Consider the following 108908-nt stretch of genomic DNA (forward strand, 5'->3'; position numbering starts at 1 on the left):
AGACCTACGCGGACCGGATTTCTGCCCGCCCCGGCTATAGCGAACACCAGACGGGACTTGCAGTGGACATCGGCCTGGCCAGCGGATCCTGCGGACTGGAAGCATGTTTCGGCGATACCGCCGCAGGCAGGTGGGTGGCCGCCAACGCGTACAAATACGGATTCATCATCCGCTACCCGAAGGGCCACGAAGCCACCACCGGCTACACCTATGAGCCTTGGCATCTGCGCTATGTCGGAGTCACTTTGGCCACCGAAATGCGGACCAAGAAGATCCCGACCATGGAGCACTACTACGTGCTGGGCAAGCCGAGTATCCGCAGCTACGCGGACGTGATGGCGGCCGATTCCGCCGGTGACCTCTGGCGTTACCCGGGCAGCGGCGGCAGGATGCACCCCCGGGTGAAAATCGACTATGCCTACGGCGGCGTCAAGACCGGCACGTCGGTCGACTGGAACCAGGACGGGACCATCGACCTGCTGCTCCAGATGAAGGACGGCCGGCTGCTGGTGAACTTCGGCCGGTCCGGCGGCGGCTTCCAGGCACCCCGCGAAGTTGGCCGTGGCTTCGCCAAGTACGATCTCGCCGTTGGACGCTGGGCCTCCGCAGACACCTACCCGGGCGTTGTGGCCAAGCGTTGGTCGGACGGCGCCCTGCTCTACTATCGCAACGGCTCCGCGGCCTACCTGTCCGCTGGCAGGACAATCAGCAGCGGCTGGGGACGTTACCGTCCCACAATGCTGGACTGGAACCAGGACGGCAAACAGGATCTGGTAGCCATCCGGAATACCGGCGAGCTCTACTTCTACCCGGGAAACGGCTCCGGCAGCGTCAACACGTCAAAACGCCAGCTGGTTGGCAAGAGCGGCTGGCACAAGGTCTCAACCGTGACCCCGCTCTACGGCTATACCGCGGCGGGATCCGCCGGTTTCATCGGGAAGTTCACCGACGGAACGTTGAAGTATTACCCCTACAGCAAGGGCCGTTTCGGCTTACGCACCCAGGAGGGAACAGGCTTCACCTCTTATAACGTTTTCCGGTAGAGCTCCCCCAAACGCTGCCGGTGGTCGAGACGAACGGCGACCGCCGGCAGCCCTTCGCCGGCCGCGCGCGGGCTGGGCTATGGCTGGCCGATCTCGGTGCGGACGGCGTAGAGCTCCGGGAAGAACGTCAGTTCCAGGGCCTTTTGCAGAAAACCGACGCCGGATGAACCGCCGGTGCCGCGTTTCATGCCGATGGTGCGTTCCACCGTCTTCAGGTGGCGGAAACGCCAGAGCTGGAAATTGTCTTCAAGGTCCACAAGTTCTTCACATGCCTCGTAAACGTCCCAGTTCTCGTGGGCATTCTCGTAAACGTATTTAAAGGTCTGCACCAGTTCAGGATTGAACACGTGGGCTTCGCTAACGTCCCGTTCCAGCAGTTCCCGCGGTACCGCGTAGCCCCGGCGGGACAGGAACGCCAGGAACTCGTCGTAGATACTGGTCTTCCCCAGCAGGTCCCCAAGCAGGGCCTGGGCGCTCGGATCAGCCGAGAACACGTCGAGCATGCCGCGGTTCTTGTTGCCCAGCAGGAACTCAACCGCCCGGTACTGGTAGGACTGGAAGCCCGAGGACGAACCCAGCTGGCCACGGAATTCCGCGTACTCGGATGGCGTGAGGGTGGCTAGCACGGACCATTGTTCCGTCAGCGAGCGCTGGATGTGTTTGATCCGGGCAATGCCCTTCATCGCAAACCGCAGGTCATCGGCCTGCAGTTTTTCCCGCACGGCGCGCAGCTCGTGCAGAACGAGCTTGAGCCACAGCTCCGAGGTCTGGTGCTGGATGATAAAGAGCAGCTCGTCGTGGTGTTCCGGCCGGCTCACCGGCCGCTGGGCGGAGAGCAGATCGTCCAGCTGCAGGTAAGAGCCGTAACTCATCTTGTCGGAGAAATCGGTCTCGATTCCGGTTTCAAATTTCCGGGTGTTCTTGTCCACCGTCATGGCACTCCGTTGTATTGGTTTTGGTTACCTACCAGCCTACGACCAGCGCACTCAGGGCAGGGGCTGGGAGGTCTACAGTTGTGCCATGGACGTGGAAGAAACGCCGTTGCCGGGAATCGGCCTCCGCCGGGAGATCGTGCTGGACAACGGCAGGCGTGTTGGCATAGTCATCCATCGCGACGGCGAGACCGAGTTGATCATCTCGCGCCTGGACGATCCCGACGCCTGCCTCGCCTCGGTTCCGATGAGTGTGGAGGAGGCCGCTACCTTGGGCGGGCTGCTCGGCGGCCCTACGCTGGTGGCCCAGCTATCCGAAGAACACAGCGAACTGCCCGGCGTGAGTACGCGGCAGTTCCCGGTGACCGAAGGGTCGCCTTTCTCCGGGCATGCCCTGGGCGAGGCCAGGATCCGGACCCGCAGTGGCGCGTCCGTGGTCGCCATTATTCGCGAAGGCCAGGTGATGCCTTCCCCCGCACCGAACGACACCATGAAGCCCGGAGATCTGCTCATTGTGGTGGGCACTCCTGATGGACTCGATGCTGCCGCCAAGATCCTGCACGGGGGATAGGCGGGCGTGGGCGGCACGACTCTTGTCCTGATCGAGCTCGGCCTGGTGTTTCTTGGGCTGGGCATCCTCGGTCGTCTTGCCGCCCGGATCGGCATGTCGCCGGTTCCGTTGTATCTGCTGGGCGGACTGGCTTTCGGCAACGGCGGGTTGATCGAATTCGGCAGCATCAGCGAATTCAGCCACATCGCCAGCGAAATCGGCGTGGTCCTGCTCCTCCTTATGCTGGGGCTCGAATATACCGCCCGTGAACTCGCGACAGGCCTGCGGCAGTCCTGGCAGGCCGGAGTGGTGGACCTGCTGCTGAATTTCCTCCCCGGTGCTCTGCTGGCGCTCATCCTCGGCTGGGGCGGGATCGGAGCACTGGTACTCGGCGGCGTGACCTATATATCGTCGTCGGGCATCGCGGCCAAAGTCCTCACGGACCTGGGCCGTCTGGGAAACAGGGAAACACCGGTGGTGCTCTCCATCCTGGTCCTGGAAGATCTCGCCATGGCCGCCTATCTGCCGGTGCTAACGACGGTCCTTGCCGGGGCTTCGTTCCTGGGCGGACTGCAGGCCGTTGGCGCAGCGCTGCTGGCGGTGAGCGCAGTCCTGTTCCTGGCCATCCGGTACGGCCAGCGGATCACCGCCTGGATCCACAGTCCGGAACAAGAAACGTTCCTGCTCAAACTGATCGGCGTCGCGCTGCTGGTAGCCGGCCTGGCCTCGGCCATGCAGGTTTCGGCCGCCGTCGGAGCCTTCCTGCTGGGCATCGCGATATCGGGTGCAACGGCTGAAAGCGCCGTCCGGGTCCTGGCGCCGCTGCGCGATATCTTTGCGGCCATGTTCTTCGTGGTGTTTGGGCTCAACACCGATCCGGCCTCCATCCCGCCGGTGCTGGTCTGGACCATCGTATTGGGGGTGGTGACCGCGGGCACCAAAATGGCTACCGGCTGGTGGGCAGCGCGTCAGGCGGGAATCGGCCGCTGGGGACGGCTTCGGGCAGGCTCTGCACTGATTGCCCGAGGGGAATTTTCCATCGTCATCGCCGGCCTCGCGGTGGCCTCGGGCGCCATAGTCGCCGAACTGGCAGCGGTAGTGACGGCCTATGTGATGCTCATGGCGGTGACCGGGCCGATCGCCACCCGCTTTGCCGAGCCTGCCGTCCGCCGGATATCCCGACAACCCGAAGCGGAGCCGGCGAGCTGACTCAGCGTACGGAGGAATCCCAGCGCCATGCCCGGCCCCGGGTTTCCGCGGTCCGTCCGCTGGCCCGCAGCAGGTCCTGCCACGGCTCGCTGGTCCTGGCAGCGTCAGGAAACAGCCGGTCGAGCACCCTGGCTATGGTCCCGCCGTCGGCCTCATAACCAATGCCGTGGGCAGCCAGAATGTCGTAGGCGTGCAGGGCCGCTTCGGTGATCCCCATGGCGGCAAAGCCCGAAGCGTCCGAGATACCGGCCGGGTGATAGCCGCGTTTGTCCGGCGGCGCTACCGCAACAACGGCACTCAACAATCCCGCGGTAGCGTCGAGGCAACTGATGATGCCGGCCGTCCCGGTGGCCGGATCCGGCCAGAACAGGATCTCCGGTGAGCCTTGCCGCCATGGAGGCGGATCCTGCAGCACCACATAATCGTCCTGCGGCGGGTTGCGCCCCGAAAGCTGCATGGCATAGAACCCGAAATCGTCCATTAAATGCGCCGCGGTGTCGCGGCAGCTCCACTCCAGTTGGTAGGCAGGTTCCTCCCAGGCGGCGTCCGGCAGCGCGGCCAGATGGTCCAAGGCGTCATCGGCGACGGTACGCAGATCATCCGCGGTAAGCATCATGTCTCGATCGTGCACCATTTCGCTCCAATTTGTCGCCCCTTTGTAGCGCAACCCCCACTTTGGGGCTTATGGTCAAATCGAAAGGTTGCTTAGGACCGTATCTTCCGCCGAGGATTCAGTCTGAGCGTCTACAAGGATGTGGAGGCGCAGTACCGATGCCACAGCACGAGAGGTTTGATCCCCGGAACCGCAAGAAACCGCGCGCCCTGGCCGGACTAACACTGGCACTGGGCGCCATGCTTTTAAGCGGCTGCAGCGAAGCCGAAAGCGTGCCGACGCTGACCTGGTACATCAACCCCGACGACGGCGGCCAGGCCGCTATCGCCGAAAGATGCACCGCCGATTCCGGCGGCGCCTACCGGATAGAAACCTCGCTGCTCCCCAACGACGCGGCCGCCCAGCGCGAACAGCTGGCCCGCCGCCTCGCCGCCGGAGACTCTTCCCTTGACATCATGAGCCTGGATCCGCCGTTCATCCCCGAACTCGCCGAGCCGGGCTTCCTGGCTCCGGTGCCCGACGACGTGGCCCAGCGCACCACGGAAAACGTGGTCGAGGGCGCCTTGGCCGGCGCGCAGTGGAAGGACGAGCTCGTCACCGTCCCCTTCTGGGCCAACACCCAGCTGCTGTGGTACCGCAAGTCGGTGGCAGAAGCAGCCGGACTGGACATGAGCCAGCCCGTAACGTGGCAGCAGATCATGGATGCCGCGGCCAGCCAGGATAAATTCCTGGGCGTCCAGGGCCAGCGCGGGGAGTCGATGACCGTCTGGGTCAACGCGCTGATCGAGTCCGGCGGCGGGCAAATCATCCAAAATCCGGAGGCACCCGCCGCGGAAATCGAACTCGGCCTGGTCTCCGAGGCCGGCACGGAAGCCGCGGAAATCGTTTCGACCATTGGCGACGAAGGGCTCGGCGGTCCCGGCCTGGCCACCCAGGACGAGAACTTCTCGATGATCCTTTTCCAAGGCGACAATGGCTCGTTCATGGTGAATTGGCCGTTCGTCTGGCCAGCCACCAACAGCGCCGTTGAGGCAGGTGCTCTGGACCCTGAACTGATCGAGGACATCGGCTGGACGCTGTATCCCAGAGTCAACGCAAACGAACCGGCCGCGCCTCCGCTGGGCGGCATCAACCTCGGCGTCGGCGCGGCGAGCGACCATCCCGATCTGGCCTACCAGGCCATCGAGTGCATCGTCTCCCCCGAGAACCAGGCCGAGTATTTCATCACCAACGGCAACCCGCCGTCGAACACCGAAGCCTACGAAGATCCGAGGATCGAAGAGGCCTTCCCCATGGCTGACACCATCCGGGAATCCCTTGAACTCTCCGCGCCGCGGCCGCAGACCCCCTATTACAACGAGGTCTCCATCGGCCTGCAGCAGAACTGGGCACCGCCCAGATCCGTCGTTCCGGCAACCACGCCGGAGCAGACTACCGAATTCATCCTTGCAGTACTCCGAGGGGAGAGCCTGCTGTGAGTACCACGGTCAAATCAAGCAGCCCGGGTACCAAAACTGCCAAGCGTGCAGCCCAGCCCTACAGCGAACGGGCCAAGGGCGAGCGGAGGCTGGGCTGGCTGCTGGCCGGTCCGGCGTTCGTCGTCATGCTGGCCGTGACGGCCTACCCCATCGTCCAGGCCGGCTATGACTCGCTCTTCAACTACCGCCTGACCGCGCCGTCGGAGCGGGAGTTCATCGGCCTGGGCAACTATGGCGTCATCCTGACCGACTTCGTCTGGTGGCGGGATCTGGGCGTGACGCTCCTGATTACGGTCATCACCGTCATCGTCGAGCTGATCCTGGGTTTCGCGCTGGCGCTGGTCATGCACAAAGCGCTCAAGTCCGTCCGCGGACTGCTGCGCACCGCAATCCTGGTGCCGTACGGCATCATCACGGTGGTCTCCGCCTTCGCCTGGTTCTACGCCTTCGACATCAACTCCGGCTACATCAACAACTGGTTCGACTGGGTGCCCGGCATCGATCCGGACCTGAACTGGTTCGCCGGCACCTGGACCTCGCTGTTCGTCATCATGGCCTCGGAGATCTGGAAGACCACGCCCTTCATTTCGCTGCTGCTGCTGGCCGGCCTGGCCCAGGTCCCGGATGAGCTGACGGAGGCAGCAGAGGTCGACGGCGCCACCTGGTGGGAACGGATGAGCCGGGTGATCCTGCCGAACATGAAGGCGGCCATCATGGTCGCGGTGCTCTTCCGGGCACTGGATGCCTTCCGCATTTTCGACAACGTGTTCATCATGACCAACGGCGCGTTCGGCACCGAGGTACTGTCCCTGCTCGCCTACCGCACGTCCATCAGCCGGTTGGAGATCGGCATGGGTTCGGCCGTCTCCGTCCTGCTGTTTATCTGCGTTCTGTTGATCTGCTTCATAGCCATCAAGCTGTTCAAGGTCGACCTTGCCGGCGCACGAGGGAGTAAGTAATGAAGAATTCATCGACCAAGGAGAAGGTGACGTGGTCGGTCATTTCCGTGCTCGTGCTGCTGTACGCGCTGTTCCCGGTGGCTTCCATCCTCGCGACCTCCTTCAAGCAGCCCAGCGACCTGACCACGGGCAAGTTCCTGCCCACCGAATGGAGCACGGTCAACTACGAACAGATTCTGGTCGGCGAAGCCCAGGGCCTGTTCCTCAGTTCGCTGCGCAACTCGATCGGCATCGCCCTGATTGCCACCTTCATCGCCGTCGTCCTGGCCACCTTGTGTGCCTATGCGATTGCCCGCCTGGACTTCCCCGGCAAGAAGATGATCCTCACCACCGCGCTGGCAGTCTCCATCTTCCCGGTCATCTCGATCGTGACCCCGCTGTTCAACCTCTGGCGGACCATCGGCCTCTATGACACCTGGCCCGGACTGATCATCCCCTACCTGTCGCTGACGCTGCCGATCTCCATCTGGACACTGGCGGCATTCTTCCGGCAGATTCCGTGGGAGCTGGAGCAGGCTGCCCAAGTCGACGGCGCCACCACGTGGCAGGCGTTCCGCAAGGCGATCGTCCCGCTGGCCGCCCCGGGTGTATTTACGACGGCGATCATCGCCTTTTTCATCGCCTGGAACGATTTCGTTTACGGCATCTCCCTGACCTCGACGGAGGCAGCCCGGCCGGTACCGGCGGCGCTGGCCTTCTTCACCGGCGCCTCCCAGTTCGAGGAACCCACCGGAGCCATCTCGGCGGCGGCCATCATTGTGACCATTCCGATTGTCCTGCTGGTGCTGCTGTTCCAGCGCCAGATTGTCTCAGGCCTGACCCAGGGCGCCGTCAAGGGCTGACCCGCTGCGCATAGAAAAGGATTCGACATGGCCTCGATTACTTTGAACAACCTCGTCAAGCAGTACGGGGACGGCTTCCCTGCCGTAAACGACGTCAGCATCGATATAGCGGACGGGGAATTCATTATCCTCGTTGGCCCTTCCGGCTGCGGCAAGTCCACCCTGCTCAGGATGATCGTGGGTCTGGAGGACATTACCTCCGGGGACCTGCTGATCGATGGCAAGCGCGTGAACGAGAAGGCGCCGCGCGACCGCAATCTGGCCATGGTGTTCCAGAACTATGCCCTGTACCCGCACCTGACGGTGTTCGAAAACATCGCCTTTCCGCTCAGGCTTGCCAAGGGACGGCACAGCGAGGCCGAAGTCCAGCGACTGGTGACCGAGGCCGCCAAGACGCTGGAGCTGACGGACCATCTGCAGCGCAAGCCGGGAAACCTCTCCGGCGGGCAGCGGCAACGGGTGGCCATGGGCCGGGCCATCGTGCGGCAGGCCGACGCCTTCCTGTTCGATGAGCCGCTATCCAACCTGGACGCGAAACTCCGCGGCCAGATGCGTTCCGAAATCTCGCAGATGCAGCGCCGGCTCGGGGTTACCTCCGTCTACGTCACTCACGACCAGACCGAAGCCATGACCTTGGGCGACCGGGTTGCCGTGCTGAAGAAGGGCGAACTGCAGCAGATCGCCTCGCCGCGCGAGCTGTACGAGCAGCCGGTCAACCTGTTTGTCGCCGGCTTCATCGGCTCACCGTCGATGAACTTCCTGCCCGCAACGCTGGAAGGCAACAAGCTCAAGACTCCCGTTGGGGACATCGAGGTCTCGGAGGAGAAAGTCCGGGTAGCAGAGGGCAAGCGCGTGGTCCTGGTGGGCATCCGCCCGGAATACTTCGAAGACGCCAGCATGGTGGACGAGAGCAAGCGCCAGCAAGGCTCCACCTTCACCGCGGAGCTGACGCACACCGAGTGGCTGGGCAACGAACAGTACGGCTACATCAAGTTCGATCCGGATCCCGAGGTCCGCGACCTCCTGGACAACCTCGCCCGCGAGATGGACGCCGATGAGCTCAGGCCGCAGATCGTGGTCACCCTCGACGCTGCCAGCCGGATCCGCGGTGGCCGCCCGGCCGAGCTGTGGCTGGATACCCGCAAGATCCACCTGTTCGATCCGGGAACCGGCGAAAACCTGACCCGGGACGCTGCGGCAGGAGCCGCGCTGACCGATGAAGCAAACGCTGCGCGGGCCGAGGAAATCGCGGACGCCCGGGAGCGGGACGCGGCGACAAAGCAACAGGCGTCCTGAGCCGCTGCGCCACCTGCATGTCGCAGTTCCGCAGTTGGCCAAGGCTGGGGTAAGCTGATCCTCGTTGTTTCAACCGGGATCATTGTCCAGTTTGTTGGACGGTCCCCGTGCGGGCGTAGCTCAATGGTAGAGCGCTAGCTTCCCAAGCTTGATACGCGGGTTCGATTCCCGTCGCCCGCTCCAATTTCCCGTCTCTGCCCCTTTGGGCCATGGCCGGAATCGCGGCCGGGCTCCGGTTATGACCCCGGCGCGACCGGACTGCTCAATACTCCTTGTCGGGACCGAAGCCGGCCCGGTCCACCCTGCGGTGGAAGCGCATTCCTGCCATCCCGCCCAGCAAAGCTCCACCCAGCGTCAGCACCAGCACGACGCCCAAGGCGATCAGCCCCGGAACCGTCAGATCCTGAAGCGCTGCCGACACGGCAGGATTTCCGGTAGCCGAATTGATCAGATCCATGCCGCCGGTTGCCAAGCCGACAACGCTGGCCACAACGGCCATCACGATTCCCCAGAGCCATACAGCCAGTCCCTGGCGGACCCCGTCAAAGCGTGCCATCCGTCCGGCGACGTAACCACCGGCGAAATAGGACAGCAGCAGAATGACGCCCAGGACGATGGCGGCAGGGATACCCGCGGCCCCACCACCGGAGGCAATCGCCTCCGGATTCTGAACATCGTTGAGGGCAGAGAAGCCAAAGGCTACGGCAATACCTGTGGCGATGGACAGCAGCAGGACGATCATGCCGCTGGCACTGAGCCACCCGAAGAACGCGGAGCCCAGCTTCACTCCGCCGAACGCGTCGCGCTGCCGCACGAAAACGGCCTCGCGGTCCAGCGGCGTCACCGGCCGGTAGGCGTCGGTATCCCGCGCCGGGTACTCATCGCCGGCCTGTTCATCGACGCCGGCCTGGTCACCGGGATAAGCCCGTTCTGCGCTGATGCGCCGGCGAGTCGGAGCGGCTGCGGCCGCGCCGGAGGTATTCAGGACGGTCGTGTCGTTGTTCCCGGAGCTGCCGGAGGCACCAAGGACAGTCGTGTCGTTGCTACCTGTTGTCCCGGAAGTGCCGGAGCCGGCCGCCGGTGCGGCCGACCGGTCAAGCGGCCTGGTGTCCGTGCCTTCGGTTCCGGCGGCCCCGGCAGCGGTCCGGTCACTTTCACCGGTGGTATTCAACACGGTGGTGTGCTCGGCCGTGTCCGCCTCGTTCACGGGCGGCCGTCCGGATTCCGCTACTTGCTCCTGCCACAGGGGGTTTTCGCTCCCCCGGTGAGTGCCGTCGTCGTTCTTGTCCCGGGCCTTGTCTTCGCTCATCTTGCGGGCCTCCTGCTTCGATGGCCACCATCGCCGCTTGGCTACGGCAGGCTTGTGCTCCTGTTGCGTCTACCCTAGTCCGGGCCCCGGACGCAGGCCAGCAAGTGGGGCCGGTGTGCCGGACCGGCCGCAACGCAACGTAGGTTTTCGCCCCGCTACCGGTAAACTTAAAGGCGATGAACCGCAAAATGTTTAAGTCGAAGATCCACCGCGCCACGGTCACGCATGCCGATCTGCACTATGTCGGCTCCGTCACCGTTGACCTCGACCTGCTCGATGCAGCGGACATCCTCCCGGGCGAGCTGGTTTCCATTGTGGACGTCACCAACGGCGCCCGGTTGGAGACCTATACCATTGCCGGCGAACGCGGCTCCGGGGTCATGGGCATCAACGGTCCCGCCGCGCACCTGGTGCATGAGGGCGATACGGTCATCCTCATCACCTACGCGGACATGACCACCGAAGAAGCCAAGGCCTATGTGCCCACCGTGGTCCATGTCGATGCCTCCAACAAGATCCTCGAGCTGGGTACGGATCCGGCCGAGGCTCTTACAGAAGGCCTGATGCGCCCGCCGTTCGCCATTAAGTAAGGGCGCGGAACCGCCGCCGTGCTGGGGGTCATCGCCGGCTTTTCCGTTGTCTGGGTGGTGATCCTGACAGGCTTCGCGGTCGGGCGTGCCAACGTGCTCGGCCCCGAAGGCAGCCGCGCGCTGAGCCGGCTGGCCTTCTTTGTGGCCAGCCCCTGCCTGCTGCTGGAGACCCTGAGCCGCTCCGACCTGGCGGTCATTTTTTCCGACACGCTGATCGTCGCAGCGGTCAGCGCCGTCGTCACGGCCATCGTGTTCCTGCTGTTCGCCAGGCTATGGCTGAAGCGGGACCTCTCCGATGCGCTGATCGGCTCCATGTCTTCCTCGCTGGTCAATTCGGCCAATCTTGGCCTGCCCGTTGCCGCCTATGTGCTTGGCGATGCCACTCTGGTGGCGCCGGTCCTGATCTTCCAACTGGCTTTCTTCTCACCGGTTTTCCTGATGCTGCTGGATTCGAATACCAGCCGGCACCGGACCACTGTTTTCAGCTTCCTGTTCCAGATTGTCCGCAACCCGATGATTATCGGCACCGGGATCGGCCTGCTGCTTGCGGTCACCGGTTGGCAGCCGCCCGAACTGGTCATGGAACCCATCCGGCTGATCGGCGGAGCTGCGGTGCCGGCGATGCTGATCGCCTTCGGGATTTCGCTCAACGGATCCAAACCCCTGCAGGCCGGAGGCGGGCGGAGGGCCGACGTGGTGCTCGGATCGGCTTTCAAGCTGGTGCTGCAACCGGCCGTCGCGTATCTGGTGGCGCGTTTCGCGTTGGGAATGGAGGGGCATCTGCTGTTTTCCGCCGTCGTGCTTGCCGCTTTGCCCACCGCCCAGAACGTCTTTGTTACGGCACAACGCTATGAGCGCGGCATCGTCATTGCCAAAGACACCGTCCTGCTGACCACGATCGTTGCAGTGCCGGCAATGATGGGACTGGCGGCGCTGCTGGCCTGACCGGCCGCGGTCTCATGGCTTTGCAGCGGCTTACCGCCGACCGGCGCAGGCTGTGTAGGCTGGCGTTCATGGTGACGACTCCCGCTGAGGGACATCTGGACAAGATCCGCAAGGGCTACTCCTCCGACGGCCCGGCCGTGCATTTGGGCGCCGCAATGCTCGACGGCGAAATCCATCCGGACGCGCCTGTGCGGCTGCCGATCGCGATGATGAACCGGCATGGGCTGGTCTCGGGCGCCACGGGAACCGGCAAGACCGTCACCCTGCAGGTCATGGCCGAGCAGCTGTCCGCCCACGGCGTTCCGGTCTTCCTCGCCGATATCAAAGGGGACCTGACCGGGCTCTCCACTCCGGCCGCCGGCAACGACAGGCTGCGCCAGCGCACGCAAAGCGTCGGCCAGGACTGGAGCGCCAAGGCCTTTCCGGTGGAGTACTTCTCCCTGGGCGGCGATGGCAAGGGCGTGCCCGTGCGGGCCAGGATTTCCGATTTCGGGCCGCTGCTGCTGGCCCGGGTGATGGGCCTGAACGAAACGCAGGAGTCCAGCCTCCAGCTGGTCTTCTACTATGCGGACAAGAACGACCTGGAACTCTACAATCTGGCGGATCTGCGCGCCGTAATCTCGTTCCTCACCTCGGACGAGGGCAAGGACTCGCTGGAGTCTCTGGGCGGCCTGTCCCGATCCACTGCCGGCGTCATCCTGCGCGAACTCGTCACGCTCGAAGCGCAGGGCATGGACAAGTTCTTCGGCGAAACCGAGTTCGACACCGCGGAGTTCCTCCGGCTGGCCGAGGACGGCCGCGGCGTTATCTCCTGCCTGGAACTGCCGACCCTGCTGGCGCGACCCGCGCTTTTCTCCACGTTCCTGATGTGGCTGATCGCGGACCTCTTCGCTGAGCTGCCCGAGGTCGGCGACATCGAGAAGCCCAAGCTCGTGTTCTTCCTTGACGAGGCGCACCTGCTCTTCCGCAATGCCTCGGACGCGTTCCTCGAATCCATCATGACCACCGTCCGGCTGATCCGGTCCAAGGGGGTAGGCATCTTCTTCGTCACCCAGACGCCCAAGGATGTGCCGTCCGAGGTGCTCGGCCAGCTGGCAAACCGGATCCAACATGCCCTGCGCGCGTTTACGCCCGACGACGCCAAAGCCCTCAGGGCGACGGTGTCCACATTCCCGACCAGCGCCTACGACCTGGAGGAAGTGCTGACCAATGCCGGCACCGGGGAGGCCGTGGTCACGGTGATGACCGAGCGAGGCGCTCCGTCACCCGTCGCCTGGACCAGGATCTGTGCGCCCGAATCCACCATCGGCCCTTCCCCTGCCGCCATAGTGGAGCGGATCGTGCAGGAATCGCCGCTGCTGCCCGTCTACGCGCCGGCCGTGGACAGCCACTCCGCCTTCGAAAAGCTCAGCGGAATTCCTGCTCCTACCCACGACGGCGGACCCGGCAGCTCCGGAATGGCCACCGGCACCAAAGCCGGGGGAATCGGCGACGATGGCTCTGGCACTAACGGCGGCACGCGCACCGATACTAACGGCGCCTCCGTCCCGCGGACGCAGGTCGATATCGATGCCGAGGCGCGGCGGATTGAGGAGGCCATCCTCGGCCGGCCGTCCAGCCGCCCGGCGACCAGAACACAGGTCCCGCTGCCGGACCTGCGGCCCATGCCCGAAACGGGACAGCAGCGGCAGCCTGAGCAGCGCGAATCCCGCCAGTCCGGACCGGAGCAATCTGCCCCTGAGTGGCGCAGTAGGAAGCAGCATAGCCCGGAGCGGCAAACTCCTGAACGCAGCACCGCGGAACGGCACAACCCGGGACAGTCCGGGAAGCCGGGCAAGAAGGACGATACGGCGGATCTGATCAAGGACGTGGCCGTCCAGGCGGCTGCGGTTCTGGGACGCGAACTGGTCCGCGGGCTCTTCGGCACGCGGCGCCGCCGTCGTCGTTGGTAGTTGCTTGCCTTGACGGGGCGTAACGTAGCTAACAGCGGTCAAGGTTCCTGCCCCGGCAACAGGTAACGTAAGAGCGTGGGAAATTCGACGGTGCTCAAGACGGTGGCTGCATGGCTGCTCTGTTTAATGCTTGCCATTGCCGCCGCCGTGCTGACCGTGGTGCTGGTAAACGCCAACGTCTACAGTCCTCAGCATCAGGTCCGCGCGTATATCGACGCACTGCGGGACGGCGACGGGTCCAAGGCGCTGGGGCTGCTGCACGCCACCGTTCCGGATGCCAATGCGGCATTGCTGGATGGCCCCGCGCTCAAGCAGTCCGTGGCTGAGCTGGAGAATCTCGAAATGGGCGAGCCCGTGGAGATCGACAGCAACCGGGTGGAACTGCCCGTCCACTACACGATCGACGGAACCGAGCACAGCACGTCCTTCGAGCTGGAGAAGTCCGGAACCAGCTGGCTGTTCTTCAACCAGTGGGCCTTTGTGCCCACCACGCTGCCCACGCTCGACATCAGTGTGGTCAATGAGGACGAGGCCTCGCTCAACGGCACCCGCGTCGCCCTGCCGGAAGGCAAAGGCGAATTCTCGGTCTTTGTGCCCGGCACCTTCGAGGCGCACTACACCAGCCAGTTCTTTGCCGCTCCCGCCGTGGAATCCGTGGTGACCGAACCGGCAGAGGCAGCCGAAGCCCGGCTGTCCCTGTCCACGCAGGCGACCCCCAAACTGGTGGAAGAAGTCACGGCGCAGGTCCGCGGCTTCCTTGACGGCTGCGCCGAGCAGAAGGTGCTGCAGCCGGCCGGCTGCCCCTTCAGCCAGGCCATGAACCGTGTCCAGGATGACAGCATCAACTGGGACATCGTGGACTACCCCGAGGTGACGATCGAGCCCAGCAACGGCACCTGGATCATGAAGCCGCTGACCGGGACCGCGAAGCTCAATGTGGTGGAGATCGATCTCTTCACCGGCCAGGCTGTCCCCCGCGAGCTGGAGCAGGACTTCACCTTCACCGGCAGCCTCGCCGTCAATGACGGCAACGTCACGCTCACGCCCGTTGTGGAGTACTGAGCCGCTAACCGCAGCCGGCCCCGCTTGGAGGCGTAGGCCTGCTTTGGACCGTCGGACTGCTGCAACCTGCTAACGACGACGGCGCCCGGGTACCGCCGTCGGCAGTCCCCGGGCGCCGCTCGGCACCGTTCTCTTTAGTCCAGTCCGCGCAGGTCCAGCGTCAGTTCGCCGCTGCCGCTGCCCAGCACTACCGGGATGCCCCAGTCCTGCTGGTACAGGTGGCAGGCCGCGTGGTCGGGAATCTCGCCCCCGGGCTCGCCGTCGCAAGCTGCCGCGCGGGCGGTGATGTGCAGGACGCCTTCGGGAACGTCTTCGGACAGCACCAGCTCACGTACCAGGCCTACGGAGGTGCCGCCGCCGGAAACCAGCAGGTTTTCCGGCGAGGAGGAGATCTTCAGCTGGGTGGGATCGCCCCAGCGGTCATCGAGCTTCTGTCCCTTGGGCGCGGCGAACCGCACGGTCAGCGCCAGCGGACCGGCCGAGACCTCGGTCTTCGGGCGCTGCGTCTGCGAGGCACCCTCGTCCACGGTCAGCGCTTCCTTGGGAAGGGGGATCCGGACCAGCTGGTGCTTGTTGGCCTCGACCACGATCAGCAGCGGCTCTCCCCCGTCCGCTACCGCGGAGGTGTCCATCAGCACGTCGGAGGGCTCGGCGAAGCCGCGGGCCAGCGTGGAAACGGTTCCGGTGGCGGGATCGTAGCGGCGGACCGCGCCGTTGTAGGTGTCGGCCACGGCCACGGAGCCGTCCGGAAGCACGGTCACGCCCAGCGGATGCTGCAGCCGTGCCTCGTCGGCGTCGCCGTCGCGGAAACCGAAATCGAACAGCCCGGTGCCGATGGCGGTCTGCACCTGCACCCGCTCGCTGCCCTTGACCTCGGAGAAGGAGATGACGCGCAGGGCGGACGTCTCCGAGTCCGCGACCCAGATGCTGCCGTTGGCGTCCTGGGCCAGACCGGAGGACTGCGCGAACCAGGCGGCGGTAGCCTCGCCGTCCTGCAGGCCTTCCAAGCCGGTGCCGGCCAGTACAGCTACCTGCCCGTTGGCCGGGTCGAAGGAGAAGATCTGGTGCACGCCGGCCATGGCCACCACAACCTTGTTCAGCGCGGTGGACCACAATACGTCCCAGGGTGAACTGAGCGAGACGGCCAGCGGGTCCTCCCCCAGCGAGGAGGAAGCTGTAGCCAGCACCTCCGCGAGCTCCTCTCCGAGGTCTTCGCCGGAGGCGGCCTCGTCCGCCACGGAGCCCGGGCCTGCCTCGGCCTGGGAAGCGGCGGCGCGCTGGTTTTCCGCATCCAGCAGGCGCTGGACACCGTTGCCGGCAATCGTGGCCACGGCACCGGTCGCCAAGGTGAGTCCCCGCAAACGGTGGTTGACAGAGTCGGCGATAACGACGTCGTACCCGGCCTTTGCGCGTACGTCCTCGGGCAGCAGCGCCAGGCCTTGGGGCTCGTTGAAGCGCGCGGCATCCGCCGAGCCGTCCTGCCAGCCCTTTTCTCCCGAGCCATAGACGTTCAGCACGGTGTCCAGGTCCGCCGCCAGTTCCACCAGCCGGTGGTGTCCGGTATCCGAAACCAGGAACGTTTCGCCGGCGGAACCAACACCGTCCGGCAGCGGGACAAGCTTGCCCGGGAAGCGCAGGACACCGGCGGTGGTTTCGGCCGGCACGTAAGGGCCGTCCCCGCGGTGCAGGGTGCCCTTGGCCTCGTGTTCGGCGATCAGCTCCTCGACCAGGGACTCGAGTCCCCCGGCATGGCCTTCGCCGGACAGGTGGGCCACGATGTAGCCTTCCGGGTCGACGACCACGAGCGTGGGCCAGGCGCGGGCGGAATAGGCCTGCCAGGTGTCCAGTTCCGGATCATCCAGTACCGGGTGGTGGATCTCGTAGCGTTCGACGGCGGCGGCCAGCGCCACCGGATCCGCCTCGTGTTCAAACTTGGGCGAATGAACACCCACCGTGACCAGCACGTCCCGGTACTTCTCCTCCAGCGGCCGCAGTTCATCCAGCACGTGCAGGCAGTTGATGCAGCAGAAGGTCCAGAAGTCGAGCAACACAATCTTGCCGCGCAGATCCTCCAGTCCCAGTTGCTTGCCGCCGGTGTTGAGCCAGTTGCGGCCCACCAGTTCGGACGCCCGCACGCGGTAATTGGTGCGGATGGACGTCTCGGCTGCCTCGGTCATGGGGTATCTCCTTGGTTCCGGCTGGAATCTGTGGGGGCCTGGGACGGGGTACGTGTTACCTGCTCGTCCCGCTGTGCCAGTCTGGCAAACATATCGTTATAAGCGGCCAGCTCCGCATCCTTATTCCTGTCAGCCGCCCGATCTTTACGCTTTGTTTCCCGTGCGTCCGTTCGTGACCACATCAGGGCCACGCCGATCGCCACGCAGAGCGTCGGTATTTCGCCGACTCCCCACATGATGGCGCCGCCGAGTCGCTGGTCCTCCATGGCCGAGAGTCCCCAGTCCCGGCCCATACTGCCGAACCACGAGGCCTGCAGCAGCGACGTCGAACTTGTCAGGGCGACGCCGAAGAACGCGTGGAAGGCCATGGTCGCGAAGAGCAGGACCAGCCGCAGCGGGAACGGCGCGCGGTACGGCACCGGATCCTGGCCGATCATCGACAGCACAAACAGGTAGCCGGTGAGCAGGAAGTGGACGTTCATCAGCTCGTGCCCCACATGCTCGTGCAGGGCGAAGCCGAAGGCCGGCGAGTAGTAGAAAATGATGATGGAGCCGGCGAAGTTTGCGGCCGCAAAAAGCGGGTGCGTGATGACCTTGGAGTAGGTCGAGTGGACCAGCCACAGAATCCATTCGCGGGGCCCCCGGCTGCCGTCCTGCCGCGGCGGCAGGGCCTTGAGCGCCAGCGTCACCGGCGCGCCCAGCACCAGGAACAGCGGCACCACCATGGTCAGCGCCATGTGGTCCAGCATGTGGGCGCTGAAAAGCACCATGCCGTAGACCGCCGGCGCACCGGAGGTAACGTAGGTCAGCGCCAGCAGTCCCACAATCCAGCTGGCCGCACGCGCAATCGGCCAGGAGTCTCCACGCCGGCGGACCCGCATCATGCCGATCAGGTAGGCAATGCCCACAATCAAGGTGAACGCCACCCAGAGCCAGTCCCAGCGCCAGGTGGTGATCCACGCGGAGCCGGTGAGTTCGGGCGGAAGGTCGTAGCCGGTCAGGATGCGGGCTGGCGAAGCGTCCGGCGGCAGTTCCTCCGGGGTCGGCGGCGCGGTCCGGGCCAGCGCGACGGCCACGCCGGAGATGGCGCCCATGATCAGCAGTTCGACGGCGATCAGCTGCCACAGCACGCGGGCCGCTGATTTGGTACCCAGCTGCGGCACGATCCACTGCCGGTGCATAAAGCCGATGGCACCCAGCAGCAGCGTTGCCAGCGTCTTGAAGACCACGAGGGCCCCGTACTCGCTGGCGATCTGGTCCAGCGACGTGATGCGGATGCCCGCGTTGATCAGGCCGGAGAAGAAGACCAGGAAGAAACTGATCAGTGCCAGCGCCGAATAGCGTTTGAGCACGTGCTTGGTGATGTCCTTGGAGCCAAGGGTGCCGGACAGGAAGGCGAGGGCAATCAGCCCGCCCACCCAGAGGCAGACTCCCAGCAGGTGCAGGCCGATGGAGTTGACCGCCCCGTAGTGGTCGTCGCCGCCGGCGGAGTGTCCGGTCAGCGCCATGGGCAGCAGGCCGCCCATGGTGGCCAGCACCAGCGTGAAGGCCAGTGCGGTCAGCGAGCGGACGCCGAAGATCAGGGTGGCCACAATCGCGGCGACAATCGTAATGGCGAGCCAGGCCTGCCCGGTGGCGATGTCCGTCATGTAGCCGACCAGCGCCGAGGTGTACCCGGCATCGCCGCTCAGCGGGAGCCCGGAAATATCGGAGAAGGACAGCACGAGAACAGCGACGGCGGCCAGCGTCCACACAATCGCCGCTCCGGCCGCAAGGGCCAGCACACGGGTGAACGCAGGGTGCTCGGGACTGTCGTCCTGCTGATCGGATTTACGCGAGCGGTGCAGGCGCTTGGGCACGATGGCCACGGCGAACACCAGAGAGCCGATCACGGCCGCCAGTGCGAGGTTGTGGACAGCTTTCGCCGCAGGCAGTCCCCAGCGCGTGAGCGCTCCGGGGTCCGAGAGCTGGCGGGTAGCTGCGGCCCCGGAGTAGATCAGTGCGGCCACGAGGGCAAGAACGACGACGGCGGCTGCGGCCAGGAGCCACAGCTTGCCGATGCCCTCGGCCGTAATCGCGGCAGGACGCAGCGGCTCCCCGGCGGTTGGCTGCTGGGAAGACTGCTTTGCTGATGGTGCTGACACGGTATCCATTCTCTACCCCCAGTAGAATTTCGGCCAATCTGCGCGCAGCAGCACCCTACCTTCCGGTCCTTGGGTTTAAATGACAAGGCCGCCGCCGGGAACCGGCAGCGGCCTTGCAAGAAGTCTGTTGGTCTACTTCTTGTTGGAGACAGCAGCCTTCAGCTTGGAACCCGCGGTCAGCTTGACGCTGTGGCCTGCGGCGATCTGGATGGTTTCGCCGGTCTGCGGGTTGCGGCCGGTGCGGGCTGCACGGTCGGTGCGCTCAACTGCGAGCCAACCGGGGATGGTGATCTTCTCACCCTTGGCAACGGAAGTCGCGAAAATGTCGAAGACAGCGTCCAGAACGCCGTTCACTGCAGTCTGGCTGGTGCCAGCCTTCTCTGCTACTGCTGCGACCAGTTCACTACGGTTGATAGCCAATTTATGTCCTCCTGGACTACTTCGGTTATTAGAGCCTTGCACGGTCGTGAAAAGCTTCTGTCCGAAAACTTACCAGTTACGCCGCCAAGTTCCGGCAAATTCCGCGTGATCTGGCGTTTTTTCCCCGAAATTGTGGGGAATCTGCCAGTTTCGGGTACGTTTACCCCGTTCAGCCCGATAATCGCCCGTCGAAACGGGGCGGAGTGCGCGAAAAAGGCGGCGGTCCGAAGACCGCCGCCTTTTTCATGAGGCTATTGCCTGCCGGTTTTTACCAGCTGGACTTCTTGATGCCCGGCAGTTCGCCGGCATGCGCCATGTTGCGGAAGCGAACACGGGAGATGCCGAACTTCTGGAGGGTGCCGCGGGGACGACCGTCGATCTGGTCGCGGTTGCGCAGGCGGACCGGAGAAGCGTTGCGGGGCAGCTTCTGCAGGCCCAGGCGGGCTGCTTCGCGTGCCTCGTCGGTTGCGTTTTCGTCAACCAGGGTCTTCTTCAGTTCGAGGCGCTTTTCGGCGTAGCGCTCGACGATGACCTTGCGCTGCTCGTTACGAGCAATCTTGGACTTCTTTGCCATGTCTTAGCGCTCCTCTCGGAATTCGACGTGCTTGCGGATCTTCGGGTCGTACTTCTTCAGGACCAGACGGTCCGGGTCGTTACGACGGTTCTTACGCGTGACGTAAGTGAAGCCGGTGCCCGCAGTGGACTTCAGCTTGATGATGGGACGTACGTCCTTGTCCTTTGCCACTAGAGCTTCACACCCTTCGCGATCAGTTCGCCGACGACGGCGTCAATACCGCGGACGTCGATGGTCTTAATGCCGCGGGCAGAAAGCTGCAGCGTGACGTTACGGCGCAGGGACGGAACCCAGTAGCGCTTCTTCTGAATATTCGGATCGAACCGGCGCTTGTTGCGGCGGTGCGAGTGCGAAATGCTGTGGCCAAAGCCGGGTACGGCTCCGGTCACCTGGCAATGAGCTGCCATGATCTCTCCTCCAAGTTTTAGTAAATATTGACGGACCTGCACAGATACAGCGGTGTAGCTGCCTCTGAATCTGCGTGTAAGAGCGCCCGTCACCAGTTTTGACACCGTTATTACTGCGACTTTCCGGAGGTGAACCAGGCGGGGTGAGATCCAGCCGAAGTGCCTCGCCGCGGGGAAGACGGTGAAGTCCAGGCGCTGCCTACCGCTGGTCCCCGAAGGGACCGGCTCAGCAACAACCTTAAATTCTAGGTTGACACGGGAATTCACGCAACTTACGGGCTGACCTGGACCAACTGCGCATTTCTGCCCAGCCGACACGGACAACCCGCAGGTTGCGTGACTTAACGCCTCTCCATCTTAGGGCCCGGCGGCGTTTCAGCCAAACCGGGAACCCTTCCGGTGATAGGGGCCTGGTGTGTTAAGGCTCAGCTGTTGATGCGGGGCTCGCGCAGTACCCAGCTACTCGGTTCCAGCCGCTGGACGATCTTCTTGCCCAACCGCTCCAGATCGGCAACGTCCTTGTGGTCCAGCCCGTCAAAAACCGCATCACGCACGGACTCGACGTGCGCCGGCGCAAGCTGCTCGATGGCGGAGTAGCCGTCTTCGGTCAGGGTGGCCATGGTCACCCGAGCATCCTCGGCGCAGGGGCTGCGCTTGACCCAACCGCGCAGTTCCAGCTTCTTGACCACGTGGGAGAGCCGGGACAGGGACGAGTAGGTGCGTGAAGCCAGTTCGCTCATCGGCAATGAACGGTCCCCCGCTTCGGAGAGCATGGCCAGGACGTTGTAGTCGAAGAGCGTGACTTTGGCCTCACGTTGCAAAGCACCGTCCAGATTGCCGGGCAGCAGGGTAGTTACAGCCAGCAAGGCAAGCCAAGCCTGGCGTTCTTCGGGATCGAGCCAACGTGCAGAAGTCATACCTCTATTCTGCCACATACTTGATGATTCAACTTTTCGCGCCTTCCGCGAGCGTGGCTGCATCAGATCCAGAAACCCGGCCGGAGCAGTACGGCTACACCCGCACATCCAGCCTCGCAAGCTGCGGGTATTTCGGTGCCAGGCTGTCCCCGGAGGAAACGCCGCGCAGGCGGCGGGCAATCCAGGGCCCAACGTACTCCCGGGCCCAGCGGGCGTTGGCCACCAGCGATTCACGCCGCGTCAGCGTGCTCAAGGCCGGCAGTTCCGGAAGCTCGATGAGGTCATCGGCCTGCAGCGTCTCCAGCACCCGCTTGGCCATGAGGGTGTGGCCGGCGGCGGACATATGGAGCCGGTCTTCGTCCCAATACCGCCAGTCCTGGAACTCCCGCATCCGCCAGTAATCCACAATCCGCGCGCCATGCTTTTCGGCGATTTCGCGCACCCACTCGTTGTAGATCGCCGTGCGTCCCCGCGTCTTGCCGAAAACGGCCGATCCGGCGGAGTCAAAACCGGTGAACATCACGACGTCGGCGCCGGACTGCGTAAGTCTGGCGATGCCGCCGTCGTACGCTTTCATCATTTCGTCGATGTCCACACTGGGCCGCAGGATGTCATTGGCGCCAGCGTAAATGGTCACGAGCGTGGGCTCCAGCGCCAACGCCGGTTCGATCTGTTCAGCGAGCACTTGCCGGATCTTCTTCCCGCGGATCGCCAGGTTGGCATAACCCCAGCCCTGGTCCGCCAGCATCAGCTGCTCGGCCACTCTGTCCGCCCAGCCGCGCACGCCGTTAGGCAGTTGCGGGTCCTTATCGCCGACGCCCTCTGTGAAGGAGTCACCGAGCGCCACAAACCGTTGAGTAAAAGTCACCCTGACAGATTAACAAACGTTTCGGCGTGACTGTTGGGGTCCGGCTTCAGACGGGCTGTTCCGCGAGGTGCCGGCGTTTGGATAGTCAGTGGCTCAGCTGCATCCGTTGGAGGATCGTGGCGGAGATTTCCTCGACCGACATGGAGGCGGAGTTCATGTAGGGCACCCCGTTGGACCTGTACATCTCCTCGGCGTTACGCAGTTCATAGCTGCATTGGGCCAGCGAGGCGTAGGTGGTGTCCGGGCGGCGTTCCTGGCGTATCTGGCTCAGCCTGACCGGCAGGGAGGTCAGCCCAAAGCATTTGTGGATATGGGGCAGCAGCGGCTCCGGGAGCGACTGCCGGGAAAAATCCTCCTCGATCAGAGGGAAGTTCGCAGCCGAAATCCCGTGCTGCAGCGCCAGGTACATTGCTGTCGGAGTCTTGCCGCACCGTGATGGGGCGATAAGGATCAGCGCCGCGCGTCCGAGGGCGCGGATGGACTGGCCGTCGTCGTGTTCCATGGCGTACTCGACGGCGGTCATGCGGGACTGATAGCGGATGGCGTCGCCAACCCCGTGGGCCCTGCCCGATTCTCCGCTGGCTGTTGCCTGCAGGGCACTCTCCAACTGTGCGATGTGGGCATCGTAGAGGTCCACAAAGTGACCCTTGCTCTGCGAGAGGATCGCGCGGATGTCCCGATTGACCGCCGTCGAGAAGACGATCGGCCGCGGACCCGCCGCCGCGAGGCGGTCAATCGTGCCGACGACCCGTCTTGCCTCCTCGGTGGTGGTGATAAAGGGAATGGTGCGGCGTTCGAACCGACGGCCGGGAAACTGGGTCAGCAAAGTGTTGCCCAGGGTCTCGGCGGTGATGCCGGTGCTGTTCGAGAGGAAGAAAACCACGGGAGCGGGTGCGCGCTCCGCCCCCGTGGTTTTGAGTTCGCTGGTGTTGGTCAACGGGTCTGTCCCGGATCTGCGCTCGAGACCGCGGAGCGGTTGCCGGTCCGGGCCAGGCGCAGCCAGGTGTCCGTCACTGCGTCGGGGTTGAGCGAGATGGAGCTGATGCCTTGCTCCAGCAGCCATTCGGCGAAGTCCGGGTGGTCGCTGGGGCCCTGGCCGCAGATGCCGACGTACTTCCCGCGGGCACGGCAGGCGGCGATCGCCATCTCCAGGAGCTTCTTCACCGCGGGGTTGCGTTCGTCGAAGCCGCCGGCAACGAGCGCAGAGTCCCGGTCCAGGCCGAGGGTGAGCTGGGTCAGGTCATTGGAGCCGATGGAAAAGCCGTCGAAGTAATCCAGGAATTCATCCGCCAGCAGCGCGTTGGCCGGCAGTTCGCACATCATGACGATCTGAAGCCCGTCCTCACCGCGGCGCAGGCCGTTGGCGGCGAGCAACTCGGTCACCCCCTGCGCTTCCTCAAGGGTGCGCACGAACGGGACCATGAGCTTGATGTTGGACAGGCCCATCTCGTTGCGCGCGAACTTCAAGGCCTCGCACTCGAGCTCGAATGCCTTGCGGAACGACGGCGAGAGGTACCGGGAGGCGCCGCGGTAGCCGATCATCGGGTTCTCTTCGACCGGCTCGAAGGCTGGGCCGCCGAGCAGGTTGGCGTACTCGTTGGACTTGAAGTCCGAGAGCCGGATGATCACCGGTTCCGGCGCAAAGGCGGCGGCGATGGTGGCGATGCCCTCGGCCAACCGGCGGACGTAGTAGTCCCGGGGCCCGTCGTAGGCGGCGGTCTTTTCCCGGATCTGCTGCACCGTGTAGTCGGACAGCGCGGCGGGGCGCTCGATCTCGCCTGCCAGGGCCAGCAGGGCGTTGGGGTGGATGCCGATCTGCCGGTTGATGATGAATTCCAGGCGGGCCAGGCCGACGCCGCTGTGCGGGAGCCGGGAGAAGCCGAAGGCCTGTTCGGGGGTGCCGACGTTCATCATGATCTGAACCGGCGCCGGCGGCATCGTGTCCACCGTGGTTTCGTGCAGCGTGTAATCGAGCAGTCCCTCGTAGACCAGTCCGGCCTCGCCCTCGGCGCAGGAGACGGTCACCGGTGCTCCGTCGGTCAGGATCCGGGATGCGTTTCCGGTGCCGACCACAGCCGGGATGCCCAGTTCCCGGGCAATAATCGCCGCGTGGCAGGTGCGACCCCCGCGGTCGGTCACGATCGCCGCGGCCTTCTTCATGATCGGTTCCCAGTCCGGGTCCGTCATGTTCGCCACCAGGACGTCGCCGGGCTGGAAGGAGGCCATCTGGTCGATGGAGGTCAGCACGCGCACCTGGCCGGCGCCGATACGCTGGCCGATGGCCCGGCCTTCGGCCAGGACCTTGGAGTGCTCGTTGAGCTTGTAGCGGGAAATGGTACCGCTGGCCTGGCGGGACTGCACGGTCTCGGGGCGGGCCTGCAGGATGTACAGTTCCCCGTCCACGCCGTCCTTGCCCCACTCAATGTCCATGGGGCGGCCATAATGGGCTTCGATCGCCACCGCATGCCGGGCGAGCTGCTCGACTTCGGCGTCACTGAGGCTGAACCTGCCGCGCTGCTCGCGGGGCACGGGTACGAAATCGACCGTCCGGCCGACCTCCCGGGAATCGGTGTAGGTCATCTGGACGGCTTTTTCGCCGAGTCCGCGCTTGAGGACCGCCGGACGGCCCGCGGCCAGCGCAGGTTTGTACACATAGAACTCGTCAGGATTCACCGCTCCCTGGACCACTGCTTCGCCCAGGCCGTAGGAGGAGGTGATGAACACGGCGTCGTCGAAGCCGGACTCGGTATCCATCGTGAACATCACGCCGGAGGTGCCGATGTCGGAGCGGACCATGCGCTGGATACCGGCTGAGAGGGCAACCTCCGAGTGGGTGAAACCGTGATGGACCCGGTAGGCAATGGCCCGGTCATTGTAGAGCGAGGCAAAAACGTCCTTGATCGCGTGGAGGACGTTCTCCACGCCACGGATGTTCAGGAAAGTCTCCTGCTGGCCGGCGAAGGAAGCATCCGGCAGGTCCTCGGCCGTGGCGCTGGAGCGCACTGCCCAGGACACCTCCGCATCCCCACCGTGGCTTTCAACCAGTTGCCCGTATGCGGCCCGGATCTGCTCCTCGAAACCGGCCGGGAACGGAGTCTGGCGGATCAGGTCCCGGATCTGCGTGCCGGCCTGCCCCAGTGCGGTCACGTTGTCGCTGTCCAAGTCGTGGAGGACCGCGGCGATCCGATCGTCAAGGCCGGACTCGCGCAGGAAACGCCGGTAGGCGTCCGCCGTCGTGGCGAAACCGTCAGGAACCCTGACCCCGGCCGTGGCCAGGCCGCGGATCATCTCCCCAAGGGAGGCGTTTTTGCCTCCGACCTTCTCAAGGTCGGACAGGCCAAGTTCGGAAAACCAAAGAACGTCGGTCATGGGTTGTGCTCCTATGCTTGAACGCGCTGATCAGCGCTACGAACGAAATCGGTAATGCCCGGGGATGTCCGGGCGGAGTCCGGCGGTACGGGCGGCTGCAGTGCTGCGGAAACCTGCCCGAGCAGGATTCTGTGGTTTCCGCTGCAATGGAGTTATCTTGGACTTCGGCCTCGCGCCGGACTTCGGGTATACCCGAAGATCACGGAAGGACCGGCCGCGGAGATCGTCTTGGAGGTCATCAACAGGCCCGTGCCGATCGCCCCGCGGACGGCGACCAGCTGGATACGGCGGTTGGAGAGCTGGCGCTCAAGGTGGGGGGCTTCACCCATCGCGGTGGAGGCAGGTGGAATGGTCATGAGGAACTCCATCGTTCAAGTGCCACAACGGCAGCACTTTGATTCGGGTTCCTCCCCGCTCTGTCGTGGACCTGAGAGATTCCGCGTCCCCTGCTCTCGCAGGCGCCGCTTGCACCGTCGGTGAGCCAGACTGCTGCCTGACTGCTTTCCAGAGTTGCCTAACCGCGGCGGTACGTGGGCCTGAGAGATTCCCGGGGAGGGTTTGCTCCTACGGCGCCTGCTGAACGTACCGGCAGGACTCTCCCGCCGCAGATCATAAGCACTGCCCACCTCCAGGTGAGCAGGATCACACACTAGCGCCCCGAGGTGGCACCACGCAAGCAAACTGCGTCAATCGCTTAAATTTTCGCAACGCAGGGCAATTGTGACAAAGGCTTGGGAAGCGATAAACGGTCTCACACCAAGATCCCGACCGCGGGTGCGCGGAAAAGACTTCAGCAGGTTAACTGCCCGTTCCCGCCGAAGAGTCCGCGGCGTACGCTGGAGGGTACTTCTGCTAGGTCCGGGCGGGGCGGATCCGGACAGCTTCCTTCGGGGAACAGACATGGCGCATGCACAGGCCCGCGGCGGCCAGCATCGGCTGGCCGGAATTGTCTGCGTGCTGTGCCTGTTTGTGCCGCAGCCGGCTTTGGAAGCCGGCAGGCTGCCCTCGCACGCTGCCAGTACCCCCACCGCCGCCGCCGTTCCCGCCGTCGGGCTGGTGCCGCGGGACATCGAAATTGTCTCGTCACCGGTGGCTGCGGGCGAGCCCGTGGTGGGCGGGGAGCTGTCTTTGGAAGGCTTCGAATTCTCCGCACCGGGCTCCGTCCTCACCTACGACTACAGCTGGCGGGACACATTGGACGGGCACCCCGACGGCTACCATCGGGTCCTGTCCCTGACGCCGGACTGGCGCGGCGTGACCGTCACTGGCAATGTCGAGGCTTCGGCGGACAACTATGAAACGACCCCCGCACAGGCCCGGCCGGTCCGGATCTACTCACGCACCTTCTCTCCGGAGAACCGGAGCGAGTTCTTTGCCCGCACGCGGGACGGATCCCTATGGTATGTTCCGTCATCCCCGACAGGCCGGTTGGGAACGGCAAGTACCAGCGCCGAAAAGTGGCCCAAGGCCAGGGCAATGGACTCGGCAGGCGATTTCGACGGCGACGGCCGCCATGACATCCTCACCCTGCACCGGAACGGCGTGCTGTTGCTGCATCCCGGCGACGGCTACGGCGAAACCAAGCCGCTCCGGGCACTCGGCTCGGGCTGGACCGGCGTGCGCGAATTCTTCCTGCCCGGCGATTTCGACGGCGATTCCAGACCCGACGTCATTACCGGCGACGACAGCGGGGCGCTGTGGCTGCACCGGGGAGGCGCGTCTGGCCTGCGGCCGCGGACGCTGCTCCTGCACAGCAACCGCACGCCGGCCCGTGTATTCTCCCCCGGCGACTTCGACGGCGATGGAATGGCCGACATCATGTCTCTGGATGCTGCCGGCAGATTCTGGCTGCTGGCCGGGACCGGCAGCGGGCAGGTCGAGGACCCGGTGCCGGCGGGAAGAGCGCGGTTCAGGGTGATGTCCGTTGCCACGCCCGGCGACTTCAATGCGGACGGAACTACGGACCTGATTGTCCTCAACGCGACCGGGATGCTGCTGCTTCTGCCGGGCACGGGCGACGGCACAATAGGTTTGCCGGTGCCGCTGGGCCTTGCCGGGCGGGGTGTGGTGGAGCTCTTCTGAGCAGACCGAGTCCGGCCTGGTCAGGCGCTGTCGCGCGGGGCATACATGAGCACGGCCACGCCGGCCAGAGCAATCGCCGCCCCGATATAGTCCCAGCGGTCCGGCCGGAAACCGTCCATCACCATGCCCCAGGCCAGCGAGCCGGCAATAAAGATTCCGCCGTAGCCGGCCAGAACCCGGCCGAAGTTGGCATCAGGCTGGAAAGCGGCAATGAAGCCATAGGCGCCCAAGGCCATGACTCCCAGCCCGGCAAACCACCAGGCCCGGTCTTCACGCACCGCCTGCCAGATCAGCCAAGCGCCGCCGATCTCGGCGAGGGCGGCCAGGGCAAAAAGGAGTACGGATTTGGCGATGGTCATGCTTCAATTCTCGCCTACGCCGAACAGCGGGAGTCCAACCCGCGTGGACCTCAGGCTTCGGCCTTGCCCTGCCGCCAGTAACCCATGAAGGCCACCTGCTTACGGTCAATACCGACGTCCCGCACCAGGTAACGGCGCAGTTCCCGGATGACCGCGGCCTCGCCGGCGATCCAGGCGTAGAACGGCCGGGTGGATTCCGCCGTGGTTTCCCACAGGATGACGTTGTCAATGTCCACGTCCTCGGGCTCGTCGCCCTCGCCTTGCCGCAGGCCGGCCCCGGGAACAACGACGGCGTTCCGCACCGCGGCATCGAGCAGCTCGCCATGCGGGCGGTCACCGCGCGCCAGCCAGCTGATTTCCATGTTGGCCGCCGTCACCAGCTCCTGGAAGTCCGCGGCGTCGGGCACTTCGAGGACGGCGTTGCCGGTCATATCCGCCGGCAGCGCGGCCAGGATGGCGGCGATCGCCGGGACAGCGGTTTCATCGCCGGCCAGCAGCACGTGCGATGCCAGGCCGGGACGCCACTCGATGCCGCCGTAGTTCTTGGCCGTGGTGCAGTTGACGGCGCCGGCGTTGGGCCCGATGATCGTGACCCGGTCCCCGGCCACCGCGCGGTCCGCCCACATCGAGGCCGGCCCGCCCTTGCCGTCGGCGTCGAAATGCATCACGAAGTCGACGTCGAGCTCCGGGATCTCGCCGTAGCGGAAGTCCCGGACCGTGTAGGTGCGCATGGAGCCGCGCGTGCGCTCGTCGAGGGACAGCCAGTGCTGGTACCAGCCTCCGGTCAGCGCGGTGGCGCCCGGGCCGGATTCCGGCGCACGGGGGTCGCCGAAAGTCGGCAGCGGTATCTCGCGACCGTCGGCGTCCAGGGCGGGAACCACAACCTTGATGCGCAGGTCCAGCGTGGGGCCGTCGACGCCGAAAAGCCTGAGCCCTTCTCCGGTGAAGGTGATCCGGCGGAAGTTCGGCGACAGTTCCCGCACGGCTGCGACGTCGACGTCGAAAGCCAGGACGGGGGTGACTGCTGTTTCGGTGGCGAGTGCCGTCATCGTGATTCTCCGTTCGAAGGGGCGGGCTTGGCGGCGGTCATGCTGCGGACGGCATGCTGCCGCCGTTGCTGTGGTGGCGTCCTACCGGGACGACCATCGGCGTGCCGGACACCGGATCCGGAATCACACGGGATTCCAGCCCGAAAACGTCGGACACCAGTTGCTCGGTCACGACGCCCGACGGCGGCCCCTCGGCCACCACCTCGCCGGCTTTCATGGCGATCAGATGGTCGGCGTAGCGCGCGGCCAGGTTCAGGTCGTGCAGCACAATGGCCACGGTGGTGCCCTTGCGCCGGTTCAGGTCCGTGACCAGATCCAGCACCTCGATCTGGTGCGTCACGTCCAGGAAAGTGGTGGGCTCGTCCAGCAGCAGGATGTCCGTTTCCTGGGCCAGGGCCATCGCGATCCAGACCCGCTGGCGCTGGCCGCCGGAGAGCTCGTCCACATCCCGCCCGGCCAGCTCTTCGGTGTCCGTTGCCGCCATGGCCGCGTTCACGGCGTCGTCGTCCTTGACAGTCCACTGGCGGAACCAGCCCTGGTGCGGATAGCGGCCGCGGCCCACCAGTTCCGCGACGCTGATCCCGTCCGGCGCCGTGGGCGTCTGCGGGAGCAGGCCGAGGACCCGCGCCACCTCGCGCGTGGAACGGGCGTGGATGTCCTTGCCGTCCAACATCACCGTGCCTGTGGTGGGCTTGAGCAGCCGGGCGAGCCCGCGCAGCAGGGTGGATTTCCCGCAGGCGTTGGCGCCCACAATGATGGACACCTGCCCCGCCGGCAGTTCCACCGTGAGGTCCTGCACCACGGTGCGCTGGTCATAGCCCAGCGTGAGGTTCCGGGACTGGAGAGTGCGCATTTAGCCTCCTCGGCCGACGCGGTTGGTAGTGACCAGCAGCCAGAGCAGGAACGGCGCGCCGAGGGCACCGGTCACCACTCCCACCGGCAAAGCCGTGCCGTTGGTCAGGAACATGGGAATCAGGTTGGCGGCGGCGAAGTCCGCGGCGAGCACGATCACCGCGCCGACGCCGGCCGCGGCCACCAGCGAACCGGCCCCGCCCAGCAGCCGGCGAGCAATGGGCCCGGCCAGGAACGCCACGAAAGCCACCGGTCCGGCTGCCGCCGTAGCGACGGCGGCCAGCAGCACCGCGGTGACCACGAGTCCCAGCCGCGCAGGGCCCACGCGAACGCCCAGTCCGGCGGCGGCGTCGTCGCCCATTTCCAGGCCGCGGAGGCTGCGCGAAAGCATCGCCACGGCCGGAAGCAGCAGCACCAGGCTGGCGGCGAGCACGGCCACGCGGTCCCAGTTGCTGGAGTTCAGCGAGCCGTTGAGCCAGACCAGCGCACCCTGCGCCGTGCGGATGTCCGTCCGCGTCATCAGGTAGCCGACCACGGCCTGCATGATCGCGGCGAACCCGATGCCGATCAGGATCAGCCGCGCGCTGGCCCCGCCGGACGCGCCGGAGCGGTGCGATACCAGGTAGATCAGCAGGGCGATCGCCAGCGCGCCGATCATCGCGGCGGCCGAGACGGCCACCCCGGTCAGCCCGAAGATCACCATGGCGGCCACGGCCGAGGCACTGGCGCCGTAGCTGATCCCGATGATGTCCGGACTCGCCAGCGGGTTGCGCAGCATGGTCTGGAAAATCGTGCCGGCCAGGCCGAACGCCACGCCGATCAACGTGCCCGTGACCGCCCGCGGCAGCTTGTTCTCCATCACGATGAAGCTCGCGCCCGGAATGTCCGCGCCGCCGAGCAGCCGGAAAAAGTCGGGAATGGTCACGGTGTAGCTGCCCAGCAGGACATTGACAAAGAAGAGAACGACGACGGCGGCGCCCAATGCCTCGACCACAACGCGGCGCCGGCGCTGGCGGGCGGAATGGTGGTTACGGCCGGAAGGGCGCTGGCGGGCGGAATGGTGTTTACGGGCGGAAGGGCGCTTGCGGCCGGAAGGGAGCTTGCGGCCGGCGGGGTGCTTTAGTCCGAGGGCGCGCTTGCCAGTGGAACCGGCGCCGGCCTTCCCTGCGCCAGATCGGTGGTGGTCTGCGAGAACGGTGCTGGTCTGCACCGTTTCCGCAGCCGGGAACCGTTTTGCGCCATCCAATGCCGCCCCTGCACCAGTGGTTTGGGCTTCCGCCGCACCAGATCGTTCTTCGCGGTCCGGGATGTCTTGCACGAGGGACGATCTCGTAGCCAAGGAACGATCTCGCGTCCCCTCCGCCGTCCCATCACCCGTTCCGGCAGGGGAACTTCCATCCCTCGGCGTCCCCGCCTTCACTGCATCGGCCGCATCCACATCGTGCAGAGCCCTACTCACAGTCCCGCCGCCTTCCGCCGCCGGACCAGCCAGATGAAGACCGGCGCGCCGATGATGGCGGTCATGATGCCGGCCTGGACCTCGCCGGGCAGCGCGATCAGCCGGCCCACGATGTCCGCGCCTAGCAGCAGCACCGGCGCCAGCACCAGCGAGAACGGCAGGATCCAGCGGTAGTCCGGCCCGGTAAACGCGCGGACCATATGCGGGATGACCAGCCCCACGAAGGCAATCGGCCCGGCCAGCGCCGTCGCCGCGCCGCACAGAATGACCACTCCAAGAGCGGTGATGGCGCGGGAGAGGCCTACTTTCTGCCCGAGGCCGCGCGCCACATCGTCGCCCAGAGACAGATTGTTCAGGATCCGGCCGGTGAGCAGCGTAATCAGCAGGCCGACCGCCACGAACGGAACGACCGGCAGGATGACGTCCCAGCCGCGCCCGCTGACGTTGCCGACCTGCCAGAACCGGAAGGCGTCCAGCGTGTCCTGGCTGCTGACCAGAATGGCGTTCATGAGCGAACTGAGGCCGGCGGTGAGCGCTGCGCCGGCGAGCGCCAGCTTGATCGGCGTCGCGCCTTCGCGGCCTAGGCTGGCAATGCCATAAACAACGACGGCGGCAACCGCCGCGCCGACGAAGGCGAACCAGATGTAGCCGGTCAGGTTGCTGATGCCGAAGACGTAGATGCCCGTAACCACTGCCAGCGCCGCGCCGGCGTTCACCCCGAGGATGCCCGGGTCGGCCAGCGGGTTCCGGGCCACGCCCTGCATGGCGGCGCCGGCAACGCCCAGGGCAGCGCCGACCAGCAGTGCCGTCACGGTCCGCGGAATCCGCGAGTGCACCACGGCATGGTCGCCGTTGGCCGGATCGAAATCCGTCAGCGCAGCGATGAGCGTTTCGAAGCTGATGGGCCGGGCACCGAAGGCCAGCGAGGCGAAGCAGACCACGGCGAGTACCGCCAGGACCACGGGGATGCCCGCGAGCGCACGGCGGTTTCCGGACTTCGCCGGAGGCCGGGGCGCCGCGGCGAGATGTTCGGAACCAGCGGAAGCGCCCTCGGGCACGGGGCCGCGGGGGCGCTGATCGATGCGGGCTGGCACGGACACCTCTGCTCCCACAGTCCACCTCCTGACCTACCGAAAAAGACTTAAGTAAGGCTAGCCTACTGTGGCGCACATTAAGAAACGATTTGCTGCCCTAATTGGCGGCCAATGTTTGCCTGGGCCAGGCTTCCGGCTACGCCGGCCTGCCGCCACTCCCCCGGAAAACGGCCACCGGATACCCGGCTCAGGCATACTCGAATCATGTCCGCACCGATCGTCCTGCTGCACGGCTGGGCCTGCCCCGCCAGCTACTGGAATCCGCTCGCCGACTACCTGCGCGGCGCCGGGCACGAGGTGCTGAACCTGGACCTACCCGGCTACCGCGGACCACTGGAGCCGGACTTCGAGTGGACGGTGGAAAACGTCGCCGCCGACTTCGCGCTCAGATTCGCCAGCACCGGACCGGTGCACTGGGTGGGCCACTCACTCGGCGGCAGCATCGCGGCCACCATCGCCGCCCGCTTTCCGCGTACGACGGCGTCACTCACCTTGGCAGGGATGGTCCCGGTCAAACCCTCGCAGGCAACCGTGGAGCGCCTCACCCGCCTGTTCGGCGGACCGGAGCAGCCGGGCGAGGAAGCCGCCGAAGAAATGATCGCCGCCTGGTTCCGCGGCGGCAACGTTCCGCAAGGTGCGGACCTCGAAAGGTTCCTGGCCCCCTTCCGGCTGCCGGCCGCCGTCGTACGTTCGAGCATGCTGGCCGGCCTGACCGGCGCGGCGGAGGATGTACCGGACGAAATCACAGCCCCCACCCTCGTGGTCACCGGAGTCCGGGATGCCACGCGGCCGCCGGACATTGTGCAGGATTTCCTTGCCGCCCACCCCATGTGGCGGCATACGCTGATTCCAGACGCCGGCCATATGGTGCATTGGGAGCAGCCCAATGCCTGCGCCGCGGCCATCCTGAACTTGCTGGCAGCGGCTGAGGACTGAGCGGCAGAGGGCTGAGCGGCAGGGGACTGAGCGGCAGGGGCTGAAGCGCCGGCCCGGCCACCGGTTACGGCTGCTTGGCGGGGTGCGTTTCCTTTTGCACCATCGGCATCACTTCGGTGGCGAGCAGCTCGATGGACCGGGCCGTGTCCGCGAACGGCAGACCGCCCAGACCCACCTGCGCCAGGCAGCGGTCGTGGCTGAAGATCTCGTACTGTTCCAGGATCTTGTCGATGACCTCTTGCGGGCTGCCGGCGAGCAGGCCGCCGCCGGGCCCGGCCCAGGCCTCGAAGGTTTCACGCGGAAAGTGCCCCATCTTCCGCCGCCTTGCCCACAGCCGGGTACCGGGCAGTAACAAAAACGCCTACCCGGGAGTAACATTGAAGGACAGCTAAAGGGTCTCCGGCCTGCGGCAGACCCTGGTCAAAGGGGACTGCCATGAGTACCGGAACTGAACAGCACCTGCCCACCGGCCAGAGCGCCGACGTCACGGAACGCGACGCACGCGCTGTGGCCGAGGCCGCCCGCGAGGCGGAATGGACGCGGCCGAGTTTTGCCAAGAGCCTCTATCTGGGCCGCTTCGAGATGGACCTCATCCACCCGCACCCGGTTCCCGCGCCCGAGGATGCGGCAGCGGGCGACGCGTTCCTGGGACGTCTGGAAGAGTACGCGCGGACCATGGACGGCGCCCGGATCGAACGCGATGCGAAGATCCCGGACGAGTATCTGGCGGAACTGGCGGAACTCGGCGCCTTCGGCATGAAAATCCCCGTGGAGTACGGCGGTCTGGGCCTGTCCCTGACATACTACGGCCGCGCGCTGATGCTGCTGGGATCCGTGCATCTTAGCCTCGGCGCCCTGTTCTCGGCGCACCTGTCCATCGGCGTGCCGGAGCCCGTCAAGGTCTTCGGCAGCGAGGACCAGAAACAGCGTTTCCTGCCCAGGTGCGCCGCGGGAGCGGTCTCGGCGTTCCTTCTCACCGAGCCCGACGTTGGCTCCGACCCGGCGCGGCTCGGCACCATGGCCACCCCGACCGACGACGGCGAATCGTACGTGATCAACGGTAGCAAGCTCTGGACCACCAACGGGGTCATCGCCGAACTCGTTGTGGTCATGGCCAAGGTTCCGGCGCACGACGGCGGACCGGGCGGCATTTCCGCCTTCGTCGTCGAAGCTGACGCGGCCGGCATCACGGTGGAAAACCGCAATGCCTTCATGGGTCTACGGGGCATCGAAAACGGACTGACCCGCTTCGACAATGTCACAGTGCCGGCGGCCAACCGGCTGGGCGGCGAAGGCAAGGGGCTGAAGATCGCGCTGACCACGCTGAACACCGGGCGGTTGGCCCTGCCGGCCCTCTGCGCGGCCTCCGGAAAGTGGTCGCTGAAGATCGCCCGCGAATGGTCCAACGCGAGGGTCCAGTGGGGCCGACCGGTGGGCCGCCACGAGGCCGTGGGAAAGAAGGTTGCCTTCATCGCCGCCACCGCGTTTGCCCTGGAGTCGGTCTTCGAGCTGTCGGCGGCGCTGGCCGACGCCGGCATGAAAGACGTGCGGATCGAGGCGGCGCTGGCCAAGCTCTGGTCGAGCGAAATGGCCTACAAGGTTGCGGACGAACTGGTACAGATCCGCGGCGGACGAGGCTTTGAGACCGCCGCTTCCCTGGCCGCCCGCGGCGAACGGGCTGTGCCGGCCGAGCAGCAACTGCGGGACCTGCGGATCAACCGCATCTTCGAGGGCTCCACCGAGATCATGCACCTGCTCATCGCGCGGGAGGCCGTGGACGCCCACCTTGCCGCCGCCGGTGACCTTGCCTCGGCAGATGCGGATCTGGCTGCCAAGGCGCGGGCCGCCATCGGAGCCAGCGGCTTCTACGCCCGCTGGCTGCCGCAGTTGCTGGCCGGGCAGGGAATGAACCCCAAGTCGTACGGCGGATTCGGCCGGTTGGCTGGGCATCTGCGGTTCGTCGAGCGGTCCTCGCGGAAGCTCGCCCGGCACACCTTCGCAGGCATGGGCCGCTGGCAGGCCAAGCTGGAACACCGGCAGGTTTTCTTGGGCCGGATCGTGGATATCGGCGCCGAACTCTTTGCCATGGCCGCAGTCTGCAGCAGGGCTGAACTGTTGCGCAGCCAGAATCCCGCCGAGGGCAAGAGCGCCTACGAACTGGCGGATGCCTTCTGCCTGCAGTCCCGCGAGCGCGTCCGGCAGCTGTTCACCGAACTCTGGCGGAACTCGGACACTCCGGACCGGCGGCTGGCCGGCAAGGTGCTGGACGGAGACTACGTCTGGCTTGAGCGCGGCGTCATCGATCCCTCCGAAGGAACCGGACCGTGGATCTCCGAGCCAGCTGAGGGGCCCTCCACGAAGGAGGACCAGCACCGCAAGTACCGGTAGGCACCGGATGACTTGGTAGGTTGTTCGTGGTGCAGCACCCTGCACTGACGCACGCCCGAGGGAGCCGATCATGGGAACGCATTGGGACCGGCTGGATAATGAGCTGCGCCCGGCCGTTGAAGCCAGCACCAAACAGTTCGAACGTGTACGCCCTGAGCTCGAAGCCGTCACCCGCGAGATGCAGACAACCATCCGCGACATCTTCCAGGAGACGGAACTGAAGCCGCTGTTCGTCACGGCACGGACCAAGACCGTCGCCTCGTTCCGGGAAAAGGCTTCCCGCACTCTGCCGCCTGCCGTCGCCGGTGATACACCGACTCTCGAATACCCCGATCCGCTGCGCGATATGCACGATATGGTCGGTGTCCGAGTGATCGTCAGCCTGCCGCACGAGATCCGCGAAGCGGCCAGCCTGATCAAACGCCAGCGCAGCGAATTCGACATCCGGGCAGACCGGGAGAAGGACATCGGCTCCATCGAGTCCGGCACGTACGGCTACTCCAGCAGGCATCTGCTCATCCGCACCATCCAGAACCCGGCGGTCAAGCGCTTCCAGGAGGCGCTCGGCGAACCGGCCAGGCCCAATGGCAGCCATGTGTTCGAGGTCCAGATCCGCACCATCCTGGCCCATGCGTGGTCCGAAATCGAGCACGACATCCGGTTCAAAGCCTCCAACCCGAGGGCGTGGAGTCCCTACTTCGACCGGCAGTTCACCGCCACGGCCGCGATGCTCGAGGCAGTGGAATCCACCTTCTCGGAACTGCATGAGCGCTACGAGACGGTTACCGGTTACTGGGACGAGGAAGGTGAAGGTGCAGCGCCGCTGACACCTCGGCGGATCCGCGAGGTCTGGCAGACGCTGCTGCCCCACGTGGACCGCAAGTCCGACGACGACTGGGGTTGGGCGGCCGAGCTCCTGGCCGCCCACGGTCTGAAGACCACCACAGATCTCGTTGACCTGCTCCAGGCGGAGGTGATTACCAGGGTCCGCGAGGCGTTGGAACACCGCTACTCCCCCGGTCCGGACCGGCTGCTCGACGACGTGCTGCTGTGGCGGTTTGGCAAACGGCACATTGAGCTGACCGCCGGCGACGACAACCACCGGCGTGAAAGCCTGCTGCGCCGCCACCGGCAGATGGAAACGTTCCGCTCCACGAGCTAACAGGCCGGGCAGCTGGGCGGAACCGCTCCGCTATCGGCGTGCCCGCCCTTTTCCGCGCCACGGCCGGGAGGCGATGAGCAGCGCCAACGAGGTCAGTACGATGCCGGCGATGGTTGCTCCGCCAACGAGGCTTCCGGCCGTAGGCCAGAGGATGTCCAGGACCAGCGAGCCCACCAGTTGGCCGCCGATCATGCCCAGGCTGGTGAGCAGAACGCCGGTGTTCGCCACGCTGAGAGTGGCGGCGCCGAGCACCAGCGTCCCCAGCGGCCCACCGGTATACAGCCACCACTGCGGGGTGAGAAGTCCGGCCTGCCCGCTGAGCGCAGCCTGGGCTGTCCAGACCGCCAGCAGCGCCAACGTGCCGGCGCCGAAGTTGAACAGGGTGGAGATGACCGGGCTGCCGTGCACCGTTGCGATCTGCCCCAGCATGCCCTGCTGAACGCTTTGCATCAGCCCGGCCGCCAGCGGCAGAAGCATGAGCAGTACCAGCAAGCCAGTGTTAAGGGAGCTTCCGAAATGCGGCAGCGCCGCCGTCACCGCGGCCGCCAGCGCCAGCACGGCGCCGGCGATACGGACACCGTTGACCGGAATCTTCTGCCCCGAGCCAAGTCCCAGCCGGTCGACAACCAGGCCGGAGGCCAGCTGGCCGGTAACCACGGCGATCGTGAACAGCGACAGGCCGATGGGACCAACGGCCACGGTCTGTGTGAAAACGTAAAACGCCCCGATCAGTCCGGCCAGCAAGTACCACGTCGGGTACCTCCGCTGCCGGAACAGGCTGGGTACCCGGCGCAGGCGGGCGCGCGCGGACGGAAGAACCATGGAGAACACCAGCACGGCGATGAAGCCGGTGCCGAAGCTGATCAACGCGGCACCGACCCGGTCCTGCAACTGCACGCCCAGCTCACTGTTGAGCCGTCCCTGCACGGCCAGTCCCATCCCGCCGAACACAGCCAAGACCAAAGCCAGCGCTGCCGGCACCCGGATGTCGGCGCGGGAGGGGCCGGAACCATGAGGCGCCGAGGTATCAGCTGCGGCACTGCTGTCACGGTGTCTGGTCACGCTGTCGATCGTATCGCCATGCCTCTCCGCCAGAGCCAGCGCGCGGGAATCCGGCTGAATTTCCGAAGGGCGGCTGAGCTACCGGAGGGCTTGACCTTGACGCTACGTCAACATGCATAGTGAAGGACATGAAAAAGGCAGAAGGGAAGCCGCCGCATGGAATGGTCCATCCAGGAGGTCGCCAGGGCCGCCGGCACCACCAGCAGAACCTTGCGCCACTACCAGGACATCGGCCTGCTGGCACCCAGCCGCATCGGCCACAACGGGTACCGCTATTACGACGACGGCTCCTTGCTGACGCTGCAGCGCATCCTGCTGCTGCGCCAGTTGGGGCTGGGTCTGCCGGAGATTGCCAAGGTAGTGCACGGCCGCACCGAAACGACTGCCGCACTGCGCGGACACCTGGAAATCCTGCTTCAGGAACGGGACCGGATCGAACGCCAGATCGCGTCGGTCCAGTCAACAATCAACAAGACGGAAAGAGGCGAGCAGCTGATGGCTGACGAAATGTTCGATGGTTTCGAGCACACGAAGTACAAAGAGGAGGTCGAAGAACGCTGGGGCGCGGAGGCCTATGCCAAGGGCGACCAGTGGTGGCGCAATCTGAGTTCGAGCGAACGTACGGCCTGGATGGACCGGACGAAGGACCTCATGGCGGCCTGGACCGCCGCGGCAGCATCAGGCATCCCGGCCGACAGCGCTGAAGCCCAGACCTTGGCTCAGCGGCAGTTCGACTGGCTCGCCAGTGCGAACGGCGGCCAGGAAATCTCCTACGGGTACTTCACCGGGCTGGGCGAAATGTATGTGGCGGACCCGCGTTTCGGCGCGAACTACGGCGGCGAGGCCGGCGCCGGATTCGTCCGGGACGCCCTGAGAATCTACGCGGACCGCCACCTGGCCACGTAGGCCGGGGCCAGCAGGGACTCAGCTCAGGCGAGTCCGGGTGGTTCGATCCGTTCCCGGCAGGCGGTGACGAAGGCCTCCAGCAGGGCCTCAAGCTGCCCGTCAGGGGTGCCCTCGGCCTCGGGATGCCATTGCACGGCGAGCAGCCACCCCTCGTCACGGCGTGCCAGCTCCACCGCTTCCACCACGCCGTCGGGAGCGGCCGCCACTACCCGGAGCCGGTCGCCGAGCCTGCGGACGGCCTGATGGTGTCCGGACCGGACCATCGTTTCGCCCGGGCCGAGCGCTCCGGCCAGCAAGGTTCCGCGGCCGATCGCCACCGGATGGGTGGCCATCGGCGGCCGTTCCTGGTGGATCTTGTGGAGCGACTCCGGTCCCAGGTCTTCGGTCAGGGAACCGGCGAAGGCCACGTTGATGAGCTGCAGTCCGCGGCAGATTCCAAGGACCGGCCGGCCGTTCTCGACGGCGCCGATGACCAGGTCGATCTCGGTCTCGTCCGCCATCGTGTCGACGCAATGCACCGTGGGCTCATCGGTATTGCCGCCGTACCGCGCCGGGTCCACGTCTCCGCCGCCGAGAATGAGCACGCCGTCGTAATCCTTGGCGGTGAACACGTGTCCGGAGGAGGCGTTGATAACGACGGCGTTGGCTCCAGCCGCGTGCAGGCCTGCCACCGCCCGCCGGGCCAGATCCGCCAGCACCTCCGAGAACCACGCCGGATGGGAGGCCGCGTCCTGCGCATAGCTGACCGCAATCCTCGGCCGCAGCTGCGTCTGGGCGGAGGTGCCGCCGTCGTTGTTCATGCCGGGTAAAGGGGGTTGTGCCCGGCGCTCACCCGCTCCGAGTCGCGGACCGGTCCGGGCGCGGTGCCGTTGCCGAAGGGGCTGCCGCCGAGGGCGTCGCGGCCGTGGTCGCTCAGCCAGTTGGCCAGGTCCGGGCCCTGCGGGACGATCTGCGTGGGGTTAATGTCCTCGTGCACGATGTAGTAGTGCTGCTTGATCTGCTCGAAGTCGATGGTATCGCCGAAGCCGGGGGTCTGGAACAGGTCGCGGGCGTAGCCCCAGAGCGCGGGCATCTCCGTGAGCTTGTTCCGGTTGCATTTGAAGTGGCCGTGGTAGACCGGGTCGAAGCGCACCAGCGTAGTGAAAAGACGCACGTCCGCTTCGGTGATGGTTTCCCCCATCAGGAAACGGCGGGTGCTGAGGCGTTCCTCGAGCCAGTCCATCGCCGTCCACAGCCGCTCGTAGGCCTTGTTGTAGGCCTCCTGCGAGCCGGCGAAACCGCAGCGGTAGACACCGTTGTTGACCTCGGTGAACACCCGCTTGTTTGCCTCTGCAATCTCCTCGCGCAGGTGCTCCGGGTAGAGGTCCGGTGCGCCCTCGCGGTGGAACTCGGTCCATTCGGTGGCGAAGTCCAGCGTGATCTGCGGGTAGTTGTTGGTCACCACGGCGCCGGAGGCGACATCGACGACGGCGGGAACCGTAATGCCCCGCGGGTAGTCCGGAAAGCGCTTGAAGTAGGCCTGCTGCAGTCGCTCGATGCCCAGGACGGAGTCCTTGCCGCCGTCGTCCAGGTCGAAGGTCCAGCTGCGCGCATCATGGGTGGGGCCGGGCATGCCGATGGAAAGCACGTCCTCAAGTCCGAGCAGGCGGCGGACAATGATGGTTCGGTTGGCCCAGGGGCAGGCGCGCGCGGCGACCAGGCGGTAGCGGCCGGGCTCCACCGGCCAGCGCCCTTCGTTGGGGTTGTCCCCGCCGCGGACAATCCTGTCTTCGATGTAATGGGTGTCCCGGGTGAACTCTTCGCCGGTGTGGACGTAGGCACCCTTGGTGCTGTACTCGCTGGCGGGGGCTGAGTTTTCGGTGCGCGCGCTCGTCTGGCTCATGCTTTCACCCTATCCCGCAACCGGCGCGGGCTTCCATGGCGACGGGAATTTGCGGAGGCCGGACGGCCTATCGCATCCGGTCGGGCCTCAAGATCCCGCCTAGATGTGACACTCATCGCTAGGGTAAGGGTCTAAGGCAACAAATTGGCGCCCTACGCGCCGACAACGACGTCGCTACGCAGGAGGTTTCCATGTCATCTGTAAGCAGCAAGGGAAGAAACCCGGTCTCCGCTTTCATGCGCCCGGTCAATTCGCTGGTGGAGCGGTACATCCCCAGTGCGCTGGTTTTCGCGATCGTGCTGAGCGTGGTGGTGGCGGTCATGGCCCTGATCCTCACCGACGCCGGGCCGGTCGAGGTCATCAAGGGCTGGGGCGACGGACTGTCCGGCCTGCTCGCCTTCATGACGCAGATGGCGCTGATCCTGCTGCTCGGCCACACCTTGGCCAACACGCGGCCGGTCAGGAAACTGCTTTCGTTCCTGGGCGGCCTGCCGCGGGGCCCCATCCAGGCCTACGTCTTCGTCTTCGTCATCGCCGCGATCGCTTCCCTGATCACCTGGGGGCTGGGCCTGGTGGTCGGCGCCCTGCTGGCCAAGGAGGTCGCCGCGCAACTGCGGGCCAAGGGCGTGCGGCTGCACTTCCCGATGCTGGTGGCCGCCGCCTTCTCCGGCTTCGTCGTCTGGCATATGGGCTACTCCGGCTCCGGGCCGTTGACCGCCGCCACCGAGGGGTCCTTCCTGGCGGAGCAGATCGGCCGCACCATCCCGGTCAGCGAAACCACATTCTCGCTCTGGAACATCCTCGCCGCCGTGGCCACGGTCATCGTGGTTGGCGGCGCCCTGGCCCTGGTGGCGCCTCGCGGCGATGACAAAATTGTGGAGCTTGCGGTGGATGCCCGGGAAGGCGAAGCGGATCTGGACGACGAGGTGGTCACGCCGGCCGACCGTGTGGATGCCAGCCGCATCCTGACCCTGGTGGTCGGACTGGCGCTGGTGGCCTACCTAGTGATCCACTTCAGTCAAGGCGGCACGCTGACCCTGGACATCGTGAACTGGTCCTTCCTGACGCTGATCTTCCTGCTGGTACGCAATCCGTTCGAGCTGATCGCGCTGATCAAGAATGCCGCGTCCAACGTCGGTGACATCCTGCTCCAGTTCCCGCTCTACGCCGGCATCATGGGCATCATGACCACCACCGGGCTGATCACCGTGCTGTCCGATTTCTTCGTGAACGTTTCCACCCCGCAGACCTTCGGCTTCCTCGCCCTGCTCTCCGCCGGACTGGTGAACTTCTTCGTCCCTTCCGGCGGCGGCCAGTTCGCGGTCCAGGGGCCCATCATGCTCGACGCCGCGGCCCGGCTCGACGTGGATCCGGCGGTAGCCATCATGGCGGTGTCCTACGGCGATCAGTGGACCAACATGATCCAGCCGTTCTGGGCGCTGCCGCTGCTGGCCATTGCCGGGCTGAAAATGCGGGACATCCTCGGCTACACCGTCATCACGCTGATCGCTTCCGGACTGGTGTTCTCCGCGACCCTGCTGATTGTCGGGGCCGGCTGAGCAGCCTGCGCCGGGTCCCGGTAGGCTGACCGGCCGCCGGGGCCTCCGCCCAGTCCCGGAGCCGGATTCAGCCGGCGAAGGCGAACCTGTCCCTGCCGGCAAACAGGCCGGTCACGGCCTGCGCGGCGGAAACCATGCACAACAGGATCAGCGACGCCTCCCACCCGCCGGTGGCTGCGAACAGGCCGCCGAACAGCGGCGGCCCGGCGGCCGCCAGCAGGTAGCCGATAGACTGGGCCATCCCGGAGAGTGCGCTGGCTTCCCGGTGCGTTCGCGTACGCAGTCCGAACAGCGCCAAGGCCGTCACCAGCGAGCTGCCGCAGCCGAACCCGGCCACCAGCACCCAGAGCAGCATGGCGCCTGGCAAGAGCAGGATTCCCAGCACGCCGGCAACAATCAGCAGCGGGGGCAACGCGGCAGGGAACCGCTGGTTCTTCCCCTTCAGGATCAGCGGGGTCAGCAGGCTGGAGACGATGCCGATCAGCTGGAACATCATCAGGTCCCAGCCGGAGGCCACGTCCCCGCGTCCGTGCGAGCGTTCCAGAGTGGGCAGCCAGGTGATCAGAATGTAGAACGCCATGGATTGCAGCCCCATATACAAGGTGACTTGCCAGGCGACGCCGGACTTCCACACGGATCCGCGGACGGGCGCCGGCACGGCCGCATTGAGCTGGGCCTGGGCCGAGCTGGCACGGACCCGCAACCGAGGCAGCCAGGCCAGCACGGCAGGAATCGCCAGCACCACGTAGATGACGAGGGCAAAGCGCCAGCCGGCCGGTTCGCCGTCGTTAATTGGAAGCAGCGACAGCGGCACCGAGAGCCCCGCGCCGAGCGAGGCAATGCCGCCGAGCACGGCTGAGTAGGCGCCGGTGAGCGTGGCCATCTGGTCCGGGAAGTCCCGCTTGAGGATCGCGGGCAGCAGCACATTGCCGACGGCGATGGCCGCGCCGATAATGAACGTTCCCAGCCAGAGATTGGCGATACTGCCCGGAGCCGGCCGCAGGAAGGTGCCTGCGATGAGCAGCAGGAGCGCGGCGAAGACGGTACGCTCCACCCCGAACTTCTCGCTTATCCCGTGGGCCAGCGGGGAGATGACGCCGAAGGCCAGCAGCGGGACGGCAGCCAGCAGGCCCAGCGCCGCAGCGCCCAGGCCGGTGTCGGCCCCGATCTGGTCCAGCAGCGGTCCGACGCTGGTGAGGACCGGCCGCAGGTTGGCGGCGACCAGCAGCACGCCGGTGATGAGCATGCCGCCCGACAACGCCCGCCGCGCTCCGCTGACCGTATCCGCCACTGCCCCACCCCGTTGGTCGTGCCTATGCCTTACAGAATTCTCCGCCCGCATGCGGGCACAACAAGACTATGTGATGGGAAGCATAAGGGCGCCCGGTCAGACCGGGCGCCCTTATGTTGCTGCGGGTAGCGGGGTTATTTGGCGTTCGCGGCTTCCGCTGCGTCGGCAGCTTCGCCGAGCATCGGCAGGAACTGATCCAGTGCCCACGGCAGGCTCAGCGGGGATGCGGCGGAGATGGACAGCGTCAGGGTGTTGTCCGAATCGGCAACCAGAGCGTCATTTTCGACGGCGGGAATCTGGCTCAGCAGCGGATCCTCGATGACCTGCTGCTTGGTCTTGGCATCGGGGACCCAGGTGACGAAAATGTCGGATTCGAGCTCGTTGGCCTTTTCGGCGGACCACGGGATAAAGAACTCGCCGGAGTCGCTGGTGCCTTCCGTGACGACCTCGGCCTGCTTCATGCCGATGCTGGTGAGGAACTTCGGACGGTTGTCGTTCATCGTGTAGACGTTGACGCCGTCGCCCTTGGCGGGCTCCAGATTGCCGTAGATAAACGACTTGCCGGCCAACTGCGGGTACTCGGAGGCCTTGGCATCGATCGTCTGCTCGGTCTCGGCGACCAGCTTCTTGGCTTCCTCGGTCTTGCCCAGTGCCTCGCCGATCATCATCGTGGAGTCCTGCCAGTCCGTGCCGTAGGCCAGTTCCGGATAAGCCACCACGGGAGCGATCTTGCTCAAGGTGTCGTAGTCTTCCTGGGTCAGGCCGGAGTAGGCGGCAAGAATGACATCCGGGGTCAGCGCGGCAATCTCATCAAACGCGATGCCATCGGCCTCGGAGTACTGCTCCGGAGCCTTCTCGGAACCAATGGGAGCCCCGAGCTCCTCAAGCTTGGCATCCTTCCACGGCGTGGATTTGTTCTCGTTTCCGCCCCACTCGACTGCAGGCATTCCGACCGGCACGACGCCGAGCGACAGCGCCACGTCGTCGTTCACCCAGGAAACCGTGGCCACACGTTCCGGCTGCTCTTCGATGACGGTCTCACCAAAGGCATGCTCAATGGTCACCGGGAAGGCATCCGAAGACCCTGCGGCGGTTTCACCACCTGTGGAACCGCCGGCAGGACCGGTGGAACAGGCGGATACGGACAGAAGAACGACGGCGGCTGCGGCAAGCATGCCGCGGACACGGGAAAGGGCCACGATGGGACTCCTCGGCTCAGAGGTAACGAACAAAAGTAAGGGTAGCCTATGCTTCGATTGAATAAGAAACAATCGCGTTACGTATTTATTGCAGTCGTTCCTGGACCTCACACAATCGTCTGCCCGCACGTTTGCGTATCGGAGATAATGGCGTTGTGGAAGGAGCGCTCCCATGCCTGCAGTGCATTCCGTAATCGACACTCCCATCGGCGAGCTCACCCTCGTGGCAGTCGACGGCTCCCTGACCGGTGCATATTTTCCTGCCCATAAACGAATGCCGGATGCCGAAGCCTTTGGTCCCCGCGTGGACGCGGGGTTTACCGAAGCCAAACGCCAGCTGTCGGAGTATTTTGCCGGCGAGCGCACCGAGTTCGACCTGCCGCTGAGCCCCAAGGGCGATGCGTTCCAGCAGAAAGTGTGGGATTTGCTGCGGCGGATTCCGTACGGCCAGACCCGCTCGTACGGCCAGCTAGCCCGGGAACTCGGTGACGCTCATCTTGCCCAGGCCGTCGGCAACGCCAATGGCCGCAACCCGATCTCGATTATCGTGCCGTGCCACCGGGTTGTAGGAGCAGACGGCCGGCTGGTGGGTTATGCCGGCGGACTTGAGCGCAAAAGGTTCCTGCTTGAGCTGGAGGAGCCTGTGGAAATCAAGGCCGCCAAACTTTTCTAGGACGTAACCTCACATTATGTACTCCGGCAGCGTCTACACAGCATGAAACCCTTCGAGCAGCTCGTCACCGAGCACGGCGCGATGGTCCTGCGGGTCTGCCGCGCCGTACTGGGACCGGACGAGGCCGAGGATGCCTGGTCCGAAACGTTCCTGTCCGCTCTCAAGGCCTATCCCGAGCTGCCCGAATCGGCCAATACGGAGGCATGGCTGGTAACCATCGCACACCGCAAAGCCGTTGACGTCACCCGGAAACGGGCGCGTAATCCGCTGCCGGTGGAAGAGCTGCCCGAACGTCCGTCCGCAGATCCGCCGGAAGAGTCCCAGGATTTGTGGGATGCGGTGAAGGCGCTTCCGGACCGGCAGCGTGAGGCCATCGCGTACCACTATCTGGCCGGCCTGCCCCACCGAGAGGTTGCCGCCATTACCGGTTCGACACCGGAAGCGGTCCGGCGTGCGGCCTCGGACGGCATCAAGAACCTGCGGCGGACTTATCTGGTTCCTGCCGCAGTGTCCGTGGCTCCAGTTCCCGTTCCGGTTGGTTCCGCGCCGGCCTCCACCAGCATTTCCGTTCCGAAAGGAGAGGCCCGATGAGCACCGTTGAACCGGAGTCCTCCATCCTGCTGGCCCCGTTGCGGGCCGTTGATCCTGCCGCGCTCCGCGCACTGCAGTCACGGCTGGCGGCCGCTGCCGCCGAAGCCGGTTTGCTGGACTTGTCCTACACAACTCTGGACACTCCCATCGGCAAATTGCTGCTGGCCGCCACGGACCAGGGCCTGGTCCGTGTCGCCTTCGACCGGGAAAACCACGACGCCGTGCTGGAGCAGCTGGCGGACAAAATCAGCCCCCGCATCCTGCACTCCCCGGCCCGGCTGGAGACAGCTGTGCGCCAACTGGACGAGTACTTCGCGGGACACCGCCGGGAGTTCGAGCTGCCGCTGGACTGGCGGTTGGCCAAAGGCTTCCGCCGTGACGTGCTCGCCCACCTGCCGCAGATCGCCTATGGCCGGACCGAAAGCTACGCCCAGGTCGCCGCGGCTGCTGGCAACCCCAAGGCCGTCCGCGCGGTCGGCACCGCCTGCGGCACCAATCCCCTGCCGGTCGTGGTTCCCTGCCATCGGGTGGTCCGCTCCGATGGCAGCTTCGGTGGCTATCTGGGCGGCACTGAAGCCAAGCAGATCCTGCTCACCCTGGAGGCAGCGGCTTGAACGCGCTCTTCGACCCCGTCCCGGCGGAACCCGTGGAGGTCGCTCCCGGCGCCGTCCATGTGCCCGGTTGGCTCAGCCTGGAACAGCAGGCCCAACTGGTGGAAGCCTGCCGCATGTGGGGACGCGGGCCGGTGCCCTTCCGCGCGGCCAAGCTGCCAGGCGGGCATGAGATGAGCGTTCAAACCGTGTGCCTGGGGTGGCACTGGCAGCCCTACAAGTATTCCCGCGTGGCCGAGGATGCCGGCGGCGGCCGCGTGCTTGAGTTCCCGGAGTGGCTGGCCGAGTGGGGACGCAAGGCACTGGCGGACGCCTTCGGTCCTGCGGCGGAGTCCGCAGGCGCTGCCTATAACCCCGACACTGCGCTCATCAACTTCTACGACGACACGGCCAAAATGGGCATGCACCAGGACAAAGATGAGAAAACGGACCTGCCCGTGGTCTCCCTCAGCGTCGGAGACGACTGCCTCTTCCGCTTCGGCAACACGCAGACCCGCACCAAACCGTACACAGATCTCAGGCTCCGCTCCGGGGACCTGTTTGTCTTTGGCGGTCCCAGCCGCTTCGCGTACCACGGTGTACCCAAGATTTACCCCGGTACCGCCGATCCGGCCTGCGGACTGGCATCGGGCCGGCTGAACCTCACCATGCGCGTCACCGGCCTGGCCTGACGCACCCGGACCGGCAGGAGATAATCGAACCCATGGAAAAACTAGCTTCCGGCGTCGTGCTCTGCGAGGACGGGCTGGCCCGACCGGCGTGGGCCGCGGTGGACCCGATGCTGCGCGAGTATTACGACACCGAATGGGGCATGCCCGTCCACGGCGAGCAGGCCATCTACGAACGGATCAGTCTGGAAGGATTCCAGGCCGGGCTGTCCTGGGCCACCATCCTGCGCAAGCGTCCGGCCTTCCGCCAGGCCTTTAAGGACTTCCATCCGGACACAGTTGCCGCTTTCGGCGTCGCCGATGTCGAGCGCCTGATGCGGAACGCCGGGATTGTGCGTAACCGTGCGAAGATCACCGCCGCGATCACCAATGCCAAGGCGACCATCGCCCTGCGCGATGACGGCGGGCTGGATGAGTTCGTTTGGTCCTTCAAACCGGATGCTACTCCGGCGCCCAAAAGCATAGAGCAGGTCCCGACCACATCCGCGGAGTCCATCGCCTTGTCCAAGGCCTTGCGCAAGCGAGGCTTCGCCTTTGTCGGCCCCACCACCATGTTCGCGCTGATGGAAGCCATCGGCATGATCGACACCCACCTGGTGGACAGCCACCGGCGCGGCAGCTCCGGAATCTGGGGCTGAAAAGCCGCCTTGCACGCAGACGGAAAGACCGCACCGAGCTTTCGCCCGAGCCGCGGATTGCGGAACCGTCACAATTTCCGGCCGAATCACGGACCTGACAGCCGCATGCCACAATGATTGCAGATGCCGGTGTCCGCGCCCGCATCTGCCGGCCGGCAACGATGCCGCCCGGGCAAGACGTTGACACGTGCTGTTCGAAGGAGAAGTCGTGACCATACTTGTCGCCTACGCGCCGCGTCCGGAAGGCCGTGCCGCTCTGTCCAAAGGTATCCAGATGGCCACCGCCCAGAACGAGAAGCTGGTCGTTGTCAACGCCAGCCCCGGGGGCCCGCATAAAGACTCCTCGCTGGCAGATACACACGACGCCGAATGGGTCACCCGCGAGCTGAACAATTCCGGCCTGGACGCAGAATTCAAGCAGTTTGTCCGCGGCAAGGACGCTGTGGAGGAGATCCAGGAACTGGCCGAGAGCCTGCCGGCATCGCTGCTGGTCATCGGCCTGCGCAAGCGCACTCCGGTCGGCAAACTCATCATGGGCAGCACCGCCCAGGAAATCCTGCTCACCGTCGACTGCCCCGTGCTGGCGGTCAAAGCCCGCTAAGTGGAGGTTGCACTGGAGGTCCTGCCTCCGTACGACGCCGGTGCGGCGCTGGCGGCCCTGGCCGCCCATGCCGTGCCGGGCCTCGAAACAACGGACCTCGACGCCGGCACCCATACACGGATCTTCGCCACATCGTCGGGCCCGGTCGCCGGGACTGTGCGCTTCGGCCCCGGCGACCCGTCGCTGGCGGTGGAAACCGGTGATCCCGCCACCATCGCCGAAATAACGACGGCGGTGCGGCGCTGGCTTGATCTGGACACGGACCCGGAAACGGTCCGCGGCGTACTGGGGCAGGATCCGCTGGTCGGTCCGCTCCTCGCGGCGCGGCCGGGCCTTCGGATTCCCGGTTACCTGGACGGCTTCGAAGGAGCCGTCTGCACGGTCCTCGGCCAGCAGGTCTCGCTTGCGGCCGCACGGACCTTTGCCGGCAGGCTCCTCAGCGCTTTCGGCAGTCCCGGACGCGCCGGCCTGCACCTGTTCCCGGCCCCATCCACCCTCGCAGGTGCCGGAGCCGAACGGATCCAGCAGGCAGTCGGGCTCACCGGAGCCCGCTCGCGCACAGTCCATGCCCTGGCAGTAGCCTGTGCCGACGGCCTGGCCATTGATCCGGCCGGCGACCATGCCGGGATCCGCCGGCGCCTGCTGGCGTTGCCCGGCATCGGCCCCTGGACCGTGGACTATCTGGCCATGCGTGCACTCGGAGACCGCAATGCCTATCCGGAGGGCGATCTGGTACTCAAACGTGCCCTCGGTGCCAGCTCAGTCCAAGAGGTCCGCGCCCATGGCGAAGCCTGGCGTCCCTTGCGTGCCTACGCTGTCTTCCAGCTCTGGACTGCCGCTGCCTATATTGCCTGACGGCGTCCACATTAGGCGCCGGTGGAGCCAGCACGAACTCCTCGCGATCCGGCCTCCTCGATGCGCCGCAGCAGTTCCTTCGGGAGTTCGAGTTCCGCCGCGCCGAGATTGATCTTCAGGTGCTCGGGCCTGACTGTGCCCACGACGGCGCTGGTAACGTTCTTATTGTTGAGCACGAAGGCCAGTGCTATCTCGCTGGCTTGGAGCCCTTCGATGTCGTTGATAAACCGGAACTTCCGACCATGGATGAACTTTGGCCGATGGTTTTTCAGGGCACGGGCCAAATACCACACGTCGCTGGGCTTCGAGAGCCTAAAGATGTTCCTCGAGTATAAAGTCTGGGCCAGCGGGGACTTGACTATGATCCCCATGCCTGCCGCCCCTGCCCTGGTGATGAGCGGCTCCAGAGAACGGTCAAGCAGGTTGTATTCAAGCATCAGGGCGTCGAAGATGCCGAGCTTCAGCGCCCGTTTCGCGCCACCCGCTCCCGTCGATAGGCCCAGCGCACCGATCATGCCCCTGTCCTTGAGCTTGAGAACTGTTTCGATGGCTGGATCGGCAGGGTGGGGATAGCCATGGAAGTGCAGCAGCGGCAGGTGCTCCAGTTGCAGCCGCCTCAGACTCTCCTGCAGGCTCCGCTCGAGGACGCGCGGCGAAAAGTCCTTCACATTGCGCCCGCCGGACCACAGGGAGCCGACCTTGGTGGAAATGATGAGGTCCCGTCCCCGGCCTTTGAGAATGCGGCCCAGGCGCTCCTCAGCGTTGCCGCGGCTGTAGTTGGGGCCGGTATCGAAAAGGTTGACGCCGCCATCGAGGGCTTGCTCCACCAGACGCGCCGCCTGCCGTTCGCTGAAAGCCTTCATGCCCCAGTAGCCGCCGGCGCCAAAGCTGATTTCTGACACTGACAGTCCGGATTTGCCAAGCTCCCGTTGTTTCATTGCTCCTCTTCATGTGCGCCGGTGTGGCGGCATCAGCCCTTGTTGCCGGTGGTGGCGATGCCTTTGACAAAGTGCTTCTGGCCAAGGAAGAACAGAATGATCATCGGCACCGTGGTGATCACACTGGCGGTCACCACGATTTCCCAGTGCCAGTTGCCGCCAAATCCGAATTGATCCAGCAGCGCTTTCAGACCGCGCGGCACCGTGAACGTGGACGAGTCGCGCAGGTAGATGAGCGGCCGCATCAGGTCTGTCCAGGCCGCCTGGAACTCGAACAGCAGGGTCACTATCAACGCCGGTTTGCACAGCGGCAGCGCGATCCTGCTGAACATATGCCAGTTGTTGGCGCCGTCCACGCGGGCCGCTTCGAACAATTCCCGCGGCAGGCCCAGGAAGAACTGCCGCAGCAGGAAGATGTAGAAGGCGCTGCCGAAGAGGTTGCCGGCCCACAGCGGAGTGAGCGTCCCTACCTGCCCCAGCCCGTTCCAGATCAGGAAGGTGGGGATCATGGTCACCGCGCCGGGGAGCATCATGGTGGCCAGCACGAGGCCGAACAGTGCGTTGCGTCCGCGGAACCGGAAGTAGGCGAAGCCCCAGGCCACCATGGCGCTGGAAATGGTCACCAGCACGGCGGAGAGCACCGTGACAATGGCGGTATTGGCCAGCCACAAGGCCAGCGGCGCCTCCTGCCAGACGGTCAGGTAATTCTCGAATGTGAAGGTTTCCGGAATGAGCTTGTTGTCGAAGACGTCCGAACGTGGCTTGAAGGACGCGCTGACCAGCCACAGCAGCGGATAGGTGAACAGCACGGTTGCAATACCCAGCGCGGCCCAGGTCAGGATCCGGGCCAGCGGGCTACTTCGGCGGCGCGGCCTCCGCTGGCGTTTGCGCTCCCCGGCTTCCTTTTCCTTCTCAATTGCCGGCGGCTGGACAGGCTGGACCCGTTCCAGCTGGGTCCGGGCCATCACTGGCCCCCTTCGTAGTACACCATGCGTTTGCCCACCACCATCTGGACGACCGTCACCGCCAGCACGATGACAAAGAGCACCCAGGCCATCGCGGAGGCGTAGCCCATGTGCAGGAATTCGAAGGCTTGCTGGAAGAGGTAGATGGCGTAGAACAGTGCAGCGTCGTTGGAATACGTGGAATTGCCCGAACCAAAGTACGCCGTATATGCCTCGGTAAACGTCTGGAACGCGGCAATGGTGTTGACGATGGTCAGGAAAAAGAGGCTGCCGCTGATCATCGGCAGGGTAATCTTCCACGTGGTTTGCCGGCTGTTGGCACCGTCCACCTGGGCGGAATCGTATAGTTCCTGCGGGACATTCTGCAGTGCGGCCAGCAGGATGATGGTGGATGCCCCGAGCGTCCACAGGCTCATGATGATCAGGCCGGGCTGGATCCAGGCCGGATCAGTGGTCCAGGCCGGTCCGTTGATGCCGAACCAGCCCAGTACGGTATTCACCAGTCCGTTCTGCCCGTTGAAGAGCAGCAGCAAGAGGATGCCGATAGCCACCGGCGGAGTCATCTTGGGCAGGTAGAACACGGTGCGGAAGAATCCCGAAGCCCGGCCGGAAATCCGGTTCAGGAGCATGGCCAGCAGCAGCGACACTACGATGTGGACCGGCACGGAAAACACCGTGTAAATGAACGTGTTCCACAACGAGAGGCTAATCTTCGGGTCCGCCAGGAGCTGGCGGAAGTTGTCCAGCCCCACGTAGTTCGGGTCGTTAATGACGTCATAGTCGGTCAGCGACAAATAGCCGCTGTAGAGCACCGGCCACAGGGTGAAGACCAGAAACCCGATGATCCAGGGGCTGATGAACAGCAAGGCGGACCGGAGGTTCCGGCGGCGGTTGCGGCGCTGTGCCGGGCGCAACCGCTGCTTGACCCGGGTGGCGGGCCGAAGCGGAGTGGCTGTCATCTAGATATTCCCGCTACTCTTTCTGGTCCCATTGCTCCCATGCGGCGTCCAGGGCAGTCTGTGCTTCTTCCTGCGCCTGCTGCAGGGATCCGGCCGGTTCTGCCTGCCCGTTAAGCACGCGGTTCACTGCATCCAGCCACGCGGTCTTGAACTCGGCGTCCGCCGGGTTGGCCGGCAGCGAGAAGGAATTCTCATTGGCCTCATAGGAAGCGTTGATGGCGTCATCCCACTTGGCCTCGTCCGCGGGCTTGACGAACTCCGCCTTGATTTTCTCGTCGGCGGCGGCATTGCCCGTGAACAGGCCGGTGAAGGGCTTGCCTTCTTCCGCGCGTGCGTCGGAGCGGGCCTGGGCAGCCTTCATCCAGGTGTCCGTAGCGGTCATCGTCTTGATGAAGCGGCAGGCCGCTTCGGGATTTGCGCTGCCTGCCGGAATGGCCCAGGCAGAACCGCTGGCGAAGCTGATCGGCTGTCCTTCCTTGGATTTGACCGTAGTGAAGGCCAGGGAAGCGTCCGGGGAAACATCATTGAGGATGTTGACGTACCACTGCTCCATCGGCATCGCGCCGAGGCTGTCGCTGGCGAATTGGTTCCCGGAACCGAAGAAGTCCGCCGAATCACGGAAGGACTTGACGGCGCTGAACCCGCCCTGGTCATCGTAAATACCGACGGCGAACTCCAGCGCCTGGACCACCTTCGGATCATCCAGCTGGGCAGTACGGCCGTCTTCCGAGATCAGATCCGCACCGTTGGCTTTGGCCCACAGGGGCAGAAATTCCGGCAGTTTGCTGTCAAACCCGATGACCGAGAGCTTGCCGCCGTCGTTCTTGGACAATTTGGCAGAGGCTTCGGTGACCTTGTTCCAGTCCGAACCATCGACGTCGGACAGCGAGACTCCGGCGTCGTCGAGCAGTCCGGCATTGGCCATGATGATCTGGACCTGGTTGAACTCCGGCACGCCGTAGATCCGGTCTTCGAAGGTCACCTGCCCGATGGCAGGCTCGCGGAAGTCCTCAATGGCGATTCCCTCGCCGTCAATGCAGCTGTTCAGCGGGATGATCGCGCCGCGGGAAGCGAACGTGCCCAACTGGTCCCTGTTCGCGTAGATCAGTTCGGGCGGCTGCCCGGAGGCCACCGCCGAGAGGAATTGCTGAATGTCCAGATCGCCCTCGACCAGGCTCACCTCGACCTCCGGCATCGCCTCCTTGGTTGCCTCCAGCCGGGTTTCGGCGACGTCGTCGCTGGCGCCGAAGCCCATGACGCTCAACTCGCCGGCGACCTCCGTATCCGCACCGAAGTCCGCGTCGGTTTCCGTTTCTGCGCCGCCGGTGCCGGTGGCACAGGCGCTCAGCGTGAGCGCCGCTGCGGCGGCAGCGGCGAAGGGGCCCGCGGTGCGGAATGTTTTTTTCATACGCCTCTCTCCTTCGAGAAGTGATGCTGGAAGCCGTGCACTGCGGAGTTAGAGGCCGTAGTAGCGGTTCAGCTTCGCCTCGTCATCGGGAGAGAGACCCTTTTCCGGTTCGATGTCGATTTCCGGCGAATCCTTGATGGTGTCATGGTCGTACGCGACGTGGACGTTTGTGCCTTCAACTCTTGCCCCGGCGAGCGGGATGAAGTGTTCGCGCGTTTCCAGCAGCCCCAGCGCCACCGTAATCCATGCCAGCCGGCCCGTGTCCTTGTCGCGGTGGACCTGTCCCACCAAACCCAGCTTGTGGTCCTTGCTGTCCCACGCCGTAGCGTCTTGCAGCTCGTGGATATCCTGCCGTTGCGTCATCGGATGCTCCTTCATGATGGACAGCATGCTTTCCAATTCAGAAAGTAAACTTATCCAAGAACTTAGCAGTGGCGTTTGACTTGTCAATTACCTTCCGACCGGCGGCCCGGCGGGACCGCAGGAGTGTTACCGGGCCGTTACTTCGGGACGCCGTGCCGATTGCCGTGGCGCCGCAGCACCATGGCCAGCAGGACGCAAAGCAGGTAGCCGGCTCCGACCAGAATCCAGCCCGGACGGAAAGTGCCGCTGGCTTCCAGCAGCAGACCCATCAGCAGCGGGCCTGCGGCAAACCCGGCATACATTCCCATCGAGACCACGCCCGAAGCAGAACCTACGCGCGCCGCGGGCACCACCTTCATGACGCCGGCCATCACCACCACGTTGGTCCCCAGCACCGTGGCCCCGTGCAGGGCGACGCCAAGCCAGAGCAACAGCGGGCTGCCCAATTCGCCGGCCCCCAGCAGCGCCGCCGCACCGAGCAGCGCGCCGAGCCCCAGCAGGATCAGCAGGGTTGATGCCCGCCTGCCCCTGGCCATCTCGCGGCCCCACAGAATGCGCGATGTCACCCCAACCACACCGGAGACGCCTGCGGCCACGCCGCCAAGGAGCAGCGAAAAGTCCAGCTCGCGAACGGTGAACAGCGGCAGGTACACGTTGGTGGCCTGCATGCCGAGCCCGGTCAGCAACGCGTAGCCGGCAAACAGCCAGACGGCCAGCGGATATCCCCTGGTTTCCGCCCCGGCCGGCGGAGCAGCTGCGCGGCCGGGAGTCGCCGTCGTTATTGGTTTTTCCTCCGGCAGGTGCCGCAGGCCGTACAACAACAGCCCGACGGCGACGACTGCGGCAAGCGCGGTGGCTCCTTGCCAGCCCAGCCACAGCGCAACCGGAGGAAAGAACAGGCCGGCGAAAAGCTGGCTGCCCTGCACGCCTGACTGTTTCACACCGATCCAGCCGGGACGTTTGGTCGCCGCCACATGGTGGATGATGATGCGGTTGGTGGTGGGGTTCGAGATGGCCTGGGCAGGACCGGCGAGCAGCGCGGCGACAAGCAGGACGAGGTAGTGGTGCGCCAGCGAGGCTATCACCAGGGCTACCGCGGTACCGGCGAAGATCAGGATCAACTGCGCGCGGTTGGAAATGCGGTCGCTGAGCCGGCCCAGCCACATGCTGCAGACAGCGGCGCTGGCGAAGATTGCCGTCGCCAGCAGGCCGAACTGTGACTCGCTGATGCCCAGATCAGTGATGATCAGCGGGCTCGTGGCGCTCAGCCCGTAGTTCAGCAACGGGCCCACGCCCATGGCGCAGCTGAGGACAAACAGTAAGGCGCCGGTGGGCTGCTTGGTCATAGGTACTTGGTCTCCTGCTCGACTGGAGCCTTGCCGCTCCCTCTGCAGGTTATCGCGCCCGCTGCCTGCCCTTCCCCGCGGCGGCATGACTTTGACGCTTAGGTCCGGCTCGCAGGTGCCGAGACCTCTTGCCCGGCCGTGAGTGCGGGCCTGCAGATCGCCTCAATCTGGCGGTGGATGTCCTGCACCGGCCGGTCGGCCTGCACCAGGCGGAAGCTGCCGAAGTCCGTCAAGCTGCGGTAAGCCGCGTCCAGGTCCCGCAGGTCCTCCAGCGTTTCGGTATCGGTGCCACGGACCTCGATGCGCTCCAGTGCGCGGGCGGGAGAAATCTCGAAATAAAGCACAAAGTCGGGCCGGGGAACGAACTTCCGGAGCAGGCGCAGCAAGAGTCCGGGTGCGACGCCACGTTTCGCGTTCGCTGCCAACTGGCAGTACAGGTACCGGTCGTGGATTTCGACGTCGGCAGGAGCCATTGAGGCAAGGCTGCCGAGCAGGGCGAAGGCCCGGACCACCGTTTCATAGCGGCTGAGCAACCTGGCGCCGAGCATCTTTTCCGCGCTGCTACCGAGCCGGCGGGCAAAAGTGTCCAGCGTCCTGCGCCCGCCCGGGTTCCGGCACAGCCGCACCTGCGCCCCACCCAAGGTGAGCTGGTCCGCCAGGTAACGCGCCGCCGTCGTTTTTCCGGCGCCGTCGATACCAATCAACGCGATTCGCAATGGCGCTGATTGGCGATGGCGTGCGGGCATTGGCGGTGGCTCCTTTCCGGGGCGGAGCATCTACTTTAGCTGGTTTCCATAGGCAGAGTCTGTGTGGTTCCTGAGTGGTTGCTGATGATTCCTTCAGGCTGCGCGTAGCAGAAACAGTCCAGACGGGGACGTACGACACACCGGCGCGCCACTGCGATTCTGCCGCGGTTATCACCCTAGCCCAACTATGATCAACCTGGGCGGCCCCGATACGGGGCCTGAGTTGGGGGAAGGTTGCGTGGAGGCTGACGAATCGTGGCGCGCCCGCGAGGCGCTGCGGCAGTTCAGACGTGCAGGCATAGCACTGCTTGCCGTCGGGGCATTCTGGCTCTGGCTCCTGCTCGGCAGTGCCGAGTTCATCGCCGCTATCTTCCAGTCACCAAAAGCAATCGTCGTCGCATTCTATGGCGGCGCCGTGCTCGTCCTGGTGTCCCTGCTCGTTGCCCTGACCGCCATCATGGTCCTCCTGGCCAACTGGCCGGACAAGTCCCAGCGCGCGGCCGCCTACAGCACCACACAGGAGCGCACGAGCGAGGCCGTCGCCCTTGTACTGCGGCAGGTCCGCAGCAAAACCGGCATGCTTCGCTCCGGCGGCCCGCTTTGGCCCGGTGGTTTATCGTTGCACGTCATCCGCGGCCATCTTTCAGGGCGGCTGCCAGTTCTTCGCGTCCGGCTGCTTGCTGCCGCCGGACGGCTTACCGGATGGGCGGCCCGGTCCGCTGCCGGGTTGGTGCGACAGGCGACCGGCATGGGGCGGAGTTTCGCCGGACGCAAGATCGCACGCACGATACTGGGCCTCCAACGCAAGGACGCTCCCCTGGTAGGCGTCGGCCCGCTCCCCCGCGCAGAAGCTGCCCGGATTCAGCCTCCCGTCGCCAGGCCGGCAGGACCTGCATCCGCACGCACATCCCTCCCGGTGCGGCGGCCTCCGATGCCTAGCAGGCCGCCGGCTTCCGCCGCGGTTCCACATCCTCCCCAAGACCGGCGGGACATCGCCTCCTAAGCAACCGGCGGGGACCCTGGCTGCCGCATCTGGTGAGCGGCACGCCAAAACCTGTCGTTCCCCCTGCACTTGATGGCCGAGGTCACGGTCCCATGAGGCCAACTTCACCCGCTGTGGTGGCCGGATTCACCTCGTTTTGGTCAGTTGTGTCAGGCCGCCTTAACTAAAATTGAATCAGGGCCACAGATCGTGTAAGCCCGCCTACTTCACACTTCATTTCACGCCTTTTCAGGCACCCTATTTTCCCGGAGGAAATATGCTTCGCACTCGTCAGCGCGTCGGTCACGATATCCTGCTGGCCCGGCACGGCCGCAGCATTGCGTCCATGCGGCTGGACCGCCACTCGAACTCGGTGATCGCCGTTCTGGATGACGGCACCGTGGACCGGGCCCCGAACCTCATCGCCGCGGATCTGGCTTTGCCGGCGGATCGGACGAGCCTGACCTCGGAGGACCGCAAGGTCCTCGGCATCATGACCGCGGCATGCGCCGGACTCGGCGCCCTCATGGTCGGCGCCGTACTGGCCATGGTGCAGTTCGGCGAACAGCTCGGCCTGACCGAAGCCGCCCAGTACCTCAGCACCTACTAGCCCGCACACCGCCGGTCACGGCGAGGGCGAGCCGCCATTAACGTTCAGCGTCTCGCCCATGACGTAGCTGGATTCCGACGACGCCAGGAACACATAGGCCGGAGCGAGCTCGGTAGGCTGCCCTGCCCTGCCGATCGGCGTGGACTTGCCGAACTTCGGCAGGGCTTCCTTCGGCTGTCCGTCGCTGACCTGCAGCGGAGTCCAGAACGGCCCCGGGGCAACGGCATTCACCCGGATGCCACGCGGCGCCAACTGCTGGGCCAGGCCCTTAGTGAAGTTATTGATCGCTCCCTTGGTGGCCGCATAGTCGATCAGCGTCGGCGAGGGCTGGTAGGCCTGGATCGACGTCGTATTGATAATGCTGGAGCCGGGCTGCAGGTGCGGCAGGGCCGCCTTCGTGATCCAGAAGAATGCATAGATGTTGGTCATGAAGGTCTTGTCGAACTGCTCGTCGCTGAGGTCTTCAAGCTTCTCGACGGCGATCTGCCGCCCGGCGTTATTCACCAGGATATCCAGGCCGCCGAGGCCTTCCACTGCGTTCGTGACCAGTTCGCGGCAGGTGTTTGAATCGGTCAGGTCGCCCGGCAGCTGGACCGCTTTCTGACCAGCCTCTTCGATCACCCGGGCCACGACCTTGGCGTCTTCCTCCTCTTCCGGCAGATAGGACAAGGCTACGTCCGCCCCTTCACGCGCGAAGGCAATCGCCACCGCCGCACCGATGCCGGAATCCGAGCCCGTAATCAGCGCCTTGCGGCCCTTCAGCCTGCCCGTTCCTCGGTAGGTGTCTTCGCCGCGATCGGTCTGGGGCTCCAGCTCCTTGTCCAGCCCGGGTTCCGGCTGGTCCTGCTTGGGCGGCTCGATGCTGGGGTAACGCTTGACGGGATCTTGGAAGGTGTACTGGTCCTGGCCCATTACTGCTCCAATCGGTAGTCAAAAACTAAGCTTGCTTACCAGCCTATTGGTCACAGTTCGGGTGTCAATCCCGGAACGCTCCCCAGAGAGACAGACGCCGGGGCCGCCAGCAGAAAGCACCGCCGGCGCCGGTCCACTATTCCATTGACCCCGCGTGGACGGCAGGTCTACCGTTTGGCCATGAAGATCTCCGTCATCGGCACCGGGGCCGTTGGCCGCAGACTTTCGGCAGCCTTGGAGAGGGCCGGCCATGAGGTGCTGCTCGGCAGCCGCGACCCGGCGCAGACCCTTGCCCGGACGGAAGCATCCGCCACGGGCGCGCCCCCGATCAGCGCGTGGCACGAAGACCATTCCGGCATCCCGTTGGTTCCGCTGGCAGAAGCGGGTAACCACGCGGAGGTCATCGTGAATGCGACCCAGGGCGCAGCATCGCTTGCGGCTTTGGAAGCAGTCGGCCCTCGGGAGGGCCAGACCATCGTGGATGTCTCCAATCCGTTGGACCCTTCCTCCGGGTTTCCGCCGTCGCTCTCCATCTGCAACACCGACAGCCTGGCCGAGCAACTGCAGCGCCGTTTCCCCGCGGCCAAGGTAGTCAAGACATTGAACACGGTCAACAACATGCTGATGGTGGACCCGGCCCGGCTGCCGGAACCGCACAACGTGTTTGTCGCCGGAGACGACGCCGACGCGAAGGCACTGGTCACCGGGCTCCTGCGTCAGCTGGGCTGGCCCGCCGAGGACATCCTGGATCTGGGCGGCTTGGAGTCCGCGCGCGGCATGGAGATGTACCTGCCGCTGTGGCTGCGGCTGATGGGTGCACTGGGCCACGCGGACTTCAACATCAAGATCGTCAGGAAAGAGTGAACGGCCGCGGCAAATGCCGCGACCGTCCAATCCATCTAAAGCGCTACCTGTGGTCGCTTAGCACTCCACCACGTTGACGGCCAGGCCGCCCATCGCGGTTTCCTTGTACTTGGAGCTCATATCCTTGCCCGTTTCGCGCATGGTGATGATGACCTCGTCCAGCGAGACACGGTGCGTGCCATCGCCCCACAGCGCCATCTTGGCCGCGTTCACGGCCTTGGCGGCCCCAATCGCGTTGCGCTCGATGCACGGTACCTGCACCAGGCCGCCGATCGGATCGCAGGTCAACCCCAGGTTGTGCTCCATGGCAATCTCGGCCGCGTTTTCCACCTGCGCGGGGCTGCCGCCCATGACCTCGGCCAGGCCTGCGGCGGCCATGGAGGAAGCGGAACCCACTTCGCCCTGGCAGCCCACCTCGGCGCCGGAGATGGACGCCTGCTCCTTGTAAAGCACGCCGACGGCCGCGGCCGCCAGCAGGAACTTCACGATGACATCTTCCTTGTCAGCCTGCGTCGCCTTCTCCATGCCTGGCGCGTAGTGCGTGGCATAGAACATGACTGCGGGAATGATGCCCGCGGCGCCGTTGGTCGGTGCCGTGACAACCCGCCCGCCGGAAGCGTTCTCCTCGTTCACGGCCAGCGCCACGAGGTTCACCCATTCCTGCCAGTACTTGTGGTCCCGGTCCTTGTCTTCCTTGCGCAGCCGGTCATGCCAGTCAGGCGCACGACGGCGGACGTTCAGTCCCCCGGGCAAGACACCTTCGCGCTTGATGGCGGAGTCCTTGCATTCCTCCATCACCTGCCAGATGTGGATCAGGCCTGCGCGGATGTCCGCCTCGGAGCGCGAGGCCTTCTCGTTGAGCATCATGATGTCGCTGATGCCCAGGCCGGTGTTACGGCAGTGTTCCAGCAGTTCCGCCGCGGTCCGGAAGGGGTACGGCAGCTCCTGCTTGGAGGCATCCAGCTCCCGCGCGGCCTCATCTTCCTCGCCGTCGCGGACAATGAAGCCGCCGCCCACGGAAAAGAACGTTGCCTCGTGAAGGACCGCACCGGCGTCGTCGGTCACCTGGAATTTCATCCCGTTGGTGTGCCGGGGCAGCACGGTGAGCGGATGCTGCACCATGTCCTCGACCTTGTAGTCCAGGACCACACCGGCCGAGCCCTCAACCTGCGAGCACAACTGCAACTCGCCGGTTGAAGCCATGTCTGCGAGACGGGATTCGACTTCATCCGGCAGGATCTGTTCTGGCTGGAAACCCTCCAGCCCCAGCATCACTGCCGTGAAGGTGCCGTGGCCGCGGCCGGTAGCCGCGAGCGATCCGTACAGGTCAACCCGCAGTCCGGCCACGCGGTCCAGCAAGCCAGTTGAAACCAGCTCCTCGGCAAAAACGGCAGCCGCCCGCATCGGACCGACGGTGTGCGAACTGGAGGGGCCGATGCCCACGGTAAAGAGGTCGAATACGCCTACAGCCATGATGGCTCCTTAATGCCCTTCGGCGGCTTGTTGCCGCTTCCGGTTAGAGACGATGAATAACGACGGCGGTACCAGCGGCTGTTAGGACAGCTCGCCGCCGTTCTTGGAACTGTAATCCTCGGCCGAGAGCAGGGGGCCCTCTTCCGAAACGTTGACGGTGAACAGCCAGCCCTTGCCATACGGATCCGAGTTCAGCAGGGCCGGATCGTCGATGGCTACCTGGTTGACCTCGGTGATCTCGCCGGAAACCGGTGCGTAGATGTCGGAGACGGACTTGGTGGACTCCACCTCGCCGCAGGTTTCGCCGGCGGTGATCGTGGAGCCGACCTCGGGCAGGTCAATGTAGACCACGTCGCCGAGCGCGTCGGTGGCGACCTGCGAGAGGCCGACCTTGACCGGGTTGGAAGCGTCCACCCACTCGTGCTCTTCGGAGTAACGCAGGTTGGAAAGAACTGTGCTCATGGATAGAACCTTTCGAAAGAGGGGAAAATCAGGAAGAACAGCGGCCGCCGGCAATAATCCGTCAGCGCACGGCCGATATGAATTAGTAGCGGCAGTGTCTTAGGAATGGATTATTGCCGGCAGCTTCGTGGCAGGTTTGCTTACTTGTCGCGCTTGTAGAAGGGCAGTGCGACGACCTCGAACGGCTCGGGCTTGCCGCGCAGGTCAACGTCGAGCCGGCTGCCGGGTTCGATGTGCTCGATATCGACATAAGCCAGCGCAACAGGGTAACCGAGTGTGGGGCTCGGCTGGCCCGAGGTCACTTCGCCAACAGCCTGGCCGTCCTTGGAGACCGGGTAGTGCGAGCGGGCGGCACGGCGGCCAAGGCCCTTCAGACCGACCAGCTTGCGCTTGGAGCCGCGTTCCTTCTGGGCTTCGAGCGCGGCACGGCCGACGAATTCGCCTTCCTTCTTCAGAGCGACGATGGGGCCAAGTCCGGCGTCGTACGGGCTGACTTCCAGGGACAGTTCGTTGCCGTAGAGCGGCATACCGGCTTCCAACCGCAGCGAATCGCGGGCGGCGAGGCCGGCGGGCACCAGATCGAAGTCCTTGCCTGCCGACAGCAGGGCGGACCACAGCGAAGCGGCGTTTTCGTTCGGGACGTAGATCTCGAACCCGTCTTCGCCGGTGTAGCCGGTGCGGGCCAGCAGCAGCTTGAGCGGAGCACCGCTCACAGTGAAGTGGACCTCGTCCGCAACGTAGTACTTCATCTCGGTCACGGTGGCGTGGTCGGCCGCGGCCACCAGCTGCTTCAGGATGTCCACGGAGTTTGGCCCCTGGACAGCCACCAGCGAGATGGACGCGGTGGCGTCCTCCACCGTCACGTCGAAGTCCTGCGCACGGTCGGCCAGGGCCTCGGCTACGGCCTTGGCGTTGCCCGCGTTCGGCACCACCAGGAACTTGTCCTCCGCGCGGCGGTAGCTGATCAGGTCATCGATGATGCCGCCGTCTTCGTTGCAGATCAGAGAATACTTGGCCTTACCAACGGCGACCGCGGAGAGCCGGCTCACCAGCGCATAGTCGAGGAACCTCCCGGCGTCGGGGCCGGTAACCCAGACCTCGCCCATGTGGGAGAGGTCGAACAGGCCGGCAGCCTTGCGCACGGCGTGGTGCTCGGCCAGTTCGCTCTGGTATTTCAGCGGCATCTGCCAGCCGCCGAAGTCCGTGAAGGAGGCGCCCAGCTTCTGGTGCTCTTCATACAGGGCGGTGTACTGCTTCGTAGCGGTTTCAGCGCTCATGGTCTGGAACCTTCCTCTAGTTAGCGAACTCTTCGATGGGCGGGCAGGAGCAGACCAGGTTACGGTCGCCGGCGGCGCCGTCGATGCGTCCCACCGGCGCGAAGTACTTGTCCTGCTTCAGGCTCGGCACCGGGAAGACGCCCTGTTCTCGGGAGTACTTGCGGTCCCAGTCACTGCTGATGGCAGCAGCTGCAGTGTGGGGAGCCAGCCGCAGCGGGCTCTCCTCGACGCTGAAGTCGCCCTTGACGACCTGGTCGATCTCGCCGCGGATGGTGATCATCGCTTCAATGAAGCGCTCGATCTCGGCGAGGTCTTCGGACTCGGTCGGCTCCACCATCAACGTACCTGCCACCGGGAAGGACAGCGTGGGGGCGTGGAAACCGAAGTCGATCAGACGCTTGGCAACATCCTCGGCAGTAACGCCGGACTTGGCGGTCAGTTCGCGCAGATCCAGGATGCACTCGTGCGCCACCAGACCGTCGTTGCCCGTGTACAGCACCGGGAAGTACTCGTTCAGCCGGGAGGCGATGTAGTTGCCTGCCAGCAGCGCGGTCTTGGTCGCGTTGGTCAGCCCTTCGCCGCCCATCATGGCCACGTAGGCCCAGGAGATCGGCAGCACGCCGGCGGAACCGTACTCGGAAGCCGAGACCGGAACGCCCTTGCCTTCGTGCGCGGCCAGCGCGGCATTGCCGGGCAGGAACGGCACCAGGTGCTCGGCTACTGCGACCGGACCGACGCCGGGGCCGCCGCCGCCGTGCGGGATGCAGAAGGTCTTGTGCAGGTTCAGGTGTGACACGTCGCCACCGAACTTGCCCGGCTGTGCCAGTCCGACGAGGGCGTTGAGGTTGGCGCCGTCGATGTAGACCTGGCCGCCAGCCGCATGGACAGCGTCGCAGACCTGGCGGACATCGGCGTCGTACACCCCGTGCGTGGACGGGTAGGTGATCATGATGGCGGACAGGCTGTCCTTGTGCTGCTCGATCTTGGCGTTCAGATCGGCGTGGTCGATGGTGCCGTCCTGGGCGGTAGCCACAACGACAACCTTCATGCCTGCGAGCACGGCCGAGGCGGCGTTGGTGCCGTGGGCCGATGCAGGAATCAGGCAGACGTTGCGCTGCTCATCGCCGCGGGACAGGTGGTAGCGGCGGATGGCCAGCAGGCCGGCGTACTCACCCTGGGATCCGGCGTTCGGCTGGATGGAGACGCCCGCGTAACCGGTGATGGCCGACAGTCGCGCTTCCAGATCCTCGATCAGTTCGCGCCAGCCCTTCGTCTGGTGCGCCGGAGCGAAGGGATGGATGGAGGCGAACTCCGGCCAGGTCATGGATTCCATCTCGGCCGTGGCGTTGAGCTTCATGGTGCAGGAGCCCAGCGGGATCATGGTCCGGTCCAGGGCCAGGTCGCGGTCCGAGAGCCGGCGCAGGTAGCGCAGCATCTGGGTTTCGGAGCGGTGGCTGTGGAAGACGGGGTGCTGCATGTAGGAAGAGGTGCGCTGCATGCCCTGCTCCAGGCCGAAGCCTTCCGGTGTAGCCGACAGGCCCGCCGCGATGTCCTCGGCTGCACCGTCCACGCCGAATGCCTCGGCCACAGCAGACAGGTGCTCCGCCGTCGTCGATTCGCCGGTGGAGATGCCCACGTGATCGGCATCGATGACGCGCAGGTTAATGCCCTTGGCCTCGGCGGCCTTGATGACGTCGGCAGCCTTGCCCGGGACCTTGACCGTCAGCGTGTCGAAGAAGTGCTCGCTGGCCAGTTCCAGTCCGGCGCCCTTGAGGACGGAGGCGAGGGCACGCGCCTGGTTGTTGGCGTGCTGCGCAATGGCCTTCAGGCCTTCCGGTCCGTGGTAAACCCCATACATGCCGGCGACGATGGCCAGCAGTGCCTGCGCGGTGCAGATGTTGGACGTGGCCTTCTCGCGGCGGATGTGCTGTTCGCGCGTCTGCAGTGCCAGGCGGTAGGCAGGCATGCCGGCGTTGTCCTTGGAGACTCCGACGAGGCGGCCGGGCAGCTGGCGCTCCACGCCCTTGTGCACAGCCATGTAGGCGGCGTGCGGTCCGCCGAAGAACAGCGGAACACCGAAACGCTGGGTATTTCCGACGGCGATATCCGCGCCCTGCTCGCCGGGAGGCGTGATCAGGGTCAGAGCCAGCAGATCCGCGGCCACGGTGACCATGGCTCCGCGTTCCTTCGCATCCGCGATCACCTTGCTGTGGTCGGCCACATGGCCGGACACGCCCGGCTGCTGCAGCACAATGCCGGAGATCTCGCCCTCGGGAAGACCAACGGAGAGGTCGGCCACCTCGATCTCGAAGTCCAGCGCTTCGGCGCGGCCCTTGACGATGGCGATGGTCTGCGGCAGCAGGTCTGCGTCCAGTACGGTCTTGCCGTCGGCATGCTTCTTGTTGGCACGGCGCATCAGCAGCACGGCTTCAGCCACGGCGGTAGCTTCGTCCAGCAGGGAGGCGTTGGCGATTTCCAAACCGGTCAGGTCGGAAACCATGGTCTGGAAGTTCAGCAGCGCCTCGAGCCGGCCCTGGGAGATTTCCGGCTGGTAGGGCGTGTAGGCCGTGTACCAGGCCGGGGATTCCACCACATTGCGGCGGATCACCGGCGGCGTGATGGTGTCGTAGTAGCCCTGCCCGATCATCTGCACGGCAGTGATGTTCTTGGCGGCGAGGGCGCGCAGATCTGCGAGGACCTCGGCTTCGCTGCGGGCAGCCGGCAACTCAAGCGGCGCGCTCTGGCGGATGTCCGCCGGAACGGCCGTGTCGACCAGGTCTTCGAGGCTGGTGTAGCCAAGCTGCTTGAGCATGGTCTCGGCGTCGCTGTTGCGCGGGCCGATGTGGCGCTCGGCAAATGTCGCAATGGTGGGTTGAACCGTCATGAAGGAACTCCAGTTATTGGCTGGCACGGTTGTACCAGATGGATCGGGTTCCTCCCCGCTCTGTATTGGACCTGAGAGATTCCGCGGAAACCTTTCCAAGTTCCGCTTGCACCGTCGGTGAGCCGCGCCGTCATGGTCGACTACTTTCCAGAGTTGCCTGTCTGCGGCGGTACAGGGGCCTGAGAGATTCCTGGGGAGGTATTGCTCCTACGGCGCCCGCTGACATTCATCCAGCAGGACTCTCCCGCCGCAATTCGAAGGCAAATATGCAGTTATGACACTTTTGAAGTGCGTTCTATCTTCTTGAATGGTAGCCGGTGAGGGCGAACACAAACAAGGCGGCCGGCATTAGCCGCGCGCTTCGCGGTGCTGGACCAGTCCTTTAACGTAGGCGGCCTGCCCGGCGTGTTCCAAACAGTCATCAATGACGCTGACAAGGCGGACTCCGAGGGTAACGTGCGGGTCCCAGCGTGTATCCACAATCCGGTCCAGCTCGTCTTCGGTCAGCGAGCCGATGAACTCGAGGCTTTGGCGATGCACGGCGTCGAAATACTCGGCCAGCAGGCTTCCGGATTCAACCGTGACGGCGCTGACCTGGTCGGAGGTGTGGCCGTAGCCGGTTTCATGTGTGTCCAGCGGAAGATCGAACAGTTCTGACCAACCGCCTGAGGTCCAGCGCTGCTCCACACCCGCGACATCGGCAATGTGATCGTCCTGGACCCGGGTCAAATGCCAGATCAGCCAGGCGATCGAGTTGCCGTTTCCTCCGGGCCGTTCGGCCAGCTGGTTCGGGTCCAGTCCATCAAGCACTTCGTGGACCCGTTCCTGGATCCGGCCGAAAGCGTCTGCCAGCAGATCGTTGAACTTCATCTTCGCTCCTCGTAGATCCGGGATTGGCGGCAACGAACCCAGCCTATGCCTTACGCCCCCGGATGGTCCTCCAGATAGCGCGGTTTGCTGACAATGAAAGCACCGACGACGAGGACGACGAGCGATACGGCGAGCAGGCCGAACGATGTTGCCCATGTACCAGTGATGTCTTTCAGCAGCCCGAAAGTCAGCGGCCCAAGGCAGGCGACCGAATAGCCGATGCCTTGCGCGAAACCGGAAAGCGCACCCGAACCGGCGGTAGTCCGGGTCCGCAGGTTGACCAGCAGCAAGGCCATGGCGAATGTTCCCTGTCCCAGTCCGGCCAACGTGATCCAGAGGATCGTGCCCGATGAGGGTGACAGCAGCAGGCCCGCATAGCCGCCGGCGTAGCAGAGCACGAACAGGGCTGCTAGTGGGAAGGGATTGCGCATTCTGGCCGCCAAGTAGGGAACCAGCAGGCTGGTCGGCAGGCCAAGGATGGCGTAATAGGAAAGCATGGTGCCGCCCTGGGCCGCGTCCATTCCCGCGTCGAGCAGCAGCGGAGGCAGCCAGGTGAACATCGAGAAGGTGTTGGTGGACGTTCCGGCAAACACCATGGCCAGCCCCCACGCGACAGGAGAGGACCAGACACGGACCTTCGCGTGGGGCTTTGCTGCCGACCGGTTTTGAACGGCTTCGGCCCGCCGCGTTGCCCGCTCCCCCAGTAAGGTGGCTATCCATGGCACCAACGCCGCCATACTCACACCGGCCCAGATGCCGATCGACCAGCGCCAGCCGGACGTGTTGGCTAGCGGCACCGCCATCAGCGGGCTGAAAGCGGTACTCACCGCCAGCAGGGTCACGTACAGGGAAGTCACCAGGCCGATACGGTCCGGGAAGTACCGCTTGACCAGCGGTGGCATGACGATGTTGCCCAGCCCGTAACCCACCATGGTCACGGCGGAGAAGCCCAGGAACAGCGGCACGTCGGAGGCCAGCGCCCGTCCGATCTGGCCTGACGCGGCCAGCACCAGCGAACCGAGCAGGACCGCGGGTATGCCCAGTTTTCTGATCAGTGCCGGCGTCGTGAATCCTGCCACGGCGAAGGCAGCGGTCGGGAGCATGCCGAGAACGCCGATGGATGCAGGACCAAACGGCAGATCGTTGGAGATCTCCGCCAGCACGGGTGAAACACCCGAGACCGCGAGACGTAGGCTCAGAGCCATGATCAGGATGCCGGCGAGGACGATCAGGCGGGGGAGAAGTCCAGGAACGGACGCGGTGTCCTTCGCTACAGGCTGATCCGTGATCTGGGGTTGGTTTGTTCTAGGCACTCTGATTTCCGTTTGCAGGCAGGCTGTGGCCGGCGGATGTGCCGGCTTCTTCACCATAGCTGTCGCGGCGGCTGCCGCCGTCCCCACCTGAAGTCGATTAAGGCTCTCCGGAATTCTCGTCCCGGTAAAAACCTTCCGGGCCCTGGGGCCGGCGTTCCGCGCGACGGCCCTCTTCCTGCCGGGCACTTTCCAAGGTGCGATCCACCAGTTGCCGCCAGGGGCCGGTTACGTCTTGCTCCGGGAGGGAGGCCTCACGTTCGCCGGCGCTGATCCAGTACATATAGCGGTCCGGCTGGTTCTGCGTCTGCGGGACATCGTCCCAAGGGCAGGATTCAATAATGGGCAGCCACTCGTCACGCAGTTCGGGCTGACCCACTTCAACTGCCCAGCGCCTCGTTAGACCCGCGAATCCGCCGGTGCGCTTGACGCTGATCCTCATCCCAAGACGCCCACCTCAGTCCAGGCCGCCGTTACGGCCTTGAGTTCCTCTGAGTCCTTACCGTAGCGGCTTTCCGCCGCACTTTCAGTAGCTGCCGCGAAACCTGCAAAGTCCGTATCCGCCACGACTTCCGTACCGGTGATCGTGTCGTACCAAATCAGGCCGGCTCGTTCCCAGGCGTTCCCGCCCAGGATCGAGGCCAGCCGGTAGAAGGCATGGTTGGGAATGCCTGAGTTCAGGTGCACTCCCCCGTTGTCGTCCGTGGTGTCGATGTAGTCCGCCATGGTGGCAGGCTGCGGATCCTTGCCGAGCACGTCGTCGTCGTAAGCAGTGCCCGGCGCCTTCAGCGAGCGCAGGCCGTCGCCGCTGACTTGGTCGGTGAACAGGCCTTCGCCGATCAGCCAGCTAGCGTGGTCCGCACTGTGCCCGAGCTTGTACTGCTCCACCAAGGCAGCGAAGACGTCCGAAATCGACTCGTTCAGTGCGCCGGGCTGGCCCTGGTAGACCAGGTTGGTGGTGTGTTGCGTGATGCCGTGGGTCAGCTCATGCCCGATGACGGACAGCGATTTGGTGAAGCGCTGGAAGACCCGCCCGTCGCCGTCGCCGAAAACCATCCGCGTGCCGTTCCAGAACGCGTTGTCATAGTCCTCGCCATAGTGGACGGTGGCGCGCAGGATTCCGCCCCGGCCATCGAGTGCATTGCGTTGGTAGGCGTCAGCGAAAAGCTCGAAGGTGGACCCCAGCCCGTCGTAGGCTTCGTTGACCGCGACGTCTTCAACCGGGCCGACTCCCTCGCTGCGCACGCGGATACCGGGCAGCCGTTCCATGTTCTGGGCGTCATTGATCTGCCGGGTGGGATTCAGCCCTGTGGCCCGGATGCGTTGCGACGGCAGGAGGGTGGGCAGGGCCGGCATCTGCGCACGTTTGACGTTACGGTTCCGGCGCATGGCTGCATCCCGGGCCAGGGCACGCTGGGCAGCTTCCGCTACAGGCAGCAGGGACCGGTCATCCAACCGGGCGAGCCGTCGGAGCAGGTATGGCGGAACAATAGAACAGAACATGTGGACCTCCTTGCGTTCACCCAAGCCTATGGTCCGGGTGTGACAACCTGTGGCAGCCACGGCATACGGGTATTCGTGCTCCATGACCCCCGCTACGCTGGCAGTATTTAGCCGAAACGATTAAGCGCGAGGGAACCGATGAAATCGAGCAAAATTGCCGCAACTTCTTTCCTGGCCCTGGTGGCCTTGACCGGTTGCACGACCGCGGGCCCGTCCGGCGATGGCAGTTCCGCTTCGGCCTCGCAGTCGGACGAACCATCACGTTTGGAGACCGTTGCAGACAGCGGCGTGCTCAAAGTGTGCACCACAGGGGACTATCGACCGTTCACGTATCTGGATCCAGGGACGGGGGAATACACCGGGATCGACATCGATATGGTTGAGGACTTGGCCCAGCGACTGGAAGTGGAAGTTGAGTTCGTCCCGACCACCTGGGCAACCTTGATGCCGGACTTTCTGGGCAAATGCGATATCGGCGTTGGCGGCATTTCCATCTCCTTGGAACGGGCTGCCCAGGCGTTCTACACTGAGCCGACTCTGGACGAAGGGAAGACGCCGATCACGCTGTGCGAAAACGTTGAGAAGTACGACACTGTGGAGGAGATCAACCAGCCTGGTGTCCGTTCGATCACACCAATCGGCGGGACCAACGAGAAGTTCGCCGACGAACATTACCCCGATGGCGAGATCATCCGCTACGAAGACAACAACACCATTTTTGACGAAATCATCGCTGGCCGCGCGGACGTCATGACAACGGACGCATCGGAAACAATGTGGGTGGCGAACGAGCATCCGGAGCTCTGCGCCGTCCATCCTGAGGATCCATTCAACTTCTCGCAGAAGGCCTACCTACTTCCGCAGGGTGACGTCGAATTTCGCGAATACGTGGACCAGTGGCTGAACATGGCCAAGAACGACGGCACCTACGATGCAGCCAAGGCCCCCTGGTTCGGCTAGAGCTACCCGCCGGATACGCTAAGGAAATGCCTGAGTCTGCCGCCGCGCGCAAAAGAATGCCAACTTGGGCGATCATCGCCGTCCTGTGCCTGTCCGGAACAACGGTCTCGCTCCAGCAGACAATGGTCATCCCGCTGCTGCCGGAGTTCGCGCAACTGCTCAACGTCTCCATCGACGATGTGTCCTGGCTGGTCACCGCCACTTTGCTGACCTCTGCCGTCGCGACACCCATCGTCGCCAGGCTAGCGGATATGTTCGGCAAGCGGCTGATGATGCTGGTCTGCATCATCCTGATGACAGCCGGATCCGTGGTGGCCGCGCTCGGCGGGGACTTCGCCACCATAGTTGTCGGCCGTGCCCTGCAGGGATTCTCCTCTGCGTTGATCCCGGTAGGCATCAGCATCATGCGCGACGAGCTCCCGCGGGAAAAGGTTGGCAGCGCGATTGCGCTCATGAGCGCCACGCTGGGCATCGGCGGTGCCCTCGGCCTGCCCTTGGGCGGAACCCTTTACCAGCAGGCCGGTTGGGAATCAGTGTTCTGGCTTTCCGCCGTCGTTGGTGTGGCCATTCTCGCCGCGGTCTACCTGGTGGTCTCGGAATCCGAGGTGCGGACCCGCGGCCGGTTCGATTTCCTCGGCGCCATCATGCTCTCCATCGCGCTGACCTCGCTTCTGCTGGCCATCTCCAAGGGTGGCACCTGGGGCTGGGGCGACGAACTGACCATAGCGCTGTTCATCCTGACGATTGTGATCCTGGCGGCCTGGATTCCGTATTCGCTGAAGGTCAGCCAGCCGTTGGTCGACCTGCGCACTTCGTCCCGGCGGCCGGTGTTGTTGACCAACATTGCCTCCGTCCTGGTGGGCTTTGCCCTGTTCGCGAACATGCTGCTGAGCACCCAGCAACTGCAGCTGCCCGCTTCGGTGCCGCACGGGTTCGGGCTCGACCCCGTCACGGCAGGCCTGGCGATGGTTCCGTCCGGACTGGCCATGGTCGCCTTCTCCCCCGTATCCGGCGCCATGATCAACCGCTTCGGTGGCAAAACCACGCTGATTGCCGGTTCGGCGATCATGGCCGTGGGGTACGTGGGCCGTGTCTTCGTCAGCGACTCGGTGGCCGCGATCATTATTGGCTCCACCGTTGTCAGCGTCGGCTCCGCGGTGGCCTATGCCGCGATGCCGAGCCTGATCATGGCCAATGTGCCGATCACCGAGACGGCCTCCGCCAATGGCCTCAACGCGCTGCTGCGTGCCATTGGCACCTCGACCTCGAGCGCCGCCGTCGCAGCCGTCCTGGCGTCGGTTACGGTCAGCGTCAACGGGGGCGAGCTGCCTGCCATGGAGGCTTTCCAGGACGTGTTCTGGATTGCGGCCGTGGCCTCGCTCGTGGCCTGTGCCGTGGTGTGGTTCGTGCCCAGGTACGAGGCGGTGCCTGCGGCCGAAGGCGTTCCGGTCGAGACCGCCGCCCTCGCCGTCACCCAGGCCGGCAACAGCGCGGAAACCGTGGTGCACGGGCGCGTGCTGCACACCGACGACCAGCCCATTCCGCACGCCGTCGTCACGGTCATGAAGACCTCCGGCGAGCCCGTGGACTGGAGCAGGGCAGCGAACGACGGCGGGTTCTCCCTTGCGCTGCCAGGGCCCGGCGAGTATCTGGTTGTTGCCAATGCGGACGGCTGGGTTCCCACTTCCAAGGTGGTCAGGTTCACCGGTACCGAACGGGATGAGCAGATCCGGCTGACGCAGCGGCTGACCATCACGGGCTGGGTGCTTCGGGGCGGGGCCGCGCTGCCCGGCGCACTGGTCGCGCTCAGCGCACACACGGGCGAGTACATCGCCTCCACCAAAACCAACGACGCCGGCCGCTACGAACTGCGGCTTCCGCCCACGGGAAGATACGTGGTCACCGTTGTCGAACCCGACACGCAGTACACCCAGTCCCGGAAGCTGGTGATGACGGCCGAGTCCTCCGTGGTGAATTTCGATCTGGTCGGCAAGGCTAGGGAAACCACGCTCTAGCCGGAAGTTGTTTCGCCCTAGCTTGCCGGCCTACATGTCCCCGGTCCGCAGCTCCTCTGTCAAAATCCAGAAGACCTGCCGCAACCGCTGGACGGCCGCGTCAGGTTCCTGCCGGCGCAGCAGCGCAACTGCCTCCTTCCACCCGTCCGTCCAGATGTAATAAAGTTCCTCCCGCTGGTAGAGGAACAGCCGGCCCAGGGAACGGGCCAGCACATGCTCATTCACGGCGCGCAGCTCATCGTGGTCGGCGGCATCAAGGATTATTTCGATCAATCCCCTCAGCGTGGTGTGGGCGGCCAGCATGTCGCCGGTTTGGAGCGCGCCTTCCAGGTGCTCGGCGGCTGCCGCCATGGCCTCGACATCATCCTCGCCCAGCCGCGCAGCCGAGCGTTCGAAGACCGCAACCAGGACAACCCCGAGAACATCCAGCAGCTGGACCGCATGGAGCTCGTTGAGCACGGCCACCCGGCGCCGTTTGTTCGGCAGGCTTTCGATCAGGCCCTCTGTGATCAGCTCCGTCACCGCTTCCCGGACCGGCGTAATACTCACTCCCAGCCGCTCGGCCAGCTCGGCATCCTTAACCGGGGCTCCCGGCGGAAGCTCGCCGGCCAGGATTTCGTCTCGCAGTTGCCGGGAGATTGCCGCCCGTCGCGTCGCGGGAACGTCACTACCCATGATGGCCTCCTCGTCATCGCCGGCTGCCAGTGAAAACGTCACATATGGGTAATATGGCACATTTGTTGGCATCAATGCATTCTTCATCCTAACCTTATGAGACCTGCATCACAGCGTCGTGGGGCAGGGTCAAACTTCATTTCAGATGGGTGTTCGGCCCGGGGCGGGGTTGGATGGACTTTTGCCCCTGATGCTCCGGACGGGACCAGCATGAACAAAAAATACTCGGCGTCGGCCGAAGCCAATAGCCGACACCCCCAGGACTGGGGCCGCGCGATGGCTGCGGCCATGACGGATCTGGTGGAACAACGCCGCGAAGACGGCGGGCGGGTGGACCACGAGGACCTGTATGGCGAAGACCTGCATTTAGTAATAGGCGCCGTCCGCGGTGGCGTCGAAATCACGCTTACCTGGCAGCCCGAAGGCGAGCCGGAGGACGACGGCCGCCGCTACAACGGCTAGCTGTCCGGCGGCCGCCGTCCAATCCTGCCAAGCGCATGGGGCGTCCGCACCACCAGGGCGGGCTTGAGCACCTGGTGCTGCTGCGGCCCCTCGTCCGCCGGCCGGCCTGCCAGCACATGGGACAGTACCGCGATGATGCGCCGGGCCGCATCGGCAACAGGCGGGGCCACACTGCTCAGGCCCACGGCCGCAGCAACCGGAGTGTCATCAAAACCGACGACGGCGGGTTCCTGCTCCGGCGGCAACACCGCCCGCAGCTGGGCGAAGGCACCCAAAGCCAGCGAATCGCTGGCACAGACCAGCGCCGTGACTCCCTTCGCCAGCAAGCCGTCAACCGCCGAGGCTCCGGCCGCTACGTCGTCGTCCGTTGCCGCGCTCAGCTCGTGAAGGCTTCCGCCGATGCCGACTGCTTCCATGGCGCGGTGCCAGCCGGCCCGCCGGTCGTCCCCCAGGCCTTCGTCCGGCCGCCAGCCCAGGAAGCCGATCCGCCGGTGGCCCTGCTCGAGCAGGAACCCGGTGGCACTCTCGGTGCCGGCAGCGCCGTCAATATCCACCCAAGGATGGGCCGACGCAAACGGATCCTCCGTGCGGCTCCAAGGCCGGCCGAAGGCGGCGAAGGGAACGTCATGCTCCTGCAGCCAGGCTGTCCGCGGATCCCCGGCATGGGTGCCAGTCAGCACAAAGCCATCCAGGTCCGCCACGTGCAGCAGCTCGTCGATGTGGCGGATTTCTTCCTCGTCATCGCGCGCGCTGTACAGGGTCAGTCGGTAGCCCGTGTCCTGGGCGGCTTCCGTCAGCGCGTGGAGAAAGCGGTCTTGCACCGCGCCGTTGATGCCGTCGGTAACAGGCGTCAGCCGCAGGCCCAGATCCATCGACCGGCGCGTGCGCAGCTGGCGGGCAGCCGCACTGGGACGGTATCCGCTCTCCCGGACGGCCTTGAGGACCCGTTCACGGGTGGCCGGCTTCACCCGCTGCGGTGCGTTGAGCACGTTGGACACTGTCTGGCGGGAGACCCCGATGGACTCGGCAAGACTGACCAGAGTGGGTTTCTTCTGTGTCATCGGGTCCCTTTTCTGCGGACTTCCGCGCTGGCTAACGCCGGTGTCCGTGCTGGCCGCTACGTAACCACCGAAGACGGGGTGTTGCATCGGACGGGGTATCTGCCAAGATGTAAACACCACAGTATGAACGTTCAAATGAGGTGTCAATGACCGACGGGGACTGAACGGCAGTTCCCTGAAGGAGCCCTCCCTCCACCTCAGCACCACCGGCACGAGGCCGGCAAATACACGCTAAACCCAAGGAGCAGCCATGGCTTTCCAGCAGCCCTACCTGCACGATCTCACCGGCGTTTTCACCGCGCCTATCCAGGTCTGGAGCGACCACCACGGCCAGATCCGCGGCGAGGGTGCCCAGGGTGCCTACTGCGGGGACGACAGGGTTCTGGCGCGGGCCGTCCTCACTGTCAATGGCCACGAGCCCGAATGGGTCTCCACCCAGGTGAACTCCACCGAACATGTGGACTTCATCCATTTCATCCGGGTTCCCGCCAACGTCGCCGACCCCCTGGTGTCCATCATCCGAGGCCGCTCGGTTGATACCGGACAGCTGGCCGAGACCCTGACGTTCAAGTCCGTACTGGACGAACCGGTGACGCTGGACGTGAAGATGGAACTGGTCGCCGATGCCCTGCCGATGGACCAGATCAAAGCAGGCCTGGCCTTGGCCGCAGGATCCGTGGCGCCGGAAGACCGCCGCTGGCGCTGGCGGGGCCAGGACACCAGCGCGGAGCTGACCGCGGAGGGGGCCGAGCTGGCCTTCATGGGTAGCCAGGTTGTGCTCAGATGGCGTATCACACTCCAGCCGGGAGATGCCCTCGAGCTTGGCTGGTCGCTGGCCGTGTCCGACAAAGGCGCGCCGATGATTGCCGCCGGCGGTCAGCCGCTGCGGACTCCGTCCGTTGCAGGCGACCCGCGACTCATGCGGCTGATGACGCGCTCGATCAGCGACCTCAACAGTCTGCGGATCGCGGACCGGGAGCGTCCGGCACACGCGTTCCTTGCCGCGGGCGCGCCGTGGCACCTGACCATGTTCGGCCGGGACGCCCTGATGGCCGCCCGCATGCTGTTGCCCATCGATGCCACAACCGCCGCGGGAACGCTGCGGGCTTTGGCGGGACGGCAGGGTACTGATGTGGTGCCGGAAACGGGTGAGGAACCGGGCAAGATCCTGCGCGAAGTCCGCCGCAGCACCTTCGTCATGGGTCCCGGTGGGACGGTTATCGCGGTGCCCCCGGTCCAGTACGGCAACATCGACGCCACGCCGCTGTGGATCATCCTGCTCCATGATGCCTGGCATTCGGGGATGCCGGAGGCCGAGGTCAAGGCACTGCTGCCGCACCTCGAGGACGCCCTCGGCTGGATGCAGCACTATGGCGATTCCGACGGCGATGGTTTCCTTGAGTACGCCGGTGCTCCCGGCAGCGAGCTGGCGGACCAGGGCTGGAAAGATACCGCTGGCTCGATCCGCTGGCATGACGGCACACCGGCGGCAGGGCCGGTCGCGCTGGCTGAGGTGCAGGGTTATGCGCATGAAGCCGCTACCGTTGGGGCCGAGATGCTGGACCACTTCGGCCGGCCGGGCTCGGGCGAATGGCGGGCCTTTGCCTCCGATCTCGCGGATCGTTTCCGGGAGAAGTTCTGGTGCACCGACGACGCCGGCCCCTATCCCGCGATCGCCCTCGACGCTGACAAGAAACCAGTGGACTCCATCGCTTCCAACATGGGTCACTTGCTCGGTACCGGCCTGCTGAACGCGGAGGAAAAGGCCGCCGTCGTGACCCGGTTAATGGATCCTTCGATGTTCTCCGGCTACGGCATCCGGACCCTGTCCACCACCAATGGCGGCTACTGGCCCACCCGGTACCACGCCGGCTCCGTATGGACCCACGACAGCGCCTGGACTCTGCTGGGCATGCTCAAAGACGGTTTCGAAGACGAGGCGGCAAGACTCGCCGGCGGCATGCTGGACGCGGCCGAAGGTTTTGACTGGCGCCTGCCGGAACTGTTTTCCGGCGATCCGGCCGACCGGAGGTGGCCGCCCGTGCCGTACCCGGCGGCGTGCCGTCCGCAGGCCTGGGCCGCGGCATCAGCGGTGCCGATCGCACAGGCCCTGCGCGGCTTCAACGTCCTTGGCTAGCCGGCTGACGGGCGCGTGCAACGTTTCGTTGCCCTGCCGCGCAGTCCACGCTGAGGTGCCGGCGGACTTTGCCGCCGGCACCTCAGTTTATGGATAGGTTATTCAGGATGCGCTGGGACCGGTAGGCCAGCGCAGCAGCGCGGCCACCTTGGTTCCTTCCGACAACACACCGGACGGCACGAGGGAAACCTTCGCGTCCGTCAGGGCTGCGGCCCGCACCATGGCTGCCGGCGCCGAAATGGTTCCGAGCACCTGGCCGTCCAGCGCGTTGGCCTTCTCCGTGGCGATCCACGGTTCCTTGTCCAGGGCCAACGCTTCATGGTCTCCGAGCGCGGCGTCCTCAAGGATCAGCCGTTCCACCTGGGCCTGTTGCAGTGCCGTCACCACATTGCCGTAGCCGGTTGTGGACTCCGGGTTGTCCTGGCCCTGCTGCATTTCCAACCGGCTCAGAATTTCCTGCTGCTGCTGTGCCCAGACCTCTGCCACCAGCCGGGAGACTTCCTCCTGGAAAACTTTCTGGTCTGCGCCGCCGGTGCGGGTATGCGACTCCACCGTTGCTTCGATGGACCGGCTCGCTTCGGAGAGCTGGTTGACTACGAGTTCGCGTGCCCGGATGTCGCCGGCGACGACAAGCAGCCGGGGCCGGCAGGTACTGACAACGCGGTCAATGGCACCGGCGATCTCGTCCGCGTTCTTGCGCCAGATCTCTTCCGTCCGGTGCTGGCGCCTGCCTTGCTCCCAACCGCCGGTCGGGACTTTCTTCAGGTTTTCCTTCGAACCTTCAACGGCATGTTCCTCGGCCACCCCGTTGCGGCGCGCATACTGCAGCCGGATCTCGCCGCCGTCACGTCCCACTTCGGCCACTATGTAGGGAAAGTCATCCCCGCGCTGCTTCATCAGCGGGACCAAATCCGGCACGCTGTCCACGGAAATCTTCTCCGGTCCGGCCAGCGGCCCGGGCAGGATCTCATTGACTTCAATGTTGCCGTCGCGGACCAGCACAAAGCGGCTGACCGGGGAGGGCACGCCCGTTGCCGGGGAAATCGCCTCCTCGACGGCCTTCAGGTCCTGCTTGGAAATGCCTTGGCCCGAGAGCACTTCGCGGACCCGGTCCGGCAGGACGTCCCCTGCCCTCAAGGTGTCCACGGTGCCGGTACTGGCGTCAACGTAAACGGTGGTCCACGGTCCGCTCTTTTTGAACAGTTCCGCGTAGGTATTGAGCTGCTCGGCCATTAGCGGTCTCCACCATCCTTTTCTGCCCTGTCAGCTTTGCCCTGCTGGGCATTCCTGATGGCTGAATCGTTCCGTATGGCATCGAGCACTTCGGGACTGTCCGTCTCGTCCGGGAAGGGTTCTGTCTCGCGGAATTCTTCTGCGTGTCCTGGTTTGCTGCCCTGGATCAGACTCTGGTCTTCATGTTTCATCTGGTCGTCCAGCTCGGAACCGTGTTTGTTACTGCCCCGCTCTACCATGGTGATCTCCTTCCCACGCGGCGTACCGCGCGCTGTATCGATCGGTAATCCTCACCGTAGCACCGGCTCCAACCCCGTGGAAGGGCCCGTCCCACAACCGTAGGACCGTAGGCAGAATCGGCAGAAAACGTCCGCGGCATGCCAAGATCCGGGCGGAAATGTGCTCCTGTAGAGGGACACGTCGGGGCCGCCAGCGGCTGCTCTGCGGCAGGACAACGACGGCGGCAAGTTGCGCCGTCGTTGGTTGGCCTGCGGTGTTAGGCGCCGCTGCCCCAGGCCTCGGCCAGCAGCCGGTAGGAGTTTTCGCGTACCTGCCGGTCGTAGGCGTAGGTGACGACCATCAGCTCATTGACGCCGGTGTCCTCGATGAGTTCGCGGAGCTCGGCGCTGACCGTTTCCGCGGTTCCGACCGCCCCCGCGGAAAGCCGCGCCTGCACCATTGCTGCTTCACGCGGATCCCAGTCCGCCATGGCGTCCGCCCGCGGCGGCTGGACCGGACGGCGTCCGCTGGTGATGATGTCCCGGACCACCTGCTGATGCGAGGAGAACTGGAACGCGGCTTCCTCGGCGGACTCCGCCACCAGCACGTTCACTCCGGCGATCACGTACGGCTGGTCGAGCTGGGCGGTTCCGGCGTCGGGATCGAAGTACTGCTTGTAGACGGCGATGGCCTCATGCAGCGATTCCGGCGCGAAGTGCGAAGCCGCGGCAAAGGGCAGGCCCAGCTGACCGGCGACGGCCGCCCCGGAGGTTGAGGAGCCCAGCACGCACATGGGCACCTGGGCGTCCCGGGCGGTGAGGGCGCGCACGGCCAGGCCTTCCTGCGAGCCGAAGAAGGCCTGCAGCTCTACGATTTCGCCGGCGAAGGCCTGGCCGGAAGAGTCGCCGCGGCGGAGCATGGCGGCGGTGCGCGGATCGGTCCCCGGCGCCCTGCCCAGTCCGAGGTCGATCCGGTCCGGATACATCCTCGCGAGGGTGCCGAACTGCTCGGCGACCACGAGCGGCGCGTGGTTAGGCAGCATAACGCCGCCGGAACCGACGCGGATGCGGGACGTGCGGGACGCGGCGAGGCTGATCAGCAGGGCGGTTGCGTTGCTGACTACGCCTTCATTGTTGTGGTGTTCGGCAAACCAGTAGCGCCGGTAGCCGGCGGCGTCGGCAACCTCGGCCAGCCGGGCGCTGGCCTCGATGGCCTCCGCCACGCTCTGGCCTTGGGAGACCGGGGCCAGGTCCAGCACGGAGAGAGGGACAGCGGAACGGAGGGCAAAGGCGTCAGTCACCCGGCCGATCTTACCGGCGGAACCAATCGGCCGGGTGCTGCCCGCCGCTGCTGTTACAGCGGATTACCGCGCTTACGTTCTGCAGTTACCGGACTGAGCGGGTTTACCAGGCTTACCGGGCAAGGTACTCCTTGTGCTGCTTGTGGGCCTCGGCCACCTGGGCACGGATCCGGTCCACGTCCTTGGCCTTGTTCCGGTACTTCGGCTCCATGTGTTCGATCTGCCGCTCTTCCTCGCGCAGCGCGTTGTAGATGCGCTCGCGCTCCGCCGGGTCCGCGGTGTAGCTGAGATCCAGGTAGTTGACCGCATGCCGGCGGGCGTTGTTGATGGCTGTCTGGGCCTTGCCGGCCTTGCTCAGCAGCGACGCCACGATGGTCACGACCAGCACACCGATGATAACGGTAAGTGACAGGCTAGTGGAGATCTCGACGACCGGAACCGGCTGGCCGCCGTTGACGAACGGCAGGTTGTTTTCGTGCAGGGCGTGCAGGATCAGCTTGACCCCGATGAAGGCGAGGATCGCGGCCAGGCCGTAGGACAGGTAGATCAACCGGTCCAGCAGGCCGTCGATCAGGAAGTACAGCTGGCGCAGGCCCATCAGCGAGAACGCCGTGGCGGTGAAGACAATGTAGACGTTCTGCGTCAGGCCGAAGATGGCCGGAATCGAGTCCAGCGCGAACAGGATGTCCGTTCCGCCGATGGCCACCATGACCAGCAGCATGGGGGTCAGGACCTTCTTGCCGTTCTCCACGGTGAACAGCTTGTCGCCGTCGTATTCCTCGGACGTGTGGAAGAACTTGCGGGCCAGCCGGATCATGAAGTTGTCGGCTTGGCCGCCGCCGTGGTCCGGCTTGATCAGGTTGCCCGCGGTGATCAGCAGGATCAGGCCGAAGGCGTAGAACACCCAGGCGAAGGAGTTGATCAGCGCGGCGCCGAGGAAGATGAAGCCGGTGCGGGCGATCAGCGAGAACACGATGCCGAACAGCAGCACCTTCTGCTGGTCCTCGCGCGGGACCCGGAAGCTGGCGATGATGATCAGGAAGACAAACAGGTTGTCCACCGAGAGCGCCTTCTCCGTGATGTACCCGGCGAAATATTCCGAGCCCATCGCGGTGCCGCCGTAGATCAGGACAAGAATGCCGAAGATGATGGCGATGCCCACGTAGATGGCGGACCAGATGGCCGCTTCCTTCAGCTGCGGAACGTGCGCTTTGCGGATGTGGAAGAAGTAGTCGAAGGCCAGCAGGGCCAGGATGACCACTATGGTGATGCCCCAGATCAGGGGAGTAACAGTCAAGGTATTCCTGCTTTCGTAAGGTGGGTAGCAGTGAGCCGAGTAAGTCTCTCCGCCCGCCGTCCGGCTGGCCGCTGCACCCGGCAAGGCATCGGTGCCTGACGTGTTGACGTGTGCAACGCTTGGAATACTCCCTTACGCATTTTTCATTCTAACGTCGGTTTCAACAAGAGACGAATCTGTGGCCGGCGCCGGTGGGTGGATTCTTTATTGGATGCCCTCTGCACCGCCCGGTCATTGCGCAGATCAGGGCCAGTGTGTCACGGCAATAGGCGCGCGGCCCGCCCTATCGATCCACAGGGAAAGTAGTTGGATCGGCGAAAAGTGCTTGGGGGCGCTTTAGCACCAGGTAATGGGGTTGCTTGACCAAGTGCTGGCCCGGTTTTGCGCGGCTACAGGTGACTACGCGACTCTACGGCGGAGTCAGGTGCCGTCGCTATTGCGGCCGCGCTTCTTCTTGTCCGCGCTGAGTCTGCCGGCGCCGATGGCAGCACCGACGGCAACTCCGACGACGATCCACCACCACTGGCCGGCTATCGTCGACAGCACAACACCAAGCAAAATCCCGAAGATCAGCCCCATAATCAGCGGGTCGGTTCCGGGTTTGCGGCCTCTGGATCCCTCAGCCATTGTCCCAAGGTAGCAGTGCCGAAGGTTGCTGTCAGCAGGTCCGCGTCTCGCGGGCGACTATGCGGCATCCCCTATGCACGATGTGCCGCCTGTGAAACCCTAGGGGCATGGACAGAGCCGACTTGGAACAAGCCGTGCGGCTTGCCACCGACACCGAACGGGCGGCGGCTGCGGAGTACCGGCAAGAAATTCTGGCAAGCGAGGCGGACGGCAGTGCCACGCTCACGCCGAAGGGCCGCGAGTGGGTTATTGCCTACGACGAACTGGCCGCGGCACAGGATGCCTTGGAAGCCGACCAGCGCTAACCGGCCGTTAGCCAACCGACCGTTACCGACGAGGAAAGGCATCAATGTCTTACTTTCTGGAATACGTGATCCCAACAGGCCAGGGCGATGGGGACTATGAGTTCCCGGTCAGCGAAGAGCACCGCGGGTACACCGTCCCGCTGACCGAGGTTGACGCGGAGGTTGTCCACACCGACCGGTTGCCCGTCCGCACCGAGGTTTTCGGCGCCAGCCTGGACGAAGCCAAGACCGCAGCGGAAGAAATCCTCAGCAACAGCAAGGCCAGCCAGGCATCCCTCTATGACGATCCGACCGAATCCATGCAGACCGGTGCCGGCACCCTGATCGCCAGCTATGCGCAGGGCAGCGGCTGGCAGGAGCAGGCACGGTAGCAAGTCGGGCTAAAGCTACTCGTCGAGGATGACCTCGGATGCTTCGGTGGACCGGTCCGTCACCGTAGTCGGCGCTTCCAGGTGCACCGCGCCGGAGGGCAGGATCCCCGCTCCGCCGTAGCGCTCCATGACCCGCAGCTGCGCGACCACGTCCTCACCGGCATGGGCGGCCGGCAGCTCCTTCCAGAACTCGAAGCCGCCGCACTCAACCAGCTTGGCTCGGTCGTACAGCACGCAGCCGCCAACCCAGGCCACCTTGTACAACCGCCACTCGCCGTCGGGAATCTCCAACGACCGGGCGATGTGGGTCAGGTTCGCCGCGTTGTGCAGCGTCCAGCGGGCGAACCGTTCATCCGTCCGGCGCACCCGCTCCGGCTCAACGGTCCCCTCCCATAGTTCAAAGGGCTCCTGCTCCTGAGGCCGCTCGTCGTCCAGGTAGGAGAGCCCCTGGACGGCGGCGCCGATGAACCCGCAGCCCGCCTCGCGGATGGCGGCGTGCATCCGTGCCAGCAGGCCCGGCTCCAGCCAGATGTCATTGTCCACGAACAGCACCAGCGGCGCGTTGGCGAGGCCCAGCAGGAAATCCCGCTGCTCCGCCATGCCCTGCCGGGGCAGATGCCGCTCCAGCTGGACCTTGCGGCCCTGGGCCCTGAGTACCCGGACCATTGCGGCGACCGCCGGATGGCCCCAGGTGGGATCGCCGTCGGTCTGGTCGCTGATGGTCACCGAGAACGCTGGCCCGTCCTGGGCGGCAAGTCCGGCCAGCGTCACGGCCAGTTCCGCCTCGCGCCCGTAGGTAGGGATCAGTACGTCCACGTCGGCGTGGGGCTCCTCGGGCACCGGGAGCGCCCACTGCCCCGAGTGCCTGCGCGTCATGCCCGTTCCGCTTCTTCGGCCACGGGTCCGGCCGCAGCTGCGCCAGTAGCCCCGTCTGTGACGGTGGCTTTGGCCGGGGCTGCGCCCGCACCCGTGCCGTTGCCGGTGCCGGTGCCGGTGCCGGTGCTGCGGATGCGCCGCACTACCGCCGTCGTCGAATGCTCGGAGACGTAATCCAAGATGCTGACCTGTCCCCCGTACGCTTCCACCGCAGGCGTTTCCTCGAGCATCTGCGGCGAATAGTCCCCGCCCTTGGCATAGATGTCCGGTTTGACGGCCTCGATCAGCGGGATGGGGGTGTCCGTGTCGAACACGGTCACGTAATCCACGCAGCTCAGCGCCGCGATGATGCCTGCCCTGTCCCCCACCGGATTGATCGGCCGGTCCGGGCCCTTGAGCCGGCGCGCGGATTCGTCGCTGTTGAGCGCGACCACGAGCACGTCGCCCAGCTGTTTGGCCTGGTTCAGGTAGCGCGTGTGCCCGCGGTGCAGCACATCGAAACAGCCGTTGGTCAGCACGATCCGCCGTCCCGCGGCCCGCTCGTCGCCAAGCCGCCGGGCCAGTTCCGCCGCGTCCAAGGCAGTGTCGCTGAAGCTGCCCAGGTGCCCGGCCAGGTCCGCCGTGCTGCATACCGAGGTGCCGGGTCGGTGGACGACGACGTCGGCCGCGGCCTGCGCAAGATCCAAGCAGGTGGTCAGCTGCAGCCCGGCAGCCCGTGCGAGCGTCAGGCAGGCCACAAACGTGTCGCCCGCGCCGGATGCCTGCTTCTCGGTAACGGGACGGGCCCACGTGCGGTGCGTGCCGCCGTCGTTGTTGAGCAAAATGGTGCCGTCCCGGTCAAGGGTAACGACGGCGGAGCGGGCGCCCGCCGCTTCGAGCAACTGCCCGCCGCTCGCGGCGACCAGGCCCGCCCGGTCCGAGTCCGGTTCGAAGGCGATGCCGAGGAGCCCGGCGGCTTCGCCGGCATTGGGCGTGACCAGATCCGGCTGCACCTGCGCCCAGGGCCGCGGATCGTGCGCGTCCACCACCGTCAGCCGATCGCCCCGGAGGGCCGCCAGGGTTTCGCGCACGGCACCGCCGAGGGCGCCGGAGCCGTAGTCGCAGACAACCACGGCGGCACTGGCCAGCAGCGACTGCGGCACCGCGGCGGCCAGCTGCTCCACCGCGTCCACCGGCATCCGCTGGGTCTGTTCGTCCATCCGCAGCATGATCTGGTCCCCGCCGATCACGCGGTACTTCGTGGTGGTGACGACCTCAGGATGTTCGATGAGACCGGCGACGTCCACGCCGGCACCGGCCAGCAGCTCCCGCAGCCGGCGTCCGGCCTCGTCGCTGCCGGTCAGCCCGACAATCCGTACCTGCGCGCCGAGCGCGGCAAGGTTCATGGCGGTGTTGGCGGCGCCGCCGGGGGCATACTCGCGCCGGAACATGTCCACCACCGGGGCCGGCGCCTCGCGGCAGAAGCGCTCGATCCGGCCGGTGAACCAGCCGTCCAGCATCACGTCGCCGAGCACAGTGATCTGCGGGGCCGCCTCGGCCAGGCGCTGCGGCAGCCAGTCAGCGAGTCCGGAAATGCCTTCCAGCGAGCTCATCGCCTCACCCCGCCCGGCAGGCCGACGTGGACCACCTTGACCTGGGTGAATTCGTCCAGCAGCTCCGGGCCGTAGCCGAAACCGTGGCCGCTGTCCTTGCGCGGCTGGGCCGAACCGCCCGGCGCGCCGCCGAAGACGGCATTGATCTTGACCGTGCCGACCGGCAGCGCTGCCACCGACTGATGGGCATGCGCCATGTCGGCCGTCAGCACGGTGGCGGCCAGGCCGTACCGTCCGGCGGCCGCACGCTGCAGCCCCTCGTCGAAGCTGTCCACCACGGACACCGGTGCCACCGGCCCGAAGGTCTCCTCGGCCATGATGGTCATGTCCTCGCTGCAGCCCAGAAGCACGGTGGCCGGATAGTGCGCGCCCGGCCCCTCGGGCAGCCCGCCGCCTTCCGTGGCCTTCGCGCCGGCGGCCAGCGCCTGGGCAACCTGGGCGTGGACTTCATCGCGCAACCGGGTATCCACCAGCGGCGCGAGCTGCTGTCCGGTATTGCGCTTGCGGGCCTCCTCGGCGAGGGCGCTGCAGAAGGCATCGGCGATGTCGCGGTGCACGTAAATCCGTTCCACCGAGGTGCAGATCTGGCCGCTGTTGGCGAAGGCCCCGATGGCCGCCTGTTCCGCCGCCCACGCCGGGTCCACGCCGGCGTCCACCAGCAGCGGATCGTTGCCGCCGTTTTCGCGGATCACATGCGCGCCGGTCAGCGCCGCCGCCTGCGCGATCCTCGTCCCGGTGGCGCTGGAGCCGACATGGGCGAAAACGTCGACGCCGGGATGGTTGGTCAGCGCCGAGCCCACCTGCGGTCCACCGTTGAGCGTGATCAGGACGTCCGGCGGCAGCACGGCCGCCAGCACCTCCCCGAGGAGGGCGCCCAGGTGCGGGCAGCGCTCGCTCGGCTTGTGCACCAGGGTGTTGCCGGTGACCAGTGCGGCGCCCAGCAGTCCCGCTGCGACGGCGACCGGATCGTTCCACGGGGTCAGCAGGACCGCGACGCCCCTAGGCTCGGCCACGGTGTAGTCGGCGGCCATTCTCGAACCGCGCAGGCTCAGCCCGCGGTGTACCGGGGCCACTTCCGCGTACTGCCGCAGCGTTGCCGCCCCGGCTTTAACACCTTCCAGGGCCTCGGCCTCCGGCCGGCCGGTTTCGCGTGCGTTCAGCTGCGCCAGCCGTTCGGCGTTGTCGTTCAGCGCAGCGGCCGCCGCGTGCAGCAGTTCGCCGCGGGCTGCCGGGTCCATGGCCGCCCAGTCCGGCTGTGCGGCGCGGGCGGCGGCAACCGCCTGGTTCACTTCCTCGGGGCGGGCCTCCGGCACGCTGCCCACCAGGCTGCCGTCGCGTGGATCGTGAATGGTGATGGCTGCGTCGGCTGACGCGTTTTCCTGCCGCAGGACTGTCTCGGAACCGGTTGTCATATCGCTCCTTTTCCAGATTGGCCCGGCCGCACCCAAAAGTGCCGCCGGACAAAGCGTTCTGCTTCACTCCGTACCCCGTTGCCTGCCCATTCAGACACGCAGGATCCAACCTCTTTGAAGCACTGGTCAGCGGCGCAGAAGCGCTTTAGGGTGAAGCTCAGAACAGATACTGCCGATGTCCGCCGGCGAAGATGGAGGTACAGATGGAACAGGAAATCGACGTCAACGAAGTGGCCACCGGCGGAGCGGACTTTGGCGGCGAGCGGCTCGCTACAACGGCGGGGCAGGGCCTCGTCGGCCCGCTGCTGGGACGGTTCGACGGCGTAAAGAAGATCGCGGTGCTGCGCGGCGGCGGACTCGGCGACCTGATGTTTGCCGTGCCGGCCATGCAATCGCTGGCTGCCGCCTATCCGGAGGCGACCATCACGCTGCTCGGGGCACCGCTGCATGCGGCGCTGCTGGGCGGCCGGCCGGGTCCGGTGGACCGGGTGGAGGTGCTGCCCTTTGCGGAGGGCGTGCGGCCGGGGCCCGAGGACCCGGCGGCGGTGGAAGAGTTCCTGGCCCGGATGCGGGCAGAGCGTTTCGACCTGGCCGTCCAGCTCCACGGTGGCGGCCGCTTTTCCAACCCGTTCCTGCTCCAGCTTGAAGCCCGGCACACCGTGGGCACCCGGACCGAAGATGCCGCGGCGCTGGAACGGACCGTCCCGTACCTCTATTACCAGCACGAAGTGCTCCGCGCGCTCGAAGTGGCCGGCCTCGCCGGCGCCGCCCCGGTGGCCCTGCAGCCCCAGCTGGCGGTGCTGCCCGAGGAAGAGGCGGCGGCTGCCGGCCTGCTGGACGCCGGCCGGCCCTCGCTGGTGACCATCCACCCCGGTGCCTCGGACCAGCGGAGGCAATGGCCGCCGTCGTACTTTGCGCAGGTCGCCGCGTGGGCGGCGCAGGATGGCTGCCAGGTCCTCCTGGTCGGGGGCTCGGAGGATGTGGATTTGGCGGACAACGTAATTGCCCAGGCGCAGGAACTAATGCACGACGCCGGGAGCATCCGTTCCGTGGCCGGGCAGTTGGGGCTCGGGGAACTGGCCGCGTTGCTGCGCGCCAGCGACGTCATGCTGGGAAACGACAGCGGGCCGCGGCATCTGGCCCAGGCCGTGGGCACGCCCACCGTCGGGATCTACTGGGCCGGGAACATGATTATGGCCGGCGCGCTGGGACGGACCGTGCACCGGGTCCATATGTCCTGGATGACGCACTGCCCGGTCTGCGGATCCGATCTGACGCAGGTCGGCTGGACCGCCGAGCGCTGCGAACACGAGTTTCCGCTGACCGAGCAGATACGCCCCGAAGACGTCTACTCGGACGTCCGCCAGCTTAGGGCCACGAGTCTTCTTCTTCGTGGCAAATAACCATCTCGCGTACCTCGCAGCCCTTCGGCTGTGAGAGTGCGAAGAGGATGGCCTCGGCCACCCGTTCGGGATCGTTGAGCCGCGAGTCGTCCTGCGGCTTGTACTGCTCCGTCCGGTCGTCGAAGAAGCGGGTCTTCATGCCGGCCGGAATCATGGTGGTGACGCCGATCTGCCCGCGGGTCTCCGCCGCGAGCGCGCGGCTGAAACCGACGACGCCGAACTTCGACGCGCAGTAGGCGGTGGCATCCGAGACCGCCTTGATGCCCAGCGACGAAGCCACAGTGATGACCCGCCCATGCGTAGCCATCAGGTGCGGCAGCGCGGCGCGGACCACGGAGACCGTGCCCATCAGGTTCACACCGATCACCTTGTCCCATTCGTCCGCCGGGACGTCTTCCAGCCGGCCGCAGCGGTCGATGCCTGCCGCGGTGACCACGGCGTCCAGCCCGTCCAGCGTTTCCGCCGCCTGCTGCACCGCCGCGGTGACGGCCTCGCGGTCGGACACATCGACTTCCAGGCACTTCACGCCGGAGACGCGGCTGACATCGCGGTCCAGCACCACCGGGGTGCCGCCGGCTTCGCGGACCGCTTCGACGACGGCGGCACCGAGGCCGGAGCCACCGCCGGTGACCAGCACGCGGCCGGGGTTGTAGGGATTCGTGATGGATTCTGCTGATTTCATCTGTTCCTCCTAATGGACGTGGATGGTCTTGTTGGCTAGCCGACCTTGGCCAAGGCGGCGGCCAGCCGGGTGGTGGAGCGGGCCGGATGGTAGGGAACCGTCACGGCACGTCCGCCCCAGGTCTGCAGCAGTGCGGCTTCGGGCAGCTGGTCCGCCGTGTAGTCCCCGCCCTTGACCCAGAGGTCCGGCCGCAGCTGTTCCAGTGCGGCCTCCGGGGTCTGCTCGTCGAAGACCAGCACCGCGTCCACGCACTCCAGCGAGAGCAGCAGTTCGGCGCGGTCCTGCTGGCCCATGATGGGACGGTCTTCGCCCTTGAGCCGTGTGACCGAGGCGTCCGAGTTGAGGCAGACGATCAGGCAGTCGCCCAACCCGCGGGCGGCGGCCAAGGTCCGGGCATGGCCGGCGTGCAGCAGGTCGAAGCAGCCCCCGGTCGCCACCACGGTGCCGCCGGCTTCCCGCGTCTGCCGGGCCACCCGCAGCGCATCCACGCCGCCGCCGTGCAGCTGCTCCGGCGCGGCTTCTTCACGCAGACTGGCCACCCCGCCGGCGGCGAGGAAGGCGGCCGCCTGTTGCACGGCGCCCTCGGCCGCCGCCGGCAGCGGCTGCCCGCCCATCAGCCCGACGGCGAGCGCGCCGGCAAAGCGGTCACCGGCTCCGCAGGGGTCCCCCGCCTGCACCTTGGGGGCAGGGATGACCTGCGGCAGGCCGTCGTCGGCCAGGACCAGTGCGCCGGCACCGCCGAGCGTGACGATTACCGAGCCGCAGTGCCAGGCACGGCGCAGTTCCTCAGCCGCCAGGGCAGCCTCGCGCGCTCCGCCGTCCTGTTTCGTGGAGAGCCCGGCTGCCCGGATCGCCTCCGGCAGGTTGGGCGTGACCGCGGTGACGCCGGGTACCGGCGTGCTTCCGGAAGGATGCGGGTCCCAGACCACGGGCACCCTGCCGGCCAGCTCCTGCAGGAGTTCACGCAGCCGGGTATTCGCGGCCAAGCCCCGTCCATAGTCCGCCACGACCACGGCGTCGGCCTGTTCGAGGGCGGCGAGCATTCCGTCGGTCACGTCGGGGATCTTCACCTCGCCGCAACCCTCGTCAAACCGCACAACGCACTGGCCGGCGGCACGGATCCGGGTCTTCACCGGTGTGGGTGCGCCAGAGGGACCGGCAACAACTTCTATCCCTTCAAGGGCGCCGCGCAGCTGCCCGGAGGCGCCGTCGTCGGACAGCACGGTGACCAGCCGGACGGCGTGCCCGTCGCGCTCCAGCATCCGTGCCACCAGCCCGGCACCGCCGGCCCGGTAGTCCGTCTCTGCCACATCCACCACGGGCACCGGCGCATCCGGGGAAAGCCTGCTGGCGTCGCCGTGCACATCGGCATCTAGCAGCACATCGCCGACCACCACAATGTTCTTCCGGCTCATGGATGCCTCCTTCTGTCCGTACTTCGCGGACTGGCCGTGCGGCCCGGGCCGGCCGAGGTTGCGCCGGCCGCGGTTTCGGCCGCACGGCGCCGGGACACCTCGGCGTCAAACGCCCGGCAGATGGCGTGCAGGGCCATCAGGTGCCCCTCCTGCACATTGGCCGGCAGCGCATCGATGGCGATGTAGTCGTCACAGATCCTGGTCAGCGGATTCGGGGCGCTGCCGGTCAGCGCCCAGGTGGTCACGCCCAGGCTGCGGGCGGCCTCTACCGCGTTGAGCAGGTTGGCACTTTTCCCGCTGGTGGTCAGCAGCACCAGCACATCCCCCTCGCGCCCGTGGCCGCGGACCTGCCGGGCGAAGAGCTGGTCGAAGCCGTAGTCGTTGCCGATGGCGGTGACCGCGGAGGTTTCCGCATGCAGCGAGATGGCAGAGAACGCCTCCCGCTCGCCGTCGAAGCGGCCCACCAGCTCTGCGGTCAGGTGCTGCGCCTCCGCGGCGGATCCGCCGTTTCCGGCCGCGAGCAGCCGCTGCCCGCCGAGCAGCCGGTCCGCCAGGTCGATGCCCCAGGCCGCGAGCTGCGGGGCCTGGCTGCGCAGGGAGTCGACGGCCGGAGCCACCTGCCCCAGATGCGCCAGCACCGCGTCCAGGCCCTCAACCGTTTCCTCCCCTGCGGCGTCCTGGCGCCCCGGGCCGGGAACAGCGGAAGGCACGACGGCGGGACTCGGCACCGGGACAAGGGCCGGCCCCGGCGGCCGGACGTAGCTTTCCGGCTCCGCCTGCGTCCGGCCGGCGGTCTGGCTGCGTGCGGTTGCCTGCCTGCCGCCCGTCTGGGTGGTGATCGATACAGGTCTCACAGTGCTTCCCCTTCCAGCTGGCGCAGTGCCCCGCTCAGGGCACCGGAGTTCCGGGCCAGGTTGTAGGCCTTTTCGGTATCGGCGGCCACGCGGTCCCAGGAGTAACGGGTGCGGACCCGCTTCCGGCCGGCCCGGCCCAGCTCCTGGGCCAGCTGCGGATCCCGCAGCAGCTCTGCCAGCGCGCAGGCCACCGCTTCAGGGTCCTTCGGCGGCACCTGCAGACCGGTCTTGCGGTCCACCACCGTGTCGATCAGACCGCCCACCGAAGCCGCGACCACCGGAACGCCGCACGCCATGGCTTCCAGCGGCACGATGCCGAACGGCTCGTACCAGGGCACGCAGACCACGGCGTCGGCGCTGCGCAACACGGTGGGGATCTTGTCCTGCGGGATCTGGCCGCGCAGCACCACCTGGTCCGCGACACCGAGCTCGCCGGCCAGCTCCATCAAACGCTGCGCTTCGGGGTCCCCGGCCAGCCCATCCGGCCCGGAAGCTCCGCCGACAACCAGCAGTTCGACGTCGTCAATCCCTTGGTCTTTCAGCAGCCGCAGCGCGCGGACCACCAGGTCAACACCCTTGCGCGGCACCAGCCGGCCCACACTCATGATCCGGTGGCGGCGGCCGCGCGGCTCGACGTCGCCGGTGGCGCCGAACAGCTCCAGATCCACCCCGCAGGGGGCAATGGAGATGTTGCTCCGGGGCACGCCCATGGCGGTCAGTTCGAAGACCTCGTCGGAGCAGGTGGCGATGATGCGGTCTACATTGCGTCCCACGGACGGTTCCAGCCAGGCGCGCTGAGCGGGGCTGGTGTCCTGCACGCCCTGGTGCCGGCGCTTGACCGTGCCGAGGGCGTGGAAAGTCTGCAGCACGGGCACCGGGTAACCGGAACCGTAGTTGCGCCGGGCAGCGTCGAGGGCGGCCACGCCGGACATCCAGAAATGGCCGTGGACGATATCCGGCGGGTTGCAGTCCCAGTCCGCGGAGATTCCGTCCGCCAGCTGGCCCATGAACGGCAGCAGTTCGTCCTTGGACACCTGCTCGGGCGGTCCGGCATCGATATGGACCACTTCCACGCCGGGCCGCATCCGCACTCGTGTGGGCAGGGCCGCATTGTCCCGCCGCGTATAAACGGTGATGGAGTGCCCGCGCTTGGCCAGGGAGGCAGAAAGGGCGGCGACGTGCACGTTCTGGCCGCCGGCGTCCACTCCTCCCAGTACGGCCAGCGGGCTGGCGTGTTCGGAAACCATGGAAATCCTCACAGCTCTCTCCTCTCGTTCGCTGCAATAACCCTGCCGGCGTGTGTCCTTGTTTCGGCCAGGACCGCGTCCCAGTTGTCCAGGAAGGCGGCCAGTCCGTGGCGCTGCAGCACGGTTTCGCGTGCCACCGCGCCGCGGGCCCGGGCCTCCTCGGGTTCCTGCACCAGCCTTGCCGCTTCCCGGCGCAGTTCGTCCACACTCGTGGAGATGGCGCCGGCCTCCGGCGGGACCGCACGGGCCGCTTCGGTGGTGGCCAGCGCGATGACCGGCATGCCCAGGTGCATGGCTTCCAGCAGGGCCAGGCCCAGCGAGGTCCAGCGCAGCGGATGCACGTACGCGCGGCAGCGCGCCAGTTCGGCATGCAGCAGCTTGCCGGGCAGGTCGCCGCGGACGGTCAGCTGGTCAGGTCCCAGCCCGGTTGCCGAGGCGAGTTCGTCCGTGCCCATGCCGAAGACTTCCAGATGGCCGGCCAGCGCGAACTCGGGCAGCAGGTCCGTACCGGTCACCCGCCAACGGCGGACAGGTTCGTTGACCACCACGGCCAGATGGTCCAGTTCGCCGGTATAGAGGTGCCCGGGGTCCACCACGCCGTGCTCGATCACCGTGGTGGGCGCGGTGCCGCAGTCCCAGAACAGCCGGTTGAAGTGGGTCACGTGCACCACCGGAATAGCTTGCTGGTCCGCCAGCGGGTGCAGCGAGTTGGGGACATCGCCCTTGGGCGTATTGTGCTCCAGGAAGACCGCGGGAATGTCGCGGCCCGGGCGCCTTCCCAGCAGCCGCTCGCATTCGGCCAGTTCCTCCGGCCGCTGCAGCACGACGACGTCGATATCCTCCTCGCGCAGGTCCTCCGGCGCGACGTCGCGGACATTTTCGGGCCAATCGCGGCCGGCCCGGCCCAGGCCCCAGGGTCCGCCGTCGGGCGTTGCGGGCAGCAGGTAGTCGTGGCGGCCGCGCACAAACGCGTCGGTCCAGCCGCCGTGGACGTGCCAAAGCAGTATTCTCATGCGTTCCTCGTCTCTCTGCGGGTGGGCAAGGACGTAACTCCGGTGGTCAGCCGCTGCACGGCCGCCACCACTTCTTCGGGTTCGACGCCGGACAGGCAGGGGTGGCCGGGCACCGGGCAGACGCGGGCGCGGCTGAGCCGGCATGGGGCGTTCTGGTCCCCCAGCAGTTCCAGCGGCACTTTGTACGGCGCCCAGCGCACGGCCGGAACCACCGGGGCGAAAAGACTGACCACGGGAGTTCCGACGGCGGCCGCCAGGTGCGCCGGACCGGTATTGCCGGTGACGACGGCGGAAGCACCGGCCAGCACTCCGGCCAGGCTGTGCAGGTCGGTCCGGCCGCCCAGATCGAGGGCGTCCGGGCCCGCCACCGTCGCGGTCAGTTCCGCCTCCGCGGGACCGCCCGTGACCACCACGCGGTAGCCGGCGGCGATGAGCAGTTCCACGGCGGCCGCATGGTGCAGCGGAGGCCAGGCCCTCGCCGGGACGGCCGCGCCGGGATGTACGACGATGTACCGATCGGTGCCAACCAGCCAGCCGACATCCGGAACGTCGCTCACGCGCAGCCGTCCGTCGTCGTTGGCCGGTAGACGGTAGCCCGCGGCCGCGGCGATCTGCAGCGCGCGCTCGGCCTCAGGCTGGTCTTCGGGAAAGTCTTCACCGGGCTTGAGCCGCACATCCAGCAGCGAACCGGCGTAGTCGGTGGACGCCGCGGCAATCCGTTCCACCCCGGCCAGCCGCAGCAGCATGGCCAGCGGGAGCGGGGACTGGTGGAATGACGTCAGGATCACGGCTTCTTCGATCTGGCGGCCACGCACCCAATCGCACAGTGCGGCCAGGTGGTCCTCGGTCACCGGCGGCGCCGGATCCATGATCCATGGGCTAGCCCAGGTGAATACGTCGGTAACGCCGGGCAGCAGCTGTGCCGCCGCGGTCCCCTGCGGCCCGCAGAGCATAAGGACCTCGTTGGGCCTGCCGGCTCTGCCGGCGGCGACGGCGCGGACGGCAGGACCTGCGAGCAGCACGTCCCCCGCACTGTCCAGCCTGGCTACCAGCACCCGGCTCATAGGCTGCCCCGCACCACGTCGGCATCCCGGACCAGGCCAGCGTCGCTGAGTTCATCATCCGGCAACCAGCCGGTTCCCAGCAGCAGCTCAAGGGCCGCGGCCAGATCCGGCGCGACCAGCTCCGCCGCGTCGATCTCCTCGGCACGTGTCACCGGAGTTGGCACCAGCACGCCGGTTGCTCCGGCGGCTGCCGCGGCCTCGACGTCGGCACCAATGTCGCCGATGAAAGCGACTTCGGACGGCTGCAGGCCGAGCCGGCGGCAGGCGCTGAGGATCATCCCCGGCGCCGGCTTCCGGCACTCGCAGCCGTCCACCGGCCCGTGCGGGCAGACTTCCCAGAGGTCGAACGGCCCCAGCAGTTCCTCCACCCGGGCGTTGACCGCGTCGACCTGCGGGCGTTGCAGCATTCCGCGGGCAATGCCGGACTGGTTGGTCAGCACGCCGCACCCCAGTCCGGCGCTGCGGACCGCGTCAAGGGCCTCGGCGGCGCCGGGCATCGGCCGGACCAGTTGCGGGTCCCCGTTGTACGGAACGTCCACCACCAAGGTGCCGTCCCGGTCGAAGAGGACGGCCCGCAGCGGATCAATAACCTGGCGACTCATACCAGCACTGTTCCCGTAGAAGCAGCGGCCTAAACACTTCCGCTGCTACTTCTTTTACTTCTTCTCCCGGCTTGCCCCGTTTCCCGCCGGTCCGGCCGCGGCATGTGGCACCATAAAACGAATACCGATCGGAAGGACTCTGCACCACCATGGAGCAATTGATGCGGGACGGACTGGAGCCCGACGGCAGGCCGGAACTGCTGGTGCTGCGAGCCTTGAAGCTCGGCGACCTGCTGGTGGCGGTGCCAGCGCTGCATGCCCTGCGGCGGGCCTACCCGGACCACCGCATCATCTACGCAGCCCAGGGCTGGCTCCGTCCGATGATCGAGCTGGTCGGATCGGTGGATGACCTGCTGGATACGCATGGCCTGGACGTTCCGTTGGCGCTCTCCCCGGGACGGGTGGACGTTGCCGTGAACCTGCATGGAAGCGGGCCCGAGAGCCGCGGCCGGATCAGGGCCTTGCAGGCCAAACGGATCATTGGCCATCTGTCCGAAGAGTGGGACGGTCCGTGCTGGCAGGACGGCGTCCATGAACGCGAGCGCTGGGCCCGGCTGGTCCACTGGCATGGCATTGACGCCGATCCGCTCGACTACCGGCTGCAGCCACCGGCGGTTGCCAGCCCCCGGCCAGGTGCCGTAGTCATCCATGTGGGCGCGGCCTACGGCAGCCGGCTCTGGCCGGTGGAACGCTTTGCCGAAGTCGCGCGGGAACTTGCCGCTGCCGGGCATGAGGTGCTCTTTACCGGCAGCAGCAGCGAGCGGCCGCGTGCCGAAAAAGTGGCAGCCACCGCCGGCCTGCCCGCCGAAACCGTGGTGGCCGGTGAACTGGAACTGGGCGAATTCGCGGCGGCCGTCGCGGAAGCGTCACTGGTTATTTCGGCAGATACCGGAGCCGCCCATCTCGCCTCCGCATACGGCCGTCCCTCCGTGGTGATCTTCGGGCCGGCCCCAGTAGCCGAATGGGGTCCGCCGCCCGGACCGCACATCGTGCTGACGAACGAATCGCTTCGCGTCGGCGACACCTTTTCCGACCAGCCGGATCCGGCGCTCCTGGCGGTCAGCGTGCAGGATGTGCTGTCCGCGGTGTCCCGGCTGGGTATCTAAGGAGCCGGGGCCGCCGCTGAGGAGCCCCTCCGGGCAGGTGGAACTAGGCAGTGCGCACGCTGGCGCCGTTGTCGGCGTCGTGGTCTTCCAGCAACTGGCGCTGCAGCTTCACCAGGATCCGGGCCAGCGCACGGGAGACCTGCATCTGCGTCATCCCGACCCGCTCGCCCACCCGCTGCTGGGATTCTTCCTCGAAGTACCGGTAGTACAGCAGCTGCTGCTCGCGCCGGCTGAGCTCCCGGATGGCACCGCGCAGCATGAGCCGCTCCTCCGCCTTGTCCAGCCTGTTGTCCGCGCCGCCCAGCGAGTCGGCCAGATTCCGGCCGTCGGCATCCGCTTCCAGCGATTCCGGCCGCAAGCTGCTCTGGCAGTTCAGGGCCTCGGCTACCGACTCTAGGCTTTCGCCCAGTTCGTCCGCCAGCTCCGACAGAACGGGATCCCGCCCCAGCCGCTGGGCCAGGGCCGGCCCGGCTTTGGCCGCCGCCGTACGCAGGTCCTGGACATGGCGCGGCGGCCGGATCACCCAGCAGCTGTCCCGCAGATACCGCTTAAGCTCGCCCGTCACCGTGGGCATCGCATAAGCGGGAAAATCCGTCCCGCGTTCGGGATCGAAGCCCCGGACTGCCTTGAGCAGTCCCATCCGGGCGACCTGCTTCAGGTCATCAAGCTCGCGTCCCGTTCCCACGTAGTTCCGCGCGGCCGTTTCCGCGATGTCCAGGTGTCCCAGCACCAGTTCCTCTTCAAGTGCCCGGCGCAACGAGCCCTTTGCCCGTCGCGCCTGGCGAAAGAGTACCTTGTTGTTGCTGGTGGCAAGCTGCATAACCGTTGACTCTCCTGATCAGGGGAACCACGCGGCGTATCCGCGTTCCACTTCAGGGAAACATAAGCATGCTTACATATCAACGGTTCTTCGGAAAAAAGTTGCCGGAAAATCTTCTCCTACCCGGGGAGAAGAAGGTATAAGCCGAAGAAGCAGTTCAGGCGATGTGCAGGTGGAGCGACCGGGGGACATCGGCGCCAGCGCCCGCCAATACCCTGTCCGTCCGGCAGAGCGGGGAAAGCTTCGGCAGCAGCAACACAACGACGCCGACACCCTCCAGCACACAGCGAACTTCGGAATAGATGGCCGTCGAACTGGCGCTTGAGGATCCCGGCAGGTAACCAAGCATCTCGAGGGCCGGGACCTCAATATGCCGCGCCTCGCGCAGATCCAATGTGAGGGAGACGTCCGCCGCCAGGGAGTGCGCCCGCTTCAGGACGCACAGCAAAGCCTGGCAACTAGCGGCAGTCAGGCAACCCCGGACATCGATCCGCACGGATTTCAGGCCGGCATCAAGACCGACGACGAGCTGCAGCTTGTGATCCATTGATCAGTCCCCGAAAGAAAGGCAATACAGGCCAGGGCGTACCCCGCCCCCAGTAAACCAGACTGTGCGGTACATCACAAAACAGTGGTCAGCCGCCGGAGTGTTCTGCTGCCGCTTCGCTCTCCGGCCGCCTGGAATCGACGACCTTCAACCCGATCACGCAGCCGATGATCCCGACGAGGAAAAGAACCTTGAGCAGCCCCGCGGCCTCACCGGCAAAGGCCACCGCGTAGGCGACTGTCAGCACCGCCCCCACACCTGTCCAGACGGCATAGGCCGTGCCGATCGGGATTCCCCGCATGGCATAGCCCAGACCCACCATGCTCAGGGACAGGGCGACAAAGAACAGGAATGTCGGTCCGGGGCGTGACAGCCCCTCCGACGCGCCGAGGGCGGTTGCCCAGACGGCTTCCAGTACGGCACTGATCAGCAAGACGGTCCAATACATGGCTCAACCCACCGCCTTCAGGCCTACCACGCAGCCGATTATCCCCAGCAACAGCAGCACCTTCGCCCACGAAACCGCCTCGCCGCCGAAGGCCATCGAGTAGGCGGCCGTGAGCACGGCACCCACGCCGACCCAGACTGCGTAAGCGGTGCCGACCGGGATCGCCGTCATCGCGTAGGCCAGGCCGGCCATGCTCACGGTCATCGCCACGAAAAACGTGATCGTCGGCCACAGCCGGCGGAAGTTCTTTGAGAGCCCCAGCGCCGTCGCCCACACCGCTTCGAGCACACCGGACAGGATCAGTATTATCCATTCCATCGGAAATCCTTTGGCCAGTCTTGTCGCTCACCGGGTACTGATCCGTCGTCCGGAGACCTGCGGTTTCGAGGTCTTGCTACGAAGATATCAACGTACGACGGCGGCGGCTGGGTTTGGTTGCCAATGTCACCACCAGAAGCGGCCAACCGTGCCCGAAGGAGCGGCTCGCGTGGCACGATGGACAAATGGAGAACCCGGAACCGCCGGACAGTTACCGGCTCAACGCCGGTGCGCCGACGGAAGCCGACATCGATCAATACCGCCTGCTCAGCGCCAATGCTGCCGCCGGCGTCGGCGTTGTCTCCACCAACTGGCGCGGGCGGGACTATGCCGCAACGGTCACCGGCCATCTGTCGGTCTCCTACGATCCGCCCACCATGCTGGTCAGTCTTTACGGCGAGTCCCGCATCGCCGAGGCAGTAGGAGAAAGCGGGAAGTGGGCGCTGAGTCTGCTCACCGGCAAGCAGCAGGGTATCGCCAATTGGCTGGCCAGTCCGGGGACACCGTTGGAGGGGCTGCTGACCCAGGTCCCGTACCGGCGCGGGGCCGCCTCCGGCGCCGCCATTGTCGATAATGCCCTGGCCCATTTCGAACTACGTACCACGCAGATCCACCCAGCCACCACGCACCTGCTGGTCGTCGGCGAAGTGCTCGCGATGGGCTCCGCCGCCTCGGGTGCGGACGAACTCGACCCGCTTGTCCATTTCGGTTCCGCCTACTACCGGCTGGAACGCTGATAACAGAGGATCAGGTGATCATGACCGCAGCGAGCAGCACAGGAAGTCCCCGGGACGGCCGCAAGTTCCCGCCGCCGGACAGCGACCGCAAGCCCGATTCCCCCACGGACCTGACCAAACCCGCCTGGGGCTACATCGTCAAGCGCACCATCCGTGAGTTCAGCTCGGACCGCTGCACGGATCTGGCCGCGGCCATGACCTACTTTGCCGTCTTGTCGGTCTTCCCCGGGCTGCTCGCCGTCGTCTCCCTTCTCGGCGTCGTCGGCCAAGGGGAAGCCACAACCCGGGCCATCATTGAGATGTTGGAAAGGCTGGGTGCACCGGAAAACGCCGTCGGACTTATCGAAGGGCCCATCAACCAACTCACCACGTCCACGGCGGCCGGGCTGACGTTGGCCGTTGGTGTCATCGGTGCCATCTGGACCGCGTCCGGCTATGTGCGCTCCTTCGGCCGGGCTATGAACAATATTTACGAAGTGCCTGAGGGCCGGCCGATCTGGAAGCTCTACCCGATCATGCTGGGTATAACGCTCTCGCTGGTCATTGCGGTGGTCCTGATGATGCTGTTCTTCCTGCTCTCCGGCCAGGTGGCCGAAACCATCGGCAGCATGATCGGGCTCGGCGAAACAGCGCTCCTTACCTGGAACATTGCCAAGTGGCCGCTGATGGTGCTGCTGTTGGTGGTCATGATCGCTCTGTTGTACTACGCCACGCCGAATGTGCAGCAACCCAAATTCCGCTGGATCAGCATCGGCGCCTTCGTCGCCATCCTGGTCATGGCCGCGGCGACCGCCGGATTTGGTTTCTACGTCTCGAACTTCGGCAACTACAACGCCACCTACGGCACCATCGGCGGCGTGATCGTACTGCTGCTGTGGATCTGGATCATGAACGTGGTTCTGCTCTTCGGCGCCGAACTCGACGCCGAAATAGAACGCGGCCGCCAGTTGCAGGCTGGTATCGAAGCGGAGGAGACGCTGCGCCTGCCTCCGCGCGATACCCGCCAGACGCTGAAGCTCCGCGATAAGGATCTCGAGCTGGTCAACGACGGCCGCGAACTACGGCATATCCATTCACATACTAATTACAGGGAGGGCTGAACTTCGTCCGATACCGAGTCCTTGGCGTCACGGGCATCAAGCTCGACCCGGAGTTCTTCGCTACGGAATTCGGTTTCCGGATCCGGTAATCCCAGCTGCAGGTATTCCCGCTCCACTTGGCGCAGAATACGGCTGTTGAGGATTTCCAACTCTGTATCCGGTACTTTGCTGAGGTCCTGCGGAAAGCCTTCCTCTGGGGGAAGGAGGCGCTTCGGGGCCATGGTTCACTCCAATAATTTTCAAGAGAGCCACAGGCTGTTGCTTAACCTGAATTTAGAAAGTAGCAGAAGCAGAAGAACTCCACAATGATTCCGGGCGTGGGTTGACCTACCCAACAGAAACATTTAGGCTCCGTGCCCGCACCTGCCCCCTTGAGGCGCATCGCCCGCTGCGGGCGGGAATTTCAATGAAAGCTTGTATCAGCACCTCCGGTCCGTCCCGGGCCCGGAGCCCCGGACCGGTAACGGCGGAATAACAATGTGTCCGCGGACGGCGGTCTTTCCCAGCCGGATTTTTGCCGTCCAGGAAAGCGGCATCGGTATCAAAAGAGCGGCGGGTGCGCTTCCTCACGGGACAGCTGGGGGAGTTGCGTCAGCGGGACCAGATTGGCCGGTTGAAACGGGTCCTCGGGATCAGGCTGTTGCGGTTCCTGCTCCGCAATTTGGCGAAGATCGTGGACCGGCCAGCACCGCGCCGGGCAGACTGGTTGCAGCGCGCGAAATCACCGTGGCCCGCTGCTGATCCAGCTGGCCGGACTGCATGGCATCTGCCGTGCCGGGCAGGAAATCATGAATGAAATTGGCTTCCTTGGGCGCTTTGCGGGCCGACTGGTTCTGCATCGCCACAGAGGCCGCAATTTTCCCCGCGGCGAATTTGGAAATGCCTTCCTGCCCGGGGCCATCAAGCTGCGGCCTCAGTTTTGCAAAGCGGCTAAGGGCAGCCGACTGCAGGGAGTCCGTCCAGGCGCGATGCCTCGCGGAAGCCTTGAGGAATTCAATGGCATCGTCGTCATCGAGTGAATCCGGATCGATCGAAGCCAGCAGTTCCCCCAGGTTGGCCGGCGGCAGAATCTCCCAGCTGCCGACAAGCCGTCCCACCGCTGATTGCCGGTTGATCATAACCTCCACGGCCGCTTCCGCGAGGGCCTTTCAGGGAGCACATCTGAACGCGGACGAATCCCGCGTCAGCCTTTCCGCCATTCTCCACTGGTGATATGCGAGCCGGCCTGCGGCCCCATCTGCAGCATGCCGCCGTCGACCGACCAGGAGGCCCCCGTGACGTAGCTGGCTTCCTGCGAAGCGAGGAACGCGATCACGGCCGCCACTTCCCGGGCGTCCCCCGGCCTGCCCAACGGGATGCCCGGCCGGTCCTTCGTTCGGGGGTCTTCGTCGGTCTGCCCCGTCATGGGCGTAGCGATCTCGCCCGGTGCAACGGCATTCGCGGTGATGCGGTGCTCGCCCAGCTCCAGCGCCATGGTTTTTATCAGCCCGCCCAGGCCGTGTTTGGCGGCGTCGTACGCAGAGGACCCTACGCGCGGCTGGTGTTCATGCACACTGGTTACGGCGATGATCCGCCCGCCATTTCCAGCCGCAACCATGCGCCGCGCCGCCCGCTGCATGCAGACGAACGCGCCGTCGAGATCGGTGGACACTACCTGGCGCCACGTCTCGTAGCTGGTTTCCAGGAACGCTTCGCTGGCTCCGGTACCCGCGTTGTTGACGAAGACGTCGAGCCCGCCTATCTCCTCCGCAAGACTATCGACGACGTCGCCGCAACCAGGCAATTCGGTGGCATCCAGCCGGGCGACGGTGGCACGCCGTCCGCAGCCGCGGACCTCCGCAGCGGTGTCCTCTGCGCCAGCTTCGTCCAGGTGCCAGGTGACGCCGATGTCCATGCCGGCTTCGGCGAGTGCGACGGCGGTTGCGCGCCCGATGCCTGAATCCGAACCGGTCACGATTGCTGTTCTGGGTTTGAACTCGCTCATACGCCCATTGTTACTATGCCTTCAGGAAGCCACTACCCCTTGGGTGGAAATGGCCAGGTGGCGCAGATCATAGGACGTTGGCGCGCGATATGAAAACATGGACTATGCGTCCAATGCAACACTCCAGCAAGCTCCAGAACGTCCGGTATGAATTGCGCGGGCCCATCCTGCATGCGGCCAAGAAGATGGAAGCCGAAGGTCAGCGTATTCTGCGTATGAACCTGGGTGACCCTGCGCCGTTCGGGCTGGAAGCGCCGGAGTCGATTGTCGTGGACATGATCCACCATTTGCGCGAGGCCCAGGGCTACAGCGATTCCAAGGGCATCTTTTCCGCCCGCACGGCCATTTCGCAGTACTACCAGACCAAGGGCCTGATGCAGATCGGCGTCGAGGATATCTTCATCGGCAACGGCGTCAGCGAATTGATCTCCATGACGTTGCAGGCCTTCCTGGAAAACGGGGATGAGATCCTCATTCCGGCCCCGGACTACCCGCTCTGGACGGCGTCGGTCACTCTCAGCGGCGGCGAGGCCGTCCACTACCTCTGCGATGAGGACAACAACTGGTGGCCGGATATGGCGGATTTGGAAGCGAAGATCACGGAGCGCACGCGCGGCATCGTCATCATCAATCCGAACAACCCCACGGGTGCCGTCTACCCGCAGCACATCATGGAACAGTTCGTCGAGCTGGCGCGGAAGTACGACCTGGTGCTTTTCTCGGACGAGATCTACGAAAAGATCACCTACGAAGACGCGGTCCACATCCACACCGCTTCGGTGGCCGACGACGTTGCCGTCCTGACCTTCAGCGGCCTGTCCAAGGCGTACCGGATGCCTGGCTACCGTGCCGGCTGGGTGGCCATCACCGGGCCGCGCGCCGCCACTGCCGCGTACCGCGAGTCGCTGGAACTGCTGGCCTCGCTGCGGTTGTGCGCCAACGTTCCCGCCCAGCACGCCATCCAGACTTCACTCGGCGGCTACCAAAGCATTAACGATCTGGTGCGGACCGGCGGGCGGCTGCGTGAGCAGCGGGACCGGGCCTGCGAGCTGCTCAACGCGATACCCGGCGTGAGCTGCGTTCCCGCCGCCGGTGCGATGTACCTGTTCCCGAAGCTGGATCCGGAGATCTACCCCTTCGGCAGCGATGAACAGTTCGTTCTGGACCTGCTGGAGGAACAGAAGATCCTGGTCTCGCACGGGACCGCCTTCCACTGGCCAACCCCGGACCATTTCCGGTTCGTCATCCTGCCCTCGGTGAATGAAATCGAAGAAGCGGTGCGCCGCATTTCCTCGTTCCTGGCCCTCTACCGCAAGAAGGCGGCTGCCGCTGCGCAGACCGCTACGGCACAGCTGTCGCTGACAGCCATGGCCCAAGCGCAGGCGGAGGCCCAGGCGGAGGCGCCCGCCGCCAAACGCCCGGCGTAACAGCTGGACGCGGCGGACTTTCCAGGAGGCAACCGGGCACCCGCACTTTCCCCAAGATGCAACTGGTAGGCTTCGGCTCACACCCAATAGTGCCTTGGGGGAAATGTGCGCAGCAGTCTTGTACAGGCCCCCAACCTCTACTCCTGGAGGCAATGATGCCCGTTGTCCGTCATAATCCCGCCGCGTCCCAGTTCGACATCTATGACAACGGCGTGGTGGCCGGCTACCTCAGGTACCGCATGGAGGGCAGCGAGATCTGGTTCCTGGCGACAACGATCATGCCGCGGTACCAGGGCAAAGACTTCGAGACCGAACTTATCCGCAGTGTGCTGGATGACGCGCACCATCGACGCCTGGGCGTCCTCCCGTACTGTCCCGAAGTGCGCAAGTTCCTTGCCGGCAATCCCCAGTACCTCCCACTGGTGCCGCCGGCGCAGCTAGGCAGCTTCAAAATCGGTCCCGCAGGCGCGGCCACGGCGTAGCCTATCCGGCGACGGCCGGGAGTTCAGAGCCACTTCAAACGCTTGAACACAATATAAAGCCCGACGCCGATACCCGCCATGAGCGCCAGCGCGAATGGATAGCCGAAGACCCATGCCAGTTCGGGCATGTAGTCAAAGTTCATGCCGTAGACGGCACCCACCAAGGTCGGGGCGAACAGGATGGCGGCCCAAGAGGAGATTCGCTTGACCTCCTCGTTCTGGGCGAGGCTGGTCTCGGTCAGTCGGGTCATCTCCTCGTTTTGCCGCTGCGCCACGAGCGTGGAATGAACGCTCAGGGCATTCTGGAGCAGGGCACGGAAGGCGTTGACGCGGTCCACCACGCGGATGACGTGGTCATGGACGTCACGCAGCCGCTGCTGCAGTTCGAGTTCCACGTCGTATTTGTCCGACCCGCGCTCCAGCGACCCGAGCATCTGGTCCAGCGGCTGGGTGGCCCGCTGGAATTCGATGACTTCTCGGTGCAGTTCATAGATCCGCCGTGAAACATCCGGGTTTCCGCCGAAGAGGTCGTCTTCGATTTCGTCAATGTCGTTTTCCAGGCCGGCCACCACCGGCGCGTATTCATCCACAACCTGGTCCAGGATCGCATACAAAACTGCCTGGGTTCCTTTGGCGAGAAGTTCGGGGCTGGCTTCCATCCGCCGTCGTACTTTGGCCAGTCCCGGTGATTCGGCATGGCGGACGGTGACGACAAAGTCCGGACCCACGAAGATGTGCAGCTCGCCGAACTCCACCTTCTCCACGTCGTCGAGGTAGCGGGCCGGGCGGAGCACCATAAAGAGGGTGGTCCCGTAGCGTTCCAGCTTGGCGCGCTGATGCCCGGACAGCGCGTCCTCCACGGACAGCTCGTGCAGGTCGAACTCGCGGGCAACGGTGCGGACATCCTCGGCGTTGGGCCGGTACAGGCCGATCCAGGCCATGCCCTGGTGCTCGCGCAGCAGCTCGAATGTCTCGTCCAGGCTTTCCGGACTCGCCGTGCGGTGGCCGTCCACATATACCGCGTTGTCCACCAGTGACATCCGCTGTCCCTTCTTCAGGTGCCTTGTCGCCGCATGGCGGCTGGAACCATGCCAATCTACCGCGTCGGCGCCCGGGCCAAGACATTAGGCAATAGGTAAACTCCGGATGAATTCCTGCTCCTGCCCATGGCGCCGCGCCGGTCCGCTCAGCGATGGTTGGAACGGCAACACGTCCAACCGGCACGGAGGCAACAATGGATTCAACCCGCATTGAAGATTGGGACCTGCTCCCGGGGACCCTTGTGGAAGTCCGCCTGCGCGGCTCTACGGTCCGTACCGGCAGGGTGGATGCGGTCTCGCTCAAGGCCGAAGTCCTCTGGGTGGCAAATGACGGGGCGCATCCCAGGCAGCTCTTCGAGAAGGCCGAAGGGTACGAAGTTTGGCTGTGCGGCGCGGATGAAGACGGTCCCGGTCTTCCGGAGCGCGAGCTGGCGGTCTAGCGTTGTCCCATGGACTGGAAACTTGAGCTAGTTGCCGTACCCGTCAGCGACGTTGACCGGGCAAAGAAGTTCTACGTTGACCAGGTCGGTTTCAACGCCGACCACGACCACCGGGTCAGTGATGACCTGCGTTTCGTCCAGCTCACGCCGAAGGGATCGGCCTGCTCCATCGTGATGGGAACCGGTATCACGGACATGGCCCCGGGCTCGCAGAAGGGGCTGCAGATCGTGGTCGACGACGCCGCAGCCGCCCGGGATGAACTGCGCGGACGCGGGGTTGAGACGAGCGATATAGACGTGCAGCCGTGGGGCCACTTCGTCTACTTCAGCGATCCGGACGGCAACACCTGGGCGCTGCAGCAGATGCCGCCGCGGGACAGGGCGTAAGAGTACGACGGCGGGACACGGCTAGGATTCTTTCTCCAGCTCCCGCGCCTGCCGGAGCCAGTCCGCGAACAGTTGCTCGTCCACATATTGTTCGGAGGCGAGCTTCACGGACGCCATCTGCCGGGATCCTGCCTCGAGTTTGCCTGACGGGTCCTTGACCTGCTGGCCCTTCCAGAGCCCGAAGGTCACGTACTTTGCGTAGGCCTTAAGCAGCGCGACTGGTTCACCGTCCATGAACCACACCGGGTGACCGTGCCACATCCGGGATTCCGACTCCGGCAGGCCCGCATCGATGACCCTCCTGGCTTTCGCCGCCGCTTCCTTCAGTCCCTCATCCAAAGCGCCGATGTACTCGTCGATGGTGTCCGCCACTTTGGGGTCCCCGCTGTTCTGTGCCCGGAGCGATCCGGCGTGTGCCGGCTGTTCGGATACAGACTCTTACCCGCGCCGGCAGCTGTCAAGGACACGGGCATCCAGCCGGACGAAGAAAAGGAAAAGAAAAAGTGCAGCAGCGGGAATAACACCCGCCCGGTCCTCGTTGTCAAATATTGAGACTGCAAATCGGTCCCGTGAGTACAGCCTCGTACTGGCAGAGTTTCTGCGGTGAATGTCATTCCCGCACTTTGCCGCGGCTTTCCTCGAGACCGGCCGGTTTGCCAGCTTGTTGCGCTACCCCCCACTTAGCCGGGGCCCGGTGTCCTTTGTGACGCTGCTGGTCTCTGGTGCTGCTGCCCTATTTACGGATCGATACAGGAGGTCTTATGACACTACCGACAATCACTGCCACCCCGACCCGGATCCGGAATCTTGGAGCGCTGCGCCGCGGCGACGCCGTTGAAGCGAGGATCGAAAACGACGTTCAGTACCGCGGCCGAGTAGTCCGCACCGCACCCGGCGTCGGCTTGGTGTGGATCCGTGAGGACGACGGCGGCGACCGCCGCACGGTCAGTCAGTCCGATTATTCAATTTGGCGGGTTCCCGAGGTCGCATAGGCGCGGCTTCCACCCCGTAGAAGAAGGTCCCGGTGGCCGGCTGTTGAAGCAGCCAGCCACCGGGACCTTTGTTGTATCAGCACTTGTATCAGCGGCAACGGGCAGTCAGCCGGCTTGGCGACGACCTGCCCGACCTCCTAGCGCGCCGGAACCGCTACCGGCTCCTCGCGCAGGTCCTTGCCCTTGGTCTCAGGAATGGTGAAGATGAACGCCACACTGACCAGCAGCAGGGTGACCGTGTAGAACGCGAAGGCGTTGGGGCCGGCATTGGCGGTCAGCCAACTGTTCAGGTACGGAGCGGTACCGCCGAACAGTGCCACGCAGATGGAGTACGGCACACCGACGCCGATGGTGCGGATGCTGGTGGGGAACAGTTCGGCGTAGACGGCCGGGACAATGGCGGCGCTCGCCGCGATGAAGACCAGCATGACGGACATGGACACCACAAGCTGCCACGGTGAGTCCTGCAGCAGCCAGGTCATCGGGAAATGCATGGTGGCCGCTCCGAGGGAGCTGATCCACAGCACTGGTTTCCGGCCGATCTTGTCGGAGACCTTGCCCCAGATGGGCAGCGCGATCAGGAACACTATGTTGGCGATGACTCCGGACCACAAGGCTGCGCCGCGGTCCATGCCCAGGCTGGTCGAGGCGTAGGTCGGCGCCACGATGCCCCAGGTGTAGTAGACAACGGTGAGGCCCACGGTCAGGCCGATGACCTGCAGCGCCTGCTTGCGGTAGCGGATGATCTGCGGCCACATGGGCTCGCGCTTTTCCTGCGTGGTCTCCTGCTCGAAGAGGTCGGTTTCCTTCATCCGGGTCCGCATGACCAGGCCGTAGAGACCGAGTACTGCGCCCAGCAGGAAGGGGATGCGCCAGCCCCAGGCGAGCATCTGCTCGCTGCTGAGGACAAGGGTCAGCACGGCACCGAGCAGGATGCCGAAGAGGGTGCCCACGGTGCCGGAGGTGTAGATCAGGGTGGCCCAGAAACCGCGCTTTTCCTTGGGCGCCATCTCGGATAGATAGGTCTGCGAGGACGGCAGCTCGCCGCCATGCGCCAGGCCCTGGATCAGCCTCGCGACCAGCAGGGTCACGGACGCGAGGGCGCCCATCGCCGCGTACGTCGGAGCGATGCCGATCAGCAGGCTGCCCACCGATGCCAAGGCCACCGCCAGCGTCATCGAGTACTTGCGGCCGATGCGGTCTCCCAACCAGCCGAAGACGAACCCGCCCAGCGGCCGGGCGAGGAAGCCCACGGCGAAGATCGCCAGGGTCGCCAGTATGGCGGAGGCCGGGTCCTCGTTGTTGAAGAGCTGGCCGGCGAAGAACGGGGCGAAGGTCGCGTAGACGGCCCAGTCGTACCATTCGATGGCATTGCCGACGCCGGTGCCGAGGATGGTCCGGCGCGCGCTGACCACCGGCTGCGGCGGCAGGTGCTTGGCCGGGTGCCCGGGATGGGCCGGGTTGGTTTCAGCGTTCGTTGTCATGGGTGGCTCCTGGGAAGGACGTTCGGGAAGGGTTCTTGGTTTGTCAGTGGGTCCGGCCGGCGGCAAGCTCGGCGATCCGGGTCAGCGCCAGCTCGGCGTAAAGGGCGGTCCCGTCTGCCAGTACGTTGTCGTCGAAGGTGGCGAACGGCGAGTGGTTGAAGGGGGCGGTGCGGTGGTCTTCGCCGGGGGCGGCAGCCGAGAGGCAGATGAAGCTGCCCGGCACCTCGGTCAGCACCCGGGAGAAATCCTCGGAACCGCCCAGCGGCTGGGCCATCCGCGAGTACCGCTCGTCGCCGAAGAGTGAGGTGATGATCCGTTCGGCGTTGTGCGTCTCGTCCACATCCGTGACGGTCAGCGGGTATTCAGGCTGGTAGTCCACGGTGACGGCGAGTCCGTGCGCTGCGGCAATGCCCTCCAGCAGCTGCGGAACCGCCGTCATCATTTTCTCCCGCGAGGCCTCCGAGAAGGTCCGCACCGTGGCCTCGAAACGGGCACTTTCCGGGATGACATTCCGCTTGGTGCCGGCCTGCAGCAACCCGACGGTGAGCACCACCGGGTCGAACATGTTGAACTGGCGGGTGATCATTACCTGCAGGGCGGTAACCATTTCGGAGACCGCGGTGACCGGGTCCTTCGCGCTGTGCGGGGCGGAGCCATGTCCGCCTGCACCGTGCACCGTCACGAAGAGCCCGTCCGAGGCAGACATCAGGATGTCCGGCTTGGTGAAGAACCGGGCGTTGGGCTCCAGGCCAGCCATCACATGCATCCCGAAAGCTGCATCTGGACGTTTGCCGGCGGCGTCCAGCACGCCTTCGCGGATCATGACGCCGGCGCCGTCGCAGCCCTCTTCCCCCGGCTGGAACATAAGCACGACGTCGCCGGCCAGCTCGTGCCGGCGCTCGGCGAGGAGGGTGGCGGCACCGGCGAGCATCGCGGTGTGCAGGTCGTGGCCGCAGGCATGCATGGCGCCGTCGATGCGGGGGCTGTAGTCCACGCCGGTGGCTTCCTGAACGGGCAGGCCATCCATGTCGCCGCGCAACAGCACCACGGGACGGTCTGCAGCAGCAGAACTTCCGGCAGCGGCGGAGGCTGCGGCGTCGCCGTTCCTTGCGGCGGACTGATCCAGGCCTGCGGTGCCGCGAAGAACCGCGGTCACTGAGGTGGTGTCCTGGCCGAGGGGGATTTCCAACGGCAGGCCATCGAGGGCTTCCAGCACCTTCTCCTGCGTGCGGGGCAGATCCAGTCCGATCTCCGGCTCCTGGTGCAGCCGGTGACGCAGCCGGACAATTTCATCCTGCAGCTCCCGGGCATCCGCTGTGACGGTCATGC

110 protein-coding genes, 1 tRNA gene, 1 pseudogene and 4 riboswitches (1 of these 116 running past the window's edge) are annotated in these 108908 nt (G+C 65.5%); of the genes and pseudogenes, 43 read left to right on the forward strand and 69 right to left on the reverse strand.

From position 1 onward, the window contains the following. Nucleotides 1-1043: the 3' portion of a M15 family metallopeptidase gene (locus tag AC3A4M_RS17015; protein ID WP_498737155.1), read on the forward strand. It extends 364 nt beyond the left edge of the window; only the last 1043 of its 1407 coding nucleotides appear in the window; its start codon lies beyond the left edge, outside the window; it ends in the stop codon at nucleotides 1041-1043. Between the two features lie 77 nt (nucleotides 1044-1120). Here AC3A4M_RS17015 and AC3A4M_RS17020 read toward each other — a convergent pair whose 3' ends face one another. Beyond that, on the reverse strand, nucleotides 1121-1978 hold the full coding sequence (locus AC3A4M_RS17020; protein ID WP_498737157.1) for a tryptophan 2,3-dioxygenase: 858 nt from the start codon (nucleotides 1976-1978) through the stop codon (nucleotides 1121-1123). An 85-nt stretch (nucleotides 1979-2063) separates the two neighbouring features. Here AC3A4M_RS17020 and AC3A4M_RS17025 point away from each other — a divergent pair, with 85 nt between their 5' ends. Beyond that, nucleotides 2064-2546, forward strand: coding sequence for a cation:proton antiporter regulatory subunit (locus tag AC3A4M_RS17025; protein WP_498737158.1), 483 nt, complete (start codon nucleotides 2064-2066; stop codon nucleotides 2544-2546). A gap of 6 nt (nucleotides 2547-2552) precedes the next feature. Next, a complete protein-coding gene (locus AC3A4M_RS17030) occupies nucleotides 2553-3734 on the forward strand; it encodes a cation:proton antiporter (RefSeq protein WP_498732152.1) in 1182 nt (393 codons plus the stop codon). A 1-nt stretch (nucleotide 3735) separates the two neighbouring features. On the opposite strand, the gene AC3A4M_RS17035 is transcribed toward AC3A4M_RS17030, so the two are convergent. After that, the gene (locus AC3A4M_RS17035; protein ID WP_498737160.1) at nucleotides 3736-4350 is read right to left on the reverse strand and encodes a DinB family protein; all 615 of its coding nucleotides are present in this window, start codon (nucleotides 4348-4350) and stop codon (nucleotides 3736-3738) included. A gap of 155 nt (nucleotides 4351-4505) precedes the next feature. Here AC3A4M_RS17035 and AC3A4M_RS17040 point away from each other — a divergent pair, with 155 nt between their 5' ends. The 5 genes from AC3A4M_RS17040 to AC3A4M_RS17060 all read left to right on the forward strand — a co-directional run bounded on the left by AC3A4M_RS17040 (nucleotide 4506) and on the right by AC3A4M_RS17060 (nucleotide 9105). Further along, nucleotides 4506-5825 carry a sugar ABC transporter substrate-binding protein gene (locus AC3A4M_RS17040; protein WP_498737162.1) on the forward strand — a complete coding sequence of 440 codons (1320 nt, stop codon included), beginning with the start codon at nucleotides 4506-4508 and terminating at the stop codon, nucleotides 5823-5825. Beyond that, a complete protein-coding gene (locus AC3A4M_RS17045; RefSeq protein ID WP_498737164.1) occupies nucleotides 5822-6784 on the forward strand; it encodes a carbohydrate ABC transporter permease in 963 nt (320 codons plus the stop codon). The genes AC3A4M_RS17040 and AC3A4M_RS17045 overlap by 4 nt, the downstream gene beginning before the upstream one ends. Next, complete coding sequence (locus AC3A4M_RS17050; RefSeq protein ID WP_498737166.1) at nucleotides 6784-7626, forward strand: carbohydrate ABC transporter permease; 843 nt, start codon at nucleotides 6784-6786, stop codon at nucleotides 7624-7626. The genes AC3A4M_RS17045 and AC3A4M_RS17050 overlap by 1 nt, the downstream gene beginning before the upstream one ends. Nucleotides 7627-7653: 27 nt before the next feature. Further along, nucleotides 7654-8922: an ABC transporter ATP-binding protein gene (locus tag AC3A4M_RS17055; protein ID WP_169995670.1), complete on the forward strand. Its 1269-nt coding sequence runs from the start codon at nucleotides 7654-7656 to the stop codon at nucleotides 8920-8922. A 109-nt stretch (nucleotides 8923-9031) separates the two neighbouring features. Beyond that, nucleotides 9032-9105, forward strand: a tRNA-Gly gene (locus tag AC3A4M_RS17060). 79 nt (nucleotides 9106-9184) lie between these two features. Here the strand turns inward: AC3A4M_RS17060 and AC3A4M_RS17065 are convergent. Then, on the reverse strand, nucleotides 9185-10231 hold the full coding sequence (locus AC3A4M_RS17065) for a YrzE family protein (protein WP_498737168.1): 1047 nt from the start codon (nucleotides 10229-10231) through the stop codon (nucleotides 9185-9187). A 176-nt stretch (nucleotides 10232-10407) separates the two neighbouring features. Between AC3A4M_RS17065 and panD the strand changes: the two genes are divergently transcribed. The 4 genes from panD to AC3A4M_RS17085 all read left to right on the forward strand — a co-directional run bounded on the left by panD (nucleotide 10408) and on the right by AC3A4M_RS17085 (nucleotide 14780). Further along, the gene (gene panD / locus AC3A4M_RS17070; RefSeq protein WP_498737170.1) at nucleotides 10408-10821 is read left to right on the forward strand and encodes an aspartate 1-decarboxylase; all 414 of its coding nucleotides are present in this window, start codon (nucleotides 10408-10410) and stop codon (nucleotides 10819-10821) included. A gap of 18 nt (nucleotides 10822-10839) precedes the next feature. After that, nucleotides 10840-11766 carry an AEC family transporter gene (locus AC3A4M_RS17075; protein WP_498737171.1) on the forward strand — a complete coding sequence of 309 codons (927 nt, stop codon included), beginning with the start codon at nucleotides 10840-10842 and terminating at the stop codon, nucleotides 11764-11766. Nucleotides 11767-11834: 68 nt separating this feature from the next. Next, a complete protein-coding gene (locus AC3A4M_RS17080) occupies nucleotides 11835-13718 on the forward strand; it encodes a helicase HerA-like domain-containing protein (RefSeq protein WP_498737173.1) in 1884 nt (627 codons plus the stop codon). Between the two features lie 75 nt (nucleotides 13719-13793). After that, entirely contained in the window at nucleotides 13794-14780 is a 987-nt protein-coding gene (locus AC3A4M_RS17085) for a zinc ribbon domain-containing protein (RefSeq protein ID WP_498737175.1), read from the forward strand. Nucleotides 14781-14914: 134 nt separating this feature from the next. On the opposite strand, the gene AC3A4M_RS17090 is transcribed toward AC3A4M_RS17085, so the two are convergent. The 11 genes and pseudogenes from AC3A4M_RS17090 to AC3A4M_RS17140 all read right to left on the reverse strand — a co-directional run. Further along, a complete protein-coding gene (locus AC3A4M_RS17090) occupies nucleotides 14915-16957 on the reverse strand; it encodes an NHL domain-containing thioredoxin family protein (protein ID WP_498737176.1) in 2043 nt (680 codons plus the stop codon). Beyond that, nucleotides 16954-19110, reverse strand: a complete 2157-nt coding sequence (locus AC3A4M_RS17095; RefSeq protein ID WP_498737177.1) for a bifunctional copper resistance protein CopD/cytochrome c oxidase assembly protein — start codon at nucleotides 19108-19110, stop codon at nucleotides 16954-16956. Before AC3A4M_RS17095 ends, AC3A4M_RS17090 begins: the two co-directional genes overlap by 4 nt. A gap of 123 nt (nucleotides 19111-19233) precedes the next feature. Beyond that, entirely contained in the window at nucleotides 19234-19521 is a 288-nt protein-coding gene (locus tag AC3A4M_RS17100; protein ID WP_074701034.1) for an HU family DNA-binding protein, read from the reverse strand. 268 nt (nucleotides 19522-19789) lie between these two features. Then, on the reverse strand, nucleotides 19790-20095 hold the full coding sequence (gene rpsN, locus AC3A4M_RS17105; protein ID WP_074701033.1) for a 30S ribosomal protein S14: 306 nt from the start codon (nucleotides 20093-20095) through the stop codon (nucleotides 19790-19792). A 3-nt stretch (nucleotides 20096-20098) separates the two neighbouring features. Then, entirely contained in the window at nucleotides 20099-20266 is a 168-nt protein-coding gene (gene rpmG / locus AC3A4M_RS17110) for a 50S ribosomal protein L33 (protein WP_005266311.1), read from the reverse strand. Then, complete coding sequence (rpmB, locus tag AC3A4M_RS17115) at nucleotides 20266-20502, reverse strand: 50S ribosomal protein L28 (RefSeq protein ID WP_074701032.1); 237 nt, start codon at nucleotides 20500-20502, stop codon at nucleotides 20266-20268. Before rpmB ends, rpmG begins: the two co-directional genes overlap by 1 nt. 425 nt (nucleotides 20503-20927) lie before the next feature. Then, complete coding sequence (locus tag AC3A4M_RS17120; RefSeq protein ID WP_498737180.1) at nucleotides 20928-21419, reverse strand: MarR family winged helix-turn-helix transcriptional regulator; 492 nt, start codon at nucleotides 21417-21419, stop codon at nucleotides 20928-20930. Nucleotides 21420-21513: 94 nt separating this feature from the next. Beyond that, complete coding sequence (locus AC3A4M_RS17125; protein ID WP_498737182.1) at nucleotides 21514-22287, reverse strand: SGNH/GDSL hydrolase family protein; 774 nt, start codon at nucleotides 22285-22287, stop codon at nucleotides 21514-21516. A gap of 85 nt (nucleotides 22288-22372) precedes the next feature. Further along, complete coding sequence (locus AC3A4M_RS17130) at nucleotides 22373-23224, reverse strand: pyruvate, water dikinase regulatory protein (protein WP_498737183.1); 852 nt, start codon at nucleotides 23222-23224, stop codon at nucleotides 22373-22375. Beyond that, a complete protein-coding gene (ppsA, locus tag AC3A4M_RS17135) occupies nucleotides 23221-25656 on the reverse strand; it encodes a phosphoenolpyruvate synthase (protein ID WP_498737185.1) in 2436 nt (811 codons plus the stop codon). The genes AC3A4M_RS17130 and ppsA overlap by 4 nt, the downstream gene beginning before the upstream one ends. Before the next feature lie 188 nt (nucleotides 25657-25844). Next, nucleotides 25845-26012: pseudogene (locus AC3A4M_RS17140) on the reverse strand (D-serine/D-alanine/glycine transporter); the annotation flags it as partial. 158 nt (nucleotides 26013-26170) lie between these two features. Next, a riboswitch (glycine riboswitch) is annotated at nucleotides 26171-26268 on the reverse strand. Between the two features lie 288 nt (nucleotides 26269-26556). Here AC3A4M_RS17140 and AC3A4M_RS17145 point away from each other — a divergent pair. Next, nucleotides 26557-27738, forward strand: coding sequence for an FG-GAP repeat domain-containing protein (locus AC3A4M_RS17145; RefSeq protein WP_498737186.1), 1182 nt, complete (start codon nucleotides 26557-26559; stop codon nucleotides 27736-27738). Nucleotides 27739-27758: 20 nt separating this feature from the next. Here the strand turns inward: AC3A4M_RS17145 and AC3A4M_RS17150 are convergent, their stop codons facing one another. From AC3A4M_RS17150 to AC3A4M_RS17170, 5 genes are all read right to left on the reverse strand, one after another. Next, nucleotides 27759-28097, reverse strand: a complete 339-nt coding sequence (locus AC3A4M_RS17150) for a YnfA family protein (protein ID WP_498732173.1) — start codon at nucleotides 28095-28097, stop codon at nucleotides 27759-27761. 50 nt (nucleotides 28098-28147) lie between these two features. After that, nucleotides 28148-29146: a siderophore-interacting protein gene (locus AC3A4M_RS17155; RefSeq protein WP_498737187.1), complete on the reverse strand. Its 999-nt coding sequence runs from the start codon at nucleotides 29144-29146 to the stop codon at nucleotides 28148-28150. A 37-nt stretch (nucleotides 29147-29183) separates the two neighbouring features. Continuing rightward, nucleotides 29184-29999, reverse strand: a complete 816-nt coding sequence (locus AC3A4M_RS17160; RefSeq protein WP_498737189.1) for an ABC transporter ATP-binding protein — start codon at nucleotides 29997-29999, stop codon at nucleotides 29184-29186. Then, nucleotides 30000-30992, reverse strand: a complete 993-nt coding sequence (locus AC3A4M_RS17165; RefSeq protein WP_498737370.1) for a FecCD family ABC transporter permease — start codon at nucleotides 30990-30992, stop codon at nucleotides 30000-30002. 461 nt (nucleotides 30993-31453) lie between these two features. After that, a complete protein-coding gene (locus AC3A4M_RS17170; RefSeq protein ID WP_498737372.1) occupies nucleotides 31454-32425 on the reverse strand; it encodes a FecCD family ABC transporter permease in 972 nt (323 codons plus the stop codon). 330 nt (nucleotides 32426-32755) lie between these two features. Between AC3A4M_RS17170 and AC3A4M_RS17175 the strand changes: the two genes are divergently transcribed. Beyond that, the gene (locus tag AC3A4M_RS17175; RefSeq protein ID WP_498737191.1) at nucleotides 32756-33487 is read left to right on the forward strand and encodes an alpha/beta fold hydrolase; all 732 of its coding nucleotides are present in this window, start codon (nucleotides 32756-32758) and stop codon (nucleotides 33485-33487) included. Nucleotides 33488-33551: 64 nt separating this feature from the next. Here the strand turns inward: AC3A4M_RS17175 and AC3A4M_RS17180 are convergent, their stop codons facing one another. Next, nucleotides 33552-33800: a hypothetical protein gene (locus AC3A4M_RS17180; RefSeq protein WP_498737192.1), complete on the reverse strand. Its 249-nt coding sequence runs from the start codon at nucleotides 33798-33800 to the stop codon at nucleotides 33552-33554. Nucleotides 33801-33922: 122 nt separating this feature from the next. On the opposite strand from AC3A4M_RS17180, the gene AC3A4M_RS17185 reads away from it, so the two are divergent. Both AC3A4M_RS17185 and AC3A4M_RS17190 read left to right on the forward strand, forming a co-directional pair. Continuing rightward, the gene (locus tag AC3A4M_RS17185) at nucleotides 33923-35875 is read left to right on the forward strand and encodes an acyl-CoA dehydrogenase family protein (RefSeq protein WP_498737194.1); all 1953 of its coding nucleotides are present in this window, start codon (nucleotides 33923-33925) and stop codon (nucleotides 35873-35875) included. 70 nt (nucleotides 35876-35945) lie between these two features. Next, complete coding sequence (locus tag AC3A4M_RS17190) at nucleotides 35946-37037, forward strand: GTP pyrophosphokinase (protein WP_498737196.1); 1092 nt, start codon at nucleotides 35946-35948, stop codon at nucleotides 37035-37037. Between the two features lie 30 nt (nucleotides 37038-37067). Here AC3A4M_RS17190 and AC3A4M_RS17195 read toward each other — a convergent pair whose 3' ends face one another. Beyond that, entirely contained in the window at nucleotides 37068-38099 is a 1032-nt protein-coding gene (locus tag AC3A4M_RS17195) for a DMT family transporter (protein ID WP_498737198.1), read from the reverse strand. 156 nt (nucleotides 38100-38255) lie between these two features. On the opposite strand from AC3A4M_RS17195, the gene AC3A4M_RS17200 reads away from it, so the two are divergent. Next, a complete protein-coding gene (locus tag AC3A4M_RS17200; protein ID WP_498737200.1) occupies nucleotides 38256-39005 on the forward strand; it encodes a MerR family transcriptional regulator in 750 nt (249 codons plus the stop codon). A gap of 23 nt (nucleotides 39006-39028) precedes the next feature. On the opposite strand, the gene AC3A4M_RS17205 is transcribed toward AC3A4M_RS17200, so the two are convergent. Further along, nucleotides 39029-39805, reverse strand: a complete 777-nt coding sequence (locus tag AC3A4M_RS17205) for a gamma-glutamyl-gamma-aminobutyrate hydrolase family protein (protein ID WP_498737202.1) — start codon at nucleotides 39803-39805, stop codon at nucleotides 39029-39031. Beyond that, entirely contained in the window at nucleotides 39802-40887 is a 1086-nt protein-coding gene (locus AC3A4M_RS17210) for a glutathione S-transferase family protein (RefSeq protein ID WP_498737204.1), read from the reverse strand. Before AC3A4M_RS17210 ends, AC3A4M_RS17205 begins: the two co-directional genes overlap by 4 nt. Nucleotides 40888-41078: 191 nt before the next feature. Here AC3A4M_RS17210 and AC3A4M_RS17215 point away from each other — a divergent pair, with 191 nt between their 5' ends. Beyond that, complete coding sequence (locus AC3A4M_RS17215; protein ID WP_498737206.1) at nucleotides 41079-42446, forward strand: short-chain fatty acid transporter; 1368 nt, start codon at nucleotides 41079-41081, stop codon at nucleotides 42444-42446. Between the two features lie 67 nt (nucleotides 42447-42513). On the opposite strand, the gene AC3A4M_RS17220 is transcribed toward AC3A4M_RS17215, so the two are convergent. Beyond that, complete coding sequence (locus AC3A4M_RS17220; RefSeq protein ID WP_498737208.1) at nucleotides 42514-43737, reverse strand: CynX/NimT family MFS transporter; 1224 nt, start codon at nucleotides 43735-43737, stop codon at nucleotides 42514-42516. A 134-nt stretch (nucleotides 43738-43871) separates the two neighbouring features. Further along, nucleotides 43872-44912: an iron-siderophore ABC transporter substrate-binding protein gene (locus AC3A4M_RS17225; protein WP_498737374.1), complete on the reverse strand. Its 1041-nt coding sequence runs from the start codon at nucleotides 44910-44912 to the stop codon at nucleotides 43872-43874. Nucleotides 44913-45108: 196 nt separating this feature from the next. On the opposite strand from AC3A4M_RS17225, the gene AC3A4M_RS17230 reads away from it, so the two are divergent. The 7 genes from AC3A4M_RS17230 (at nucleotide 45109) to AC3A4M_RS17260 (ending at nucleotide 49573) form a co-directional block, all read left to right on the forward strand. Further along, nucleotides 45109-45609, forward strand: a complete 501-nt coding sequence (locus tag AC3A4M_RS17230; RefSeq protein WP_498732188.1) for a methylated-DNA--[protein]-cysteine S-methyltransferase — start codon at nucleotides 45109-45111, stop codon at nucleotides 45607-45609. Between the two features lie 42 nt (nucleotides 45610-45651). Next, on the forward strand, nucleotides 45652-46200 hold the full coding sequence (locus AC3A4M_RS17235) for an RNA polymerase sigma factor (protein ID WP_498737209.1): 549 nt from the start codon (nucleotides 45652-45654) through the stop codon (nucleotides 46198-46200). Next, the gene (locus AC3A4M_RS17240) at nucleotides 46197-46814 is read left to right on the forward strand and encodes a methylated-DNA--[protein]-cysteine S-methyltransferase (RefSeq protein ID WP_498737211.1); all 618 of its coding nucleotides are present in this window, start codon (nucleotides 46197-46199) and stop codon (nucleotides 46812-46814) included. Before AC3A4M_RS17235 ends, AC3A4M_RS17240 begins: the two co-directional genes overlap by 4 nt. After that, nucleotides 46811-47482 carry an alpha-ketoglutarate-dependent dioxygenase AlkB family protein gene (locus AC3A4M_RS17245; protein ID WP_498737212.1) on the forward strand — a complete coding sequence of 224 codons (672 nt, stop codon included), beginning with the start codon at nucleotides 46811-46813 and terminating at the stop codon, nucleotides 47480-47482. Before AC3A4M_RS17240 ends, AC3A4M_RS17245 begins: the two co-directional genes overlap by 4 nt. Before the next feature lie 32 nt (nucleotides 47483-47514). Continuing rightward, on the forward strand, nucleotides 47515-48117 hold the full coding sequence (locus AC3A4M_RS17250; RefSeq protein WP_498737214.1) for a DNA-3-methyladenine glycosylase I: 603 nt from the start codon (nucleotides 47515-47517) through the stop codon (nucleotides 48115-48117). Nucleotides 48118-48325: 208 nt separating this feature from the next. Beyond that, nucleotides 48326-48718 (forward strand): universal stress protein, encoded by a 393-nt coding sequence (locus tag AC3A4M_RS17255; protein ID WP_074701012.1) that lies wholly within the window; start codon nucleotides 48326-48328, stop codon nucleotides 48716-48718. After that, nucleotides 48719-49573 (forward strand): DNA-3-methyladenine glycosylase family protein, encoded by an 855-nt coding sequence (locus tag AC3A4M_RS17260; RefSeq protein ID WP_498737216.1) that lies wholly within the window; start codon nucleotides 48719-48721, stop codon nucleotides 49571-49573. It abuts the gene before it with no gap. A gap of 11 nt (nucleotides 49574-49584) precedes the next feature. Here the strand turns inward: AC3A4M_RS17260 and AC3A4M_RS17265 are convergent, their stop codons facing one another. The 7 genes from AC3A4M_RS17265 to AC3A4M_RS17295 all read right to left on the reverse strand — a co-directional run bounded on the left by AC3A4M_RS17265 (nucleotide 49585) and on the right by AC3A4M_RS17295 (nucleotide 56298). Beyond that, complete coding sequence (locus tag AC3A4M_RS17265) at nucleotides 49585-50511, reverse strand: aldo/keto reductase (protein ID WP_498737217.1); 927 nt, start codon at nucleotides 50509-50511, stop codon at nucleotides 49585-49587. 32 nt (nucleotides 50512-50543) lie between these two features. After that, nucleotides 50544-51476 carry a carbohydrate ABC transporter permease gene (locus AC3A4M_RS17270; protein ID WP_498737219.1) on the reverse strand — a complete coding sequence of 311 codons (933 nt, stop codon included), beginning with the start codon at nucleotides 51474-51476 and terminating at the stop codon, nucleotides 50544-50546. Then, nucleotides 51476-52435, reverse strand: coding sequence for a carbohydrate ABC transporter permease (locus AC3A4M_RS17275; protein WP_498737221.1), 960 nt, complete (start codon nucleotides 52433-52435; stop codon nucleotides 51476-51478). The genes AC3A4M_RS17270 and AC3A4M_RS17275 overlap by 1 nt, the downstream gene beginning before the upstream one ends. A gap of 13 nt (nucleotides 52436-52448) precedes the next feature. Continuing rightward, nucleotides 52449-53843, reverse strand: a complete 1395-nt coding sequence (locus tag AC3A4M_RS17280) for an extracellular solute-binding protein (protein ID WP_498737223.1) — start codon at nucleotides 53841-53843, stop codon at nucleotides 52449-52451. 48 nt (nucleotides 53844-53891) lie between these two features. Further along, on the reverse strand, nucleotides 53892-54206 hold the full coding sequence (locus tag AC3A4M_RS17285) for a PRC-barrel domain-containing protein (RefSeq protein ID WP_498732197.1): 315 nt from the start codon (nucleotides 54204-54206) through the stop codon (nucleotides 53892-53894). 137 nt (nucleotides 54207-54343) lie between these two features. Further along, a complete protein-coding gene (locus AC3A4M_RS17290) occupies nucleotides 54344-55552 on the reverse strand; it encodes an MFS transporter (RefSeq protein WP_498737224.1) in 1209 nt (402 codons plus the stop codon). A 98-nt stretch (nucleotides 55553-55650) separates the two neighbouring features. Then, entirely contained in the window at nucleotides 55651-56298 is a 648-nt protein-coding gene (locus AC3A4M_RS17295) for a dTMP kinase (protein ID WP_498737226.1), read from the reverse strand. 238 nt (nucleotides 56299-56536) lie between these two features. Here AC3A4M_RS17295 and AC3A4M_RS17300 point away from each other — a divergent pair, with 238 nt between their 5' ends. Then, nucleotides 56537-57301 carry a hypothetical protein gene (locus AC3A4M_RS17300; RefSeq protein ID WP_498737228.1) on the forward strand — a complete coding sequence of 255 codons (765 nt, stop codon included), beginning with the start codon at nucleotides 56537-56539 and terminating at the stop codon, nucleotides 57299-57301. A gap of 256 nt (nucleotides 57302-57557) precedes the next feature. Then, complete coding sequence (locus AC3A4M_RS17305; protein WP_498737230.1) at nucleotides 57558-57890, forward strand: hypothetical protein; 333 nt, start codon at nucleotides 57558-57560, stop codon at nucleotides 57888-57890. A gap of 15 nt (nucleotides 57891-57905) precedes the next feature. Here AC3A4M_RS17305 and AC3A4M_RS17310 read toward each other — a convergent pair whose 3' ends face one another. After that, on the reverse strand, nucleotides 57906-58802 hold the full coding sequence (locus AC3A4M_RS17310; protein ID WP_498737231.1) for a glucose 1-dehydrogenase: 897 nt from the start codon (nucleotides 58800-58802) through the stop codon (nucleotides 57906-57908). A 180-nt stretch (nucleotides 58803-58982) separates the two neighbouring features. Here AC3A4M_RS17310 and AC3A4M_RS17315 point away from each other — a divergent pair, with 180 nt between their 5' ends. Then, nucleotides 58983-59666: an NADPH-dependent F420 reductase gene (locus tag AC3A4M_RS17315; protein WP_498737233.1), complete on the forward strand. Its 684-nt coding sequence runs from the start codon at nucleotides 58983-58985 to the stop codon at nucleotides 59664-59666. Between the two features lie 57 nt (nucleotides 59667-59723). Here AC3A4M_RS17315 and AC3A4M_RS17320 read toward each other — a convergent pair whose 3' ends face one another. The 8 genes from AC3A4M_RS17320 to AC3A4M_RS17355 all read right to left on the reverse strand — a co-directional run bounded on the left by AC3A4M_RS17320 (nucleotide 59724) and on the right by AC3A4M_RS17355 (nucleotide 69445). Continuing rightward, nucleotides 59724-61139 carry an L-serine ammonia-lyase gene (locus tag AC3A4M_RS17320; RefSeq protein ID WP_498732206.1) on the reverse strand — a complete coding sequence of 472 codons (1416 nt, stop codon included), beginning with the start codon at nucleotides 61137-61139 and terminating at the stop codon, nucleotides 59724-59726. 81 nt (nucleotides 61140-61220) lie between these two features. Then, entirely contained in the window at nucleotides 61221-61601 is a 381-nt protein-coding gene (gene gcvH / locus AC3A4M_RS17325; protein WP_498737235.1) for a glycine cleavage system protein GcvH, read from the reverse strand. Between the two features lie 140 nt (nucleotides 61602-61741). Continuing rightward, a complete protein-coding gene (gene gcvT, locus AC3A4M_RS17330; RefSeq protein WP_498737237.1) occupies nucleotides 61742-62878 on the reverse strand; it encodes a glycine cleavage system aminomethyltransferase GcvT in 1137 nt (378 codons plus the stop codon). 16 nt (nucleotides 62879-62894) lie between these two features. Then, nucleotides 62895-65762: an aminomethyl-transferring glycine dehydrogenase gene (gcvP, locus tag AC3A4M_RS17335; protein WP_498737238.1), complete on the reverse strand. Its 2868-nt coding sequence runs from the start codon at nucleotides 65760-65762 to the stop codon at nucleotides 62895-62897. 50 nt (nucleotides 65763-65812) lie between these two features. Continuing rightward, nucleotides 65813-65919, reverse strand: a riboswitch (glycine riboswitch). Next, nucleotides 65920-66019: riboswitch (glycine riboswitch) on the reverse strand. It abuts the riboswitch before it with no gap. A 91-nt stretch (nucleotides 66020-66110) separates the two neighbouring features. Next, nucleotides 66111-66632, reverse strand: coding sequence for a mycothiol transferase (locus AC3A4M_RS17340; protein WP_498737240.1), 522 nt, complete (start codon nucleotides 66630-66632; stop codon nucleotides 66111-66113). 50 nt (nucleotides 66633-66682) lie between these two features. Then, nucleotides 66683-67945 carry an MFS transporter gene (locus AC3A4M_RS17345; protein ID WP_498737241.1) on the reverse strand — a complete coding sequence of 421 codons (1263 nt, stop codon included), beginning with the start codon at nucleotides 67943-67945 and terminating at the stop codon, nucleotides 66683-66685. A 97-nt stretch (nucleotides 67946-68042) separates the two neighbouring features. Continuing rightward, the gene (locus AC3A4M_RS17350) at nucleotides 68043-68384 is read right to left on the reverse strand and encodes a protealysin inhibitor emfourin (RefSeq protein ID WP_498737242.1); all 342 of its coding nucleotides are present in this window, start codon (nucleotides 68382-68384) and stop codon (nucleotides 68043-68045) included. Beyond that, complete coding sequence (locus AC3A4M_RS17355; protein ID WP_498737244.1) at nucleotides 68381-69445, reverse strand: M4 family metallopeptidase; 1065 nt, start codon at nucleotides 69443-69445, stop codon at nucleotides 68381-68383. Before AC3A4M_RS17355 ends, AC3A4M_RS17350 begins: the two co-directional genes overlap by 4 nt. Nucleotides 69446-69583: 138 nt before the next feature. Between AC3A4M_RS17355 and AC3A4M_RS17360 the strand changes: the two genes are divergently transcribed. Then, a complete protein-coding gene (locus AC3A4M_RS17360) occupies nucleotides 69584-70405 on the forward strand; it encodes a transporter substrate-binding domain-containing protein (RefSeq protein ID WP_498737246.1) in 822 nt (273 codons plus the stop codon). Nucleotides 70406-70431: 26 nt separating this feature from the next. Further along, the gene (locus AC3A4M_RS17365; RefSeq protein WP_498737248.1) at nucleotides 70432-72420 is read left to right on the forward strand and encodes an MFS transporter; all 1989 of its coding nucleotides are present in this window, start codon (nucleotides 70432-70434) and stop codon (nucleotides 72418-72420) included. Between the two features lie 30 nt (nucleotides 72421-72450). On the opposite strand, the gene AC3A4M_RS17370 is transcribed toward AC3A4M_RS17365, so the two are convergent. Beyond that, complete coding sequence (locus tag AC3A4M_RS17370) at nucleotides 72451-73137, reverse strand: GntR family transcriptional regulator (protein WP_498737250.1); 687 nt, start codon at nucleotides 73135-73137, stop codon at nucleotides 72451-72453. Nucleotides 73138-73305: 168 nt separating this feature from the next. Here AC3A4M_RS17370 and AC3A4M_RS17375 point away from each other — a divergent pair, with 168 nt between their 5' ends. Next, nucleotides 73306-73557: a hypothetical protein gene (locus tag AC3A4M_RS17375; RefSeq protein ID WP_498732223.1), complete on the forward strand. Its 252-nt coding sequence runs from the start codon at nucleotides 73306-73308 to the stop codon at nucleotides 73555-73557. On the opposite strand, the gene AC3A4M_RS17380 is transcribed toward AC3A4M_RS17375, so the two are convergent. Further along, the gene (locus AC3A4M_RS17380; protein ID WP_498737252.1) at nucleotides 73554-74618 is read right to left on the reverse strand and encodes a LacI family DNA-binding transcriptional regulator; all 1065 of its coding nucleotides are present in this window, start codon (nucleotides 74616-74618) and stop codon (nucleotides 73554-73556) included. The two genes, AC3A4M_RS17375 and AC3A4M_RS17380, sit on opposite strands and share 4 nt — an antisense overlap. A 250-nt stretch (nucleotides 74619-74868) precedes the next feature. On the opposite strand from AC3A4M_RS17380, the gene AC3A4M_RS17385 reads away from it, so the two are divergent. Further along, on the forward strand, nucleotides 74869-76755 hold the full coding sequence (locus AC3A4M_RS17385) for a glycogen debranching N-terminal domain-containing protein (RefSeq protein ID WP_498737254.1): 1887 nt from the start codon (nucleotides 74869-74871) through the stop codon (nucleotides 76753-76755). Between the two features lie 102 nt (nucleotides 76756-76857). On the opposite strand, the gene AC3A4M_RS17390 is transcribed toward AC3A4M_RS17385, so the two are convergent. The 5 genes from AC3A4M_RS17390 to AC3A4M_RS17410 form a co-directional block, all read right to left on the reverse strand. Beyond that, on the reverse strand, nucleotides 76858-77988 hold the full coding sequence (locus AC3A4M_RS17390; protein ID WP_498737255.1) for a baeRF2 domain-containing protein: 1131 nt from the start codon (nucleotides 77986-77988) through the stop codon (nucleotides 76858-76860). Then, complete coding sequence (locus tag AC3A4M_RS17395) at nucleotides 77988-78227, reverse strand: hypothetical protein (protein ID WP_498732230.1); 240 nt, start codon at nucleotides 78225-78227, stop codon at nucleotides 77988-77990. The genes AC3A4M_RS17390 and AC3A4M_RS17395 overlap by 1 nt, the downstream gene beginning before the upstream one ends. A 257-nt stretch (nucleotides 78228-78484) precedes the next feature. Continuing rightward, a complete protein-coding gene (locus tag AC3A4M_RS17400) occupies nucleotides 78485-79507 on the reverse strand; it encodes an LLM class flavin-dependent oxidoreductase (RefSeq protein ID WP_498737256.1) in 1023 nt (340 codons plus the stop codon). A 112-nt stretch (nucleotides 79508-79619) separates the two neighbouring features. After that, a complete protein-coding gene (locus tag AC3A4M_RS17405) occupies nucleotides 79620-80804 on the reverse strand; it encodes a TerC family protein (protein WP_498737257.1) in 1185 nt (394 codons plus the stop codon). Nucleotides 80805-81224: 420 nt separating this feature from the next. Then, nucleotides 81225-81431, reverse strand: a complete 207-nt coding sequence (locus tag AC3A4M_RS17410; RefSeq protein ID WP_498732234.1) for a hypothetical protein — start codon at nucleotides 81429-81431, stop codon at nucleotides 81225-81227. Between the two features lie 107 nt (nucleotides 81432-81538). On the opposite strand from AC3A4M_RS17410, the gene AC3A4M_RS17415 reads away from it, so the two are divergent. Both AC3A4M_RS17415 and AC3A4M_RS17420 read left to right on the forward strand, forming a co-directional pair. Then, a complete protein-coding gene (locus tag AC3A4M_RS17415; RefSeq protein WP_139186788.1) occupies nucleotides 81539-81736 on the forward strand; it encodes a hypothetical protein in 198 nt (65 codons plus the stop codon). 44 nt (nucleotides 81737-81780) lie between these two features. Next, nucleotides 81781-82107 carry a hypothetical protein gene (locus AC3A4M_RS17420; RefSeq protein WP_498737260.1) on the forward strand — a complete coding sequence of 109 codons (327 nt, stop codon included), beginning with the start codon at nucleotides 81781-81783 and terminating at the stop codon, nucleotides 82105-82107. Nucleotides 82108-82122: 15 nt separating this feature from the next. Here the strand turns inward: AC3A4M_RS17420 and AC3A4M_RS17425 are convergent, their stop codons facing one another. The 3 genes from AC3A4M_RS17425 to AC3A4M_RS17435 are packed head-to-tail and all read right to left on the reverse strand — an operon-like array spanning nucleotide 82123 to nucleotide 85987. Further along, nucleotides 82123-82983, reverse strand: coding sequence for a glycosyltransferase family 2 protein (locus tag AC3A4M_RS17425; protein ID WP_498737261.1), 861 nt, complete (start codon nucleotides 82981-82983; stop codon nucleotides 82123-82125). Further along, a complete protein-coding gene (gene rfaE2 / locus AC3A4M_RS17430; RefSeq protein WP_498737263.1) occupies nucleotides 82980-84575 on the reverse strand; it encodes a D-glycero-beta-D-manno-heptose 1-phosphate adenylyltransferase in 1596 nt (531 codons plus the stop codon). The genes AC3A4M_RS17425 and rfaE2 overlap by 4 nt, the downstream gene beginning before the upstream one ends. Continuing rightward, entirely contained in the window at nucleotides 84572-85987 is a 1416-nt protein-coding gene (locus AC3A4M_RS17435) for an aldehyde dehydrogenase family protein (protein ID WP_498737265.1), read from the reverse strand. Before AC3A4M_RS17435 ends, rfaE2 begins: the two co-directional genes overlap by 4 nt. A 203-nt stretch (nucleotides 85988-86190) precedes the next feature. Here AC3A4M_RS17435 and AC3A4M_RS17440 point away from each other — a divergent pair, with 203 nt between their 5' ends. Continuing rightward, a complete protein-coding gene (locus AC3A4M_RS17440; protein WP_498737267.1) occupies nucleotides 86191-87390 on the forward strand; it encodes a glycosyltransferase family 9 protein in 1200 nt (399 codons plus the stop codon). Here AC3A4M_RS17440 and AC3A4M_RS17445 read toward each other — a convergent pair. From AC3A4M_RS17445 to AC3A4M_RS17475, 7 genes are all read right to left on the reverse strand, one after another. Beyond that, nucleotides 87356-88072 (reverse strand): SDR family oxidoreductase, encoded by a 717-nt coding sequence (locus AC3A4M_RS17445; protein WP_498737269.1) that lies wholly within the window; start codon nucleotides 88070-88072, stop codon nucleotides 87356-87358. The two genes, AC3A4M_RS17440 and AC3A4M_RS17445, sit on opposite strands and share 35 nt — an antisense overlap. Nucleotides 88073-88107: 35 nt before the next feature. Further along, nucleotides 88108-89487: a PfkB family carbohydrate kinase gene (locus tag AC3A4M_RS17450; protein ID WP_498737271.1), complete on the reverse strand. Its 1380-nt coding sequence runs from the start codon at nucleotides 89485-89487 to the stop codon at nucleotides 88108-88110. Further along, nucleotides 89484-90215 carry a D-sedoheptulose-7-phosphate isomerase gene (locus tag AC3A4M_RS17455; protein ID WP_498737375.1) on the reverse strand — a complete coding sequence of 244 codons (732 nt, stop codon included), beginning with the start codon at nucleotides 90213-90215 and terminating at the stop codon, nucleotides 89484-89486. Before AC3A4M_RS17455 ends, AC3A4M_RS17450 begins: the two co-directional genes overlap by 4 nt. 122 nt (nucleotides 90216-90337) lie before the next feature. After that, nucleotides 90338-91600 carry a glycosyltransferase gene (locus AC3A4M_RS17460; protein WP_498737273.1) on the reverse strand — a complete coding sequence of 421 codons (1263 nt, stop codon included), beginning with the start codon at nucleotides 91598-91600 and terminating at the stop codon, nucleotides 90338-90340. Continuing rightward, a complete protein-coding gene (locus tag AC3A4M_RS17465) occupies nucleotides 91597-92601 on the reverse strand; it encodes a glycosyltransferase (RefSeq protein WP_498737275.1) in 1005 nt (334 codons plus the stop codon). Before AC3A4M_RS17465 ends, AC3A4M_RS17460 begins: the two co-directional genes overlap by 4 nt. Beyond that, the gene (locus AC3A4M_RS17470) at nucleotides 92598-93665 is read right to left on the reverse strand and encodes a glycosyltransferase family 9 protein (RefSeq protein ID WP_498737277.1); all 1068 of its coding nucleotides are present in this window, start codon (nucleotides 93663-93665) and stop codon (nucleotides 92598-92600) included. The genes AC3A4M_RS17465 and AC3A4M_RS17470 overlap by 4 nt, the downstream gene beginning before the upstream one ends. Next, entirely contained in the window at nucleotides 93662-94267 is a 606-nt protein-coding gene (locus tag AC3A4M_RS17475) for a D-glycero-alpha-D-manno-heptose-1,7-bisphosphate 7-phosphatase (protein ID WP_498737279.1), read from the reverse strand. Before AC3A4M_RS17475 ends, AC3A4M_RS17470 begins: the two co-directional genes overlap by 4 nt. Before the next feature lie 149 nt (nucleotides 94268-94416). Between AC3A4M_RS17475 and AC3A4M_RS17480 the strand changes: the two genes are divergently transcribed. Further along, complete coding sequence (locus AC3A4M_RS17480) at nucleotides 94417-95373, forward strand: glycosyltransferase family 9 protein (RefSeq protein WP_498737280.1); 957 nt, start codon at nucleotides 94417-94419, stop codon at nucleotides 95371-95373. Nucleotides 95374-95416: 43 nt separating this feature from the next. On the opposite strand, the gene AC3A4M_RS17485 is transcribed toward AC3A4M_RS17480, so the two are convergent. The 4 genes from AC3A4M_RS17485 to AC3A4M_RS17500 form a co-directional block, all read right to left on the reverse strand. Further along, entirely contained in the window at nucleotides 95417-96193 is a 777-nt protein-coding gene (locus AC3A4M_RS17485) for a sigma-70 family RNA polymerase sigma factor (protein ID WP_498737281.1), read from the reverse strand. Between the two features lie 157 nt (nucleotides 96194-96350). Further along, on the reverse strand, nucleotides 96351-96740 hold the full coding sequence (locus AC3A4M_RS17490) for a hypothetical protein (protein ID WP_498737283.1): 390 nt from the start codon (nucleotides 96738-96740) through the stop codon (nucleotides 96351-96353). A gap of 88 nt (nucleotides 96741-96828) precedes the next feature. After that, nucleotides 96829-97188, reverse strand: coding sequence for a DMT family transporter (locus AC3A4M_RS17495; protein WP_498737284.1), 360 nt, complete (start codon nucleotides 97186-97188; stop codon nucleotides 96829-96831). Between the two features lie 3 nt (nucleotides 97189-97191). Next, entirely contained in the window at nucleotides 97192-97506 is a 315-nt protein-coding gene (locus AC3A4M_RS17500; protein WP_498737286.1) for a DMT family transporter, read from the reverse strand. A 9-nt stretch (nucleotides 97507-97515) separates the two neighbouring features. Beyond that, a riboswitch (guanidine-III (ykkC-III) riboswitch) is annotated at nucleotides 97516-97583 on the reverse strand. Nucleotides 97584-97691: 108 nt separating this feature from the next. On the opposite strand from AC3A4M_RS17500, the gene AC3A4M_RS17505 reads away from it, so the two are divergent. Then, a complete protein-coding gene (locus AC3A4M_RS17505) occupies nucleotides 97692-98243 on the forward strand; it encodes a flavin reductase family protein (protein ID WP_498737288.1) in 552 nt (183 codons plus the stop codon). Between the two features lie 20 nt (nucleotides 98244-98263). Beyond that, nucleotides 98264-99343 carry a YihY/virulence factor BrkB family protein gene (locus AC3A4M_RS17510; RefSeq protein WP_498737289.1) on the forward strand — a complete coding sequence of 360 codons (1080 nt, stop codon included), beginning with the start codon at nucleotides 98264-98266 and terminating at the stop codon, nucleotides 99341-99343. On the opposite strand, the gene AC3A4M_RS17515 is transcribed toward AC3A4M_RS17510, so the two are convergent. The 3 genes from AC3A4M_RS17515 to AC3A4M_RS17525 form a co-directional block, all read right to left on the reverse strand. After that, complete coding sequence (locus tag AC3A4M_RS17515) at nucleotides 99328-99564, reverse strand: hypothetical protein (RefSeq protein WP_498732264.1); 237 nt, start codon at nucleotides 99562-99564, stop codon at nucleotides 99328-99330. The two genes, AC3A4M_RS17510 and AC3A4M_RS17515, sit on opposite strands and share 16 nt — an antisense overlap. 411 nt (nucleotides 99565-99975) lie before the next feature. Continuing rightward, on the reverse strand, nucleotides 99976-100470 hold the full coding sequence (locus tag AC3A4M_RS17520) for a hypothetical protein (RefSeq protein WP_498737291.1): 495 nt from the start codon (nucleotides 100468-100470) through the stop codon (nucleotides 99976-99978). Nucleotides 100471-100526: 56 nt separating this feature from the next. Further along, on the reverse strand, nucleotides 100527-101327 hold the full coding sequence (locus AC3A4M_RS17525; RefSeq protein ID WP_498737293.1) for an SDR family oxidoreductase: 801 nt from the start codon (nucleotides 101325-101327) through the stop codon (nucleotides 100527-100529). A 104-nt stretch (nucleotides 101328-101431) separates the two neighbouring features. On the opposite strand from AC3A4M_RS17525, the gene AC3A4M_RS17530 reads away from it, so the two are divergent. Both AC3A4M_RS17530 and AC3A4M_RS17535 read left to right on the forward strand, forming a co-directional pair. Next, the gene (locus tag AC3A4M_RS17530) at nucleotides 101432-102754 is read left to right on the forward strand and encodes a pyridoxal phosphate-dependent aminotransferase (RefSeq protein WP_498737294.1); all 1323 of its coding nucleotides are present in this window, start codon (nucleotides 101432-101434) and stop codon (nucleotides 102752-102754) included. Between the two features lie 155 nt (nucleotides 102755-102909). After that, nucleotides 102910-103236 (forward strand): GNAT family N-acetyltransferase, encoded by a 327-nt coding sequence (locus AC3A4M_RS17535; protein WP_498737296.1) that lies wholly within the window; start codon nucleotides 102910-102912, stop codon nucleotides 103234-103236. Nucleotides 103237-103259: 23 nt separating this feature from the next. On the opposite strand, the gene AC3A4M_RS17540 is transcribed toward AC3A4M_RS17535, so the two are convergent. Next, on the reverse strand, nucleotides 103260-104276 hold the full coding sequence (locus AC3A4M_RS17540; protein ID WP_498737298.1) for a magnesium and cobalt transport protein CorA: 1017 nt from the start codon (nucleotides 104274-104276) through the stop codon (nucleotides 103260-103262). Nucleotides 104277-104470: 194 nt separating this feature from the next. Between AC3A4M_RS17540 and AC3A4M_RS17545 the strand changes: the two genes are divergently transcribed. Together AC3A4M_RS17545 and AC3A4M_RS17550 are read left to right on the forward strand one after the other, a co-directional pair. After that, the gene (locus AC3A4M_RS17545; protein WP_498737300.1) at nucleotides 104471-104716 is read left to right on the forward strand and encodes a hypothetical protein; all 246 of its coding nucleotides are present in this window, start codon (nucleotides 104471-104473) and stop codon (nucleotides 104714-104716) included. A gap of 9 nt (nucleotides 104717-104725) precedes the next feature. Further along, complete coding sequence (locus AC3A4M_RS17550) at nucleotides 104726-105103, forward strand: glyoxalase superfamily protein (RefSeq protein ID WP_498737302.1); 378 nt, start codon at nucleotides 104726-104728, stop codon at nucleotides 105101-105103. Between the two features lie 21 nt (nucleotides 105104-105124). Here AC3A4M_RS17550 and AC3A4M_RS17555 read toward each other — a convergent pair whose 3' ends face one another. Beyond that, nucleotides 105125-105475 (reverse strand): DUF1801 domain-containing protein, encoded by a 351-nt coding sequence (locus AC3A4M_RS17555; protein ID WP_498737303.1) that lies wholly within the window; start codon nucleotides 105473-105475, stop codon nucleotides 105125-105127. Nucleotides 105476-105864: 389 nt separating this feature from the next. On the opposite strand from AC3A4M_RS17555, the gene AC3A4M_RS17560 reads away from it, so the two are divergent. Beyond that, a complete protein-coding gene (locus AC3A4M_RS17560) occupies nucleotides 105865-106095 on the forward strand; it encodes a hypothetical protein (RefSeq protein WP_169995843.1) in 231 nt (76 codons plus the stop codon). 137 nt (nucleotides 106096-106232) lie between these two features. Here AC3A4M_RS17560 and AC3A4M_RS17565 read toward each other — a convergent pair whose 3' ends face one another. Both AC3A4M_RS17565 and AC3A4M_RS17570 read right to left on the reverse strand, forming a co-directional pair. Next, nucleotides 106233-107579 (reverse strand): MFS transporter, encoded by a 1347-nt coding sequence (locus AC3A4M_RS17565; protein ID WP_498737305.1) that lies wholly within the window; start codon nucleotides 107577-107579, stop codon nucleotides 106233-106235. Nucleotides 107580-107622: 43 nt separating this feature from the next. Continuing rightward, complete coding sequence (locus AC3A4M_RS17570; RefSeq protein ID WP_498737307.1) at nucleotides 107623-108906, reverse strand: M20 metallopeptidase family protein; 1284 nt, start codon at nucleotides 108904-108906, stop codon at nucleotides 107623-107625. Between the last annotated feature and the right edge of the window lie 2 nt (nucleotides 108907-108908).

This window comes from Arthrobacter sp. Soil_C_60, from assembly GCF_057656375.1.

What these genes read in the sequence shown, in the direction of transcription:
- AC3A4M_RS17035 (WP_498737160.1), bottom strand. Translation starts at nt 4,350, where the DNA reads ATGATGCTTACCGCGGATGATCTGCGTACCGTCGCCGATGACGCCTTG.
- rpmB (WP_074701032.1), bottom strand. Translation starts at nt 20,502, where the DNA reads ATGGCAGCTCATTGCCAGGTGACCGGAGCCGTACCCGGCTTTGGCCAC.
- AC3A4M_RS17385 (WP_498737254.1), top strand. Translation starts at nt 74,869, where the DNA reads ATGGCTTTCCAGCAGCCCTACCTGCACGATCTCACCGGCGTTTTCACC.
- AC3A4M_RS17275 (WP_498737221.1), bottom strand. Translation starts at nt 52,435, where the DNA reads ATGACAGCCACTCCGCTTCGGCCCGCCACCCGGGTCAAGCAGCGGTTG.
- AC3A4M_RS17380 (WP_498737252.1), bottom strand. Translation starts at nt 74,618, where the DNA reads ATGACACAGAAGAAACCCACTCTGGTCAGTCTTGCCGAGTCCATCGGG.
- AC3A4M_RS17470 (WP_498737277.1), bottom strand. Translation starts at nt 93,665, where the DNA reads ATGAGCCGGGTGCTGGTAGCCAGGCTGGACAGTGCGGGGGACGTGCTG.
- AC3A4M_RS17025 (WP_498737158.1), top strand. Translation starts at nt 2,064, where the DNA reads ATGGACGTGGAAGAAACGCCGTTGCCGGGAATCGGCCTCCGCCGGGAG.
- AC3A4M_RS17530 (WP_498737294.1), top strand. Translation starts at nt 101,432, where the DNA reads ATGCGTCCAATGCAACACTCCAGCAAGCTCCAGAACGTCCGGTATGAA.
- gcvP (WP_498737238.1), bottom strand. Translation starts at nt 65,762, where the DNA reads ATGACGGTTCAACCCACCATTGCGACATTTGCCGAGCGCCACATCGGC.
- AC3A4M_RS17510 (WP_498737289.1), top strand. Translation starts at nt 98,264, where the DNA reads ATGACCGCAGCGAGCAGCACAGGAAGTCCCCGGGACGGCCGCAAGTTC.
- AC3A4M_RS17280 (WP_498737223.1), bottom strand. Translation starts at nt 53,843, where the DNA reads ATGAAAAAAACATTCCGCACCGCGGGCCCCTTCGCCGCTGCCGCCGCA.
- AC3A4M_RS17360 (WP_498737246.1), top strand. Translation starts at nt 69,584, where the DNA reads ATGAAATCGAGCAAAATTGCCGCAACTTCTTTCCTGGCCCTGGTGGCC.
- AC3A4M_RS17560 (WP_169995843.1), top strand. Translation starts at nt 105,865, where the DNA reads ATGACACTACCGACAATCACTGCCACCCCGACCCGGATCCGGAATCTT.
- AC3A4M_RS17200 (WP_498737200.1), top strand. Translation starts at nt 38,256, where the DNA reads ATGGAATGGTCCATCCAGGAGGTCGCCAGGGCCGCCGGCACCACCAGC.
- AC3A4M_RS17450 (WP_498737271.1), bottom strand. Translation starts at nt 89,487, where the DNA reads ATGAGCCGGAAGAACATTGTGGTGGTCGGCGATGTGCTGCTAGATGCC.
- AC3A4M_RS17190 (WP_498737196.1), top strand. Translation starts at nt 35,946, where the DNA reads ATGGGAACGCATTGGGACCGGCTGGATAATGAGCTGCGCCCGGCCGTT.
- AC3A4M_RS17535 (WP_498737296.1), top strand. Translation starts at nt 102,910, where the DNA reads ATGCCCGTTGTCCGTCATAATCCCGCCGCGTCCCAGTTCGACATCTAT.
- AC3A4M_RS17410 (WP_498732234.1), bottom strand. Translation starts at nt 81,431, where the DNA reads ATGGCTGAGGGATCCAGAGGCCGCAAACCCGGAACCGACCCGCTGATT.
- AC3A4M_RS17120 (WP_498737180.1), bottom strand. Translation starts at nt 21,419, where the DNA reads ATGACTTCTGCACGTTGGCTCGATCCCGAAGAACGCCAGGCTTGGCTT.
- AC3A4M_RS17235 (WP_498737209.1), top strand. Translation starts at nt 45,652, where the DNA reads ATGAAACCCTTCGAGCAGCTCGTCACCGAGCACGGCGCGATGGTCCTG.
- gcvT (WP_498737237.1), bottom strand. Translation starts at nt 62,878, where the DNA reads ATGAGCGCTGAAACCGCTACGAAGCAGTACACCGCCCTGTATGAAGAG.
- AC3A4M_RS17445 (WP_498737269.1), bottom strand. Translation starts at nt 88,072, where the DNA reads ATGAAATCAGCAGAATCCATCACGAATCCCTACAACCCCGGCCGCGTG.
- AC3A4M_RS17225 (WP_498737374.1), bottom strand. Translation starts at nt 44,912, where the DNA reads ATGCTTGCCGCAGCCGCCGTCGTTCTTCTGTCCGTATCCGCCTGTTCC.
- rfaE2 (WP_498737263.1), bottom strand. Translation starts at nt 84,575, where the DNA reads ATGAGCTCGCTGGAAGGCATTTCCGGACTCGCTGACTGGCTGCCGCAG.
- AC3A4M_RS17020 (WP_498737157.1), bottom strand. Translation starts at nt 1,978, where the DNA reads ATGACGGTGGACAAGAACACCCGGAAATTTGAAACCGGAATCGAGACC.
- AC3A4M_RS17155 (WP_498737187.1), bottom strand. Translation starts at nt 29,146, where the DNA reads ATGACGGCACTCGCCACCGAAACAGCAGTCACCCCCGTCCTGGCTTTC.
- AC3A4M_RS17340 (WP_498737240.1), bottom strand. Translation starts at nt 66,632, where the DNA reads ATGAAGTTCAACGATCTGCTGGCAGACGCTTTCGGCCGGATCCAGGAA.
- AC3A4M_RS17570 (WP_498737307.1), bottom strand. Translation starts at nt 108,906, where the DNA reads ATGACCGTCACAGCGGATGCCCGGGAGCTGCAGGATGAAATTGTCCGG.
- gcvH (WP_498737235.1), bottom strand. Translation starts at nt 61,601, where the DNA reads ATGAGCACAGTTCTTTCCAACCTGCGTTACTCCGAAGAGCACGAGTGG.
- AC3A4M_RS17515 (WP_498732264.1), bottom strand. Translation starts at nt 99,564, where the DNA reads ATGGCCCCGAAGCGCCTCCTTCCCCCAGAGGAAGGCTTTCCGCAGGAC.
- AC3A4M_RS17145 (WP_498737186.1), top strand. Translation starts at nt 26,557, where the DNA reads ATGGCGCATGCACAGGCCCGCGGCGGCCAGCATCGGCTGGCCGGAATT.
- AC3A4M_RS17185 (WP_498737194.1), top strand. Translation starts at nt 33,923, where the DNA reads ATGAGTACCGGAACTGAACAGCACCTGCCCACCGGCCAGAGCGCCGAC.
- AC3A4M_RS17350 (WP_498737242.1), bottom strand. Translation starts at nt 68,384, where the DNA reads ATGAGGATCAGCGTCAAGCGCACCGGCGGATTCGCGGGTCTAACGAGG.
- AC3A4M_RS17425 (WP_498737261.1), bottom strand. Translation starts at nt 82,983, where the DNA reads ATGACGCGCAGGCACTCGGGGCAGTGGGCGCTCCCGGTGCCCGAGGAG.
- AC3A4M_RS17150 (WP_498732173.1), bottom strand. Translation starts at nt 28,097, where the DNA reads ATGACCATCGCCAAATCCGTACTCCTTTTTGCCCTGGCCGCCCTCGCC.
- AC3A4M_RS17550 (WP_498737302.1), top strand. Translation starts at nt 104,726, where the DNA reads ATGGACTGGAAACTTGAGCTAGTTGCCGTACCCGTCAGCGACGTTGAC.
- AC3A4M_RS17355 (WP_498737244.1), bottom strand. Translation starts at nt 69,445, where the DNA reads ATGTTCTGTTCTATTGTTCCGCCATACCTGCTCCGACGGCTCGCCCGG.
- AC3A4M_RS17250 (WP_498737214.1), top strand. Translation starts at nt 47,515, where the DNA reads ATGGAAAAACTAGCTTCCGGCGTCGTGCTCTGCGAGGACGGGCTGGCC.
- AC3A4M_RS17055 (WP_169995670.1), top strand. Translation starts at nt 7,654, where the DNA reads ATGGCCTCGATTACTTTGAACAACCTCGTCAAGCAGTACGGGGACGGC.
- AC3A4M_RS17270 (WP_498737219.1), bottom strand. Translation starts at nt 51,476, where the DNA reads ATGGCCCGGACCCAGCTGGAACGGGTCCAGCCTGTCCAGCCGCCGGCA.
- AC3A4M_RS17440 (WP_498737267.1), top strand. Translation starts at nt 86,191, where the DNA reads ATGGAACAGGAAATCGACGTCAACGAAGTGGCCACCGGCGGAGCGGAC.
- rpsN (WP_074701033.1), bottom strand. Translation starts at nt 20,095, where the DNA reads ATGGCAAAGAAGTCCAAGATTGCTCGTAACGAGCAGCGCAAGGTCATC.
- AC3A4M_RS17375 (WP_498732223.1), top strand. Translation starts at nt 73,306, where the DNA reads ATGAACAAAAAATACTCGGCGTCGGCCGAAGCCAATAGCCGACACCCC.
- ppsA (WP_498737185.1), bottom strand. Translation starts at nt 25,656, where the DNA reads ATGACCGACGTTCTTTGGTTTTCCGAACTTGGCCTGTCCGACCTTGAG.
- AC3A4M_RS17390 (WP_498737255.1), bottom strand. Translation starts at nt 77,988, where the DNA reads ATGGCCGAGCAGCTCAATACCTACGCGGAACTGTTCAAAAAGAGCGGA.
- AC3A4M_RS17065 (WP_498737168.1), bottom strand. Translation starts at nt 10,231, where the DNA reads ATGAGCGAAGACAAGGCCCGGGACAAGAACGACGACGGCACTCACCGG.
- AC3A4M_RS17050 (WP_498737166.1), top strand. Translation starts at nt 6,784, where the DNA reads ATGAAGAATTCATCGACCAAGGAGAAGGTGACGTGGTCGGTCATTTCC.
- AC3A4M_RS17540 (WP_498737298.1), bottom strand. Translation starts at nt 104,276, where the DNA reads ATGTCACTGGTGGACAACGCGGTATATGTGGACGGCCACCGCACGGCG.
- AC3A4M_RS17505 (WP_498737288.1), top strand. Translation starts at nt 97,692, where the DNA reads ATGGAGAACCCGGAACCGCCGGACAGTTACCGGCTCAACGCCGGTGCG.
- AC3A4M_RS17480 (WP_498737280.1), top strand. Translation starts at nt 94,417, where the DNA reads ATGGAGCAATTGATGCGGGACGGACTGGAGCCCGACGGCAGGCCGGAA.
- AC3A4M_RS17285 (WP_498732197.1), bottom strand. Translation starts at nt 54,206, where the DNA reads ATGACGCAACGGCAGGATATCCACGAGCTGCAAGACGCTACGGCGTGG.
- AC3A4M_RS17465 (WP_498737275.1), bottom strand. Translation starts at nt 92,601, where the DNA reads ATGAGAATACTGCTTTGGCACGTCCACGGCGGCTGGACCGACGCGTTT.
- AC3A4M_RS17310 (WP_498737231.1), bottom strand. Translation starts at nt 58,802, where the DNA reads ATGGGCCAGGACCAGTACACCTTCCAAGATCCCGTCAAGCGTTACCCC.
- AC3A4M_RS17240 (WP_498737211.1), top strand. Translation starts at nt 46,197, where the DNA reads ATGAGCACCGTTGAACCGGAGTCCTCCATCCTGCTGGCCCCGTTGCGG.
- AC3A4M_RS17230 (WP_498732188.1), top strand. Translation starts at nt 45,109, where the DNA reads ATGCCTGCAGTGCATTCCGTAATCGACACTCCCATCGGCGAGCTCACC.
- AC3A4M_RS17365 (WP_498737248.1), top strand. Translation starts at nt 70,432, where the DNA reads ATGCCTGAGTCTGCCGCCGCGCGCAAAAGAATGCCAACTTGGGCGATC.
- AC3A4M_RS17485 (WP_498737281.1), bottom strand. Translation starts at nt 96,193, where the DNA reads ATGCAGCTTGCCACCAGCAACAACAAGGTACTCTTTCGCCAGGCGCGA.
- AC3A4M_RS17565 (WP_498737305.1), bottom strand. Translation starts at nt 107,579, where the DNA reads ATGACAACGAACGCTGAAACCAACCCGGCCCATCCCGGGCACCCGGCC.
- AC3A4M_RS17180 (WP_498737192.1), bottom strand. Translation starts at nt 33,800, where the DNA reads ATGGGGCACTTTCCGCGTGAAACCTTCGAGGCCTGGGCCGGGCCCGGC.
- AC3A4M_RS17305 (WP_498737230.1), top strand. Translation starts at nt 57,558, where the DNA reads ATGCTTCGCACTCGTCAGCGCGTCGGTCACGATATCCTGCTGGCCCGG.
- AC3A4M_RS17315 (WP_498737233.1), top strand. Translation starts at nt 58,983, where the DNA reads ATGAAGATCTCCGTCATCGGCACCGGGGCCGTTGGCCGCAGACTTTCG.
- AC3A4M_RS17295 (WP_498737226.1), bottom strand. Translation starts at nt 56,298, where the DNA reads ATGCCCGCACGCCATCGCCAATCAGCGCCATTGCGAATCGCGTTGATT.
- AC3A4M_RS17490 (WP_498737283.1), bottom strand. Translation starts at nt 96,740, where the DNA reads ATGGATCACAAGCTGCAGCTCGTCGTCGGTCTTGATGCCGGCCTGAAA.
- AC3A4M_RS17215 (WP_498737206.1), top strand. Translation starts at nt 41,079, where the DNA reads ATGTCATCTGTAAGCAGCAAGGGAAGAAACCCGGTCTCCGCTTTCATG.
- AC3A4M_RS17500 (WP_498737286.1), bottom strand. Translation starts at nt 97,506, where the DNA reads ATGGAATGGATAATACTGATCCTGTCCGGTGTGCTCGAAGCGGTGTGG.
- panD (WP_498737170.1), top strand. Translation starts at nt 10,408, where the DNA reads ATGAACCGCAAAATGTTTAAGTCGAAGATCCACCGCGCCACGGTCACG.
- AC3A4M_RS17475 (WP_498737279.1), bottom strand. Translation starts at nt 94,267, where the DNA reads ATGAGTCGCCAGGTTATTGATCCGCTGCGGGCCGTCCTCTTCGACCGG.
- AC3A4M_RS17090 (WP_498737176.1), bottom strand. Translation starts at nt 16,957, where the DNA reads ATGACCGAGGCAGCCGAGACGTCCATCCGCACCAATTACCGCGTGCGG.
- AC3A4M_RS17095 (WP_498737177.1), bottom strand. Translation starts at nt 19,110, where the DNA reads ATGGATACCGTGTCAGCACCATCAGCAAAGCAGTCTTCCCAGCAGCCA.
- AC3A4M_RS17080 (WP_498737173.1), top strand. Translation starts at nt 11,835, where the DNA reads ATGGTGACGACTCCCGCTGAGGGACATCTGGACAAGATCCGCAAGGGC.
- AC3A4M_RS17415 (WP_139186788.1), top strand. Translation starts at nt 81,539, where the DNA reads ATGGACAGAGCCGACTTGGAACAAGCCGTGCGGCTTGCCACCGACACC.
- AC3A4M_RS17160 (WP_498737189.1), bottom strand. Translation starts at nt 29,999, where the DNA reads ATGCGCACTCTCCAGTCCCGGAACCTCACGCTGGGCTATGACCAGCGC.
- AC3A4M_RS17290 (WP_498737224.1), bottom strand. Translation starts at nt 55,552, where the DNA reads ATGACCAAGCAGCCCACCGGCGCCTTACTGTTTGTCCTCAGCTGCGCC.
- AC3A4M_RS17435 (WP_498737265.1), bottom strand. Translation starts at nt 85,987, where the DNA reads ATGACAACCGGTTCCGAGACAGTCCTGCGGCAGGAAAACGCGTCAGCC.
- AC3A4M_RS17040 (WP_498737162.1), top strand. Translation starts at nt 4,506, where the DNA reads ATGCCACAGCACGAGAGGTTTGATCCCCGGAACCGCAAGAAACCGCGC.
- AC3A4M_RS17395 (WP_498732230.1), bottom strand. Translation starts at nt 78,227, where the DNA reads ATGGTAGAGCGGGGCAGTAACAAACACGGTTCCGAGCTGGACGACCAG.
- AC3A4M_RS17210 (WP_498737204.1), bottom strand. Translation starts at nt 40,887, where the DNA reads ATGAGCCAGACGAGCGCGCGCACCGAAAACTCAGCCCCCGCCAGCGAG.
- AC3A4M_RS17320 (WP_498732206.1), bottom strand. Translation starts at nt 61,139, where the DNA reads ATGGCTGTAGGCGTATTCGACCTCTTTACCGTGGGCATCGGCCCCTCC.
- AC3A4M_RS17265 (WP_498737217.1), bottom strand. Translation starts at nt 50,511, where the DNA reads ATGAAACAACGGGAGCTTGGCAAATCCGGACTGTCAGTGTCAGAAATC.
- AC3A4M_RS17205 (WP_498737202.1), bottom strand. Translation starts at nt 39,805, where the DNA reads ATGAACAACGACGGCGGCACCTCCGCCCAGACGCAGCTGCGGCCGAGG.
- AC3A4M_RS17420 (WP_498737260.1), top strand. Translation starts at nt 81,781, where the DNA reads ATGTCTTACTTTCTGGAATACGTGATCCCAACAGGCCAGGGCGATGGG.
- AC3A4M_RS17175 (WP_498737191.1), top strand. Translation starts at nt 32,756, where the DNA reads ATGTCCGCACCGATCGTCCTGCTGCACGGCTGGGCCTGCCCCGCCAGC.
- AC3A4M_RS17545 (WP_498737300.1), top strand. Translation starts at nt 104,471, where the DNA reads ATGGATTCAACCCGCATTGAAGATTGGGACCTGCTCCCGGGGACCCTT.
- AC3A4M_RS17495 (WP_498737284.1), bottom strand. Translation starts at nt 97,188, where the DNA reads ATGTATTGGACCGTCTTGCTGATCAGTGCCGTACTGGAAGCCGTCTGG.
- AC3A4M_RS17525 (WP_498737293.1), bottom strand. Translation starts at nt 101,327, where the DNA reads ATGAGCGAGTTCAAACCCAGAACAGCAATCGTGACCGGTTCGGATTCA.